Origin of the sequence: Burkholderia multivorans ATCC BAA-247 (assembly GCF_000959525.1) — a bacterium.
Lineage (GTDB): Bacteria > Pseudomonadota > Gammaproteobacteria > Burkholderiales > Burkholderiaceae > Burkholderia > Burkholderia multivorans.
Map to the genome: position 1 here is coordinate 3,129,348 of NZ_CP009832.1, position 113,237 is coordinate 3,242,584.

A 113,237-nucleotide genomic window follows, 5' to 3' on the forward strand; every position below is an offset into this window, starting at 1 on the left:
ATCGTGTTCGGGATGTCGAAGGACGACGTGAAGGCGCTCGCGGTCGAAGGCACGCGCCTCATCAAGGCATACGCGGCCGCGCGCCCGGACACGCAGTGGACCTACCAGTATTCGCCGGAAACCTTCAGCATGACTGAGCTGACGTTCGCGCGCGAAGTGTGCGACGCGGTCGCGCAAATGTGGCGTCCGACCCGCGACCACAAGATGATCGTCAACCTGCCGGCGACCGTCGAAGCCGCGATGCCGAACGTGTTCGCCGATCAGATCGAATGGATGGACCGCAATCTCGCGTATCGCGACAGCATCGTGCTGTCCGTCCATCCGCACAACGACCGCGGCACCGCGGTCGCCGCCGCCGAGCTCGCGCTGCTCGCCGGCGCGGATCGCATCGAGGGTTGCCTGTTCGGCAACGGCGAGCGCACCGGCAACGTCGATCTCGTCACGCTCGCGCTCAATCTGTATACGCAGGGCATCGATCCGGGCCTCGACTTCTCCGACATCGACGCGGTGCGCCGCGTCGTCGAACGCTGCAACCAGATTCCCGTGCATCCGCGTCACCCGTACGCGGGCGACCTCGTCTTCACCGCGTTCTCCGGCTCGCACCAGGACGCGATCCGCAAGGGCTTCGCGCAGCAACGCGCGGACGCGCTGTGGGAAGTGCCGTATCTGCCCATCGACCCGGCCGATCTCGGCCGCAGCTACGACGCGGTGATCCGCGTGAACAGCCAGTCCGGCAAGGGCGGCGCGACGTACCTGCTCGAGCGCGGGATGGGCTTTACGCCGACGCGCCGCGTGCAGATCGAATTCAGCCACGCGGTGCAGACGCTCGCCGATGCGTCGGGCGCCGAAGTCACCGGGGACGCGATCTGCGCGCTCTTTGCGCGCGAATTCCTCGAAACCGACGGCCCGGCCGCGCGGCACGGCAACGGCGCGCGCTGGCAGAATCGCGAGATCGCAGGCGCGTTCGCGGCCGACGCGGCGCCCGAAGCGGCCGTGCAGCGCGCGGCCGCGGCGTTCGCGGCGGCCGCCGGCGCGACGATCGACGTCGCATCGTGCGAGCACGTGCGCACAGTGGACGGGCGCATCGCCGTGTCGGTCGGCTGCCGCGTCGGCGATGCGCCGCTGCGGCACGGCGTCGGCGTCCATGCCGACGCGTCGTGCGCGGCGCTCGATGCGGTCGTCAGCGCGATCAATCGCTCCACCTGGCAGCACGCGGACCGGCGCGCGGCCGCCTGAGGCACACGACCGCTCGCCTTCGGCGCGAGCGGTGCGCAACCGCCCGTGCGCCGCGCGATCCGCGCTGCACGGGCAACAAAAAGCGGCCCAGAAGGCCGCTTCGGTCGATACATGAAAATGGGCGCGACGCGCGCTCATGTGTCGGTTGCGCACCGCGTCGCCTGCCAGGCCAGCAGGCGCCAGCGGCCCTGCTCCTGTGCCTGGACCGCCGTGTAGGCGATCGGGAACACGAGGCCGCCGTTGTTCGTTTCCATCTCGATCAGCGCACGGCCCGTGACGAGGCAGGTGCCGTCGCCGACGGGCAGCACGTCCTGCGACTGAATCTCGATCTGGCGATAGCGGCGGCGGCCGGCGGCAATGGCGTCGATGAACTGCTGCTTGGTTTCCCGCTTGCCGTTCGTGTGCACGTAGAAGACCTTCTCCGACAGCAGCGCATCGAGCGCCTCGCCGTCCCCGTCGACCATCGCCCGGAACCGATCGCGCTCGAGCGCGCGGATCGCATCGACCACCTTCGTCATCGCCTGACTCCTCGGCAACGCGCACGCCGTGCGCGGGCATGCGGATCAGAAGTTGTACTGCACGTAGAACTGGTGGAAATTTACCCCAGGATTCGGCTCTTTGATACCCGCGTTCGACACATGCTGGAAGCGGTATCCGACCTGATACTGCTGCCGTTCGCCGAATTGCGCGCCGACGCCGACGACGTCCGCGAACTGAAAGGCGGTCGACATCGAGAAGTTGTCGGAAATCGTCGGGTGCGTGAGCAGCCGCACGCCGGCGCCGGCCTCGGATGAACGGCCGGACCTGGCCGGCGCTCTTGATGAAGCGGAACATCGGCGTCGCGCCGAATTCGCCGATATTGCCGTGAATGTTGCCGCCCGTATGCCAGTAACCGACATGGCCTTCCAGCACGAACGCGAAGTGCCATCCGCCGATTTCCCACCAGTTCCAGCCGGGATCCCACACCACGGCCAGATCGGCCTTGTCGATACCGTGGCGATCCGAGAAGCCGCCGCCCGCCTGGATGCCCCAGCGGTCGGCGAAAGCCAGCCCCGATCCGGCGAGCAGGGAGGCCGCGACCGCGGCATGCAGGACGATCCGGCTACGCGGCCGGCGGTTCTTCTTCTTGTTCATCTGACACTCCAACTTTGTGGGTTGAATGGAGCCGGCCGCGCGGCCGTGCTCGAGCGAACTGAATGGTATGGTAAAGGACTTTTCCGATCGGCATCGCGAAGCGAAATTGTTTGCTTCCAAAACTACAAAAATCGAAACCGTCTGCCGATTCGGGTCGCCGGCCGCCACTATCGGAACTCGCGACTGCGCCTCCGGTCGAACCCTAGACTATCGACTCGACTATTTTGATAGATAACCGGGAACTCCGATGTCCGCACGGCCTCTAAGGTATTAGCACTCGGCTCCACGGAGTGCTAAGATTGGCCTCGGAATCTAACCCGAGACCAGGGTTCATCCCTGATTCCAAAGGAGTTTTTAGTGAGCAACGCCCTGACCCTCCCGAATACCCTGAGCCCGACGCCGGCCAAGGCCGAATCGGCAGGCTCGCTGGCGCTCGCAACTCATTCGATGTTGCCGGGTCAGCTTGGCAACATCGATGCGTACATCCAGGCCGTCAACCGCATTCCGCTGCTGACCGCCGAAGAGGAACGCCAGTACGCGACCGAATACCGCGAAAATAACAACCTGGAGGCCGCGCGCCGCCTGGTGTTGTCGCACCTGCGCCTGGTCGTGTCGATCGCGCGCAACTATCTCGGCTACGGGCTGCCGCACGGCGACCTGATCCAGGAAGGCAACATCGGTCTGATGAAAGCGGTGAAGCGTTTCGATCCGGCGCAAAACGTGCGCCTGGTGTCGTACGCGATTCACTGGATCAAGGCCGAAATCCACGAGTACATCCTGCGCAACTGGCGGATGGTGAAGGTCGCGACGACGAAGGCGCAGCGCAAGCTGTTCTTCAACCTGCGCAGCCACAAGAAAGGCATGCAGGCGATGACGCCCGAGGAGATCGACGGTCTCGCGCAGGAACTGAACGTGAAGCGCGAAGAGGTGACCGAGATGGAAACGCGCCTGTCGGGCGGCGACATCGCGCTCGAAGGGCAAGTCGAGGACGGCGAGGAATCGTACGCGCCGATCGCCTATCTGGCCGATTCGCATAACGAGCCGACCGCCGTGCTGGCTGCGCGCCAGCGCGACATGCTCCAGACGGACGGCATCGCCCAGGCGCTCGACGCGCTCGACGCGCGCAGCCGCCGCATCATCGAGGCGCGCTGGCTGCACGTCGACGACGACGGCTCGGGCGGCTCGACGCTGCACGATCTCGCGGCCGAATTCGGCGTCTCCGCGGAGCGTATCCGCCAGATCGAAGCGAGCGCAATGAAAAAGATGCGCACGGCACTCGCCGAATACGCATAATCCGACGATCCCGAACGCATCACCGAAAACCGCTGCCACCCGGCAGCGGTTTTTTTTCGCCCATTCACGGCTTCGGCTTTGCGCGTGCATTTGCCCGTTCTCGAGCATGCTCCGCAAAACCTTGATCTGCCTCAAGTTTTTCCACTGGCTTCGCGACGGTCTGCCGCAGCGCAGCACTCGGCATTGCAAATGCGCGCTTTTAAAATTGGCATATCCCGCGCAAAAGGATTAAAACAGCTTAACAGCCGTCACATATTCCGCATAAAGTCGCGCCAAAACCGCTTTAAATCGTTTCAGGGAAAACGGCATTGATCTCGATCAATCAGGAACCGGCCCGGCCGCGCGGCTGGCGCGCGCGCGTCGTCGCGTGGGCGCACGGCCCGACCCTCGCCCGCGACATCACGCTCGTGCTGATCTTCAAGCTGATCCTGTTGATGTCGCTCAAATACGCATTCTTCAATCATCCGCAGGCTGACCACATGTCGCTGCCGCCTGCCGCCGTCGCCGAGAAGCTGCTCTCGGTACCGGCACCCGCTTCTACCGAGGGAGACCACCATGATAAGTAGCGAAGTCGTCGATCTGTCACGTCTGCAGTTCGGCATCACGGCGCTCTACCACTTCCTGTTCGTCCCGCTGACGCTCGGCCTGTCCTGGCTGCTCGTCATCATGGAATCCGTCTACGTGATGACCGGCAAGCAGGTCTACAAGGACATGACGCAGTTCTGGGGCAAGCTGTTCGGCATCAACTTCGCGATGGGCGTGACGACCGGCATCACGCTCGAATTCCAGTTCGGCACGAACTGGTCGTACTACTCCCACTACGTCGGCGACATCTTCGGCGTGCCGCTCGCCGTCGAAGGCCTGATGGCGTTCTTCCTCGAGTCGACGTTCGTCGGGCTGTTCTTCTTCGGCTGGAACCGCCTGTCGAAAGTGCAGCATCTGATCGTCACGTTCCTCGTCGCGCTCGGCTCGAATCTGTCGGCGCTGTGGATCCTCGTCGCCAACGGCTGGATGAACAATCCGGTCGGCGCCGAGTTCAACTACCAGACGATGCGCATGGAGCTGACGAGCCTGTTCGACGTGCTGTTCAACCCGGTCGCGCAGGTGAAGTTCGTGCACACGGTGTCGGCCGGCTACGTGACGGCCGCGATGTTCGTGCTCGGCGTGTCGTCGTGGTATCTGCTGAAAAAGCGCGACGTCGACTTCGCGCTGCGCTCGTTCGCGGTCGCGGCCGGCTTCGGCCTCGCCTCCACGCTCTGCGTGATCGTGCTCGGCGACGAATCGGGCTACACGACCGGCGAAGTGCAGAAGATGAAGCTCGCCGCAATCGAATCGGAATGGGAAACGCAGCCGGCGCCGGCGTCGTTCACGCTGATCGGCATCCCGAACCAGGAAGCGCAGCGCACCGACTACGCGATCAAGATTCCGTATGCGCTCGGCCTGATCGCGACGCGCTCGATCGACGAGCCCGTGATCGGCCTGCGCGAGCTCGCGAAGCGCAGCGAGGCGCACATCCAGAGCGGCATGATCGCGTACGGTGCGCTGCAGAAGATCAAGGCCGGCGACACGAGCGCCGCGACGCGCGCGCTGTTCGACGAGCACAAGCAGTATCTCGGCTACGGGCTGATGCTCAAGCAGTTCACGCCGAACGTGACCGACGCGACGCCCGCGCAGATCGAAGCGGCGGCGAAGAAGACGATTCCGCCGGTCGCGCCCGTGTTCTTCTCGTTCCGCATCATGGTGTTCCTCGGCTTCCTGTTCCTCGCGACCTTCATCGCCGCGTTCTGGTTCTGCGCGCGCCGCCAGTTGCTGCAGGACAACCGCCGCTGGTTCCTGCGCTACGCGGTATGGGCGATCCCGCTGCCGTGGCTCGCGGCGGAATTCGGCTGGGTCGTCGCCGAGCTCGGCCGCCAGCCGTGGACGATCGCGGGCGTGCTGCCGACGCATCTGTCGGCGTCGAGCCTCACGCCGACCGACCTGTACCTGAGCCTGGCCGGGTTCATCGTGTTCTACACCGCGCTGTTCGTGATCGAAATCACGCTGATGTTCAAGTACGCGCGCCTCGGCCCGTCGTCGCTGCACACCGGCCGCTATCACCACGAGCAGGCGGCCGCACGCGAACACGCGGCCGCATGAGCACGCCCCCGCAACGACACAAGGAATCGCTATGGACTATGCAACGCTCAAGCTGATCTGGTGGCTGCTCGTCGGCGTGCTGCTGATTGGCTTCGCCGTCACCGACGGCTTCGACATGGGCGCGACCGCGCTGCTGCCGTTCCTCGGCAAGACCGACGACGAACGCCGGATCATCGTCAACACGGTCGGCGCGACGTGGGAAGGCAACCAGGTATGGCTGATCACGGCCGGCGGCGCGATGTTCGCCGCGTGGCCGCTCGTCTACGCCGCGTCGTTCTCCGGCTTCTACTTCGCGATGCTGCTCGTGCTGTTCGCGCTGTTCTTCCGGCCGGTCGGCTTCGACTATCGCAGCAAGCGCACGGACCCGCGCTGGCGCGCAGGCTGGGACTGGGGCCTGTTCATCGGCGGCTTCGTGCCGGCGCTCGTGTTCGGCGTCGCGTTCGGCAATCTGCTGCAGGGCGTGCCGTTTCGCTTCGATACCGATCTGCGCGTCAGCTATCACGGCAGCTTCTGGGCGCTGCTGAATCCGTTCGCGGTGCTCTGCGGGCTCGTCAGCCTGACGATGCTCGTCGCGCACGGCGCCGCGTTCATCAAGATGAAGACCGACGGCATGATCGCGCGCCGTGCGTCGGTCGCGCTGCGCGTGTCGTCGTTCGTCGCGGTCGTGCTGTTCGCGCTCGCGGGCGTGCTGGTCGCCGCCTATGTCGACGGCTTTCACATCACGCGTGCCGCGCCCGCCGGCACGGTCGCCAATCCGCTGCTGAAGGAGGTCGCGTCCGGCGCCGGGCTGTGGCTCGCGAACTACCGCGACTATCCCTGGATGATCGCGGCGCCCGTCGTCGGCATCGCGGGCGGGCTGCTCGCGACGCTGCTCGCCGGCTCGCGCCGCGAGAAGACCGCGTTCTTCTGCACGGGCCTGATGATCGTCGGCGTGATCCTCACGGCCGGCTTCTCGATGTTCCCGTTCATCATGCCGTCGTCGCTGGACCCGACGAGCAGCCTGACCGTCTGGGATTCGACGTCGAGCGAGAAGACGCTGCTCGTGATGCTATTCGCCGTGATCGTGTTCCTGCCGATCATCCTCGTCTATACGAGCTGGGTCTATCGCGTGATGCGCGGCAAGGTCACGCGTCAGGTGCTCGACGAGAACACGCACTCGATGTATTGAACGCGGCCGGCGCGCGCAGGCGCGCCGCGCCGCTCCCCCGTTTCGCAAGGAGTCGGATCATGTGGTATTTCAGCTGGATTCTCGGGATCGGCGTCGCGCTGTCGTTCGGGATCGTCAACGCGATGTGGCTCGAGGCGCGCCAAAAGCAGCAGGAAGCGTCGGTGCGCGTGGCGCGCAAGTGACGTCGCACAGCAGCGGCGGCGGTCAGGCGCTGCCGCGCGCCGTGCCAAAACAAAACGGCTTGCGATCGCATCGCAAGCCGTTTCCGTTTTGCCGGCCGGCCGCCGATCCGCTATGCGGATGCGGGCCGGCGTCGTCGCGTCAAGCCGGTTGTGCGGCCGCGCCGTCGCCGGCCGACGGCAGGCGTGCGCCGAGCTGCTGCGCGTAGCGCGCAGCCGCGTTGCCGCAGACGATGTGCAGCGTGTCCGACGACACCCATGCGACGTCGAGCGTGCCGAGGCGCTCGCGATCGACCGCCGACGGATCGCGCACGACGACGCGCAAACGCGTGGTCGCGATCGCGTCGAGCGACACGACGTTCGTCGCGCCGCCGAACACCGCGAGCCAGCGTGCGGGCTCCGGATCGAGCGGGCCGGCTGCCGCGCCTGTGGCGGGCTCCGCGACGGCGCCCGCAGGCGCCGTCGCGTTCACGGCCGCGCCTGCTGCGCCGCCGCCGATCGCCGCGCGCATCTCGTCCGCGATGATGTCGGCCTCGGGCCCGATGATGACCTGCACGCTGTTGCCGCCGCGCTTGAGCACGCCGCGCGCACCGATCGACTTCAGCTCCGGCTCCGACACTTTCGCCGGATCGACGACGGTCAGACGCAGACGCGTCGTGCATGCATCGACGACGCTCAGGTTGCCCGCACCGCCGAGCGCCGCGATATAGCGCTGCGCGCGCGGCGCGGCGGCCGCGGCCGTCGCAGCGCCCGCAGCGCCGGCGGCCGGCGCGACGAAGCCGCCGGATGCATACGATTCGCTCGCCGCATCGGCCGATGCCGGCTCGCGGCCCGGCGTCGCCATGTTGAAGGTGCGGATGAAGAAGCGGAACAGTGCGTAATACGCGATGCCGTACGCGATGCCGAGCGGAATCGCGATCCAGCCCTTCGTCGATAGCCCGTAGTTCAGCACGTAGTCGATCGCGCCGGCCGAGAACGTGAAGCCGAGCTTCACGCCGAGGATCTGGCAGATCGCGAGCGACAGCCCCGTCAGCACCGCGTGGATCACGTACAGCACCGGCGCGAGGAACATGAAGCTGAACTCGATCGGCTCGGTCACGCCCGTGAGGAACGACGTGAGCGCCATCGAGAACAGCAGGCCGCCGACCATCGCGCGACGCTCCTTCGGCGCTTCGTGCAGCATCGCGAGACACGCGGCCGGCAGGCCGAACATCATGATCGGGAAGAAGCCGGCCATGAAGGTGCCCGCGGTCGGATCGCCCGCAAAGAAGCGATGCAGGTCGCCGTGCACGATCTCGCCGCCGGCGGGCGGCGTGAAGTTGCCGAACACGAACCACGCGAGCGAGTTGATGATGTGGTGCAGCCCCGTGACGAGCAGCAGCCGGTTCAGGAAGCCGAACACGAACGCACCGATCGCGCCCGCCGTCGTCAGCCACTGCCCGGCCGCATCGATCGCATGCTGGATCGGCTGCCACACGTAGCCGAACACGATGCCGAGCACCACGCATACGAGCCCCGTGATGATCGGCACGAACCGCTTGCCGCCGAAGAACGCGAGGTAGTCGGGCAGCTTGATGTCCTTGTAGCGGTTGTACAGCAGGCCGGCCACGACACCCGCGATGATGCCGGACAGCACACCCATGTTCAGCTTCGGGTCGATGTCCTTCATGATCGCGGTTTCGATCAGATAGCCGATCGCGCCCGCGAGCGCCGCGACGCCGTTGTTGTCCTTCGCGAAGCCGACCGCCACGCCGATCGCGAACAAGAGCGGCAGGTTGTCGAAGATCGCGCCACCGGCATCGGCGATCATCTTGATGTTGAACACGTCCGGCTGCCCGAGCCGCAGCAGGATGCCGGCGACCGGCAACACCGCGATCGGCAGCATCAGCGCCCGTCCCAGGCTCTGTATCTTCAGAAACGGATTCCCGTCCATTCAGTCCTCCAGTCCATTGTCTCGTCGTTGACTTGATTGCTTTCGTAGTAAAACGGGCCGCGAGCCCGCCGCCGACGACTCAGTCGAGCGGCCAGATCTCGCGGCTTGCTGCCCTGACCGCGTGGGCCGAATCGAGCGCGAGCAGATCCTGCGCACGCTGACGGCACAACGCGTAATCGAGACGGCGCACGCGCGCCTTGATGCCCGGCACCGATACCGGATCCACCGACAGTTCGGTCACGCCGAGGCCGACGAGGATCGGCACCGCGAGCGGATCGCCGCCGAGCGCGCCGCATACGCCGACCCACTTGCCGTGCTTTTCCGCGCCGCGCACCGCGAGGTCGATCAGGCGCAGCACGGCCGGATGCAGCCCGTCGGCCTGCGCGGCCAGATCGGCCTGGCAGCGGTCCATCGCGAGCGTGTATTGCGTGAGATCGTTGGTGCCGATCGACAGGAAATCTGCATGCTGCGCGAGCTGATCGGCGAGCAGCGCGGCCGACGGCACCTCGATCATCACGCCGACCTCGATCGGCTCGGTGCGGCCCTGCGCGCGCGCGAATTCGTCGATGCGCTTGCGCAGCCGCACCAGTTCGCCCGCATCGGTGACCATCGGCAGCAGGATGCGCACCGCACCGAACGGCTTGACCGCGAGCAGGCCCTGCAACTGATCGTCGAGCAGATCGGGACGCAGCTGCGCGAGGCGAATGCCGCGCAGTCCGAGCGCGGGATTCGGTTCCGGCGGCAGCGTCAGGTAGTCGACCTCCTTGTCGGCCCCGACGTCGAGCGTGCGGATGATCGCGGTGCGGCCCTGCAGCGCGTCGACGATCGCCTGATAGCTCTGCTGATGTTCGAGCATCGTCGGCGCGGCCTGCCGGTGGATGAACATCAGCTCGGTGCGCAGCAGGCCGACTGCATCCGCGCCGTTGTCGACGGCGGTGTTCGCGTCGTCGAGCGTCGCGATGTTCGCGGCCACTTCGATCGCGCGGCCGTCGGCGGTCGCGGCCGCCGCGCCGGCCATCCGGCGGTTCGCTTCGCGCACGCCGGCCAGACGCTCGCGCTCGTGGCGCGCGCGTTCGACGTCGAGCGCTGTCGGCGCATGTTCGAGCCGCCCGGCGCTCGCATCGACGACGACCTGCGTGCCGTCCGGAATCGCGTACAGCGCGTCGCCGACCGCGACGAGCGCCGGAATGCCGAGCTGCCGCGCGATGATCGCCGCATGCGAGGTCGCACCGCCGCGCGCCATCACGAGCGCGGTCACGCGCGCGCGATCGAGCGACGACAGATCGGACGGCGTGAATTCCTCGGCCGCGAGCACGGCCTCGTCGGGCAGCGCGCGTACCGCGCCGCTCGTGTGGCCGAGCGCGCGCAGCACGCGCTTCTCGATGTCGCGCAGGTCGGCCGCGCGCTCGGCGAGCAGCGCGTCGTCGAGCTTCGACAGCGTGTCGATCTGCGTGCGGATCGTCGCGCGCCAGGCGAAGCCCGCGCTCTTGCCGAGGCTGATCAGGTCGCGCGCCGCGTCGATCAGCGTCGGATCCTCGAGCAGCACGCGGTGCACCGCGAAGATGCCCGCTTCGCCGACCGCGCCGCGCGCCGATGCGCTGCGCACGGTGCCGTCGAGTTCCGCATCGACGGTCTTCAGCGCCTGATCGAGACGGCGGCTTTCCGCGGCCGGCGTGCCGGCGGCCTGTTCGGGCGGCACGATGTCGGCGTCGTCGAGCCGCACCAGCGTGCCGACCGCGATGCCGGGCGCCGCGCAGACTCCGGCGAGCGTGTTCGGCGCGAGCGGCGCGCCGCTGCGGTTCGCGACCGGCTGCGGCGCCGGCGACGTCAGCCGCGCCGGCTTTTCCTCGGCCTCGCCGTGCGCTTCGCGCAGCAGCTCGGCGGCAACCGCATCGACGGCCTGCTGCGCATGCGCGCCGCGGCCGACGAGCACGACCGTCGCACGTTCGCCCGCGCCGAGACCGAGCAGGCCGACGACGCTTTCGATCGGCGCCTTGCGGCCGTCGAAATGCACTTCGACGTGCGCGTCGTGCCCGCGCGCCGCTTCGCGCGCACGTGCGGCCGGCCGTGCATGCAGGCCGCCGGGCTGCGTGAGCACGAGCTCGCGCCGCACTTCGTTCATCGCGGCTGCGCCCGCCTGCGCGGCTTGCGCGGCGGCCTCGCCCTTGCCGCGCAGCGTGAGCAGCGGCGTCTCGCCGGCCGTCGCGAAACCGCTCGCGCGCTCGATCACGTCGAACGCATCGGAATTCGCGATCGCGATCACCGATACCAGCGAATGCGCAGTGCGCGCGACCGCGTCCTGATCGAACTCGATCAGCAGGTCGCCCGCTTCGACGCGCGCGCCGGCTTCGACGCGCGCGGTGAAGCCCTGCCCGTTCAGCTCGACGGTGTCGATGCCGATGTGCAGCAGCACTTCCGCGCCGTGCGGCGTCGTGATCGTCACCGCGTGCCCCGTGCGCGCGAGATGCGACACGATGCCCGCGCACGGTGCGACCAGCTTGCCGGCAAGCGGATCGATGCCGATGCCGTCGCCGAACATCCCGCCGGAGAACACCGGATCGGGCACGTCGGCCAGTGCGACGATCGGCCCCGTCAGCGGGGCAAGCAGGACGATCTGATCGTGGGTGGAACTCTTCAACTGGGACTCCTCGGCGCGTCTCATCGGCTGTCTCGGCTATCAGTGCGTTTCGGTGACTTTGTTCAGGTGGCGCGGCGTGTCGGGATTGCGGCCGCGCGCGACGGCAAGCTCGGCCGCCATCACGTAGAACGAAAGAATGGCGGCGATCGGGTCGAGCGCCGGATGGGCGGACGATGCGAGCGGCAGCGTCGCGCCCGGCGTGCCGGCGGGCGCCGCGACGAGCACGGCCGCGCCGCGGGCACGCATGTCGTCGGCGAGCTGCAGCAGGCCGGTCTGCTCGGGGCCCGGCGGCGCGAACACGAGCAGCGGGTAGTCGCGGTCGATCAGTTCCATCGGGCCGTGACGCACCTCCGCGCTCGAGAACGCCTCGGCCTGGATGCCGGACGTTTCCTTCAGCTTCAGCGCGGCTTCCTGCGCGATCGCGAGGCCGAGGCCGCGGCCGATCACGATCATCCGCTCGACGCCGGCGAGCGCGTCGACGGCCGGCGACCAGTCGAGCGCGCCCGCCTGCGCGAGCACGTCGGGCAGCCCGCGCAGCGCCGTCATCAGTGCGGCGTCGCGCTGCCAGAACGCGACGATCTGCGCGGACAGCGACAGCATCGCGATGTAGCTCTTCGTCGCCGCGACCGACAGCTCGGGGCCGGCCAACAGCGGCAACTGATGCTCGCACGCGTCGGCGAGCGGCGACGGCAGCACGTTCACGGCCGCCACCGTGCGCGCGCCGGCTTCGCGCAGCGCGGTCATCGTATTGACGAGATCGGGACTCTTGCCCGACTGCGAGAACGCGATCGCGAGCTGGTCCTGCACCTTCAGCGGCGCCTGCTGCAGCGTCGCGACCGACATCGGCAGCGACGCGACCGGCACGCCGAGGCGGCTCATCGTCAGGCTCGCGAAATAGCTCGCGGCATGATCGGAGCTGCCGCGCGCGACCGTCAGCGCGACGGCCGGCGGATGATCCATCAGCTGGCCGGCGAGCGCTTCGACGCGCGTCGTGTCGGCAAGCTGCGCGGCGACGACCCGGGCGGACTCGCGCGCTTCGTTAAGCATATTCGACAATCGATTCTCCTTCGACGTAGGTCGCGGTGAGGTTCAGGTCGCGATCGAACACGACGAGGTCGGCCCACGCGCCGCGCTCGAGGCGGCCGCGATCGGCGAGACCGAGGTAGTCGGCCGCATAGCGCGACATCCGGTTCGACACGTCGGCGATCGGCAGACCGAGCGACACGAGGTTGCGCAATGCCTGGTCCATCGTCAGCGTGCTGCCGGCGAGCGTGCCGTCGGCGAGACGCACGCCGCCGAGGCACTTCGTCACGTGCTGGCTGCCGAGCCGGTATTCGCCGTCGGGCATGCCGGTCGCCGACGTGCTGTCGGTCACGACGTACAGTCGCGGAATCGCGCGCAGCGCCGCGCGGATCGCGCCCGGATGCACGTGCAGCAGATCGGGAATGATTTCCGCGTATTCGGCGTGCGCGAGCGCCGCGCCGACGAGGCCGGGATTGCGGTGATGGAGCGGCGACATCGCGTTGAACAGGTGCGTGAAGCCGCACGCGCCGTGCTTGAGCGCTGCGACGGCATCGTCGTACGTCGCGAGCGAGTGGCCGAGCTGCACGCGCACGCCGCGCGCGGCCATCTCGCCGATGATCTCGATATGGCCGGCGATTTCCGGCGCGAGCGTGACGACGCGGATCGGCGCGATCGACAGATACTTCAGCACTTCGTCGAGCACCGCCGACACGGCGGCGTCCGGCTGCGCACCGAGCTTGCCGGGATTGATGTACGGGCCTTCGAGATGCACGCCGAGCACGCGTGCGCCGCCGGGCGTGCGCATGCGCGCCGCGGTGCCGAGGTTCGCGACAACTTCCATCAATTCGTCGCGCGGCGCGGTCATCGTCGTCGCGAGCAGGCTCGTCGTGCCGAATTGCGCGTGCGTGCGCGCGATCGTCTCGATCGCGTCGCCGCCTTCCATCACGTCGGCGCCGCCGCCGCCGTGCACGTGCAGGTCGATGAAACCGGGCAGGATGTACGGCGCGTCGTTCTTCGCGGGATCGGCGGGCGCGCCGTCGAGGGTGGTGATGCGGCCGTTCTCGCTGTCGAGCGAGCCGTGTATCCAGCCGTCGGGAGTCAGGATGTTGCCAGTCAGCATGACGTTCTCTTGAGGATCGGGTGACGCGGGCATCCGCGTCGTGATGTGCGAATCGGTTGCATGTCGGCGCGCAGTGTCGCGCGTCAGCGTTTCAGTTCGGCGACGAAGTCGTAGTAGTCGTCGCGGCAATACGTTTCGGTCACTTCGATCGCGCGCTGGTCGGCACCGTAGCCGATACGCGTGATCACGAGCAGCGCGGCGCCCGGCTTCACGGCCATCCACTTCGCGATCTCGCGCGTCGCGTTGACCGCGCGAAAGTGCTGCAGCGCGCGCACCACGTTCATGCCGCGCGCTTCGAGGTATTCGTACAGCGACGCGCCGAGCGCGAGCGGATCGGGCACGACCGCGGCCGGCAGCGTCGAATGCTCGACGGCCATCACGATGCCGTCCGCGCGGCGCAGCCGTTCGAGCCGCGCGACCGTCGCGCCCGGCGCGAGACCGAGATGCGTGAGCTCCGCGCGCGTCGCCGCGCGCAGCCGGCGCTCGAGCCAGACCGAATCGGGCATGAAGCCGCGCTGGCGCATCTTCGCGGTGAAGCCGACGAGCCGCGACAGCGGATCGGCGACGCGCGGCGTGATGAAGCTGCCCGCGCCGCGCGAGCGCCTGATGAGGCCCTGCTCGACCAGCAGCGCGAGCGCACGTCGCGCCGTGATCCGCGAGACGCCGACCGACGCCGACAGCGCGCGCTCCGACGGCAGCGCCTCGCCGGCCCGCCAGGTGCCGCCGTGAATCGCGCCGGCCAGCTTGCGGGCGAGCTGCAGATAGAGCGGCGTATCGCTGAGCGGATCGGGCGCCAGTTCGGACCAGCCGGTTTCCATGTGCCTCCGGGTGTCGGACGACGACCGCGAGCCGTCGAAAGTGAACGCATTATATAACCACCATAATACCAGTCAACGAACTGGTATTAGCGCGTCGAAAATCGCCGGGAGCCTTGCCCGGCAAGCGGTTTAGTTGGCGCAAAGCCTTTGTTTACAACGCGATTCTGGATAGGGATTTACCCGGACCGGTCTGCCTGCGCGCGCATTCCGGGGGCTCGAACGACACGTTTAGGCCGCAAGAAACGGGACCAGAATAGAACCAGTTCGCGAAACTGGTATGCACCGGCGACGCGTGCCGGCGGGCGGCCGGCTCGGTGCCTCACTGGAACTCGCGCGTCGTCGTGCGCAGGCCGCCGAGCAGCGGAGTGAGGTCCTCGAAATGCTGCGCGACGAGGTGCCTCACGTCGCTGACGACCTGCCAGACGCCCGACGCGGCGAGCAAGCGCGAATCGAGCGTTTCGCGGCGTTGCCGCGCGAGCAGCTCGGGGCGCACGATCACGTTCACGCAGCCCGTTTCGTCCTCGAGCGTCATGAACAGCACGCCTTTCGCGGTGCCCGGCATCTGCCGCGCGATCACGATGCCGCATGCGCGCGCGAGCCGGCCGTCCGGACGATCGCGCAGCTCGGCCGCGGACGACAGCCGCCGCGCGCGCAGCGCGGGCCGCAGCAGCGCGACCGGATGACGGTTCAGCGTGAGGCCGGTCGTGTCGTAGTCGGCGAGAATCTCGTCGGCTTCCGACGGCGCGCCGAGCGCCGGCCGCTCCGCTTCGTCGATCGGCGCGGCCGCGAGCAGATCGCGATCCGGCGCCGCGGCGACGGCCTGCCACAATGCGTCGCGGCGGTGGCCGGCGAGCGTCGCAAGCGCGTTCGCGGCAGCCAGCGCTTCGAGGTCGCGACGCTCGAGCTGGGCGCGGCGCGCGAGCGCATCGACGTTCTCGAACGGGCCGGCCGCGCGCGCGGCTTCGATGCGCCGCGCGGCGGCCTCGCCGAAGCCGCGCACGAGCGACAGCCCGAGCCGCACCGCGGGATCGCCGTCCGGCGGGGCGGCGCCGGGCAGCGCTTCGAGCGAGGTCTCCCAGTTGCTTTTCGTCACGTCGACCGGAAACACGGTCACGCCATGACGCCGCGCATCCTGCACGAGTTGCGCGGGCGCATAGAAGCCCATCGGCTGGCTGTTCAGCAGCGCGGCAACGAAGATCGCCGGTTCGTGGCATTTGAGCCAGCTGCTCGCGTACGCGAGTTTCGCGAAGCTCGCCGCGTGGCTCTCGGGAAAGCCGTATTCGCCGAAGCCCTTGATCTGCTCGAAGATCTGCTCGGCGAACTCGCGCGTGTATCCGCGCTCGAGCATCCCGTTGACGATCTGGTCGTGATATTTGCCGAGATCGCCCTTGCGCTTCCAGGCTGCCATCGCGCGCCGCAGCGCATCGGCCTCGTCCGGCGTGAAGCCCGCCGCGACGATCGCGATCTGCATCACCTGTTCCTGGAAGATCGGCACGCCGAGCGTGCGTTCGAGCACCGCCTTGAGCGCGTCGCTCGGATACGTGACCTCGCCCTCTTCTTCGCCGGCCACGATCCTGCGCCGCTTCAGATACGGATGCACGGCGCCGCCCTGAATCGGCCCGGGCCGCACGATCGATACCTGGATCACGAGGTCGTAGTATTCGCGCGGCTTCAGGCGCGGCAGCATCGACATCTGCGCGCGCGACTCGATCTGGAACACGCCGACCGTGTCGGCGCGGCAGATCATGTCGTAGGTGTCGTCGTCGTGGCGCGGAATGTGGTCGAACCCGAACGGCTTCCCGTCCGGCTGCAGGCCGCGCCACGCGGTGATCATGTCGAATGCGCGATGCAGCGCCGACAGCATCCCGAGCGCGAGCACGTCGACCTTCAGCAAGCCGAGCGCTTCGAGATCGTCCTTGTCCCACTGGATCACGCGCCGCCCGTCCATCGCGGCATTCTCGACCGGCACGAGCCGCGTGAGCTTGCCGCGGCTGATCACGAAACCGCCCGAGTGCTGCGACAGATGGCGCGGAAAATTGAGCAGCCGCGCGGCGAGCTCCGCCCAGGTGCGGATCAGCGGCGTCGCGGGATCGAGCCCGACCATCTCGAACTGCTGCAGCAGATCGCGGCTGCCGTCGAACCATCGATGCCCTTTCGCGACACGATCGACGAGCATCGGATCGACACCGAGCGCCTTGCCGGTTTCGCGCAGCACGCCGCGCGGCCGATAGGTCGAGACGGCCGCCGCGATCGCCGCGCGATGCTTGCCGTATTTTTCGTAGATGTGCTGAATCACTTCCTCGCGCCGCTGATGCTCGAAGTCGACGTCGATGTCGGGCGGCTCGCCGCGATTCTCGCTGATGAAGCGTTCGAACAGCAGCGTGCTCTGCTCGGGATCCACCTCGGTGATGCCGAGGCAATAACAGACGGCCGAATTCGCCGCCGAACCGCGCCCTTGGCACAGGATGTTCCGGCTGCGCGCGTATTTGACGATGTCGTAGACAGTCAGGAAGAACGGTTCGTAGCTCAGCTTCGCGATCAGATCGAGTTCATACCGGATCTGCTGTTCCACTTTCTCCGGCACACCCTGCGGATAACGTTCAATCGCGCCGGCCTTGGTCTCCTGTTCCAGATAACTGGTCGGCGTATGTCCGGGAGGCACGATCTCGTCCGGATACTCGTAGCGCAGCGTATCGAGTTCGAAATGACACGCATCGAGAATCGCACACGTCTGCGCGATCTCGTCCGCCGAAAACAGCTTCGCGATACGCGCAAGCGAACGCAGATGCTGCTCCGCATTCGGCGCGAGCGCATAGCCGCACTCGGACACCGGCGTCCCGAGCCGGATCGCCGTCATCACGTCCTGCAGCGGCTTGCACGAGCGCCGGTGCATCGTCACGTCGCCGAGCGCGACGACGCGCACGCCGCGCCGCGCGCCGGCCGCACGAATCTCGTCGCGCTGCGGGCCGTCCAGCGCGCGTTGCAGCTGCACGAGCCCGAGCCGCGCACGCTCGCCGAACGTCGCGCGAAACCACGCGACCTGCGCGTCGAGTACATCTGCGCGCACCGGATACACGGGCACGAGAATCGCAAAACAGTCGGGCATCCCGCGCAGGTGCGCGAATTCCTCGGGCGGCCTCGACAGCATGCGCGGCGTCAGCTTGTACGTGCCTTTCGGCGCGGCCATCCGTCGCCATGAAATCAGCTCGGACAGGTTGCCGTAGCCTTCGCGATTCTGCGCGAGCAGCACGAGCCCGAATGCGCCGGGCCCCGGGTCGTGACCGGGCGGAGCCTCATCCGGCGTGACCTCGAAGTACGAACCGATGATCAGCGGCAAGCCGGCGGCCCGCGCCGCGACATGCATCCGCGGTGCGCCCGCGAGCGAGCATTCGTCGGTGATCGCGATGCCGCGATAGCGGAGCTTCACGGCGCGCGCGACCAGCTCCTCCGCATGCGATGCGCCATGCAGGAACGAAAAGTTCGAACGGCAGAACAACTCCGCATAAGCGGGCAGCAACCGGGATTCCGCAACCATCGCCGCTCACCCGAACAGGCCGTGCAGAAACCAGTGCGGGTCTGCCTGACTGCTCATTCGTTCCCTGAATATCCAGTAGCACGCGCCCTCTTCGTCTTGCGCCACGTAGTAATCGCGCGCGATCGTTTGACCGTCGAACCACCCTGCCTCGATCCGCTCGGGCGACGACATCGGCCTGAGCGGCGTATGGAACACCGGCCGGTTCTCGCGCATCAGCAGCGGCAACGGCTCGGGCAGCAGCCATACGGGACGCGGCGGCACCGCCGGCGGCGCGCCCGGCGGCTTGCCGGCCTGCGCATCGAGCGGCAGCCAGCGATTCGCGGCTTCGGGCCGATGATCGGCCACCGGCGCCGCGCACAGCACGTTCTCGGCGCCGAGCCGCGCGACCAGCAGTTCGAGCAGCCGCGCGCGCGTCTCCTTCGTGCCGCCCGGCTCGGGAAACAGATCGTCGGCCGGCGGCGCGACCGATTCGACGCGCGTGGCCTTCAGGCGCACCGCGATCACCGCGGCCGGCAATTCGACGCGCGCAAGCCGTTCGCCGAGCAGCCGCATGAAATGCGCTTCGTCGCGCACGGGCGCGGCGAACGCGAGTTCGAGCGACGTGGGCGGCACGGCCTGGCGGCCGCGCTCGTGCTCGAGATCGAACGTCATCGCAGCCAGCGACAACTGCCGCGCGGCGAGCCAGCCGCACAACTGCACGACGAGACGCCGCGCGACGAACAGCACGGCTTCCGCATAGTCGACGCGCTCCGCCAATTCGAGCCGCACGTCGAACACCGGCGGCACCGCCATCCATGCCAGCGGCTCGACCGCCTCGCCATAGGCGCGATCGAGCGCGGCCAGCAGCGCCGGCCCGCAACGGCGCTGCAGCCCCTTGCGCGGCAGCCCGCGCAGATCGGCGAGCGTGCGGCAGCCGAGGCCGTCGAACCAGCCGGCATACGGACGCGCGTCGGGCAGCAGCACGCAGGGCAGCGCGTCGAGCGCGCGAACGAGCGATGCGCGGCGCGCGACGCGGCGCCGGCTGCGCATACGGGCCGACGCGCGCGCAAGCAGCCACGCGCCGCCGGCGGTCGGCGCGGCGGACATGCGTGCCGCATAGCCGAGCGCCGCGAGCGTCGCGCGCACTTGCCGGCACAGCGACGGCAAGCCGCCGAACAGGCGCAGGCTCGGACCGACGTCGACGACGAGCGTCGCTTCGTCGGCCAGTGCGACGTTCGGCGAAAAGCGCAGCAGCGCGAGCGCGACCGCGCGCAGCGCATCGGCTTCGCGCGCGGGATCGCGTTCGACGAGCTGCGTGTCGGGTGCGAGCGTCAGCACGCCGCCGCGCTTCATGCCCGCGCGCACGCCCTGCCGCCGCGCGGCCGCATCGGCGATCAGCACGACGCCCTGCTCGAGCACCGCGCAGCCGGCGCCGCCCGCATCGCCGTCAGACGGCGGCGCGGCGCACACGTCGAGCGGCAGGCGCGGCAGATGGATGCCGAGCAAGACGCGCATAGCGGCTCTCCACGATGGGCGACGGCAGGTCGAGTTCGAGCGGCTCGCTGCGCGCGGGCCCGCGGCGCTTCACGATGTCGAGCGACACGCCGCCCGGCGCCGGATACAGCGCGACGCGCAGCACCGCAGGCGACGGCTGCCGCGCGGCCGACAGCGGGCGCAGCATCACGAACAGCGTGTCGCCGGTGCGCGCGGCCGCGAGATGCAGACGCCGCAGCGCGTCGGGCCGCGCATCCTGCCATAGCAGCAGCGCGCCGCAGCAGCCGGTCTTGAGCGCCTGCTCGGCGGCCCACAACGCATCGATGCGGCTGCCGGCGCGCAGCCACAGCAGCGACTCCGGCGGCAAGCCGAGCGCGGCGAGCGCGGCCGCATGCGGCCATTGCGGCGGCGCGACGAGCGCGAGCGGCCGCCGCGCGCTGACGGTGCGCGCGAGCGCGGGCGCGAGCAGCCGCATCTCGCCGCAGCCCGGCTGCGCGGCCAGCAGCTCGATCAGCCCGCCGACCGGCCAGCCGCCGCCCGGCAGTTCGGCGGACAGCGGCGCGAAGCCCGTGTCGATCGTGCGCGGACCGCCGCGCGCGAGCTGCGAGCCGCGCCAGAGCGACGGATGAAGGGATTCGGGGGACAGGGATGAAGCGGACATCATGCGACTCGATGCTGTATGGATATACAGTATAGAGGATCGCGTTGGGCGCTGTCAGGCCTCAACAAAAAGGGTCATGCAGATTGCCGGAGCCGCCCCCAGGCGGCTATGCGCCCGCAAACGACGCGGGCCGCCGCGGCGACGCGCACGCTGCGCGCCAGCCGCGGCGGCCCGATCGGCCGAGCGGGCGCTCAGCTCAGCAGCAGCGCGTCGTCGTCGAGCTGCTCGTGCCGCACCTTCTCGAACATCTGCAGCAGATCCGGCACGTCGAGCCCGCGACGCGCGTCGCCCGACACGTCGAGCACGACCTGCCCCTGATGCAGCATCACCGTGCGATCGCCGTAATCGAGCGCCTGCCGCATGCTGTGCGTGACCATCATCGTCGTCAGCTTGCTGTCGGCGACGATGCGCGCGGTCAACTCCAGCACGAACGCGGCCGTTTTCGGATCGAGCGCGGCCGTGTGCTCGTCGAGCAGCAGGATCCGCGACGGCCGCAGCGACGCCATCAGCAGGCTCACCGCCTGACGCTGGCCGCCCGACAGCAGCCCGATCCGGTCGGTCAGCCGGTTCTCGAGGCCGAGATTCAGCAGGCGCAGCTTGTCGCGGAACAGCTCGCGCGACGGACGATCGAGCGCCGCGCGAAACCCGCGCCGCGCGCCGCGCGCCATCGCGAGCGCCATGTTCTCCTCGATCGTCAGCGCCTCGCAGGTGCCGGCCATCGGATCCTGGAACACGCGCGCGACGAGATGCGCACGGTCCCATGCGGGCTGGCGCGTGACGTCCGTGCCGTCGATCGCGATGCGGCCCGAATCGACGCGCTGGTCGCCGCTGATCGCATTCAGGAACGTCGACTTGCCGGCGCCGTTCGAACCGATCACCGCGACGAACTGGCCGTCGGGAATCTCGAGCGACAGCCCGCGCAGCGCGCGCGTCTCGATCGGCGTGCCGGGATTGAACGTGAGTTTGAGGTCTTGTGCGGACAGCATGTCATGCCCCTCCGTTCTTGCGCGCGAACAGCTTCTTGCGCGTCGCCGGCAGCACCAGCGCGATCGTGACGAGCGCAGCCGTCACGAGGTTCAGGTCCTGCGCCTTCAGGCCGATGAATTCGCTGTTCAGCGCGAGCGCGATGAAGAAGCGATAGACGATCGCGCCGAGCACGACCGCGAGCGTCGTCAGCACGAGCCGGCGCGCGGGCAGCAGCGTCTCGCCGATGATCACCGCCGCGAGCCCGATCACGATCGTGCCGATCCCCATCGAGATGTCGGCGCCGCCCTGCGTCTGCGCGAACAGCGCGCCGGCGAGCGCGACGAGCGCGTTCGACAGCGCCATCCCGGCGAGCGTCGCACGGCCCGTCGCGATGCCTTGCGCGCGCGCCATCCGCGGATTCGCGCCGGTCGCGCGCATCGCGAGACCGAGCTGCGACGAGAAGAACCAGTCGAGGCCGAGCTTCGCGACCACGACGACGAGCGCGAGCAGCGCCGGACGCAGCACGTAGTCGGGCAGCCAGTCGGGCTGCAGCACCGTGAAGACGGTCGGCTCGGTGATCAGCGGCACGTTCGGACGGCCCATGATCCGCAGGTTCACCGAATAGAGCGCGATCATCATCAGGATGCTGGCGAGCAGATCCATGATCTTCAGGCGCACGTTGAGCCAGCCCGTCACGAACCCGGCGAGTGCGCCCGCGACGATCGCGAGACAGGTCGACGTGAACGGGTCGTAGCCGGCGGAGATCAGCGTCGCGGCGACCGCGCCGCCGAGCGGAAAGCTGCCGTCGACGGTCAGGTCGGGGAAGTTGAGGATGCGAAACGAGATCAGCACCCCGAGGGCGACGAGACTGAAGATCAGGCCGATCTCCAGCGCACCCAGAAACGAGAACAGAGACATGATGGAAAATCCTGTTGCCTCCCGGCCGCGCGTGTGCGGCCGGGCCAAGCGAACGAGCGGCCCCGGTGGGGGCCGCCCGTCCGGCGGTGTCGAGCAGGCCCCGATCGGGCCTTCGGGCGCAGCCGGCAGGCTGCGGCTTACTTGATGACCGTCTTCGCTTCCTTCACGAGATCCGGCGAGAGCGTCACGCCCTGCTTCGCCGCCGCGCCCGTGTTCACGAACAGCTCGAGGTTGCTGCTCGTCTCGGAGGCGATCGTGCCCGGCTTCTCGCCCTTCAGGATACGCGCGACGACCTTGCCCGTCTGCCGGCCGAGGTCGCCGTAGTTGATGCCGAGCGCCGCGATGCCGCCGCGTTTCACGCTGTCGGTGTCGCCGGCGACGAGCGGAATCTTCGCCTCGTTCGCGACCTTCACGAGCGCTTCGTACGCGGACACGACGTTGTTGTCGGTATTCGTGTAGATCACGTCGACCTTGCCGATCAGGCTCTTCGCGGCCGGGCCGATGTCGACGGTGCGCGGCGCGGCCGCTTCCTTCAGCGTCATGCCCTGCTTCGCGAGAATCTCCTTGAGCTCCTTCACGACGACGACCGAATTCGCCTCGCCCGGGTTGTAGACCATGCCGACCGTCTTCGCCTTCGGCACGACGCGCTTGATCAGCGCGACCTGGCGATCGAGCGGCAGCTTGTCCGACACGCCCGTCACGTTGGTGCCCGACGGACCCCAGCCCTTCACGAGCTGCGCTGCGACCGGATCGGTCACGCCCGAATAGACGACCGGCACGCTCTTGGTGGCCGCGACGACCGCCTGCGCGGCCGGCGTCGCGATCGCGACGATCACGTCGGGCTGGTCGCCGACGAACTTGCGCGCGATCTGCGCGGCCGTGCCGGTGTTGCCCTGCGCGCTCTGGTATTCCCACTTGAGCTTGTCGTCGCCGTAGCCTTCCGCCTTCAGTTCGGCACGCACGCCGTCGCGGATCGCATCGAGTGCCGGGTGATCGACGATCGACAGCACCTTGACGGTTTGCGCGTGCGCGGCGCCGGCGAGCGCGAGTGCGGCCACGCCGGCCGTGATCGAACGGATCGCGAAAGTCTTGAAACGCTTCATGGGTGAGTCTCCCCCGTATTGTCGGTTCTGGATGATGGATTTCGCGCCGCGGCGGGCACCGCCCGCGCGAAACGGCGGCGGCCGGCCCGCGTGCGTGCCCCGGGAAGGCACGCGGCGGCGAACGCACGAGCATACCATTTCCGCAGACCACCGCCTGACTCCGCGCTTTCGTGCGCCGCGCCGCCGCCGCGGCCCGACGCGGCCCGACGCGTGCAGCGCTTTACGCTATGCTGTCGGCGGCCCTTTCATGTCATCGGGACGCCCATGCCTCCGGATCTCCGCTCGATCGCGACCGTTGCCGCGATCTCGATCGCCGCCGTGCTGCCGCCGCTGCCGGCCGTCGCATCCGGCCTCGCCGACGGCGACGCGCAATACGATCAGTGCATGCTGCAGGCGCTGCGCGAGAGCCGCAATGGCGCGGCGGCGCAACTGATCCAGCGCTCGTGCGACGCGCTGTACCGCAACAGCGCGATGCTGCTGCCGCGCGAGCGGCGCTATCACGAGTGCATCGTGCAGTCGCTGCCCGGCGTGCGCGACAACTATGCGATCCAGCAGATCATGGCGATCTGCTCGCGACGCGGCGAGATGTGAGCGCCGTCATGCAGACACGGTGGGCCGCGCGGCGCTTGTCGTTCGCGAAAAGGGCGCCCGCACGAGGCAGGCCCTGTCGTTTCGGCGGCCGTTCAGGCCTTGTCGGCCGCTCGCGGTCATGCGTGCCGGACGAGCACCGCTCCGCGCGCCGCCGGACGAAAAAAAGGCCTGCACGCAGGCAGGCCTTCGTTCGATCGTCCGATCGCGTTCAGAACGACGCGACCATCGAGCCCTTGAACTGCTTCTTGATGAATTCCTTCACCTCCGGCGACTGGTACGCCTTGACCAGCTTCTTCACCCACGGCTGATCCTTGTCCTTCGTGCGCACGGCGATCACGTTCGCGTACGGGCTCGTCAGCGACTCGAGCGCGATCGCGTCCTTCGTCGGCTGCAGGTTCGCGGCGAGCGCGTAGTTCGTGTTGATCACGGCCGCGTCGACGTCCGGCAGCACGCGCGGCAGTTGCGCGGCGTCGAGCTCGGAGATCTTCAGCTTCTTCGGATTGTCGGCGATGTCGAGCACCGTCGCGTTGTTGCCGCCCGTGCCGGCGCCGGCCTTCAGCTTGATCGCGCCCTGCGCCTGCAGCAGCAGCAGCGCGCGGTTCTCGTTCGACGGATCGTTCGGCACCGCGATCTTCGCGCCTTGCGGCAGCTCCTTCAGCGACTTGAACTTCTTCGAATAAACGCCGATCGGCGAGATGTAGGTCAGACCGACCGTCACGATCTTGTAGCCGCGCTGCTTCACCTGGCTGTCGAGATAAGGCTGGTGCTGGAAGCTGTTCGCGTCGAGATCGCCCGCGTCGAGCGCCGCGTTCGGCTGCACGTAGTCGTTGAACTCGACGACCTTCACGTTCAGGCCTTCCTTCTCCTTCGCCACCTTCTGCACGACCTGCCACACCTCGGCATCCGGACCGGCGACCGTGCCGACCTTGATGACCTTGTCTTCGGCGTGCGCGCCCGCCGACATCGTCAGCGCGGCACCGGCGGCCAGCACGGAAAAGACTTTCAGGAGACTGCGACGCTTCATCTGGTTTCTCGCTTTCTTGCAAACTGGAAATGGGGCGCGATACGGGTATCCCCCGACTCGCAGCAAGGGGCAAATGGTGTCACAGGATCGGCGGGAAGTGAAATACATCCCGCTCATATGGGTATGCACCGCGACGGTGCCGGCGCGGGCCGCAGCGCCGGCCGTTTCGTCAGTGTCGCCGCCCCGGCCGCTCCGCCCCGCCCCGCCCGGCCGGGCCGTGTCGCCGTGTCCCGGTGCGCGTGGCACGCCGCGCGTCAGGCGGCGACCGTCTCGCTGCCGGCGTCGTGCCGCTCGATGGCCGGCTCGTCGGCGTGCGGACGCGCGGGACGCGACGCACGCGGCGCCGCTTCGGCCGAATCGCCGACACGGAACGCGCCGATCGCATCGCGCAGCCGCCCGGCCTGCTCCTGCAGCGACGCGGCCGCCGCGGCCGCCTGCTCGACGAGCGCCGCATTCTGCTGCGTGACCTGGTCCATCTGCGTGACCGCGCGTCCGACCTGCGTGATCCCGCTCGCCTGCTCCTCCGACGCGGCGGCGATCTCGCCCATGATGTCGGTCACGCGCGCGACCGCCTGCAGGATCTCGCCCATCGTCGTGCCGGCCTGGCCGACGAGCGTCGATCCGTTGCGCACGCGCTCGACCGAGTCGACGATCAGTTCGCGGATTTCCTTCGCGGCCGTCGCGCTGCGCTGCGCAAGCGAACGCACTTCGCCGGCGACGACCGCAAAGCCGCGCCCCTGCTCGCCCGCACGCGCCGCCTCGACGGCCGCGTTCAGCGCGAGGATGTTGGTCTGGAACGCGATCCCTTCGATCACGCCGATGATGTCGGCGATCTTGTGCGAGCTGTCGTCGATCTCGCCCATCGTGACGATCACGCGGCTCACGACGTCGTGGCCCGTGCGCGCGATCTCCGATGCGTTGTTCGCGAGCCCGCTCGCCTGCCGCGCGTTGTCCGCGTTCTGCTTCACGGTCGCCGTCAGCTGCTCCATGCTCGCGGCCGTTTCCTCGAGCGACGCGGCCTGCTCCTCGGTACGCTGCGAGAGATCGTCGTTGCCGGCCGCGATCTGGCGGCTCGCGGCCGCGATCGACTCGGCCGACTGCCGAATCCCGCGCATCGTCGCCTGCAGCCGCGCCTGCATGTCGCGCATCGCGGCCATCATGCTGGTGCGATCGCCGGCGCGCACCGGCACCGGCTGCGTCAGGTCGCCCTGCGCGATGCGCATCGCGAGCGCGGCCGCCGCATCGGGCTCGCCGCCGAGGCTGCCGCGCACGTTGCGGATGATCACGAACATCGCCGCGCTGATCAGGATGCCGATCACGAGCACGACGACGAGGTGGCCGGCGAGCGTCCGGTAGTAGACGGTATCGATGTCCTTCACGAACACGCCGCTCGAGATGTTCCAGTCCCACGGCGCGAAGCGCGTGACGTAGCTGATCTTCGGCACCGCGGTCTCGCTGTGCGGCAGCCGGCCGCGATATTCGGCGAAGCCGCTGCCGGTCGCCTTCGCGGCATTCAGGATCGTCACGAACAACGGCTTGCCGTCCGGGTCGAGATAATCGCCGACCTGCGTGCCGACGAGTTTCGGCAGCGTCGGATGCATCAGCACGACCGGCTTCGAATCCATCACGAACACGTAGCCCGCGTCGCCGTAGCGCATCGCGGCGAGGCTCGCGAGCGCGTCGCGCTTCGCATCGGCCTCCGGCAGCGTGCCGCTCTGCGCGAGCGCGTAGTACGACTTCACGATGCCGGCCGCCGCGTCGACGAGATTCGTGATCCCTCCCTTGCGCTCGGTCAGCATCGTCGCGCGCGTTTCGTACGCGCTCCACGCGCCAACGCCCAGCAGACCGATCCATACCAGCGCAAGCGCGAGCCATAGCTTGCGATTCAAACTCATTCTGCTCATCGGAGGTGCCCTGTTGTCGATGTCGATGCGCGCGCAGGCCGCCGCGCAAACGGTTGCCCCCGTATTTACGGCAGTGGCGCTTACAACTTGAATACGACGCGGCGCCCGGCACGACAGCGAACGCCCGCTGTGCTACAAAGGTCCGCTGGCCGGTGCGCGCAATGCGCCGGCGACACTCCGAGGCCATTTCGACATGTACGTCATCGACATCCACTACACCGCGTCGCTCGAGCGCATCGACGACGCGCTCGAACGCCACCGCGCGTATCTGCAGCCGCTGCTCGACAAGGGCATCTTCATCGCGGCCGGGCCGAAGGTGCCGCGCGCAGGCGGCGTGATCCTCGCGGCGCGCATCGATCGCGACGCGCTGGAAGCGATCCTGCAGACCGATCCGTTCGTCACCGAAGGGCTCGCGACCTATCGCGTGACGGAATTCCGCATCACGCGCGCGGCGACCGGCTTCAACGTGCCGGCGCTGCCGTAACGCGATACGGGCGATGCGCGCCGGCGCCGCCCTGCATGTACGGCGCGCATGCACCGACAAGGGCGATGAGCAAAAAGGCGGGAGAAAAAGAAGGAACAGAAGGAACGCGTGACGGCGCGTCGCGGCCGTCACGCGCCTGCCGGGTCGAACGCCCGGACAGGCACGGCATGCCGGCCGATCAGCCGATTAGCCGATCAGCCGATCAGCAGCTTGAGGTCGTGGACCCACGGGCCGGGGCCCTGGCCGTCGCGCACGAACAGGCGCAGCTTGCCGTCCGGATCGAACACGTAACTCGCGGCCGTGTGATCCATCGTGTAGCTGCCCGGCGTCTTGCCGGGCACTTTCGCGTAATAGACGCGGAAATCCTTCGTCACCTTCTTCAGCTGCGCGTCGTCGGCCGGACGCAGCCCGATGAACGACGGATCGAACGCGGGCACATACTGGCCGAGCAGCGCGGGCGTGTCGCGCTCGGGATCGACCGTCACGAACAGCACCTGCACGCGCTTCGCGGCATCGGGCCCGAGCTGCTTCAGCGCTTCGGACAATTCGGCCATCGTCGTCGGGCACACGTCAGGGCAGTGCGTATAGCCGAAGAACATCACGACGGCCTTGCCCTTGAAGTCGGCGAGCGTGCGCACCTTGCCGGTCGTGTCGGGCAACGCGAAATCGCTGCCGAACTGCGTGTTGCCGGTGATGTCGAGATTCTGGAATTTCGGCGCGTTGTCGCAGGCGGCGAGCAGCAGCGCCGCCGCGAATGCGCAGACGAGCGCCCAGCGCTGGCGCGTGCGGCGCCCGAACCATGAGTGGAGCATTGCGTTCAAACCGTGCGGTTACACGCCGAGCAGCGGGCGCGCGTAGTGATCGGCGAGCAGCGCGGCAAACAGCAGCGACAGATAGACGATCGAATAACGGAAGGCCTTGCGGGCGAGTTCGTCCGAATAATCGCGGTAGATCTTCCACGCATACGCGAGGAACACCGCGCCGAGCAGCACCGCGCTCGTCAGGTAGACGGCGCCGCTCATCCCCGAGATGAACGGCATCATCGTGACTGCGAACAGGATCACCGTGTAGAGCAGGATGTGCAGCCGCGTGAACTTCTCGCCGTGCGTGACGGGCAGCATCGGCAGGCCCGCGTTTTCGTAATCCTTGCGGCGATACAGCGCGAGCACCCAGAAATGCGGCGGCGTCCACACGAAGATGATCAGCACGAGGATCCACGCGTCGCCCGGCACGGCGCCCGTGACCGCCGCCCAGCCGAGCGCCGGCGGCATCGCACCCGACGCGCCGCCGATCACGATGTTCTGCGGCGTCATCGGCTTGAGCAGCAGCGTGTAGATCACCGCGTAGCCGACGAAGGTCGCGATCGTCAGCCACATCGTCAGCGCGTTCGTGAACGTGTAGAGCGTCCATGCGCCGAGGCTGCCGAGCACGGCCGAGAACAGCAGGATCTGCGGCGTCGTGATCTCGCCGCGCGCGGACGGGCGCCACGCGGTGCGGCGCATCATCGCGTCGACCTTCTGCTCGACGAGGCAGTTGATCGCGAACGCGGCGCCGGCCAGCAGCCAGATGCCGACCGTGCCGCCGATCAGCACATGCCACGGCACCATGCCCGGCGTCGCGAGGAACATGCCGATCACCGCGCAGAACACCGCAAGCTGCGTGACACGCGGCTTCGTCAGCGCCATGTACTGGGAAAAGCGGCTACCGGGCGATTGGGAGAGGGTGCTTTGCATGGGGACGGTCACGCCGCGGCGGCATCGCGCGCAGGCTGCACGACACGGCCGGGGCGGCTTGAAAGGATGCGAAAGTTTAACATGACGACGAGCAGCAGCAGGATCGCGGCGCCGCCGTTGTGCGCGACCGCGACCGGCAGCGGCCACTGCAGCACGATGTTGGTCAGGCCCGTCACGAACTGCAGCACGACGACCAGCAGCACGCCGTTCGCGGGCCGCCGCAGCGACGCGAAGCGGCGCATCTTCAGCGCGAACGCGATCAGATACGCGACGACGACGAACGCGAACGTCCGGTGCGTCCAGTGGATCGCGACGAGCGCGTCCTGCGTGATCGCCTCGCCGTCGCGCGTCATCCCGAGCGCGCGCCACAGATGGAAGCCCTGCTCGAAGTTCATCGGCGGAATCCACTGGCCGTTGCAGGTCGGGAAGTCGGTGCAGGCAAGCACTGCGTAGTTCGTGCTGACCCAGCCGCCGAGCGCGATCTGCACGACGAGCAGCACGAGCGCCGCGAGCGCGGCCGCACGATAGCGGCCGGCTTCCGGGTCGTGCGCGGGCAGCGGGGTCTGGCGCGCGGCGAGCCAGCCGAGCGTGCCGAGCAGCGTGAGGCCGAGCAGCAGGTGCGTCGTGACGATCACCGGCTGCAGCTTCATCGTGACCGTCCACGCACCGAAGATGCCCTGCACGACGATCAGCAGCAGCAGGCTCGTCGGCCACCACGGCGACACGTGCAGCGGGCGGCGGCGCAGCTTCGCGGACCACGCGATCACGACCTGCGCGATGATCAGCACGCCGATCGCCATCGCGAAATAGCGGTGGATCATCTCGATCCACGCCTTCGTCATGCTGACGGGGCCGGTCGGCATCGCCTGGTGCGCTGCCGTGATCGCCGCATGCGCGATGAACGGCGACGACGTGCCGTAGCAGCCGGGCCAGTCGGGGCAGCCGAGGCCCGAATCGGTCAGCCGCGTGAAGCCGCCGAACATCACGAGGTCGAGCGTCAGGAAGGTGGTGACCCACACGAGCTTGCGGAACTTGTCGTCGTCGGCCTTCACCCACACGTACGACAGCGGCAGCAGCGCGATGCAGATGCCGATCAGGCCGAGTTGCAGCAAATAGGACATGGTGCCTCGTCGTGTCGAGTTAACCGATGCTCGACCACTTCAGCAGCTTCGTGACGTCCGTCTTGATCTTGCTGGGGTTCGGGTCTTTCGGGAAACGCATCATCAGATTGCCGTTCGGGTCGACCAGGTACAAATGGTCGGTATCCTGCGTGCCGGTATCGGCCGGCAGCCACGCGGCGACCGCAGCCGGATCGGCGACGAGGCGCCGCGTATCTGGATACGCGTCGAGCACCTTCTGCGGGACCGCGCCCGCATCGCTGCGCAGCCACACCATCGTGATCCGGTGCCGCTCGCCCGCCTGCGTGACGCGGATCTGCCGCATGAAATAGAGCTTCTTCACGCACGCTTCGTCGCAGGCGCTGCGGTCGGTCATCACGAACAGCCACACGCCGCGCAGCGACGCGAGCGGCACCTGCTTGCCGGTCTCGTCGGTCACGACGAGGTTCGCCGGAATCGGCCGCTGCGGCTCGATCAGCGTGCCGTAGTTGGTCGAGCCGCCCTTCGGCTTGATCACGTAGTAGGTGAAGTAGGACGCGAGCATCGGCGCCGCACAGACGAGCCCGAGCAGCACGAGCATCCAGCGGCCGCGCTTGCGGGCCGCCGGCGAAACCGGCGTGGCCGCCGGATCCCGACGGGAAGATTGGATCGACAAATCAGACCTCTCGAAACGAACGCGCGGCGCAGGCGCCGCGTCCGGGCATCGCGCTCACGCGCCGGTCGATTTCTTCGCCGCACGCCGCGCCGCGTACAGGCCGAAACCGAGCGCGGCCGCCGCCATGCCCCACCACTGAAACATGTAACCGTAATTGCGCTCGACGCCGGTCGTCGCCGCCGGCCAGTCGCGCACGAGCTTGTCGCCGTCGTCGCTCGTCTGCTGGATCACGAACGGCTGCAGCGGCAGCCCGGTTTCCTTCGCATACGCGGCGACGTCCAGGTTCTGCCGAATCTTCTGATGCGGCGCGGAACCGCCTTCGCCGAGCTCGAACGCGCGCGATGCGTCGGCGCGCGCGATGCCTTCGATCTCGATGTCGCCGGCCGGCGTGGCGAACGGCTCGATCGCGGTGCGATCCGCGATGTTGCGCGGCAGCCAGCCGCGATTGACCAGCACGTAGCCGCCGCCCGTGAGTTTAAACGGCATCACGACGTAAAAGCCCGGCTGGTCGTTATACGGCCGATTGTCGAGGAACACCGCTTGCTCGGGGATGAAGCGGCCCTTCGCGCGGACGCGGTGAAACTCGATCGCCGCGAGCGGAATCGGCTGCGCGCCGACGTCGACGGGCGCCGCGTGCTCGTAGCGCACGATGTTCGCCTGCAACGCTTCCTTCTGGTGTGCGCGGTCGCGCTGCCAGAAGCCGAGCCGGATCGTGACCGCGACGACGGCGAGAATCAGCAGCGCAGGCAGCCAGCGGATCTTCATCGCACTGCCCGCGAGGCGCACGCGCAAAAGCGAAGTGCGATAATTATCCTCTTCCTTTCGAATTGCCGTCGTCCGGCTCGTGTCATGCACATACTCGTTCCCATCGCCTTCGTCCTCATCATTGCCAGCATGGGCTCGGCGCTCTATTTCATGATGCACGACCGCGGCCATACGAAGCGCATGGTCTGGTCGCTTGCCACCCGCGTCGGGCTGTCGATCTCGCTGTTCCTGTTCATCCTGTTCGCGAACTGGATGGGCTGGATCCATTCGACCGGGCTGCCGATCGGACGTTGATGCCGCCACGGCCGCTGTGGCATTTCGCCGCATCGCCGCGCCGCCAAGCAAAAGCGCCGCCTGACTGAGTCGCGGCGGCGCCGGGGCGGTGCTGGTCGTCGGCAGCCAGCCGCTGCCCCGTCCGCACCAATGAAAACGGCCCGCGCATCGCTGCGCGGGCCGTTCGTCCATTTACAGCCAGTAGACGACGACGTACAGGCCGAGCCAGACGACGTCGACGAAGTGCCAGTACCACGCGGCGCCTTCGAACGCGAAGTGGTGATCGGGCTTGAAGTGGCCGCGGATCATCCGCACCAGCACGACCGCGAGCATCGTGCCGCCGAGGAACACGTGGAAGCCGTGGAAGCCCGTCAGCAGGAAAAACGTCGAGCCGTAGATGCCCGAGCCGAGCGTCAGGTTCAGTTCGTTGTACGCGTGGAAGTACTCGAAGCCCTGCAGGAACAGGAAGCAGACGCCGAGCACGAGCGTTGCCGCGAGCCAGGCGATCGCCTTCTTGCGGTGATCGTCGCGCAGCGCGTGGTGCGACACCGTCAGCGTCGCGCCCGACGACAGCAGCAGCGCGGTGTTCAGCGTCGGGATCGGCCACGGGCCCATCGTCTTGAAGTGACCGGCGAGCGCGGCCGGGCCTTCGTTCGGCCACACGGCGGAGAAATCCGGCCAGATCAGCTTGTAGTCGAGGCTGCCGAGCTGATGCAGCGCGATTTCGCGTGCATAGAACAGCGCGCCGAAGAACGCGCCGAAGAACATGACTTCCGAGAAGATGAACCAGCTCATGCTCCAGCGGTACGACTTGTCGACGTTCTTGCCGTAGTGCCCGCCTTCGGACTCGGCGATCGAATCGCCGAACCAGTGGTACAGCGTGAAGAGCAGCCACAGCAGGCCGAGCAGCGCCGTGTACGGTGCCCAGTCATGACCGTTGATCCACAGCGCCACCGACCCGAGCATGACCAGCAGGCCGACGGCCGCGCTGATCGGATGCTGCGACGGATGCGGCACGAAATAGTACGGGGTCTGGTTTTGACCGCTCATGCTTGATTCTCCACTTCAGTCCAATTTGTGTACCGGAAACCGCTCCGGCTTTATTTCTTGCGCGGCGCGACCGCCGCCGCTCTTTCCTGCACGCGGCGCCGTGGCACCGCGCATTGCATTGTTCCGTCCGTCAGCCGACCACCGCGCGCACGATCAGGATCAGCACGCCGATGAACGCGGCCGCGGCGAGCAGCGCGACGATCAGCACGTGCAGCGGATTGAGCTGCGTCGCGTCGGCTTCGAGATCGCGCCGCTTGCGCACGCCGAAAAACGACCACAGCACCGCTATGAGCGCCTGGCCGAACCCGCCGCTGCGCGTGGGCTCCGTCATCGTCCCGCCTCCGTCGTCATGCATCCGGCTTCGCCGCCGCACGCTGCGCGGACGTTCCGGGCGCGGCCGGCGCTGCGACTGCCGGCGTATTCAGTTCGAAGAACGTGTACGACAAGGTGATCGTCTTCACGTCCTTCGGCAACTTCGGATCGATCACGAACACCACCGGCATCTTGCGCGACTCGTTCGCGGCCAGCGTCTGCTGCGTGAAGCAAAAGCACTCGATCTTCTTGAAGAACTCCGTCGCCTGCTTCGGCGCGTAGCTCGGAATCGCCTGCGCGACGACCGGCCGGCCCTGCCCGTTCGTCACGTCGTACACGATCGTCGTCAGCTCGCCCGGATGCACGTCGAGGCTGTTGTGCTCCGGCTTGAAGCCGAGCGGCCCGCGTGCATTCGCGTCGAACTCGACCGACACCGTCCGGCTCGTGTCGACCTGCGTATTCTTCGCCTCGCGCTCGCTGACGTCGCGCTGCAACAGATTGTTGATGCCCGTGATCTGGCAGATCGCGCGATACATCGGAATCAGTGCGAAGCCGAACCCGAACATCAGCGCGGCGACGACGAACAGCTTCACCAGCATCGAACGGTTGAACGCGCGATCGGCGGCGCCCGCTTCCGGCTTCGACATACGACAACTTCCTCGCTACTGCATCGGTTTCTGCGTCAGTGAGTGGACAGCCACCACTGCTTGATCACGACACCCACAAAAAAGACGGCGACGATCACGAGCAGGATCAGGCCGAGCCGCTTGTTGCCCGCGCGGATCTGCTCGGGCGTACGTCTTTGTTGTGGATTCCGGGTCATCTGATACTTCGGTTCGGGCGTCCGCCGCGCCTGCCTGCGCGGGAGGCAGCGGCGGAACGCGCGGTGAAACTTATTCGACGTGCGGCGGTTGCTCGAACGTGTGGAACGGAGCCGGGCTCGGCACCGTCCATTCGAGGCCGGTCGCGCCGTCCCACGGCTTGTCCGACGCCTTCTCCAGCTCGCCGCCGCCGCGGTAGGCCGGCAGCACGACCGCGAACAGGAAGTACACCTGCGCGAGGCCGAAGCCGAATGCGCCGATCGTCGCGACCTGGTTGAAGTCCGTGAACTGCGCCGGGTAGTCCGCATAGCGGCGCGGCATGCCCGCGAGACCAACGAAGTGCATCGGGAAGAACGTCAGGTTGAAGAAGATCATCGACGCCCAGAAGTGGATCTTGCCGCGCGTCTCGTTGTACATCCAGCCCGTCCACTTCGGCGACCAGTAGTACCAGCCCGAGAACAGCGCGAACAGAGAACCCGCGACCAGCACGTAGTGGAAGTGCGCGACCACGAAGTAGGTGCCGTGATACTGGATGTCGAGCGGCGCCATCGCGAGCATCAGGCCCGTCAGGCCGCCGAACGTGAACACGAACAGGAAGCCGATCGCGAACAGCATCGGCGTTTCGAACGTCATCGAACCGCGCCACATCGTCGCGAGCCAGTTGAACACCTTCACGCCGGTCGGCACCGCGATCAGCATCGTCGCGTACATGAAGAACAGCTGGCCGGTGACCGGCATGCCGGTCGCGAACATGTGGTGCGCCCAGACCATGAACGACAGGATCGCGATCGAGGCCGTCGCGTACACCATCGAGCTATAGCCGAACAGCGTCTTGCGCGAGAACGCCGGGATCACCTGCGACACGATCCCGAACGCCGGCAGAATCATGATGTACACCTCGGGGTGGCCGAAGAACCAGAAGATGTGCTGGTACATGACCGGGTCGCCGCCGCCTGCCGCGTTGAAGAACGACGTGCCGAAGTGACGGTCGAACAGCACCATCGTGATCGCGCCCGCCAGAACCGGCATCACGGCGATCAGCAGGTACGCGGTGATCAGCCAGGTCCATGCGAACATCGGCATCTTCATCAGCGTCATGCCCGGCGCGCGCATGTTCAGGATCGTCACGACGATGTTGATGCCGCCCATGATCGACGACGCGCCCATGATGTGCACCGCGAAGATCGCGAAGTCCATGCCCGGGCCCATCTGCGTCGACAGCGGCGCGTAGAGCGTCCAGCCCGCGGCCGTCGCGCCGCCCGGCGCGAAGAACGAGCCGACCAGCAGCACCGCCGCGACCGGCAGCAGCCAGAAGCTGAAGTTGTTCATCCGCGCGAACGCCATGTCGGATGCGCCGATCTGCAGCGGAATCATCCAGTTCGCGAAGCCGACGAACGCCGGCATGATCGCGCCGAACACCATGATCAGGCCGTGCATCGTCGTGAGTTCGTTGAAGAACTCCGGACGCATGATCTGCAGGCCGGGCTGGAACAGCTCGGCACGGATGCCGAGCGCCATCACGCCGCCCGACAGGAACATGATGAACGAGAACAGCAGGTACAGCGTACCGATGTCCTTGTGGTTGGTGGCGAACAGCCAGCGCCGCCAGCCGTGCGGCGTTTCGTGCGCGTGGTCGTCGTGCGCGTGGCCCGCGGCTACGTCGTGCCCGATGCTAGACATGAGAATCTCCTAATGCGAATACGTCGACAAACTCGGCGACACGTCAAGCCGCCGGCCCGATCTCGACCCGCCGGGCTTCCTTCGCGTCTGCCCCGCCCGTGATCGTTTCCGGCTTTTTGAGAATGATGCGGTCTTCCGCCACGCCCGCCGCCTTCAGCGCGTCGCGCACGGCCTGCGCCCGATGCTTGGCCAGTTCGGCGTTCGCGTCGGCCGAGCCCGTCTTGTCGGTGAAGCCCGACAGCGTGAGCTTCGCGTCCGGATGCGCGTTCGCATAGTCCGCCGCTGCGGCGATCGCCGCTTTCGCGTCGGCCGGCAGCGCGCTCTTGCCCGTCTCGAAGTAGATCGTCGACAGCGCAGCCGATGCCGCCGGCTGTTGCGCTGCGCCCGACGCGGCCTGCGCCGGCGCCGAAGCCGCTTCGGCCGGTGCCGATGCGGTCGCTGCGCCACCCGCGGTGTCTTCCGGCATCTTGCCGTTGCGCGCGTCGGCCACTTGCTTCGGCTGCAGCAGATCGTTCTTGTGGTTACCCCACGAATTGCGCTCGTACGTGACGACCGACGCAATGTCGAGATCCGACAGCGACGCCCACGACGGCATCGCGCCCTTGCCGTGCAGCACGCGCTCGAGGTGGCCGGCGATCGGGCCGTTCACGATCGGGCTGCCGTCCATCGCCGGGAAGGCGCCGAGGCCCTTGCCGTTCACCTGGTGGCATGCCGCGCAGTTCGCCTTGTAGACTTCCTCGCCGTGCGAGACGAGTTCGGCCATCGTATAGACCTTGTTCGGATCGACTGCCGCGCCGGCGAGCTTCGCCTTCTGCGCGCTGACCCACTTCGCGTAGTCGTCGTCCGACAGCACTTCGACGACGACCGGCATGTACGCGTGCTCCTTGCCGCACAGTTCGGTACAGAAGCCGCGGAACGTGCCGACCTTGTCGGCCTTGAACCAGGTGTCGCGCACGAAGCCCGGAATCGCATCCTGCTTCACGCCGAACGCGGGCACGTACCACGAGTGCACGACGTCGTTCGCGGTCGTGATGATGCGGATCTTCTTGTTGACCGGCACGACGAGCGGGTTGTCGACTTCCTGCAGATAGGTTTCGGTGATCGGCTTCTTGCCCATCACTTCGTCGCGCGGGGTCGTGAGCGTCGACAGGAAGCTGATGCCCTCGCCCGGGCCCTTCACGTAGTCGTAACCCCACTTCCACTGATAACCGGTGACCTTGATCGTCAGGTCGGCGTTGGTCGTGTCCTTCATCGCGACGACGGCCTTCGTGGCCGGCAGCGCCATCAGCACGACGATGATGAACGGCACGATCGTCCAGATGATTTCGACGGTCGTGCTTTCATGGAAATTGGCGGCCTTGTGGCCCTTGGATTTGCGGTGCGCGAAGATCGAATAGAACATCACGCCGAACACGCCGACGAAGATCACCGTACAGAGGATCAGCATCATCGTGTGGAGATCGTAGAGCTCCTCGGCGATCTTCGTGACGGGCGGCTGCAGGTTGATCTCGTTGACGCGGGGGCCGCCCGGGCTGTCACCGACCGCCAGAGCGGCACCGGCAAAGAGCAATCCGCTGCATGCCAGCACGCCCGTGAGGGCTCGCTTGATTGTTTTCATAGCATCCTTACCCAAAATTTCCATTCAAACCCTCCCCCGTCGCAAGCCGCCTGCGGTTGCCTCCCGGCGAGCGCTTCATCAGCCGCAGCGCCGGAGCGCTACGCGCAGTTCGTCGGCGAACTGCGCACGCTTGTACTGCGCGAGATGCTGCCCGATTACGACGGTCTGCCCGCGCGACACCAGCCGAATCGGATCGCGTGGCGTCGCGCCCGGTTCGACCCGCACCCAGCGCGGGTTGAATTCGATCTGCGTGAACCGCTCCGCATCCATCCGCTCGATCACGAGCCGGTGCGGAAACAGCCTGATGCGCTCGTAATCGACCGCATGGCGGGCATAGATCGCAAACGCGACGCCCACGACCAGCAGCTCAATTCCGGTGAAGGGCATGACGAGCCATACCCCACGCCACATCAGCAATGCCGCAATCGCCAGCGAGAAGCATGCGAGCGACGCGTAAAACAGCACGAACTGGCGCGGCGACACCGAACAGTTGCGCTTCATGAGCCAGTCCTTCAGGACCGGTTCGCCATTCGCCGTCTCCGCCAACACCCTCGCTGCTTCCATCGCCGCCTCACGCGAATGGCATGCGATGCATGCCTGCATCGGACTTGCCGCCCCGTATTGCGGGGACCCCGGGACGACAAGCTGACGCATTATAGGCGGGTTCAATGGCATCCACAAGCAAGCGCCTATCGGCCCGCGAGCCAAGCGCGACAAGCTTTCCGGCCATTTCCGGCGTCAATTCGACCCCGCTTCACGCCGCTAATTTCAGACATAACAAAACCCCTCTTTACCGCCTTACCGATTCTTCGGACGCCCCTTTCCGATGTCTTCGATACGCACGATCCCGTGCCCTTCCGGCGTCGTGCGCGGCACCGCCTTCCAGGCGTGGCCGTAGATCACTTCGAACGTCAGCGGGATCGTGCCGTCCGCGCGGCGGCGCGCTTCCAGCGCGTTCGCGAGCGCGTCGCGAAAGCGCCGCGACGCGTGCAGCGGCGCCGTGCGCGCAAACGGATACGCGCCCCAGCGGCGCACGTCGGCGAGCAGCGATTCGGCAGACTTGTACGTGACGGTCAGCACTTCCTGGTCCATCACCGGGATCTCGAAGCCGCTTTCGACGAGCATGTCGCCGAGATCGTGCATGTCGACGAAATCGATCACGCGTGCGGCCGGCGGCGCGATGCCGAGCGCCGCTTCCGCCTCCGCGCAGGCGGCACGCAGTTCGCGCAGCGTGTCGGGGCCGAGCATGCTGAACATCAGCAGGCCGTTCACGCGCAGCACGCGCTGCCATTCGGGGAACACCGTGTCGGGACGCGAATGCCAGTGGAGCGCGAGATTCGACCAGACCAGCTCGAATCCGCCGTCCGCGAACGGCAGCGCCGAGAAATCGGCCTGCGCGACGCGCGGCCCGCGCTGTCCGAGCGCCCGGCCGAGCGATGCAGGCAGCCAGCGGCGCCAGCTCGTCTGCTCGAGCTCGCGCTGCGCGGCGCGCGCGAGCATCGCGTGCGACAGGTCGACGCCGAACACCGGCGCCTCGGGGAACCGCGCGCGCAGCGCCGGCAGGTCGTCGCCCGCGCCGCAGCCCGCGTCGAGCACGGCCGTCGGATTCACCTTGATGTATTCGAGGCGTTCGCACATGCGCTGCGCGATCTCGCGCGGCAGGAACGCGACCGCGTCGAACGCGGCGGCACGGCGGTCGAAGATCCGCCGCAGGCGCCGTGCGTCATTGGCCGGACGGCCGGTTGGAGTCGAAGCTGGGGACATGTCGGGCACACTGGCGAAGAGCCCGAAGTATACTCGCTCGCCCTGCACGCTTCAGCGAAGCCGGGCCGCAAGGAGTGTTCGCGATGGTCCGCCGTTCCGTTCCGCATCCGCTGCGCGTCGTTTTGTCGCAGGCCGGTCAGCTCGCCGCGCGCATCGCCGCGGCGGCGCTGCCGAACCGCTGCGCGCTGTGCGGCAATTTGTCACATGCCGTGATATGCGTCGCCTGCGACGCCGCGTACTGGAACGAAGCGCGGCTGCGCTGCGCCGTCTGCGCGATGCCGCTCGGTGCCGGACGGCCGCGTTCGCGCGGCGCGCACGCGTATCGGTGCGACGCGTGCCGCAATGCCGCGCCGCCGTTCGATGCGACGCTCGCGCTCGCCGACTATCGGCCGCCGCTCGACCGACTCGCGCGCGATCTGAAGTTCCATGCGCGGCTCGCGCTCGGCACGGAATTCGCGGCGCGGCTCGCGCGGCTGATCGACGACACGCCCGGCGCCGGCACGATCGACGTCGTCGCGCCGGTGCCGCTGTCGCGCAGCCGGCTCGTGCGGCGCGGCTACAACCAGGCCTGGGCGATCGCGCGGCCGCTCGCGCGGCGGCTCGGCGTGCGCGCCGACGCCGCGCTGCTCGTGCGTGTGGCCGACACCGCGCCGCAGTCGCGGCTCGACCGGCGCGCGCGGCGCGACAATGTCGCCGCCGCGTTCGCGGTCTGCGGCGATGTCGCGGGCCGCCACGTCGCGCTCGTCGACGACGTGATGACATCCGGCGCGACGCTCGCGGCGAGCGCCCACGCGCTGAAGGCCGCGGGCGCCGCGCGCGTGACGAATCTGGTCGCGTTGCGCACGGCGCGAGATTGATTGGATTGCAGATACGAATGCCGCCCGCCTCACGCGCGGGCGGCCCGTGATGAACCGGCCGTACGGCGCGGGCGTGCGCGCCCAGGCCGTACGGCACAGCCGAACCCGAACATGTTCAACGTCGTCCTCGTCGCTCCCGAAATTCCGCCGAACACCGGCAACGTGATCCGTCTGTGCGCCAATACGGGCGCGCGCCTGCATCTGATCGAGCCGCTCGGCTTCCCGCTCGACGACGCGAAAATGCGCCGCGCGGGGCTCGACTATCACGAATACGCGCAGATGCGCGTACACCGCGACTGGGACGCGTTCGTCGCGGCCGAATCGCCGGCTCCCGCGCGGATCTTCGCGTTCACGACGCGCGGCTCGAGCCGCTTCCACGATCGCGCATTCCTGCCGGGCGACTGGTTCGTGTTCGGTTCGGAAACGCGCGGGCTGCCGGCCGAGCTGCTCGAGCGCTTCCCCGCCGAGCAGCGCGTGCGGCTGCCGATGCGGCCGGGCAACCGCAGCATGAACCTGTCGAATACGGTCGCCGTGGTCGTGTTCGAAGCTTGGCGCCAGGCCGGCTTCGAAGGCGGCGCATGACGCGGCACGCGCGCGGGCGCCGTTACGCGCGTGCGAGCCGTGCGCGATACAGGTCGTAAATGTCGGGAGAAAAGCACGCGAATATCACACGCGTGATGCCGGGCGCCTGCGGCAGCATCTCGACGACCGTGCCGACCGCGATGTCGACCGCGCGGTCCGCCGGATAGCGGTAGATGCCGCAGCTGATCGCCGGAAACGCGATCGACACGGCACCCGCTTCGTCGGCCAGCTCGATCGCGCGCCGGTAGCACGATGCGAGCAGACGCGGCTCGCCGCGATCGCCGCCGTGCCATACGGGCCCGACCGCGTGGATCACGTAGCGCGCCGGCAGCCGATGTCCGCGCGTGAGTTTCGCATCGCCGGTATCGCAGCCGCCGAGCGTGCGGCATTCGGCGAGCAGGCCCGGGCCGGCCGCCCGATGGATGGCGCCGTCGACGCCGCCGCCACCGAGCAGCGAGCCGTTCGCGGCATTGACGATCGCGTCGACCTCGAGCGTCGTGATGTCGACGCATTGCGCGTCGAGCGTGGTGGAACCGATCTGCAGCATGACACCCTCCCGAAAACGCCGGAGACGGTTCAAGCGTAGTGCGCATTCGCACGCCCCGTGCGAATGCGCACGGCGTGCGTTGCGCCGTAGCCTTACTCGGCGCGCGCGTCCCGCCGCAGCAGCCCGCTGACCGCGTCGCGCGGCGCGACGCCGTCGAACAGCACACCGCACACGGCTTCGGTGATCGGCATTTCGATCGACTGCGCACGCGCGAGCGCGAGCACGGCCTGCGCGCAGCGTACGCCTTCGGCAACGTGGCCGAGTGCGCCGAGGATGTCGTTCAGCGAGCGCCCGGCGGCCAGCTGCAGGCCGACCGTGCGGTTGCGCGACAGGTCGCCGGTCGCGGTCAGGATCAGGTCGCCGAGCCCCGTGAGGCCCGTGAAGGTTTCGGTGCGCCCGCCGAGCGCCGCGCCGAGCCGCGACATTTCGGCGAGGCCGCGCGTGATCAGCGCCGCGCGCGCGTTCAGCCCGAGACCGAGGCCGTCCGCGATGCCGGTCGCGATCGCAAGCACGTTCTTCACCGCGCCGCCGACCTCGACACCGATCACGTCGTCGCCTGTATAGATGCGCATCGCGCCGTGGTGGAACGCGGCCAGCGTGCGGTCGCGACACGCGGCCGACGCACTCGCGACCGTCAGCGCGACCGGCAGCCCCTGCCCGACCTCGCGCGCGAAGCTCGGCCCCGACAGCACGCCGTTGCTGAGCTGCTCGGGCAGTTCGGCCGCGATCACCTGATGCGGCAGCAGATGCGTGTCGGCCTCGAAGCCCTTGCACACCCACACGATGTGCGCCGGCACGCAGCCGGCATCGCGCATCGCGCGGCACAGCGTGCGCAGCCCCGCGACCGGCGCGGCGATCACGCATAGCGCGTCGTCCGCGGCGCCGTGCGCGAGCGCGGCGCCGAGATCGGCGTCGTAGCGCAGCGCGTCGGGCAGCGCGATGCCGTCCAGATAGCGTGAATTTTCGTGCCGGGCCTGCAGCCCGGCGATCAGCGCGGCGTCGCGCGCCCAGAGAAGCGTGTCGTGCCGCGCGGCCAGATGGCCCGCGAGCGCGGTGCCCCAGGCGCCGGCGCCGAGGACGGCTACTTTCATACCCAGCACCGGTCGGTCGTGGCGTGTCAGTTCAGCGCGGTGCCGTTCGGTGCGCCTGCGGCGCCGGCCTGCTGCTGCTGAAGCTGGGCGAGACGCTGCTCGTACAGCGCCTGGAAGTTGATCTCCGCGAGATGGATCGGCGGGAAGCCCGCACGCGTGATCGCGTCGGCGATGTTCGAACGCAGATACGGGAACAGGATCGTCGGGCAGGCGATGCCGACGAGCGGATCGAGCTGTTCGTCCGGGATGTTGCGAATGTCGAAAATGCCGGCCTGCTTCGCTTCGATCAGGAACGCGACCTTGTCCTTCACCTTCGCGGTGACGGTACCCGACACGACGACTTCGAACACGCTCTCCGCCAGGCGCTCGGCCTTCACGTCGACTTCGACTTCGACGGACGGCATGTCCTGCTCGAGGAAGATCGCCGGCGAATTCGGCTGCTCGAGCGACATATCCTTCAGGTAGACGCGCTGGATATTGAAGAACGGTTGGTTTTCGACGTCGGACATGGTGTTTCCCTAAAAGTGGTAACGGGCCGCACGGCGCATGCCGGCAGCCCCGGATGGATCCTGCGCGGGCCGCGGCGCAGCCGGCGGCCATTCTGCCCTAATCAGGCCGCTTGCAGAAGCGGCACGAGGCCGCCTTCGCGGTCGAGCTTCGACAGATCGTCGTAACCGCCGACATGCGTCTCGCCGATGTAGATCTGCGGCACCGTGCGGCGTCCCGTGCGGGCCATCATTTCCTCGCGGCGCGCCGGATCGCGGTCGATCAGCACCTTCTCGATCTGCTCGACGCCGCGCAGTTTCAGCAGGCGCTCGGCCTGCATGCAATACGGACACACTTGCGTGCTGTACATCAGAACCTTGTTCACTTCGCCACTCCTTGTTTGACGACCGGCATGCCGGCCTGCTGCCAGGCGGCGACGCCGCCGTCGAGCACATGCACTTCGGCGTAGCCCGCCGCCTGCACTTCGCGCGCGGCCTTCTGCGACTGCTGGCCGTTCTGGCAGACGAGCAGCACCGGCGTGCTCTTGTTCTTCGCCACTTGCGCAATTTTCGCGCCGAGCTCGCCGGCCGCGACCTGGCGCGCGGACGGCAGGTGGCCCGCCGCGAATTCGGCCGGCGCGCGCAGGTCGATCACGACCGCGTTGCGGCGGTTGATGAGCTGCGTCGCCTCGGCAGCCGACACCCCGCCGCGGCCGCGGCGCAGCGCGGGCCACGCGAGCAGGCCGCCCGAGACGAGCAGGATCGCGATGAGGGCCAGGTTCGTGTAATCGGTAAAGAACGTCACGGAATTCCGCCGAAAAAAGAGAAATCGGAAAAGGGCAATCCCGCCATTATAAAATAACCGTCTTGCGCGATGGCGGACCCGGCTGCGGGCCCCGCGCGACGCGCACCGCTTCCTTCACTACCGACCGCAAGATCCATGTACAAACTCGTTCTCATCCGCCACGGCGAATCGACGTGGAACAAGGAAAACCGCTTCACCGGCTGGGTCGACGTCGACCTCACCGAACAGGGTCGCAACGAGGCCTATCAGGCCGGCGAACTGCTCAAGGAAGCCGGCTACACGTTCGACATCGCGTATACGTCGGTGCTCAAGCGCGCGATCCGCACGCTGTGGCACGTGCAGGACCGGATGGATCTCATGTATCTGCCGGTCGTCCATTCGTGGCGGCTGAACGAGCGCCACTACGGTGCGCTGTCGGGCCTGAACAAGGCCGAAACGGCCGCGAAGTTCGGCGACGACCAAGTGCTCGTCTGGCGCCGCAGCTACGACACGCCGCCGCCCGCGCTCGAACCGACCGACGAGCGCGCGCCGTACAACGATCCGCGCTACGCGAAGGTGCCGCGCGAGCAGCTGCCGCTCACCGAGTGCCTCAAGGACACGGTCGCCCGCGTGCTGCCGCTCTGGAACGAGTCGATCGCGCCGGCGATCCGTGCGGGCAAGCAGGTGCTGATCGCCGCGCACGGCAACTCGCTGCGCGCGCTCATCAAATACCTCGACGGCATCTCGGACAGCGACATCGTCGGCCTGAACATCCCGAACGGCGTGCCGCTCGTCTACGAACTCGACGAGAACCTGAAGCCGATCAAGCACTATTACCTCGGCGACCAGGAAGCGATCGCGAAGGCGCAAGCCGCGGTCGCGAAGCAGGGCAAGGCGGGCTGACGCCCGGCGCGTCGCGCCGGCCTCCCCGGCGCGGCGTGTCACGGCCGCGCGAACCTTCGCGGGCCGCGCGCTGTCGAATCCGCTTTCGAAGCCGTCGCGCGCGCTGCCCGTGCGCGCGGCCGGCGCGAGCGGCCCGGCCAGCCGTCCGAGCCGCGGCCCGTTTCGCGCCGTTCCCCCTGACCTGTCGGACGAACAGTTATACTTGTCCGCTACATCCCCGCTACCGCCACGCGCTTCCCGACCGCACCAGACTCTCTATGCGAATCAAATTGAAGAACATCGGCCTGATTGCCGCGGGCCTCGCCACTGGCGTGTTCGCCACGCTGCAGATTTCCGCATCGGCCGAGCAGACCGTCACGGCGCCGCTTCCCCTCGACCAGCTCCGCCTGTTCGCGGAAGTCTTCGGCCAGATCAAGCGCGAGTACGTCGAGCCGGTCGACGACAAGAAGCTGCTGACGGCGGCGATCAAGGGCATGGTGTCGAGCCTCGACCCGCATTCGTCGTTCCTCGACAAGACCGACTATGACGAGCTGCAGGAGCAGACGAAGGGCCGCTTCGCCGGTCTCGGCATCGAGATCTCGCAGGAAGACGGGCTCGTCAAGGTGATCTCGCCGATCGAAGACACGCCTGCATTCCGCGCCGGCATCCGTCCGGGCGACCTGATCACGCGCATCAACGACAAGCCGGTACGCGGCATGACGCTCGACAAGGCCGTCAAGCAGATGCGCGGCGAGCCGGGCACGAAGGTCACGCTCACGATCTTCCGCAAGAGCGACGACCGCACGTTCCCGGTCACGGTCACGCGCGCGATCATCAAGGTTCAGAGCGTCAAGATGAAGATGCTCGATCCGGGTTACGCGTACATCCGCATCACGAGCTTCCAGGAGCGCACGACGCCCGATCTCGCCGCGAAGCTGCAGGACATCGCGCGCCAGCAGCCGAACCTGAAGGGCCTGATCCTCGACCTGCGCAACAACGGCGGCGGCCTGCTGCAGAGCGCGGTCGGCGTCGCCGGCGCGTTCCTGCCGCCCGACTCCGTCGTCGTGTCGACCAACGGCCAGATTCCGGATTCGAAGCAGGTCTATCGCGACACCTACGACAACTACCGGCTGCCGTCCTTCGACGGCGATCCGCTGAAGGGCCTGCCGCCGATCTTCAAGACGGTGCCGATGGTCGTGCTGACGAACGCGTATTCGGCATCCGCGTCGGAAATCGTCGCCGGCGCGCTGCAGGATTCGAAGCGCGCGCTGATCATGGGCAAGACGACGTTCGGCAAGGGTTCGGTGCAGACGGTCCGTCCGATGACGGCCGACACCGCGCTGCGCCTGACCACCGCGTACTACTACACGCCGAGCGGCCGTTCGATCCAGAACAAGGGCATCACGCCCGATCTGCCGGTCGACCAGTACGCGGACGGCGATCCGGACGACGTGCTCGTCACGCGCGAAGTCGACTATACGAACCACCTCGCGAACACGCAGGATCCGAACGAGAAGAAGGAACAGGAAGAGCGCGAGCAGCGCCGGATGGATCAGCTGCGCATCCTCGAGGAGCAGAACGACAAGAAGACGCCGGAGCAGCGCCAGAAGGATCGCGATCGCAAGCCGATCGAGTTCGGCAGCGCCGACGACTTCATGATGCAGCAGGCGCTCAACAAGCTCGAAGGCAAGCCGGTCCAGGAGTCGAAGTCGCTGCTCGCCGAGAGCACGAAGAACCCGGCAGGCAAGCCGGCTGCGGCAGCCAAGGCATCGGGCGCCGCCGCGAAGCCGGCCGCCGCACCGAAGCCCGCGTCCGCGCCGCAGTAAGCGTCGGCCGACATCGGACGGGCCATCGCGGGAAGACCGCGATGGCCCGTTTTTCATGCGCGCCTAGAATAGACCGGTACGCCCGCGCCCGCTCGCGCGGCGGCATCGCTGACGACACACCATGAACGACGATCAACTCCTTCGCTATTCCCGCCACATCCTCGTCGACGAAATCGGCATCGAGGCGCAGCAGCGCTTTCTCGACGCGCATGCGATCGTCGTGGGCGCCGGCGGCCTCGGCTCGCCGGCGGCGATGTATCTGGCGGCGTCGGGCGTCGGCACGATCACGCTCGTCGACGCCGACACGGTCGACCTGACGAACCTGCAGCGGCAGATCCTGCACGCCACCGCGTCGGTGGGCCGCAGCAAGGTCGAATCGGGACGCGACACGCTCGCGCAGCTGAACCCGGACGTCGTCGTGCAGGCGGTCGCCCAGCGCGTCGACGACGCATGGCTCGACGCGCGTGTGCCGAGCGCGACGGTCGTGCTCGACTGCACCGACAACTTCGCGACGCGCCATGCGATCAACCGCGCCTGCGTCGCGCACGGCGTGCCGCTCGTATCGGGCGCCGCGCTGCGCTTCGACGGGCAGATCAGCACGTTCGACTTCCGCGACGCGGCCGCGCCCTGCTACGCGTGCGTGTTTCCGGAGGATCAGCCGTTCGAGGAAGTCGCGTGCGCGACGATGGGCGTGTTCGCGCCGACGGTCGGCATCATCGGCGCGATGCAGGCCGCCGAAGCGCTGCGCGTGATCGGCGCGATCGGCACGACGCTGAACGGCCGGCTGATGATGCTCGATTCGCTGCGCATGGAATGGACGACGATGAAGATCGCGCGCCAGCCCGACTGCCCGGTGTGCGGCAAGCGGCACTGACGCGCATGTGCACAACGATCGTCATGATCGTCGAGGACTAGCCGCCGACGACTATGCGGCGGCGTCCGCGCGCGGTTCGGCGACTGCGAGGCGCTTCAACGCCGCCTGCACTTCCTCGGGCTCGAATGCGGCGAGCACGTCCGCCGTCGGCTTTTCGAGCGACTTCAGATGCGCGCGCAGGATCTCCTGCTTCACGACGAGCAACTGGCTCGGATGCATCGAGAATTCGGTGAGCCCCATGCCGAGCAACAGCCGCGTGAGCGCCGGATCGCCAGCCATTTCGCCGCATACCGACACCGGCACGCCCGCGCGCTTCGCTTCGCGCAGCGTATAGGCGATCAGGTGCAGCACGGCCGGATGCAGCGGGTCGTACAGATGCGCGACCGCGTTGTCGGCGCGGTCGATCGCGAGCGTGTACTGGATCAGGTCGTTCGTGCCGATCGACAGGAAATCGAAGCGCTTCAGAAACAGCGGCAGCGCGATCGCGGCGGCCGGAATTTCGATCATCGCGCCGACGCGCACGTTCGGATCGTACGCGAGCCCCGCGTCGTCGAGCTGGCGCTTCGCTTCGCGAATCAGGTCGAGCGTCTGGTCGATCTCCTGCGCATGCGCGAGCATCGGGATCAGGATCTTCACCTGACCGAACGCCGACGCGCGCAGGATCGCGCGCAACTGCGTGAGGAACATCTGCGGCTCGGACAGGCTCCAGCGAATCGCGCGCAGCCCGAGCGCCGGGTTCGGCGCGGTTTCGTAGCCTTCGTCGAGCGCTTCGAGCGGCTTGTCCGCGCCGACGTCGATCGTGCGGATCGTGACGGGCATGCCCTTCATCCACTCGACCGCACGCTTGTACGCGGCGAACTGCTCCTCCTCTTCCGGCATCTCCTTCTGATGCATGAACAGGAATTCGGAGCGAAACAGCCCGACGCCGACCGCGCCCGCATCGACCGCCGCCTTCGCGTCGTCGGGCAGCTCGATGTTCGCGTACAGCGCGATCGGCGTGCCGCACAAGGTCTGCGTCGGCGAGAACTTCAGGCGCTGCAGCTTGCGCTGCTCGAGCAGCTTCTCCGACTGCCGGTACGAATATTCCTCGAGCACGATCGGCGCCGGATCGACGATCACGATGCCCTGATCGCCGTCGACGATGATGAGATCGTCCTGACGGATCAGCGCGCTCGCATGCTGCACGCCGACCGCGGCCGGAATGCCGAGGCTGCGCGCGACGATCGCCGTATGCGACGTGCGGCCGCCGAGATCGGTGACGAACGCCTGGAACGACTGTGTCTTGAACTGCATCATGTCGGCCGGCGCGATGTCGTGCGCGACGACGATCATCTCGCTCGTGCCGTTCGCCGCCGCGCCGTCGAGCGCCTGGGCGGCCGACGGTGCGCCCGCGAGCGCCTTCAGCACGCGCTCGACGACCTGCTCGATGTCGGCCTTGCGCTCGCGCAGATATTCGTCTTCGATGTCGTCGAAGTGGCGCGTGAGCAGATCGAGCTGTTCGGTCAACGCCCATTCGACGTTGTAGCGGCGCGTGCGGATCAGGTCGATCGTTTCCTGGACGAGCATCGCGTCGCCGAGGATCATCGCGTGCACGTCGATGAATGCGCCGACTTCGGACGGCGTGTCGTCGGTCAGGTCGGCGCGCAGTGCTTCGAGCTCGCGATGCACGGCGTCGAGCGCCGCCGGCGCGATCAGATACGCTCGCCCGATCGCGATACCACGTGAGACGGGAATGCCATGCAGCGTGAAGGACACGCGCACCTCCTCTGTACATGAAAAGCCGCGGCACACTGCTGCGATGCGCTTATGACCCCGGATAGCGATTATAAATTCCGCGCGTGTCCGCTGACTGCATGCAGCGCAGCATTGCGCGTTTCGCATCAATGCTGCCGGCGAAAAAAAAGCCGCGGAATCCGCGGCATTCTGACTGGAATCGGCAACGATTCCGTGCGTCGGTTTACTGACCTTCGCCGAACTTGTCGGCGATCAGCTTCAGCAGCGCATCCATCGCTTCCTTCTCGTCGGGGCCGTCGGTCTCGATCGTGATCGTGCTGCCGATGCCCGCCGCGAGCATCATCACGCCCATGATGCTCTTCGCATTGATCTTGCGCCCGTTGCGCGACATCCAGACTTCCGACTGGAAATTGCCGGCCAGTTGCGTGAGCTTGGCCGATGCGCGTGCATGGAGCCCCAGTTTGTTGACGATGGTGGTTTCTTGTTGAAGCATGATGATCGGTCGGGTCGGTCGAGGCCGCCGGCGGCGCGCGCCGGCTGCACGGTCTAAAACGAAAGCGGATAACGGTCAGTGCGATTCGGTGCGCGGCTGCGGCTCCGGCGGAATCGGCGCGCACTGCCCGCAACCGACTTCCGACGGCGGCGGCGGCGTGCCGGCCGCCACCTCGTGCACGCCCTTCGCGCCGCCGGACAGCGCCTTGTCGACGAGCTTGTCGAGCGGCATCGTCCGATAGCATACGGCGCGCACCAGCATCGGCAGGTTCACGCCCGCGAGCACGCGCACGTCGGCGATCTTCGCGAGCTGGCCCGCGATGTTGGCCGGCGTCGCGCCGTACATGTCGGTCAGCACGACCGCGCCGTTCTCTTCCTTCAGGCGCGCAAGCTCCGCATGCGCGAACGCCATCACCTGGGCGGGATCGCTGTCCGCCTGCACGTCGATGCAGCCGATGCGGGCGGGCACGCCGCCGTAGATGTGCGCAATGCAGTCCCGCAGCGCGGTGGCGAGCGGGGCGTGCGCGATGATCAGAATCCCGGCCATGTCAGACCGCTCCCGGCCGCCCCTGGCGGGCCGACAGCCCGCGGCGGGGCAGCGGGCGTAGCGAATGAGGGGATCGTTTCATGTTCAGCCTTGCAACAGTGTCGGCCCGACCGCCGGGCCTTCGGCGCGCCGATCGCGGCGCCGGACGAGCGGGCATTGTAGCAGGCCGGTCATGCCGATCCGGCGGCGGCGGGCCTGCGCGGCCGCCGCCGGTGTGATGCGGCGGGCGCCTACGCGGCCGCCCGCTCCAGCGCGTCGATGAACATCGCGGCAACGTCGAAGCCCGTCTGCTCCATGATTTCGCGAAAGCATGTCGGGCTCGTCACGTTCACCTCCGTGAGCCAGTCGCCGATCGCGTCGAGGCCGACCAGCAGCAGCCCGCGCGAGGCGAGCACCGGGCCCAGCGTCTCGGCGATCTCGCGGTCGCGCGGCGTCAGCGGCTGCGCGACGCCAAGGCCGCCGGCCGCGAGATTGCCGCGCACCTCGCTGCCCTGCGGAATCCGCGCCAGCGAATACGGCACCGGCTCGCCGCCGATCAGCAGAATGCGCTTGTCGCCGGCCTTGATCTCGGGAATGAACTTCTGCGCCATCACCGAGCGCGTGCCGTCGTGGCTCAGCATCTCGATGATCGAACCGAGGTTCATGCCGTCCGGCTTCACGCGGAACACGCCCATGCCGCCCATCCCGTCGAGCGGCTTCAGGATCACGTCGCCGTGCTCCGCATGGAATGCGCGCAGCCGTTTCGCGTCGCGCGTGACGAGCGTCGGCGCGACGAACTGCGGGAACTCGCCGATCGCGAGCTTTTCCGAATGGTCGCGGATCGACTGCGCGCGGTTGAACACGCGCGCGCCCGCGCGCTCGGCCAGTTCGAGCAGCCACGTCGACGTCACGTATTCCATGTCGAACGGCGGATCCTTGCGCATCAGGACCGCGCCGAACGACTCGAGGCGCCGCGCGTCGACGGGCCCCGCCTCGTACCAGGTCTCGCGATGCAGATCGTCCAGTTCGCCGACGAACGTGATGCGCCGCACGTCGGCCTCGACCGCCGAGCCCGTCCAGGCGAGCTCGCGCGGCTCGCACGCGTAGATCGCATGGCCGCGGCGCGCGGCCTCGGCCATCATCGCGTAGGTCGAATCCTTGTAGATCTTGAAGCGCTCGAGCGGGTCGGCGATAAAGAGAATGTCCATGCGGGTCCTGTACGTAGCGAAGCCCGGTTACACCTGAATGGCTTCGGGATCGGTCTTTTCGAGTTCGATCGACGATGCGATCAGCGACAGGCGCGCGACGACGCCGTACATGTAGAAGCGATTCGGCGGCGCGGCGCCGGGCTTCGCCCCGGCATCGGGCAGCGCGGTGTGCTCGAAGCCGAGCGGCACGTAGTGCATGCCCGGTGCGTTCAGGTTCTGGTCGCGCTCGCGGCCGCCGTGCGTGCGATAGAAGCCGCCGACGACGTAGCGGTCGATCATGTAGACGACCGGCTCCGCGACTTCGTCGCCGACGCGCTCGAACGTGTACACGCCTTCCTGCACGATCACGTCGCGCACCGCGAGGCCGGCCTTCGACTCGGCCATCTGCGCGCGTTCGGCCTTCGACATCCGGCCGATCTCGGCCGCATCGTGCACGGTCATCACGCCGCGCCCGGCGGTGCCCGCATCGGCCTTCACGACGACGTACGGCTTTTCGCTGATGCCGTATTCGCGATACTTGCGCGCGATCTTCTTCAGCACGCCGTCGATCGCGTCGGCGAGCGCCTGCTCGCCTTCATGCGCCTGCCAGTCGACGCCTTCGACGTGCGCGAAATACGGGTTCACCATCCACGGATCGACGCCGACCATCTTCGCGAACTTCTTCGCGACGTCGTCGTAGCACGAGAAGTGCGTCGACTTGCGGCGCACGGCCCAGCCCGCATGCAGCGGCGGCAGCAGATACTGCTCGTGCAGGTTTTCGAGCACCGGCGGAATGCCGGCCGACAGGTCGTTGTTCAGCAGGATCGAGCACGGATCGAAGTTCTTCAGGCCGAGGCGGCGCTGCGAACGCTCGAGCGGTTCGAGCACGATCTTCTGGCCGTCGGCGAGCGTGATCGGCGTGATGTCGGTGATGCTCGGATCGAGCGAGCCGAAACGCACGTTCAGGCCGGCCTGGCGCATGATGGTCGCGAGCCGCGCGACGTTTTCCAGATAGAAGGCGTTGCGCGTCGGCAACTCGGGAATCACGAGCAGGTTTTTCGCGTCCGGGCAGATCTTCTCGATCGCGGCCATCGCCGCCTGCACGGCAAGCGGCAGCACTTCGGACGGCAGATTGTTGAACGCGCCGGGGAACAGGTTCGCGTCGACGGGCGCCAGCTTGAAGCCGGCGTTGCGCAGGTCCACCGAACAATAGAACGGCGGCGTATGTTCCTGCCATTCGAGCCTGAACCAGCGTTCGATCGCAGGCGTCGCGTCGAGGATCTTCTGCTCGAGCTCGAGCAGCGGACCGTTCAACGCGGTAACGAGGTGGGGAACCATGAATCACTCGCGAGCGGGAGAATGAAGATTGTAGAGCAATTGCCTTGCCCATTTGGGGATTGCGCCCGCTTTCACAAGGATTTGGAGAAAGTTTGTCGCTATTGACCCGATAGCGTGAAGGGTTATCGGTCCCGTTCGCGACCGTGCGGAGAAAAAAAGCCCGCCGGAAGGCGGGCCGAAGTCGCTGCGCTCATCGTGTGCGGCGGGCCGCCGTCGCGGCGCCCCGCCGGATTGGGTGCGCTTATTCGACGTGTTCGCCGTGCAGGATCACGTCGAGGCCCTCGCGCTCTTCCTCTTCGGTCACGCGCAGGCCGATCGTCAGGTCGATCAGCTTCAGCAGCACGAAGCTCAGCACGCCGCTGTAGACGAGCGTGATCAGCACGCCCTTCGCCTGCAGCAGCAGGCTGCCGTCGAAGCCGCCGATGTCCTTGACCGCGAACACGCCCGTCAGCAGTGCGCCGAGAATCCCGCCCACGCCGTGCACGCCGAACGCGTCGAGCGAATCGTCGTAGCCGAGCTTCGACTTCAGCCAGGTCGCCGACCAGAAGCAGACGACGCCCGCGGCGATGCCGATCACGAGTGCACCCGCGACGCCGACGAAGCCGGCGGCCGGCGTGATCGCGACGAGCCCCGCGACCGCGCCCGACACGATGCCGAGCACCGAAGGCTTACCCTTCGCGATCCATTCGGCAAACATCCAGCCGAGCGCCGCGCAAGCCGTTGCGACCTGCGTCGTCAGCATCGCGAAGCCGGCACGGCCGTCGGCGGCAACCGCCGAGCCCGCGTTGAAGCCGAACCAGCCGACCCACAGCATCGAGCCGCCGATCATCGTCAGCACCAGGTTGTGCGGCGCCATCGATTCGCGGCCGTAGCCGACGCGCTTGCCGAGCACGAGGCACGACATCAGGCCCGCGATACCGGCGTTGATGTGCACCACGGTGCCGCCCGCGAAGTCGAGCACGCCGTCCGCCGACAGCCAGCCGGTCGGCTCCCACACCATGTGCGCGATCGGCACATAGACGATCAGCGACCAGAGCGTCATGAACACGAGCATCGCCGAGAACTTCATGCGGTCGGCGAACGCGCCGCAGATCAGCGCCGGCGTGATGATCGCGAAGGTCATCTGGTAGACGAAGTAGACCGATTCCGGAATCGTCGTCGCGAGGTGGCTGACGGTCAGCGTCGTCGCCTTGTCGCCCTTGATGTAGTTCATGCCGTGCAGGAACACGCGCGACAGGCCGCCGATGAAGCCGTTGCCCGGCGTGAACGCGAGGCTGTAGCCGATCACGGTCCACAGCACCGTGATCAGCGCGGTGATCGCGAAGCTCTGCATCACGGTCGCCAGCACGTTTTTCTTGCGCACCATGCCCGCGTAGAACAGCGCGAGGCCGGGAATCGTCATGAACAGCACGAGTGCGGTGGAGGTCAGCATCCACGCGGTGTCGCCCGCGCTGATCTTCGACGAATCGACCGAGAACGGCGCGCTCGGCGCCGCGGGAGCGGCGGCGGCCGATGCATCGGCCGGAGCCGAAGCGGCGGCCGAAGCCGGCGCGGCTGCGGCGGCGGACGCGTCGGGCGCGGCGGAGGCCGTGGCCGCGGGTGCGGCGGCAGCCGACGCGTCGGGCGCCGAAGCGGCGGGCGCGGACGCAGCCGCAGCGGACGCCGCGTCGTCCGCGAGCGCGGGGCCGACACCGGCCGCGATCAGCGAACCGGCCATCAGCAGGGACATCAGAACTTTGCGCATCTTAGGTTTCCTCTTGTCGCTCGTCTTGTTTGTTACAGCGCGTCGGCGCCCGTCTCCCCGGTCCGAATCCGGATCACCTGCTCGATCGGCGTGACGAAAATCTTCCCGTCGCCGATCTTGCCGGTGCGCGCCGCGCGCTCGATCGCCTCGACGGCCTGGTCGACCAGATCGTCGGACACGGCCGCCTCGATCTTCATCTTCGGCAGAAAATCGACCACGTATTCGGCGCCGCGATACAGCTCGGTGTGCCCCTTCTGGCGCCCGAACCCCTTGACCTCGGTCACCGTGATGCCCGAGACGCCGAGGGCCGACAGCGCCTCGCGCGTCTCATCGAGCTTGAACGGCTTGATGATTGCGGTAATGAGTTTCATGAAGTCCTCTCGCTGGTTTCCCGTCGAATGATTTGGATGCTTGGCGCGTTCTCCTCAGCAACTCGCATGCCATGTGCACGCGAACGCCGTCGCAGGCGGTTTCAAACGAGGGTCGTATCGGACGGCGAAAGGCGCGCAAAGCCCGGCCGAACGGCCAACATCGGCCGGCTTTGCTGGCGCCGTGAAAGGATCGTTGCTAGAGTGCAGGCACGTTCCGGCTCGCCGGAGCTTTCACCCATGCGGGCGCCATGCCCGGAATCCGCGCCACCGGCGCACCAATTCCGGTCATGCGTGCATCATGGGCACGTACGCAACTGAAGATGCACATTTTTTGTGCAAGGAAGGGGAATCACATGAAGCAACCCAGCGACGTTTTCAACGATCTGCAGTCGCGCGTCAGCGACCTGCTGAAAAACTCGCCGGCCAAGGACGTCGAGCGCAACGTGAAGGCCATGCTGTCGCAAGGCTTCTCGAAGCTCGATCTCGTCACGCGCGAAGAATTCGACACGCAGGCCCAGGTGCTCGCCCGCACCCGCGTGCGTCTCGAGGAGCTCGAAAAGCGCGTCGCGGAACTCGAGCAGAAGCTCGCCGCGTCCCAGGCCTGACACCCCACCCCGACCGACAGGTCCGGGCGCGGGCCGCACGCTGCGGCTCCCCCCCGCCGCCCCGAAGCCGTCGCGTCGTTCGTCGCAGTCCGTCGTTCCGTCTTCACCGCTTTTATATCGTTGTTCCCCGCGCCACGCCGGCAAGCGCGCTCCGATCGTTCCGTTTCCCGCGGCATGCGGCCCCGTACGGCCGTCGCCCGACCGTTTACAGGAGCCTCGCCATGTCGCTCGCCGTGGTGCGCAGCCGTGCGCCGGCGGCCGGCCGTGCGCCGGACGTCACCGTCGAAGTCCATCTCGCCAACGGGTTGCCGTCGTTCTCGATCGTCGGCCTGCCCGATCTCGAAGTCCGTGAAAGCCGCGAGCGCGTGCGCGCCGCGCTGCAGAACTGCGGATTCGAATTCCCCGTCCGACGCATCACCGTCAATCTCGCGCCGGCCGACCTGCCGAAAGAGTCGGGCCGCTTCGATCTGCCGATCGCGCTCGGCATCCTCGCGGCCAACGGGCAGATTCCCGTCGATGCGCTGGCGGGCCGCGAATTCGCCGGCGAGCTGTCGCTGACCGGCGCGCTGCGGCCGATGCGCGGCGCATTCGCGATGGCGTGCGGCCTCGCGCGCGACGCGCAGTCAGGCGGCGCGGACGGCGACATCGCTCACGACACGCAGGCCGGCGGCGGCGCCGCGCCGCGCGCAGCGTACGCAGCGGCCGGTGCATCGCGCACGCCGGAGCTGTACCTGCCGCTTGCCAGTGCGGCCGAGGCGGCGCTCGTGCCCGGCGTGACCGTGTTCGGCGCGCCGGACCTGCCGGCGCTCTGCGCGCACCTTGCCGGTGCGCCGGACAGCCGGCTGTCGCCCGTCGATGCGCCGTGCCTCGATGGCCTGCCGGCACCCGCGGCGCCCGATCTCGCGGACGTCGTCGGTCAGCGCGCCGCGCGGCGCGCGCTCGAAGTCGCGGCCGCGGGCGGGCACCACATGCTGATGGTCGGCCCGCCGGGCGCCGGCAAGTCGATGCTGGCCGCGCGGCTGCCGGGGCTGCTGCCGCCGCTCACCGACGACGAGGCGCTGACCTCGGCCGCGCTGCTGTCGGCGAGCCGCATCGGCTTCTCGCCCGCGCAATGGCGCCGCCGGCCGTTTCGGTCGCCGCACCATTCGTCGAGCGCCGCCGCGCTGGTCGGCGGACGCAATCCGCCGCAGCCGGGCGAAATCACGCTCGCGCACCTCGGTGTGCTGTTTCTCGACGAACTGCCCGAATTCGATCGCCACGTGCTCGAAATGCTGCGCGAGCCGCTCGAAGCGGGCCGCATCACGATTTCGCGCGCCGCGCAGCAGGCGGACTTCCCGGCCGCATGCCAGCTGATCGCCGCGATGAATCCGTGCCCGTGCGGCTGGCTCGGCGATCCGTCCGGCCGCTGCCGCTGCTCGCCGGACGTCGCCGCACGCTATCTGCGCAAGCTGTCCGGGCCGCTGCTCGACCGGATCGACATCCAGATCGACCTGCCGGCGCTCTCGCCGGCCGAACTCGCCGCACGCGCGTCGACGCCGGGCGAGCCGAGCGCCGCGGTGGCCGCGCGCGTCGCGCAGGCGCGCGCGCTGCAACTCGCGCGGCAGGGCAAGACGAACCACATGCTGAGCGGGCGCGAAACCGACGACCTGTGCCGGCCGACGGACGAAGGCGAGCGGCTGTTGCGCGAGGCCGGCGAGCGCTTCGGATGGTCGGCGCGCGCCTACTACCGCGTGCTGAAGGTCGCACGCACGATCGCCGATCTGGCCGGCGAGCCGCTGCCGACCGCCTCCCACATCGCGGAAGCGATCCGCTATCGGCGCGCGCTCGCCGCCCTCTGAGGACAAAATCCGCGTGTCAAGACTTGACTTATGCACAATTCCACGCATCCAGCCCCGATCGAGGCTGCGTGCGCAGGCGCGCGACGTCGGATTCGTATGCCATTGTTTTTATTGAATTTTCCGAAAGCGCCGGCGTGCACCAAAATCGGCCGGAAGGCCGTCCGGCGCGGCTGAGCGGGCAATCGGGCGAACTTTTCAACAAAGTTATCCACATCCGCTGTGGATAGCCGAAAAAGCCCCGCAAAATCCGGCGATTAGCGTAGAAAGCTGCGAATGAACTTTCAGTTGGCGAGGGCAGTCTGAAGCGCCCTCGCCGGCTGCGTCAGTCGAGCTTGAACGACCCGAAAAACTGGTCGAGCTGCTCCTGCTGCAGCGGGCGGTCGGCGATCACGACGGCCTGATATGCATGGCGCCCGCGCGCGACGAGCCGCGCGACGATCGTCTTGCGCGCCGTGTCGTCGCCGCCGGCCGCCGTGCCCGCGACGCGCAGCTCGAGGCCGTTCACCGCGCCGCCGGCCGCAAGCGGCACCGGCACCGCGGCAGTCTGCGGCGCGCCGGCCAGATTGCGCGACAGGCCGGCGCGCAGGAACTCGAGCGCCGCGCGGCGCGTAGCGTCGCGGTCGTCCGGCAACGTCAGCGTGCCGACCGCGAAGACCGCACCGTCGACGTGCGCGGCCTGCATCCGCATCGGCATCGGCGTGCCGCCCACGGCCACCGCGTGCTCGTCGACGGTCGGCTTCGCAGGCAGATCGATCGTGTAGCCCGCATCGTTGTGCAGCGTGCGCCAGTCGTACGACGGCGAACAGGCGGCCAGCGCGGCGCTGGCGCACAGCAGCGCGGCGAAGTGACGCAGCGGGCGAAAAAGGTGACGAAACGAGTCGGCAAGAGGCTTCGGCATCGCGGACGTTGGCACGGGAAAACCGCCATTATCCGTCCAACGGCAATGTCGGGATGCGCGGCGGCCGGCGATGCATGCCCCGCATTCGCGCTAAAATGAGCGCCGAATTTCGACGTCCCGCACCGCCGGGTGCGACCGACCGACTCCGAGAGCCCGCAGATGAATACCACGCCTTCCGCGCCGCGCCGCCGCGCCGGCCCCGCCCGCTACATCGTCGCCGCCGTCGTCGTCGCGGCGATCGCCGTCGCGGGCTTTTTCGCGTTCAACGGCAAGTCGAGCGTGCCGGATGCGACGTTCACGCTGCTGTCCGGCCAGAAGATTTCGACGGCCGGCGACCTGAAGGGCAAGGTCTATCTGGTCAACTTCTGGGCGACGAGCTGCGCGACCTGCATGCAGGAAATGCCGCAGATGGTCGAGACCTATAACCGCTTCAAGGGACAGGGGCTCGAATTCGTCGCGGTCGCGATGAACTACGATCCGCCGATGTACGTCGCGAACTACGCGCAGACGCGCCAGCTGCCGTTCAAGGTCGCGCTCGACGACGGCAGCGTCGCCAAGCAGTTCGGCAACGTGCAGCTCACGCCGACCACGTTCGTCGTCGACAAGGACGGCAAGATTCTGAAGCGCTACGTCGGCGCGCCGCAATTCGCGGAGCTCGACGCGCTGCTGAAGAAGGCGCTCGACGGCAACGCGGCGTAAGCGCCGCCGTCCGACGCGGCACGCTCGCCGCGCGCCGCGCCGCACACGGATCGCATCGCCGGCACAGCCGGTTCCGCGGTCCGTTTTCATTTCAGCGCTCCGATTCGCCTTTCGCGGACAGCCCGTAGCGCTTCATCTTCTCGTACAGCGTCGCCTTGCCGACGTGCAGCCGGTCGGCAGTCGCCGCGACGGCGCCGCCCGTCTGGTTCAGCGCCTCGGCGATCACCGCACGCTCGAATTGCTCGACGCGCTCCTTCAGCGTCTGCTCGCTCGCCGCATCGCCGGCCACGTCGGCCTCGGCCGGCATCTCCGCGACGCCCAGCACGAAGCGGTCGGCCGCGTTGCGCAGCTCGCGCACGTTGCCGGGCCAGTCGCGCTGCATCAGGCTCGCGCGCTGCCGGTCGCTCAGCACCGGCGCGGGCCGGCCGTAGCGCACGGCCGCATCGAGCATGAAGTGCTCGAACAGCGGCACGATGTCCTCGCGGCGCTCGGCGAGCGGCGGCAGCGCGATCGTCACGACGTTCAGCCGATACAGCAGGTCGCGGCGGAACGTGCCGGCCGCGACAAGCTCGCTCATGTCGCCCTTCGCCGCCGCGACGACGCGGCAGTTCACGCGGATCGGCTGGTTCGAGCCGAGCCGCTCGAGCACGCCGTCCTGCAGCACGCGCAGCAGCTTCACCTGCAGCGCGAGCGGCATGCTTTCGATTTCGTCGAGAAACAGCGTGCCGCCGGATGCATATTCGAGCTTGCCGATGCGGCGCTTCGCGGCGCCGGTGAACGCGCCGGGCTCGTAGCCGAACATCTCGGACTCGAACATCGGCTCGGGCAGCGCGCCGCAGTTCACCGCGATGAACGGCTTGTCGCGGCGCGGCGACAGCTCGTGCAGGCTGCGTGCGATCAGCTCCTTGCCGGCGCCCGTGTCGCCGTTGATCAGCACCGACGCGTCGGTCGGCGCGATGTTGGCGATCAGCTTGCGCACCTGCTCGATCGCCGGACTGCGGCCGATGATGCGCGGCGCGACGACGTTCTGGCCGGCCAGCTCGCGCCGCAGCGCGTGATTCTCGAGCACGAGCTCGCGCCGCTCGAGCGCGCGCCGCACGGTCTCGATCAGCCGCTCGGCCGCGAACGGCTTCTCGATGAAGTCGTATGCGCCGTCGCGCATCGCCTGCACGGCCATCGAGATGTCGCCGTGACCGGTAACGAGAATCACCGGCACGTCCGGCACGCGCGCGCGGCATTGCGCAAGCAGGTCGAGCCCGCTCGCGCCGGGCAGCCGGATGTCGCTGACGATCACGCCGGCGTTGTCGGCGACGATCGCCTTGTCGGCCGCCTCGGCCGATTCGAAGCCGGCGACGTCGAAGCCCGCGAGTTGCAGGCTCTGCACGCTCGCCCGGCGAACGAGCGCGTCGTCTTCGATGTAGATCACTTGCAGCCGGTTGGCCATCGTACTCACTCACTCCTCGCGCAGCGCGCGCCGTCGCGCGCGCGGCGTCGTTGATGCCGCCGGGCGCCGGCCGTGCGCGTCGCGCGTGCGCTCACTGCAGGCCGGCCGGCTCGGACACGGAGTCCGGATGATGCGTGTGCGCGCGCCGCAGCGTCAAGACGAACAGCGCGCCGCCCGAGGGCGCATTGCGCGCGGTCAGCGAGCCGCCCGCGTCGCTCGCGATCGACGACGAGATCGCGAGGCCGAGGCCGAGGCCGCTGCCCATCTCCTTCGTCGTGAAAAACGGCTCGAACAGGCGCGGCAGCAGCTCGGGCGGGATGCCGGGGCCGTTGTCGCGCACCTCGATCGCGACGGTCGCACTCGACACCGCGACCGTTACTTCGATCGCCGGCGCCGCGACCGCGGCGACCGCATCGAGCGCGTTGCCGAGCAGGTTGATCAGCACCTGCTCGAGGCGCAGGTCCTCGCAGCGCGCGACGAGTTCCGGATGGTCGTGCGCGATGTCGAGCGGCGCGTCGCGCGCGGGCGAGACCGTCGCGTCCTGCAGCGTGAGCGTCAGCGCGACGCCGCGCAGCCGTTCGCCAAGCAGGGCGAGCACGCCGCGCAGTGCGCGCACGACGAGCGCGCGCTCGTTGCGCGGACGCGCGCGCCCGACGAACAGCTTCAGCTGGTTCGTGATCTTGCCCATGCGCTCGGTCAGCGCGGCGATCGCCTCGAGGTTCTCGCGCGCCGCCGCCTGTTCGCCGCGGTCGAGCAGCACACGTGTGTTGTCGGAGAAGCTGCGCAGCGCGGCGAGCGGCTGGTTCAGCTCGTGCGTGATGCCGGCCGCCATCTGACCGAGCGCCGCGAGCTTGCTCGCCTGGATCAGTTCGTCGTGCGCGGCGCGCAGCTCCTGCTCCGCGCGGATCCGGTCGCCGACTTCCTTCTGCAGCTGCTCGTTCGCCTCCGACAGGTCGGCCGTGCGTTCCTCGACGCGCCGGTTCAGTTCCGCGTACGCCTGCTGCAGCAGCGCGCGGCTGCGGATCATCTCGCGCACGCGCGCGCGGCGCATGCGCCAGTAGAACGCGAGCAGCGCGACCGACACGAAGCCGAAGCCCGTCACGATCGTCGCGTTGCGCGCGTCGGCGTCGACGGGCGCGATCGGCGCGAGCGTGACGAGCTGCCAGTCGGGCTCGCCGATCCGGCGCCGCGTCGCGAGAAAGCGCGGCGCACGGCGGCCCGAACCGACGCGCACGATCTCCGCATCGCCGCCGAGCACCTGCTCGACGCGCATCGGCAACGGCGTGACGGGCTGCTGCGCGTACTGGCGCGTCTCGAAGATCGACGCGGCGACGGGCTCCGTCAGCGGCTTCAGCGTGTGGTATTTCCAGGCAGGCACCGACGACAGGAACACGACGCCGTGCTCGTCCGCGACGACGAGCGGCTCGGACGCGTCGGCGCCCTGAAACCATTCGAGATTGAGCTTCACGACGACGACGCCCGCGATCCCGCCGTCGCGCCAGACAGGCTGCGAGATGTAGTAGCCGGGGTCGCGCGAGATCGTGCCGATGCCGAAGAAGCGGCCGACCCGGCCGTGCATCGCGTCGATGAAATACGGACGGAAGCGGTATTCGATTCCGACGAAGCTGTCGGGCGCGCGCCAGTTGCTCGCGGCGACGCAGAGGCCGTCCGTGCCGATCACGTAGGTGACGGTCGCATGCGCGTGTTCGTTGAGGTCTTCGAGGTAGCGGTTCGTGCGCGCGACGTAATCGGCGCGCTTCGGTGCGGCGAGCAGCTCCTGCACGTACGGATGGCTGCCGAGCAGATACGGCAGCGATTCGTAGCGATCGAGCGTGCTCTTCAGTGCGTTGGTCGTGCGGTCGACGCGCACGGCCGCGTTGCGCTGCAGCTCGGCGATGCCGCGCCGCCACGTGACGGTCCACGTCAGCGCGCAGGCTGCCGCGAGCATCGCGGCGAGCACGGCGAGGACGAGCAGGCGGCGCTTCACGGTCGAGACTTCCTGGCGATGCGGATCGCCTATTGTGTCATACGCGTCCCGATCGCGATCGCCGCCGCGCGGCGCGGCGCGCGCGGACGGCGCGGCCGCCTGCCCGTTCATCGCATCAGACGCCGGCCGTCTCGGTCGCCGCGACTTCGCCGCCGCCCTTCAGCGCCTGGCGCAGCTTCGCACGATCGAGTTCCTTTTCCCATGCCGACACGACGACGGTCGCGACGCCGTTGCCGACGATGTTCGTCAGCGCGCGGCATTCGCTCATGAAGCGGTCGATGCCGAGGATCAGCACCATGCCCGACAGCGGGATCGTCGGCACGACGGCAAGCGTCGCGGCGAGCGTGATGAAGCCCGCGCCGGTGACGCCGCTCGCACCCTTCGAGGTCAGCATCGCGACCGCAAGCAGCGTGAGCTGCTGCATCCAGGTCAGCTCGATGTTGGTGGCCTGCGCGATGAACAGCACGGCCATCGTCATGTAGATGTTGGTGCCGTCGAGGTTGAACGAATAGCCGGTCGGCACGACGAGGCCGACGACCGAGCGCGAGCAGCCGGCCTTCTCGAGCTTCTCCATCAGCTGCGGCAGCGCGGCTTCCGACGAGCTCGTGCCGAGCACGATCAGCAGCTCTTCCTTGATGTAGGACACGAAGCGGATGATCGAGAAGCCGGTGAAGCGCGCGATCGCGCCGAGCACGACGAGCACGAACACGACCGAGGTCAGGTAGAACGTGCCGATCAGCTTCAGCAGCGGCACCAGCGAGCCGACGCCGTACTTGCCGATCGTAAACGCCATCGCGCCGAACGCGCCGATCGGCGCGAGCTTCGTGACGATGTGCACGATGCCGAACAGCACGCGCGTGAGGCCGTCGATGAAGTCCGTGACGACCTTGCCGCGCTCGCCGAGGTGCGCGAGCACGCTGCCGAACAGCAGCGCGATCAGCAGGATCTGCAGGATCTCGCCCTGCGCGAACGCGTCGACCATCGTGTTCGGGATGATGTGCATCAGGAAGTCGACCGTCGACTGGCCGTGCGCCTTCGCCGCGTACGACGCGACGGCCTTGCCGTCGAGCGTCGCCGGATCGATGTTGAAGCCGACGCCCGGACGCAGGATGTGCGTCGCCGCGAGACCGAGCACCAGCGCGAACGTCGACACGATCTCGAAGTACAGCAGCGCCTTGCCGCCGACGCGGCCGACCTTCTTCATGTCCTCCATGCCGGCGATGCCGGTGACGACCGTACAGAAGATGATCGGACCGATCACCATCTTGATCAGCTTGATGAACCCGTCGCCGAGCGGTTTCATCTCGGTGGCGAGCGACGGATAGTAGTGACCGAGGATCACGCCGACGACGATGGCGAAGATCACCTGCACATAAAGCACTTTGTAGAAGGGTTTCTTCTTCACGATGGTTCCTGCTGAAGTAGATGAGCCGGGGGACACGGCGTCACGCGCGCGGCAAGGGACGAGGACGGAGGGCAATGCCCGCCGCGGCACGCGCCCGCGCGGCTGCCATGCCGCAACAAGCGATGCCTCAGGACATCCGGAGGGGGAGGAAGGCGTCGGTCATCGATTGTCTCCTTGGTTTAATCGTCGGGCCCGGGGAAGGCCGTGCGCTTTTTATTGCAAGGTCGATGCCAGGCTTTCGCAAGCCTGTAAGCCGTTGTTTTCGTTGAGTTTCCCGCTCCGCGCGCGGCGCGCGGAATCCGGGATTCCGGAAATCCGGAAAGCATCCGTCCGGCGATCCGGACGGATGCGGCGATTCATCGGACGAATCAATGGCGCATGGCCGGGCCCGCCAGCACGCCCGTCTGCGCGTAGAACTCCTGCTGCGTGAACGCCTCGCGCTCGCGCCGCGCACGCTCGCTGCGATCCGCGAGCGAGCCGACGACGATCGCCACGAACGCGAGCGGCACCGACACGAGCGCCGGGTTGTCGAGGAACACCGGCGCGTGCGCATGGTGCAGCACGTCGACCCACACCGACTTCGACAGCACGGTCAGCACGACGGCCGACACGAGGCCGAGGCCGCCGCCGAGCACCGCGCCGCGCGTCGTCATTCCGCGCCAGAAGATCGACATCGCGAGCACCGGGAAATTCGCGCTCGCCGCGACCGCCGCGACGAGCCCGACCATGAACGCGACGTTGACATGCTCGAACAGAATCGACAGCCCGATCGCGAGCGCCGACAGCACGATCGTCGCCGCGCGCGAGATGCGCATCTCGAGCCGCTCGTCGGGCTTGCCGCGCGCCCACATCTGCGCGTACAGGTCGTGCGAGATCGTCGTCGCGCCGGCGAGCGTGAGCCCCGCGACGACGGCGAGGATCGTCGCGAACGTGACGGCCGCGATGAAGCCGTAGAAGACGTTGCCGCCCACCGCCTGCGCAAGCTTCACCGCCACCATGTTGGAGCCGCCGAGCAGGTCGTGCGTGAGGTTGAACGTGCCGTTCGCGGCGACGCGGAAGAACTCGGGATGCTGCGCGAGCAGCACGATCGCCGAGAAACCGATCACAAAGGTCAGCAGGTAGAAATAGCCGATGAAGCCGGTCGCGTACAGCACCGACTTGCGCGCCTCTTTCGCGTTCGGCACCGTGAAGAAGCGCATCAGGATATGCGGGAAGCCGGCCGTGCCGAACATCAGCGCGATGCCGAGCGAGAGCGCGTTGGCCGGATCGCGGATCAGCTTGCCGGGCCCCATGATCGAGAGCGCGCCCGGATGCACGGCCACGGCGCGGCGGAACATCTCGTCGACGCTGAAGCCGAATTCGGCAAGCGCGAGCCACGCGAGCAGCGACGCGCCGGCCAGCAGCAGCACGGCCTTGATGACCTGCACCCAGGTCGTCGCGGTCATTCCGCCGAAGAACACGTAGACGACCATCAGCACGCCGACGATCAGCTCCGCGCTGCCGTACGACAGCCCGAACAGCAGCTGGATCAGCTTGCCCGCACCGACCATCTGCACGACCAGATACAGCACGACGATCGTCAGCGCGTTCGCCGACGTCAGCAGCCGGATCGGGCGCTGCGCGAAGCGGTACGCGACGACGTCGACGAACGTGAACTTGCCGAGATTGCGCAGCGGCTCGGCGATCAGGAACATCACGAACGGCCAGCCGACGAGAAAGCCGATCGAGTAGATGAGCCCGTCGAAGCCGAACATGAACACCATGCCGGACAGCCCGAGGAACGAGGCGGCCGACATGTAGTCGCCCGCGATCGCGAGGCCGTTCTGCAGCCCCGTGATGCCGCCGCCGGCCGTGTAGAAGTCGCGTGTCGAGCGTGTGCGGCGCGCGGCCCACCGCGTCAGCGCGAGCGTCGCGAACACGAACGCGAAGAACATCGCGATCGCGACCGGGTTCAGCTCGACCTTGTCCGGCATCGGGCCGGCGACCGATACCGCATGCGCGGCAGACGAAACGAAGACGGACAGCGCGCCGAGCGCGATCGATGAGCGTCGCATCGCAGCCTCCCTCACGAACGGCCGAGCAGCGCGTCGACGCGGCGGTCGAACGCGCGGTTCGCACGCAGCACGTAGCACGCGGTCAGCGCGACGGCGATCGCGATGATCGCGACGCCGGCGGCAATGCCGACCGTCGTCGTCGCGCCGCGGTACAGCGGCGCGGCGAGCACTTGCGGCGCGAGCGCGACGAGCAGGATGAAACCGTAGTAGGTGGCGATCATCAGCGCCGTCAGCGCGAAGCTGAAGCGGCGCCGCGCGCGCACGAGCTGCTGATAGTCACGGCGCGCCGTGACCGATTCGATGACGGAAAGCTCCATGGTGTCTCCTGTGCGTCGTCTCGCGACGCTGTCTTGTCGATGATCGGCGCGTGAACCGAGCCGCCCGCGCCGCGGCGGCATGATCGGTTACACGACGCGGTCCGCGCGCAACCGCGCGACGTCGTCGGCGGACAGCCCGAGCCAGCTGCCGAGCACCGCATCGGTATCGGCGCCGAGCACCGGCGGCGCACCGCGCACCGGCAATCGCGCGCCGTCGAAGCGGTACGGCGGCGCGAGCACGTGCACGCCGCCCGCGACCGGATGCGGCTGCCGCGTGACGAGCCCCGCGCGCGTCGCGCGCTCGGACGTCAGCGCCTCGTGCAGCCCGAGCACCTCTCCGCAGGGGATCCCGGCGTCGGCGAGCGCGGTGAGCAGCGCCGCGCGCGGCCGGCGTGCCAGCTCGCGGCGCAGTTCCGGCAGCAGGTCCGCGCGATTCTCCGAGCGGCCGAGATTGGTGCGATAGCGCGGATCGGCCGCGAGATCGGCCCGTTCGAGCACGTCGCAAAAGCGCGCGAACTGCGTGTTGTTGCCGACCGTGATCACGAGCGGGCCGTCGGCCGCATCGAACACGCCGTACGGCACGATCGACGGATGCGCGTTGCCGTAACGCGGCGGGTCCTTCTCCATCAGCAGCGCGTCGAGCCCGTAGTACGCGGTGATCATCAGCCCGCAGTCGAACAGCGCCATCTCGATGCGCCGGCCGCGCCCGGTCGCGTGACGCTCGTACAGCGCGGCAAGAATCGCCTGCGCCGAATACATGCCGGTGAACAGGTCGACCGCCGCGACGCCGAACTTCAGCGGCGGCTGGCCCGCTTCGCCGTTCAGCGCCATCAGCCCCGCCTCGCCCTGCACGACCAGGTCGTAGCCGGGGCGAGCGGCTTCCGGCCCCGAGCGGTCGTAGCCCGAAATCGCGCAATGCACGAGGCGCGGATTGCGTTCGGCGAGCGTGTCATAGCCGAGCCCGAGCTTTTCCGCGCCGCCGAGCTTGAAGTTGTGAATCAGCACGTCGGCCTGCGCGGCGAGGTCCTGCGCGATCCGCTGCCCCGCTTCTGTCTGCAGGTCGATGCAGAGCGAGCGCTTGCTGCGGTTCACGCTGTTGAAATACGTGGTTTCGGTGTCGCCGATCCGGATGCCCCAGTCGCGCGTATCGTCGCCGCGCGCGGGGTGCTCGACCTTCACGACTTCCGCGCCGAAATCGGCGAGCACCATCGCGCACCACGGGCCCGCGAGCACGCGCGACACGTCGAGCACCTTGACGCCGGCAAGCGGCAGCGCACGCGGTTCGTTCGTCATGTTCGTCTCCTCCATTTGCGATCGCGCGTTATCGTTTCGACAGCGAGATATAGCGCGCGAGATGATGATCCTCGTCGCCGAGCTGGTGATCGATCATCACGAGCCGCTTCGCGTAGTGCGACAGCGGCAGCTCCCACGTCATCCCGATTCCGCCGTGCAGCTGGATGCTCTCCTCCGCGACGAGCGTGCCGATCCGGCCGATCGTGTATTTCGCGGCGGCGAGCGCGCGCTCCCGCAGGTCGCGCGGCGCGTCGAGCTGCGCGGCCGCGTTGATCACGGCCGAGCGCGCCTGCTCGACTTCGAGCAGCAGGTCCGCCATCCGGTGCTGCAGCGCCTGGAAGCTGCCGATCGGCATGCCGAACTGCTTGCGCGTGCGCAGATACTCGAGCGTGTGCGCCTTCGCGACGTCCATCGCGCCGAGCGCTTCCGCGGACAGCGCGAGCAGCCCGTACCCGAGCACGCGCTCGAGCAGCGCCGCGCCCTGCTCGCCGTCGTGCTCGCCAAGTGCCGCATCGGCCGGCAATACGACGCGCTCGAAGCGCACCTCGGCCGCGCGGCCGCCGTCGATCTTGCGATAGTCGCGCAGCGACACGCCCGCCGCGTTTGCCGGCACGACGAACAGGCCGATGCCGGCCGCGTCGTCGTCGCGGCCCGCGACGCGCGCGCTGACGACGAAGAACGCCGCCTGCGCGGCCTGGTCGACGACGCCCTTTGCACCCTTCAATACCCAGCCGTCGCCCGTGCGCTCGGCGCGCGTGCGCACCGTCGTCAGTTCGTAGTGCGAGCCCGGCTCGTCGTGCGCGAACGCGGCGCTCGCGCTGCCGTCGATCAGCGCGGCCAGCATCGTGCGATGCGCGTCGCCGCCCGCGAGCGACAGTGCGCGCCCCGCGAGCAGCGTGCCGAGGAACGGCTCGACGACAAGCCCGCGTCCGAGGCATTCGAATACCACCGCGATGTCGAAGCCCGCGCCGCCGAACCCGCCGTCGGCTTCGGGAAACAGCGCGCCGACCGCGCCAAGTTCGGCAAAGCGCCGCCACATCGTGCGGTCGAAACCGTCGGCCGACTGCGCGATGCGGTCGCGCACCGCGAACGGATACTGCTCGGCGATGAAGCGGTTCAACGTGTCCGCCAGCATCCGGCGGTCTTCTGTGTGCTGGAAATCCATCGTCGCGTTCCCTCGTTACAGCCCGAGCATCATCTTCGCGATGATGTTCTTCTGGATCTCGTTCGAGCCGCCGAAGATCGACAGCTTGCGGTTGTTGAAGTACTGCTGCGCGGCGCGCGCGGCACCGTCCGGGCCGATCGGCTCGGCGCCGTCGCCGGCGTCCGCGTCGAGCGCGTCATCGACGAACGGCTGCGCGTACGGCCCCATCGCGCGGCGCATCAGCGACGTGATTTCCTGGCGGATCTGCGTGCCGCGGATCTTCAGCATCGAGCTTTCCGCGCCCGGCGCGCCGCCGCCGGCGACCGCGGCCAGCACGCGCAGGTTCGTCGTGCGCATGTTCTCGAGCTCGATCTCGACGCGCGCGATGCGCGCCGCGAAGAACGGATCGTCGGCGAGCGGCCGGCCGTTCTTCTCGACTTTCGCGGCAACCGCGCGCAGCCGATCGAGCGCGGCCGTCGAAAAGCCGACGCCCGCGATGTTGGTGCGCTCGTAGGTGAGCAGGTATTTCGCGTAGGTCCAGCCGCGGTTCTCTTCGCCGACGAGGTTCTCCACCGGCACGCGTACGTCGGTGAAGAACACCTCGTTCACTTCGTGCTCGCCGTCGAGCGTGATGATCGGCCGCACCTCGACGCCCGGCGTGTTCATGTCGATCAGCAGGAAGCTGATGCCTTCCTGCTTGCGCACGTCGGTCGCGGTACGCACGAGGCAGAAGATCATGTTCGCGTAGTGGCCGAGCGTGGTCCACGTCTTCTGCCCGTTCACCACGTAGTGATCGCCGACGCGCACGGCGCTCGTCTTCACCGACGCGAGATCGGATCCCGCGCCGGGCTCCGAATAGCCCTGGCACCACCAGTCGGTGCCGTCGAGAATGCGCGGCAGCCAGTGGCGCTTCTGCGCTTCGCTGCCGTACTTGATCAGCACGGGCCCCAGCATGTTGACGCCGAACGGCACGATGCGCGGCGCGCCGGCCAGCGCGCATTCGTTGTCGAACAGGAACTTCTGCGCGACGCTCCAGCCGGGGCCGCCGTATTCGCGCGGCCAGTGGCTCGCGAGCCAGCCGCGCGCGTTCAGGATCGCGTGCCATTCCTGCATGTCGTCGCGCGTCAGCGGCAGGCCGTGCTTCACCTTGTGCGCGGTGCGCTCGGGCAGCTCGGTTCGCAGGAAGCGCTGCACGTCCGCGCGGAACGCTTCCTCTTCAGGCGTGAAATTGAGGTCCATCGTGAATCCGTGTCCAATCCGAGGGGTGTGGGCGTCCGGGTACGGACGCGTGCGAAAGCATTCAGTCGATGCGGTTCAGGCTCGCGAAATTGGCGCCGCGCTCGACGAGCTCGACGAGCAGCGGCGACGGCTTCCAGAACAGCGGATCTTCTTCGGCGAACGCGCGGATGTCGGCGAGCACGTTCGCGAGACCCACCGTGTCCGCGTAGTGCATCGGGCCGCCGCGATAGCGCGGAAAGCCGTAGCCGTGCAGGAATACCGCGTCGACGTCGAGCGGCCGCAGCGCGATCTTCTCGTGCACGACGTTCGCGCCTTCGTTGATCATCGCGGCGAGATAGCGGCGCAGAATCTCGTCGTCGGTGAATGCGCGCGGCACGATGCCCTTCTTCGCGCGTTCCTGCTCGACGATCGCTTCGACTTCCGGATCCGGCGTGCCGACGCGTGCGCCGTCCGGATACAGGTAGTAGCCGCGGCCGGTCTTCTGGCCGAACCAGCCGCGCTCGCAGAGCCGGTCTGAAATCTCGACGTAGCGTGCACGCGGGTCGCGCGTCGCCGCGCGGCGCTTGCGCGTCGCCCAGCCGATGTCGCCGCCGGCGAGGTCGACGACCTGGAACGGCCCCATCGGAAAGCCGAATTCGCGCACCGCGCGATCGATCTGGTACGGCGACGCGCCGTCTTCCATCAGGTAGTCGGCCGCCGTGCGATACACGGCGAGAATCCGGTTGCCGATGAAACCGTCGCAGACGCCCGCGCGCACCGGCATCTTCTTCAGCTGGCGCGCGAGCGCGAACGCGGTCGCGACGACGTCCGCGCTCGCGCGGGCCGGCACGACGATTTCGAGCAGCTTCATCACGTTGGCCGGCGAGAAGAAATGCAGGCCGATCACGTCGGCCGGACGATCGATGCTGGCTGCGAGCGCGTCGATGTCGAGATACGACGTGTTGGTCGCGAGCACCGCGCCCGGCTTGCACACGCGTGCGAGCTCCGCGAACACGGCCTGCTTCACGGCCATGTCCTCGAACACGGCTTCGATCACGACGTCGACCTGCGCGAGCGCGTCGTACGACGTGCTGCCCTTGAGCCGCGCGATGCGTGCGGCCTGCGCGGCGGGCGTCATCCGCCCCTTCGCGACGAGCGCGTCGTAGACCTTCTCGACGTGCGCGCGGCCGCGTGCGAGCGCGGCTTCGTCGCGCTCGATCATCGTGACCGGCAGCCCGGCGTCGAGCGCCGCGATCGCGATCCCCGCCCCCATCGTACCGCCGCCGACCACGCCGATCCGCTCGATCGGCCGCGCGGTGCCGCGGCGCGCCTCCGGCACCTTCGCGGCTTCGCGTTCGGCGAAGAACGCGTGTACGAGGCCCGCGCGCTGCGGGCTGTCGATGCATTGCAGGAACAGGCTGCGCTCGAGTTTCATTCCCGCGTCGAACGGCTGCGCCAGCGCGGCTTCGACCGCGTCGACGATCTTCGCCGGCGAGAACAGCCCGCGCGACTTCTTCGGCAGCTCGGCACGAGCGGCGTCGATCGCGGCCTGCGCGGCCGCGCGATCCGCCAGCGCCTGCGCGTCGCGCGTACGCCGGGCCGGCGCGCCGAGCGACACCAGCTCCTGCGCGTAGGCAAGCCCTTCGGCAAGCGTGTCGTCGCTGTGCGCGAGGCGATCGACGAGGCCGAGCGCGAGCGCTTCCTCAGCGCTCGCGTGGCGGCCTGTCAGCATCAGGTCGAGCGCCGCCTTCGCGCCGATCAGCCGCGGCGTGCGCTGCGTGCCGCCGGCGCCCGGCAGCAGCCCGAGCGTGACTTCGGGCAGCCCGAGCTTCGCGCCGGGCACCGCGAGCCGGTAATGCGCGGCGAGCGCGACTTCGAGGCCGCCGCCGAGCGTCGCGCCGTGCAGCGCGACGACGACGGGCTTCGCGCTCGACTCGATGCGTGCGCACACGTCGGGCAGCGACGGCGGCACCGGCGGCTTGCCGAATTCGCGGATGTCCGCGCCGGCGATGAAGTTGCGGCCGGCGCCGACGATCAGCACGGCGCGGATCGCGTCGTCGGCCTGCGCGGCGTCGAGCGCGTCCGCGAGGCCGCGGCGCACGTCGGCCGACAGCGCGTTGACGGGCGGATGATCGATCGTGACGACGAGCACCTTGTCGCGCCGTTCGCGCGTGACGGTGCCGTTGGACGGGGCGGAAAAAGCGGGCGAGTTCATCGTGTCTCCTTGAGGCGGCGGCCGGCGTCGCGGCGGCCGGCGCGCGGCCGGGCCGGGACGCCCGCTCCGATCCCGCGCATCACGCGATGGCGGGACAGATCCGGCGGCATGCCGGGGGCATGACTCGATTCTCGATTGATCGAGATTCATTGACAATTCCAGCGAGCTTTTACAAGCTGTCAAGTCCGACTTGACATTGAACGTTTGCCGGCCCGTGTGCGAGCCGGTACGGAGACGCCCGGATGGACCTGAACGCGCTGACGCTGCTCGTCGAGATCCTCGACGCCGGCAATCTGAGCAAGGCCGCGCAGCGGCTGAAGATGAGCCGCGCGAACGTCAGCTATCGGCTGAACCAGCTCGAGCGCTCGATCGGTCAGCAGCTCGTACGGCGCACGACGCGACGCATCGAGCCGACCGAGATCGGGCTGAAGCTGTACGAGCACGGCCGGCGCATCCGCAACGAACTGCTCGCCGCGCAGGAATCGGTGACGACGCTCGGGCAGGACCTGCAGGGCCGCGTGCGGTTGTCGGTACCGAGCGGCTACGGGCAGATGGTGATGGCCGACTGGCTGCTCGCGTTCAAGCGGCTGCATCCGGGCATCGTGCTCGACGTCGTGTTCGAGAACCGCGTCGAGGATCTGATGCGCGACGAGATCGACATCGCGGTGCGCGTGATGCCCGAGCCGCCGCCGAATCTCGTCGCGCGCGACATGGGCGCGGTGCGCTACGTCGCCTGCGCGTCGGCCGCGTTCGCGGCCGAGCACGGGATGCCGGCGAGCCTCGACGCGCTGTCGGCCGGCCCGGTCGTCACCGCGACGGTGATGGGCCGGCAGTTGCGCATTGCCGCGTATCTCGGCGACGAACGTCACGAGGTGCTGCTCGAGCCGACGCTGGTATCGGAGAACTTCCTGTTCCTGCGGCAGGCGATCCTCGCCGGCATCGGCGTCGGCATCGTGCCCGACTACGTCGTGCAGGACGACATGCGGCGCGGCGCCATCGTCACGTCGCTCGACGCGTATCGGCTCAGCATCTTCGGCACGCACATGTACATGCTCTACATGCCGAACCGTCATCACACGCGCGCGACCTCGACCTTCATAGAGTTCATCCTCGAACAGGCCGGAAAGACCGGCCGGCGCGGGCCCGACGCGCTGCGTCAGGGTTCCTGACGGATGACAATCGGCGCGCCGCGCGGCGACAATAGCGGGCCCGCCGCCTCCTTCGACTTCATTGCTGCAGAGGGTTCCATGTTCGACCGGCTTCGTCCGTCTTCGCGTCCGTGGACGCTGATCGCCGCCATCGCGCTCGTCGCGTTCAATGCCGCCTGCACGTCGCCCGCCGCGCCGCCCGCCGCGGTCGTGCCCGTTGAGGCCTCCGGCGCCGCCGCGCCGCTGCCCGGCATGCATGCGCCCGAACTCGCGACCGGCTGGACCGACAAGCCGGGCTGGACCGCGCAGCGCTACATGATCGCGGCCGCGAATCCGCTCGCGACGCAGGCCGGCTACGAGATGCTGAAGGCCGGCGGCACTGCGGTCGATGCGGCGATCGCGACGCAGATGGTGCTCGCGCTCGTCGAGCCGCAGTCGTCCGGCATCGGCGGCGGCGCGTTCATGCTGTACTTCGACGGCAAGACGACGCAGGCGTACGACGGCCGCGAAACGGCGCCGGCCGCCGCGACCGACCGCCTGTTCTACGGCCCGACCGGCCAGCCGATGAGTTTCTACGAAGGCGTCGTCGGCGGGCGCTCGGTCGGCACGCCCGGTGTGCTGCGCATGCTCGAGGCCGCGCATCGCGCGAACGGCAAGCTGCCGTGGCGGCGGCTGTTCCAGCCGGCGATCCGGCTCGCCGAGCATGGCTTCACGATCAGCCCGCGGCTCGCGACGCTGATCGCGAACGATCGCTATCTCGCGAACGATCCGGCCGCGCGCGCGTACTTCTACAACAAGGACGGCACGCCGAAGGCGGCCGGCACCGTGCTGAAGAACCCGGCGCTCGCGGTCGTGCTGCGGCAGGTCGCCGATCGCGGCGCGAACGCGTTCTATACCGGCGCGATCGCGCGCGACATCGTCGCGAAGGTGCGCAAGCACCCGACCAATCCCGGGCTGCTGTCGATGCAGGATCTCGCGCGCTACAAGGCGAAGGTGCGCGCGCCGCTGTGCGCCGACTACCGGCGCTCGATCGTCTGCGGGATGCCGCCGCCGTCGTCGGGCGGCCTCGCGATCGCGCAGATGCTCGGCATCCTCGAGGCGATGCCCGACTGGCAGCAGATCGGCGCGCAGAAGCCGGTGCGCAACGAGGTCGGCTACGAGCCGACGCCGTTCGCCGCGCACGTGTTCAGCGAAGCCGGGCGGCTCGCGTATGCGGATCGCGCGCGCTATGTCGCCGATCCCGACTTCGTGCCGCTGCCGGGCGGCAACTGGGCGAGTCTGATCGACAAGTCCTATCTCGCCCAGCGCGCGCAGTTGATCGGCGACAACAGCATGGGCGTCGCGCAGGCCGGCACGCCGCAGGGCGCGACGCTCGCGATGGCCGACGACCGCAGCCCGGAACTGCCGTCGACGTCCGACATCGCGATCGTCGACCGCTACGGTCACGCGCTATCGATGACGACGAGCATCGAAGATGCATTCGGCTCGCGGCTGATGGTGCGCGGCTTCCTGCTCAACAACCAGCTCACCGACTTCTCGTTCGTGTCGACCGAGAACGGCCGGCCGGTTGCGAATCGCGTGCAGCCCGGCAAGCGGCCGCGCTCGGCGATGTCGCCCGAACTCGTGTTCGACAAGAAGACGAAGCAGGTGACGCTGATCGTCGGCTCGGCCGGCGGCCCCGCGATCATCAATCACGTCGCGAAGGCGCTGGTCGGCGTGCTCGACTGGGGGATGACGATGCAGCAGGCGATCGCACTGCCGAATTTCGGCTCGATGAACGGGCCGACGCAGCTCGAACGCGGCCGCGTGTCGGACGCGCTCGTCGAAGGGCTCAAAGGCCGCGGGCACGACGTGCAGATCGTCCAGATGAACTCGGGGCTGCAGGGCATTCAGCGGCTCAACGTGCAGGGGCAAACGGTGTGGTTCGGCGGCGCCGATCCGCGGCGGGAAGGCGTTGCGATGGGCGAGTGAGCGGCCGCGCAGCGGCGACGCTTACGCCCGCCCCTTCCACGGCACCACGCGCCGCTCGATCCAGCGCATCGCGAGATCGAACAGCCACGCGATCGCGCCGATGATCAGGATGCCCATCACGACGATGTCGGTGCGCAGAAAGCTCGACGCGTTCAACACCATCTGCCCGAGCCCGGCCGTCGCCGCGACCATCTCGGCCGCGACGAGCGTCGTCCAGCCGAAGCCGATCGCGATCCGCAGCCCCGTGAGAATCTCCGGCAGCGCGGCCGGCAGCACGACGTGGCGCACGATCTGCGCGAAACTACCGCCGAGCGAATACGCCGCATTGATCTGCTCGACGGTCGCCGCGCGCACGCCGGCGCGCGCCGCCATCGCGATCGGCGCGAAGCAGGCGAGGAAGATCACGACGAGCTTCGCGGTCTCGTCGATGCCGAACCAGATCACGACGAGCGGCAGATACGCGAGCGGCGGCAGCGGCCGGTAGAACTCGAGCAGCGGATCGAGCACGCCGCGCGCGATGCGGCTTACGCCCATCAGGATGCCGGCCGGCACGCCGATCGCGGTCGCGAGCAAGAACGCCCCGAATACGCGCGCGGCGCTCCATAGCAGATGCTCCGACAGCGGCAGCCCGCCCTGGATGCGACCGTGCCATGCGTCGACGAACGCAGTCCAGACCGCTTCGGGCGCAGGCAGGAACAACGGCGGCAGCCACTGCCGATGCGTCGCGACCCACCAGAGCACGGCGAGCGCCGCGATCGTCGCCGCGCTGAGCACGGCCGTGTTGCCGTGCCCCGGCAGCCGATAGCGGTGCGATGTGCGCGCCGGACGACGTGATGCCTCGTGGCGTTGCGCCACGCCGTCATCCTGCTTGAAGTGCGCGGCCGTTCGATCGGCCGCCCACGAATCCTGTGTGCTCATGCTGCCCTGCCTGTGCAAAGTGCTGATCCGGCGACGCCCGACCGACACGCCGTGCCGTGCGAGCTCGCCCATCACGCGACCTCGCCGAGCGTTTCGTCGCGATGCAGATAGGCGATCAGGCGCTCACGCCATGCGATGAATTCCGGCGACGACTTCACCGCGCGCGCATCGCGCGATTCGACATAGCGGCGCGCGAACGGCAGCTCGAAGGTTTCCGCGATCCGGCCGGGACCGGGCGTCATCACGACGAGGCGCGTCGCGAGGAACAGCGCCTCCTCGACGTCGTGCGTGATGAAGAACACCGTCTTGCCGGTGCGCGCCCACACGTCGAGCAGGAGCGCCTGCATCGTGCCGCGCGTCAGTGCATCGAGCGCGCCCATCGGCTCGTCCATCAGCAGCACGCGCGGATCGCTCGCGAGCGCACGCGCGATGCCGACGCGCTGCTGCATCCCGCCCGACAGTTCGTAGACACGCGCATGCGCGTGGTGCTCGAGCCCGACGAGCGCGAGCATGTCGCGCGCACGTGCCTCGCGCTCGGTCTTCGACACGCGCGCGAAGCGCAGCCCGAGCGCAACGTTGCCGAGCACGTCGAGCCACGGCAGCAGCGCGTATTTCTGGAACACGACGCCGCGATCGGCGCCGGGCCCCTCGATCGGCACGCCGTCGACGCACACCTCGCCCGTCGTCGGCGCGACGAAACCGGCAATGCAGTTCAGCAGCGTCGTCTTTCCGCAACCGGACGCCCCGAGCGCGACGACGAATTCGCCGGATTCGATGCGCAGGTCGACGTGCGCGAGCGCCTGCGTCGATGCGCGCCCGCGCTCGCCCGGATAGGCGACCGACAGCTGACGGACTTCGAGTGTGCTCATGATGTCGACGGCTCCGCGATCGGCGCCGCGCTCAGCGCGCGGCCTTCTGCACGAACTGCGGATCGACGCCGACCGAATAGTCGGACAGCACCGTCTGGATCGTGCCTTGCGATTTCAGGAATGCGGCCGTGGCCGCGAGCGATTTCGCGGCGCCCGATTGCGCGCCGCCGCCGAGCCAGGTCGACGATGCCTGCTCGGCCGGCGTCGGGAACGCGTACAGCGCGAGGCTCGCCGGCACGTCCTGCGCATTCGCGCCCGACACCTTCGCGACGGCCTCGACCTGCGGCGAGCCGACCTTCCATGCGGCCGTATGCGCGCGGTAGTCGGCGTCGGCCGCGGCGAGCACCTTGACGAAGCGCGTGACGAACTCCGGATTCTCGCGCGCGAACTTGCGGTTCACGACGAAGCCGTCGAAGGTCGCCTTGCCGCTTTCCTTCGCGACCTGGCCCGACGTCGTCAGCACCGTGCCCGACTGCTTGACCTTCGCGAGCACCGGATCCCAGATGTAGGTCGCATCGATGTCGCCGCGCGTCCATGCGGCCGCGACTTCGGGCGGACGCAGATTGACGATCTTCACGTCGTTCGGATTGACGCCCGCGGCCTGCAGCGCGACGAGCGTATGGAAGTGCGAGGTCGACACGAACGGCACGCCGATCTTCTTGCCCTTGAGCGCCGCGATGCTGGTCACGCCGGAGCCGTTGCGCGCGACGAGCGCCTCCGCGTCGTTGATGTTGTCGAGCACCCAGAACAGCGAGATGTCGAGCCCCTGCGACAAGCCGGCCGCGATCGGGCTCGAACCTGCCTCGCCGAGTTGCACCGAGCCCGACGCGAGCGCGCGGATCACGTCGGCGCCGCTGTCGAGCTTGCGGAACGTGACTTTGTAGCCGGTCGCCTTTTCGACTTCACCGCTCGCCTGCGCATAGCGCCACGGCACGACCATGTCCTGATACGCGATCACGACTTCGCGCGATTCGGCGTGTGCCGCGCCGAGCGCGGCGAAGGCGGTCAGCGCGACGACGGCGCGGCGGACGAAGCTGAAACGGGACATGCGGCTCTCCTTCGGAATGCGGGTGTTGCGGCGGAGAGCCGACTATAGGAGGTTTGCGCGCGGCGGGAGCGAACTTATCCTGCGAAGCTATCGACGGCGTTTCAGCTTTGCTTTTCACGCTGAATTGGATCGCGCGTCCGGTCGAGTGGCGATTGTCGTGCGAATACGCGCTTGGCGGCCGCACCAATGAAAAAGCCCGCATCGCTGCGGGCTTTTCGGTTGCACGACTTCATGCAGAACAGGCAGCGCGGACGCTCAAACCACCCCCGCCCCATGCGCCTGCAGATCGGCGTGATAGCTCGAGCGCACCATCGCGCCGACGGCCGCGTGCGTGAAGCCCATCTTGTACGCCTCTTCCTCGTACATCTTGAACGTGTCCGGATGCACGTATGCGCGCACCGGCAGATGATGCTCGGACGGCTGCAGATACTGACCGATCGTCAGCATGTCGACGTCGTGCGCGCGCAGGTCGCGCATCACCTGCAGAATTTCCTCTTCGGTCTCGCCGAGGCCAACCATCAGGCCCGACTTCGTCGCGACGTCCGGATGCAGCGCCTTGAAGTCCTTCAGCAGCTTCAGCGAATGCGCATAGTCCGAACCGGGGCGCGCTTCCTTGTACAGGCGCGGCACCGTTTCGAGGTTGTGGTTCATCACGTCGGGCGGCGCCGCGTTCAGGATCGACAGCGCACGGTCGAGGCGGCCGCGGAAGTCCGGCGTCAGGATTTCGATGCGCGTTTCCGGCGACTGCTCGCGCACTTCGCGAATGCATTCGACGAAGTGGGCCGCGCCGCCGTCGCGCAGGTCGTCGCGGTCGACGCTCGTGATCACCACGTACTTCAGCTTCAGCGCGGCGATCGTGCGCGCAAGGTTCTTCGGTTCGTCGGCGTCGAGCGGATCGGGACGGCCGTGGCCGACGTCGCAGAACGGGCAGCGGCGCGTGCACTTGTCGCCCATGATCATGAACGTCGCCGTGCCCTTGCCGAAGCATTCGCCGATGTTCGGGCAGCTCGCTTCCTCGCACACGGTGTGCAGGTTGTGCTCGCGCAGGATCGTCTTGATCTCGTTGAAGCGCGAGCTGCCGGTGGCCGCCTTCACGCGGATCCACTCGGGCTTCTTCAGCTTCTCGATCGGCACGACCTTGATCGGAATGCGCGCCGTCTTCGCCTGCGCCTTCTGCTTGGCGGTCGGGTCGTACGCAGGGGTCGCGGCCGAATCGGCCGGTGCGGGAGAAGCGGTAACGTCAGTCATTCGAATGTTCCAGTGCGTGCGGCGTGTCGGCGGCCGCGGATTCGCCGTCGAGGTTGGCGATCAGACGCCGCACCAGCGTGCGGGCCACGTCGTTCCAGTCGGCGGCAACCTCGAGGCTCGCCATGTCGACGGTTTCCAGTCCGGCATAGCCGCACGGATTGATCGCGAGAAACGGGCGCAGATCCATCTTCACGTTCAGGCTCAGCCCGTGATAGCTGCAGCCGTTGCGGATCTTCAGGCCGAGGGCGGCAACCTTCGCGCCCTCGTGCACGCCGGATGCCACGTAGATCCCCGGCGCGCCCGCCTTGCGGACCGAAGCGAGATTATACGCCGCGAGGGTTTCGATCACGGCCTCCTCGATCTTCGTCACCAAGCTGCGCACCATCAGCTTGCGCCGGCGCAAGTCGAGCAGCAGGTAGGCGACGATCTGGCCGGGGCCGTGATAGGTGATCTGCCCGCCGCGGTCGACCTTCACGAGCGGAATGCCGCTATCGGCCACCAGCAGATGGGCCGGATCGCCGGCCTGGCCGAGCGTGTAGACGGGCGGATGTTCGACGATCCAGATCTCGTCGACGGTGTCGGCCGTGCGCGCGTCGGTGAATGCGCGCATCGCGTCGAAGCTCGTCTCGTACGGCTCGACGCCGCGCCAGCGCACGACGACCGGCGGGACCGCGATGGCGGCGGACGATTCGGGAGCGGCGACGGGCGTGGACACAATGGCAACCGGCGAAACGGACATGGGCGGTAGTTTACCGAAAACCCATGGGTCTCGCCGGCCGCGGAAAGGGACGGATCGCGGCGATCCGTCCGAGGAAAGCGCGCGTCAGACGGTTCGCCAGCCGTCGTGAAACAGCGCGCTCACGCGTTCGCGCAGCCGTGCGAGTCCGCCGAGCGCGACGTCCTTCGCGGGCCGCGACACCGAAAACGCGACGCACGCGCTCTGCCCGCCTTCCGCGCTGAGCCACAGCCGCTCGCCGCGACGCAGCCGCAGCGTCTCGCCGTCGACGAGGAAGTAGTCGTCGACATCGTTGCTGCGCGTCGCCCACACCGGCCCGCACTGGACCGTCAGCCGCGTGCTGCGCTGCACCTTCATCGGCACCGTTTCGCCGGGGGGAATCTCGAACGTGACGCTTGTGGAAATTTCTTGCATGATCGACTCCGCCAAAAAACGCTTCGATGGCTACAATCGTAGTCATTGCGACACGTCCGACCAAACGACCAATTTTCACGTCGATGTGAGGAAAATTAGCAAATGGACCTGCGCCAGCTGCCCGCGCTGAACGCGATTCGCGCGTTCGAAGCCGCTGCCCGGCACGAGAATTTCTCGCGCGCCGCCGACGAACTGTTCGTCACGCACGGCGCGGTCAGCCATCAGGTGCGCGCGCTCGAAGACGAGCTCGGCGTGAAGCTGTTCACGCGCAACGGCAAGCGTCTGTGCCTGACCGACGCCGGGATGCGCTACGCGCAGCAGGTCCGCACCGCGCTGATGATGCTCGCCGACGCGACGCGCCAGGTGCGCGCGAGCGACCGCGATCGCCGGCTCGTCGTGTCGATGCTGTCGTCGTTCGCCGCGCGCTTCGTCACGCCGCGGATCGGCACGTTCATCGAACGCCATCCGGAAATCGACGTCGAGTTGCAGTCCACGAATGCGCTGACCGACTTCGCACGCGACGACGTCGATCTCGCGATCCGCTTCGGCTTCGGCAGTTATCCGGGGCTGTATGTCGAGCCGCTGCTCGACGAGGCGTTCTTTCCGGCGTGCGCGCCGACGCTGAACGGCGGCAAGCTGCCACAGACGCCCGCCGATCTCGTCCATTACAACCTGCTGCGCTCCGACGACGAGCTGTGGCGCCCGTGGTTCGACGCGGCGGGCCTCGATACGCTGACCGAACCGAAGCGCGGCATTCTCTATCAGGACTCGTCGAATCTGCTGCAGGCCGCGATCGAGGGTCAGGGCATCGCGCTCGTGCGCCGCTCGCTCGCGCTGCACGATCTGCTCGACGGCCGGCTCGTGCGGCTGTTCGACATCGACGGGCCGAGCCCGTGGCACTACTTCTTCGTGTGCCCGCCGCCGCTGCTCGGTACGCCGCGCGTGCAGGCATTCAGGACGTGGATTCTTCAGGAAGTCGCGCAGTTCAAGCTGCTCTGCGACGAACTCGATGCGCGGCGTGCGGCCGGCAAGTGTCCGCAGGAGTGTGCGCGAGAAGGCGGGTGGAAGGGGATTGCCGCCCGTTCCGCCGGCACCGGCGGAACGGAGGACGAAACGCACGCGGCATCGGCCGTTACAGCACGACCTTGACCATCGGATGGCCGGTCAGCGCGCGGTAGATATTGTCGAGCTGTTCCTGGCTCGTCGCGCGCACCGTGACGGTCAGCCCCGTATAGTTGCCGCCGCTCGACGCGCGCTCCTCGATCTTCTCGAGGTCGATCTCGTTGTCGTGAACGCTCACGACCTTGAAGATCGTGTCCTTGAACTCGGGGTGCGCCTTGCCCATGATCTTGATCGGGAAGTCGCACGGGAACTCCAGCAGCGACTCCTTCGGCGTTTCGATCGCGCCGGTCACCTCGACGGTTTTGGTCGGTTCGCTCATCACTTCCTCCGGGAAAGGTCAAACTGTTCAAACTCGCGCGCTTTCGCGCGCTGGTACGCGTCGTACAACGCCGCGAATACCGGGCCCGGCTTGCCGCCCTGTACGGGCAGATCGTCGAGCGACGTCACCGGCAGCACTTCCTTCGTCGCCGATGTAATCAGGATTTCGTCCGCGGCGCGCAGCTCGCTTTCGCTGATCTCGCGCGCGATGAAGCGGATGCCGCATTCGTCGGCGAGCTCCTCGAGCAGCGCATAGCGGATCCCCTCGAGGATCTTGTTGCTGCGCGGCGGCGCATACAGCTCGCCGTTCTTCACGACCCAGACGTTCGACGACGATCCTTCGGTCAGGTTGCCGTCGCGCAGCTGCACCGTTTCGAACGCGTCGCGCTCGGCCGCATGCTGTGCCATCAGCACGTTGCCGAGCAGCGACGTCGACTTGATGTCGCAATGCAGCCAGCGCCGATCTTCGGCCGTCACGCAGCGCACACCCTTCGCGCGCTCCTCCGCGGACGGCAGCCGCAGCGGGCTCGTCATCGCGAATACGGTCGGCACCGCGTTCGCCGGGAACGCATGGCCGCGCTTCGCGACGCCGCGCGTCACTTGCAGGTACACGAGCGCGTGGCTATCGCCGAGCGCCTGCGCATTCGCGTCGACGAGGCGCTCGATCAGCGCGCGCCAGCCCGCCGCGTCGTGCGGGTTGTCGATGCCGATCTTCTTCAGGCTGCGCTCGAGCCGCTCCAGATGCTGTGCGATCCGGAACGGCACGTGCGCGCCGTCGTGCGCATAGACGGGGACGACTTCATACACGCCGTCGCCGAAGATGAATCCGCGATCGAGCACCGGCACGCGTGCTTGCGACAGCGGCACCATTTCTTCTTGAGACGCTACGCTCAGATAGACGATCGGTTCGAATTCGGTTGGGCTCATGGCTATACCAGATGGGGATGAAGTCGTCGAAAGAAAGACCCGCCGCGCGTTACTTCTTCTTGCTGAACATCAGCAGGATCGAGTCCCAGATACGGCCGAAGATACCCGCTTCCGGCACGGCCTGCAGCGCGACGACCGGGAATTCGGACAGCGTCTTGCCGTCGGCGACGACCTTCACGGTGCCGACCTGCTGCCCTTGCGCGAGCGGCGCGATCAGCGGCGCATTGACGTCGACTTCCGGCTTGACCTTGTCGCCGAGGCCGCGCGGCACGGTCACCCACTGGTCGCTCGCGACGCCGACCTGCACGGTGTTCTCCTTGCCCTTGTAGAGGCGCGGCGTCGAGATCGCCTGGCCGCCCTTGAACAGGCGCACCGCGTCGAACGCGCTATAGCCGTAGTTCAGCATCTTCATGCTGTCCTGCGTGCGGTCGCTCTCCTTCGGCTCGCCCATCATCACGGCGACCAGACGGCGCTGTGCGTCCGAAGCGCCCGGAATCGGGCGCTTCGCCGACGAGATCAGGCAGAAGCCGGCTGCCTGCGTGTGGCCGGTCTTCAGGCCGTCGACGGTCGGATCGAGCCACAGCAGACGGTTGCGGTTGCCCTGGCGGATGTTGTTGTACTTGAATTCCTTCTCCGAGAAGATGCCGTAGTACTGCGGAAAATCGCGGATCAGGTGCGCGGACAGCTTCGCGAGGTCGCCGGCCGTCGTGTAGTGGTTCGGGTCGGGCATGCCGTTCACGTCGGCGAAGTGCGTGCCCTTCATGCCGAGGCGCTGCGCCTCGTCGTTCATCATCGTGACGAACTGCGCTTCGCTGCCGCCGACCAGTTCGGCCAGCGCGATCGCCGCGTCGTTGCCCGACTGGATGATCATCCCGTACACGAGGTCGTGCACCGACACCGGCTTGTTCGCCTCGATGAACATCCGCGACTCGTCGCGGCCGACACGGCGCACGGCCTCGCTCGGCGTGACGATCTGCTCCATCGAGATCTTCTTCTTGTCGAGCGCTTCGAACACGAGGTACGCGGTCATCAGCTTCGTCAACGACGCCGGCTCCACACGCTCGTCCGCATTGCCCGAGGCGAGCACCGTGTTGCTCGTCGCATCGACGAGCACCCACGAGCGCGCGTTCACGCCCGGCGGCGGCACTGCGCCCGGCATGAAAGTCGCCGGTGCGCCGGTCGACTGCTCGGCGGCGGCCGGCGCCGCATGCGCGGCCTTGGCCTTGGCGGCCGGCTTCGCCTCGGCGACGACGATCGTCGACGCGAGCGCGACAGGCAGCATCACGCCGAGCGCGACGTTGCGCGCGGCGGTGCCGAAGGCGATGGAGGAAGCGAGGGACTTGAGGCCTTGGGAAGACAGACGCATGATCGATTCAGGCTGATGGCAGAAAGTGCGGCGCGAAACGCGCACGGTTGAACGGCAAGGCGGCAGGCGTTTCGGGCACTCGCCCGATACCTCGGACGACGCGAAACGCGCCGGTTGGACTCGTGCGGACGCGTTCGGTTCGCGGCCGTCGCGAGCGGACGGACAGGCAGCGAAACGAGCGCCGCATGGGCCCAGCCGGGCCGCGGGCGACGCAAAATGCGGCCATTATACGTGGCCGCGAAACGCGTTTTCGCGAAGCGGAGGATGAAAGGCCGTGCATGCGGCCGGCAGGCATCGTGCGGCCGCATCGCGCGACAACTCGGTGGAGATGCCATTTGCAATGCGACTCGACCGACCCGCGAGTAAGCCGCCATGAATGCGCGTACAGGTTTTTATAGGCGCACACGCGCGGCCAGAAGCTTGTCCCGTCAGGACGGCGGCAGCGGAAGATGGAGCGTGACGGACGGCACGACAAAGATGGAACAGCGATCGGAAAAGGAATGAAATCGCCGCCTCGAGCACGTCGCTTCGCTCGGCTGCCGTGCCTTCGAGCGCGACACGATGTCGCTCGAAGCACGGCGCGGTTTCGAATGCAGGCCGCGTACCGTCTACCGCCACGCATCGATGACGATGCGCTTCAGCACATGCAGCTTGCGATGGAAGAAATGCTCGGCGCCCGGAATCACGACGACCGGCAGTTCCTGCGGGCGCGCCCAGTCGTACACGGACGCGATCGGCACCGTGTCGTCGAGTTCGCCGTGAATGACGAGCGTGTTCTCCGGCACGTCGGCCACTTGCCAGCGGCTCGCGGCCGTGCCGACGAACACCATCCGCTCGATCGCCTCGCCCGCGTCGCGCAGCCGCTTCGCCACATGCGACAGCACGAAGGTGCCGAACGAAAAGCCCGCGAGCACGAGCGGCAGGTCCGCATACGCGGGCTGCGCGCGCATGTGCGCGACCACCGCGAGCAGATCGTCGGCCTCGCCGATGCCGTTGTCGTGCACGCCTTCGGTCGCGCCGACGCCGCGGAAGTTCGACCGGTAGACCACATAGTCGAGCTGCACGAGCGTGCGCGCGAGCGTCTGCGCGACCTTGTTGTCCATCGTGCCGCCGAACAGCGGATGCGGGTGCGCGACGAGCGCGATCCCGCGCGGCGCGGCGCTGCCTTCGCGCACCGCGTCGGGCATGTCGACCGCGATTTCGATCTGCCCGACCGGGCCGGCAATCAGCGATTTCTGCGTATGTACGTTCATGACGCCGGCCCGCTCAGATCTTCAGGCGCTCGACGATCTTTCCGTCGCGCAGATGCGACTCGACGATCTCGTCGATGTCGGCCTTGTCGACGTACGTGTACCACGTGCCTTCCGGATACACGACCATCACCGGCCCTTCCTCGCAGCGGTCGAGGCAGCCGGCCTTGTTGATGCGGACCTTGCCGGCGCCGGCGAGGCCCAGTTCCTTCACGCGCTTTTTCGCGTATTCCTGCATCGTCTGCGCGTCGCATTGCGCGCAGCTCGGGCGGTCGGCGCCGGGCTCGCGCTGATTCAGGCAGAAGAAGACGTGGTGCTGGTAGTAGGAATCCATGGTGATGACGACGAGCGGCCCGGCGATGCCGGACGGATGGTGGGCGGAACGCCGTTGCGCGGCGCTCGGACGGTGCGGACGATTATAACGAGCGGCGCGCGCCGCTGCCTGCCGGCTGCCCGCCGCGCCGCCCGTCCCCGGCGAAAGCTGCCCGCCCCGCCGCCCGTCACCGGCGCGCGAAGGCCGGCAGCCACGCGCGCTCGACGCGCTGGCCGAGCCAGATCAGCGCCGCGTACGGCCAGATCCACGCGAGCCAGCGCGCGAGGCTGTTGAAGTGCACATAGCGCCCCTGCCGCCAGCCGGACAGCGTGAAATCGAAGAACGGATTGACGGGCAGCAGATTGACGAGCGCGATGCCCGCGAGCAGCGCGACGGCTGCGAGCGCCGCGCGCCACGTCGCCGGCACGCGCAGCGCGACGAGCGCCGCCGCGAAGCCGAGCTCGATGCCGAGCCGCGCGCCGGGCGTCGCCCAGACGACGACGAGCCCCGTCGCCGACTGCATGAACGTCGCGGCCGCCTTCAGCACGAGCGCCGCGCCGAGGAAGGCGGCCAGCAGCCGGATCCGCGGCGCCTGCGCCCGCATCGCGAGCGATGCGACGGCGAGTGCGGCGAACAGCATCAGCGCGCCGATCACGGCCTCCCACGCGGAGTCGGACAGCCAGCCGTCGACGCGCTCCGGCCATTCGCCGACGTGCCACGCGGCGGGCAGCCACGCGAGCAGCGCGTCCTGCATCGACGCATCCGCACGCGCCCACAGCGCGGCCGGCCAGTCGCCGATACCGAACAGGAACGGCGACGGAAACAGGATCGCGAACGGCCACACCGCGGCGAGCAGCAGCGGCGTCGCGCCGTCGGCCTCGAACCATGCGGTGCGCAGCCGCCGCAGCGCGCCGCGGTCGAGCAGCGCGCCCGTAGCCGGCGCGACGAGCGCCGCGCCCAGCAGCGCGCCGAGCGCATTGGCGCCGAGATCGAGATTCGACGCGACACGCGTCGGCAGATAGGTTTGCAGCGCTTCCATCGCGCCCGACAGCAGCACGCCGAGCACGCCCGCGATCAGCGTCGCGGCGATGCCGCGATGCCGTGGATGCAGCGCGAGCACCGCGAGTGCGCCGAACGGCATGTAGCCGAGCACGTTGGTGACCACGTCGAAGGCGGTCACGTAGCGCTGCATCGGCGCGAACAGATAGTCGAACGGACCGATGCCGAACGACACCCAGCCTTCGAACGGGTACAGCGACGCGTAGACGACGAGCGCCGCATACGCGGCAAACGCCTGCCGCGCGAGCGACGACGCGCGATGCGTGCCGGGCGCGTTCATCGCCGCCGCGCGTCGCACGTCACGGCGTGCCCGCGTAGGCCTGCACGCCGACCCATGCGGCGATCTGCGACACGAGCTCGTCGCTCGCGGCGGCGAGCGCTCGCGCGCCGCCCGCGGCATCGGGCGTGCTCGACGGCGCGCGCGCGACGAAGGTGCGCTGGCCGAGCACCTTGCCGTCCTGCATCAGCGTCGCGCGCGCGGTGACGGCGCCGTGGCTCTGCGACTGTCCGTCGAACACCTGCTCGAATTCGCTCAGGTCGACCTTCAGCGTCGGCGCGCGCACGCCGTCCGAGCCTTCGAGCACCGCGCCGCGCGCGGACAGCGCGCCGCGCAGCCGCTGCGTGAGCAGTTGCGCGGGCGGCGCGATCCAGCGGCTGTCGCGATAGACGGCCATGCGCTGCGCATCCGCGTACGCAAGGCGATAGACGAACTTGTCCGAGTCGAACGCTTCGGGCGCCGACACGTCGAGCACCTTCAGCGCGGGACCGCTGCCGACCGTGCCGACCGGCGTGGCCGGCCCGAGGTCGTAGCGGATGTTCGACAGTGCCGCGCGGTCGGCCGCGCAGCCGGCGGCGAGCACGAGCGTCAGCACCGCGAGCGCGGTCGCGGCCGGGCGCAGCGCGCGATCAAGGAGTCGGGACATGGCGTATTCCTGCATCAATCGAATGGTCGGTTGCAAAGCGCGGCACGGCCGCGCGTCAATGGCCGGCGGCCGCGCCGGGCCACACGAAGCCCGATTCGCCGGGGCCCGGTGCGGGGCCGGGCGAACCGAACAGCAGACTGCTCGGATTGCGGCCGAGTTCACCGGCGACGTCCTTCAATTGCCGCGACGCATCGCCGACGCTGCCCGCGAGCGCATTGAAGCGCGGCAGCGTGTCGTACTGCACGCGCGCGTTCAGGTCGTTCAGCGCGGTGCCGACCTGCTCGGCCGCCGTGCCGGCCTTGTTCAGGTTCGCGACGAGCGGCCCGTTCGGCTGCAGCAGCCGGTTCGCCGACGCCATCGTCCGGTTCACCTCGGTCATCGTGCCTGGCAGCGCGGTCACGGCCGGGCCGAGCTGCTTCGACAGCGTCGTCACGCCGTCGGCCGCGTGCTGCAGGCTCTCGGCGGTGGCGCGCAGCTGCTCGCGCATCTCCGGCGACATCAGCTCGTTCACGCTTTTGGCGGCGAGCTCGAGTTGCCGCAGCAGCACGTCGCCGCGCGACTGGAGCTGGTCGAACAGGCTCGGGCGCATCGGGATCTGCGCGATCGCTTTCGGCGACGACGGCAGCGGCGACAGATCGCGGCCCGTGTCCTCCAGCTGCACGAACGCGATGCCCGTCACGCCCTGAAAACCAAGGCTGCCGTACGTCGACTGCGTGATCGGCGCGTCGTGATCGACGAGAATCCGGATCCGGATCTGCCCCGGATGCGAGCGGTCGAAGCCGATCGACTGCACCTTGCCGACGTCGAGGCCGCGAAAGCGCACGGCGGCGTCCGGGAACAGCCCCGTGACGTTGGTGCGCGCGATCAGGTCGTACGGCACGCGTACCGTACGGTCGACGTTGAACCAGAACACGGCCCCCACGATCGCGAGCGTCAGCAGGATCGTGAACAGGCCGGCCCAGAACGCATGTGATTTGTTTTCCATTCGCGGGTTCCTTTACAGCTCGACGCTCGACAGCGCCGGTTCGAGGGCCGCCTTCGGCAGCTTCGCGCGCCGCTCGGGCGGCAAGGCCTGCAGCGCGCGGCGTCCGCGCAGCCCCAGGAAATACTCGTGGATGAACGGATGATCGACGTTGGCGGCCTCCTCGACCGGCGCGGCGACCAGCACCTTGCGATCGGCCAGCACCGCGACGCGCGTCGACAGCGCGACCATCGTGTCGAGATCGTGCGTGACCATCACGACGGTCAGCCCGAGCGTGCGGTGCAGCGTCGCGATCAGCTCGACGAATTCGTCGGATGCCTGCGGATCGAGGCCCGCGGTCGGCTCGTCGAGAAACAGCAGCTCGGGCTCGAGCGCGATCGCGCGCGCGATGCCGACGCGCTTGACCATCCCGCCCGACAGCGCCGCCGGCATCTTCGATGCGTGCTTGCACGGCAGCCCGACCATCTCGAGCTTGAGCATCACGATGTCGTGCAGCAGGTCCGGCGGCACGCGGCCGAGCTCGCGCAGCGGCTGCGCGACGTTGTCGAACACCGTCATCGACGAGAACAGCGCGCCGTGCTGGAACAGCATGCCGGAACGCGTGCGCATCAGCCGCGCGCTCGCCGCGTCGATCGTCGACGTGTCCTGGCCGAACACCTTGATCGTGCCCGACGTCGGCCGCTCGAGGCCCAGGATCTGCCGCACGAGCGTCGTCTTGCCGGAGCCCGAGCCGCCGACGATCGACACGATCTCGCCGCGCCGCACGTCGAAATCGAGCTTCTGGTGAACGATGTTGCGCCCGTAGCGCTTGGTCAGGTTGCGCACCTCGATCACGCGATCGTCGTGCGCGTCGGCCACGGCGGAAGGCGAAGCCGGTTCGTTCGATACGCTCATCCGAGCCCCACGTTCTGGAACAGGATCGCGAACACCGCGTCCGCGAGGATCACGACCGTGATCGACGTGACCACCGACGTCGTCGTGCCTTCGCCCAGGCTCTGCGAGTTCGCCTTGATCCGGAAGCCGAAATGGCACGCGACGAGCGCGATCAGCATCCCGAACACGACGCCCTTGCCGAGACCGATATACAGGTTCGCGATCGGCACGACGCCCGGCAGCGAACGCACGAAGTAGTTCACGTCGATGCCGAGCACCATCTTCGCGGCGAGCGCGCCGCCCGTCAGCGCGACGATGTTGGTCCACATCACGAGCAGCGGCATCGCGACACCGAGCGCGAGCACGCGCGGCAGGATCAGGCGCAGCCCGTGCGGAATGCCCATCACGCGCATCGCGTCGAGCTCCTCGGTCACGCGCATCACGCCGATCTGCGCGGTAATCGCCGAGCCCGAGCGGCCCGCGACGAGAATCGCCGACAGCACCGGGCCGAGCTCGCGAATCACCGCGAGGCCGAGGATGTTCACGATGTAGCGGTTCGCGCCGAACATCTGCAGTTGCTGCGCGGACAGATAGCTGAGCACGATGCCGATCAGGAACGCGACGAGCGCCGTGATCGGCAGCGCCTGCGCGCCCGCGCTGTAGATGTTCGCGGACGTTTCCTTCCACGGCATCGTCTGCGGGCGGCGCAGCACCGACAGTGCGTCGAGGATCACGCGGCCGAACATCGCGATGCCGCCGTGCAGATGCTCGGCGAACGCGAACAGCATCAGCCCGAGCCGCGTGATAGGCCCGACACGCACGACGCGCTCGGGCGCCTCGCGCTGGCTGTCGAGCCGCTCGATGCGCTCGAAGATCGTGCGTTGCGTGGCCGTGAGTGCGATGCCCGGCGGCAGCTTGCGGCCCCATACGCGCCACAGCGCCTGGCCGCCGACGTGGTCGAGCCGCCCGATGCCGGACAAGTCCCATTCGCTCACGCTGCCTGTGGCGACGCTCTCGGCGCGGCGCACCACCGCACCGCGATTGCGGGCGAGGGCGAGCGCGGTCCACTGGCCGGTCAGGCGCACGGTCTGGCCCTGGCCGCCGGCGTCGACCGACAGGCCGGGAGGGGTCTCGAAGTCCAAGGGCGGTTTGTTTGCAAATGAATGACAGCGGCCATTGTAGCGAACCGTCCGGCGCCGCGACGTGAGGATTTCCGCGCGCCGACGCGCGCCCGGACTGCCGGCGGCGGCGCGGGCGGGATGCCGGGCCGAGGCCGCCGCATCGCGGCGCAATGCGCTCCGGCACGGCGCCGGCGGCGGCGGCACCGATTCGAGCGCCGATTCGACGGCGCCTTTCATTCTGCCGTCACGTTCGCTTTCGATACTCTCACGCGCCGCACCTCAGGCCGTCGGCACCCGCGCCGCCATCTCGTTGCGCACCTCGTCACGATAAAACACCCAACAGGACATTCGATGCGATTCCCCGCGCTTCCCCGCCGTCGCGTGCCGGCCGCCGCCGCGCTCGCGAGCGTCGCGTTCACCCTCGCCGCATGCGGCGGCGACGACGTCACGTCGCCGCCCGCGTCGCAGCAGCCGGCCCAGACGCCGGCCGGCACGACGGCGACGCTGGCCGTGCTCGAGACGACCGATCTGCACACCAACGTGCTGTCGTACGACTACTTCAAGCTCGCCGCCGACAACTCGCTCGGCTTCGAACGCGTGTCGACGCTGATCGCGCAGGCGCGCGCGCAGTATCCGAACACGCTGCTGCTCGACAACGGCGACACGATCCAGGGGACCGCGCTGTCCGACTATCAGGCGCTCGTGAAGCCGATCGGCTGCGATCAGACGCTGGCGATCTACAAGGTGATGAACGCGGCCAAATTCGACGGCGGCGGGATCGGCAATCACGAATTCAACTACGGACTGCCGTATCTGTCGCAGGTGACCGGCAATACGTTCGACGTCGACGGGCTCCCCGCCCCCGCGCAGCAGAAGAAATGCGCGGGGCCGAACTTCCCGCAGGTGCTCGCGAACGTGATCAGCGCGAAGACCGGCGAGCCGCTGTTCGCGCCGTACACGATCCTCACGCGCACGCTGACGGCGACCACGCCCGACGGCAAGACCGTCAGCGCGCCGGTCAAGGTCGGCATCATCGGCTTCACGCCGCCGGCGATCATGAACTGGGACAAGCGCTGGCTCGACGGCAAGGTCTACACCACGGGGCTGAAGGAAGCCGCTCAGAAGTACATCCCCGAGATGCGCGCGAAGGGCGCCGAGCTGATCGTCGCGATCTCGCACGGCGGCCTCGACAATTCCGCCTATTCGCCGACGATGGAAAACGGCAGCTGGTGGCTGTCGACCGTGCCCGGCATCGACGCGATGCTGATCGGCCATTCGCACCAGGTGTTCCCGGATGCAACGAGCACGGTCCCGCAGTTCAATCTGCCCGGCGTCGACAAGGTCAAGGGCACCGTCAACGGCGTGCCGACTGTGATGGCGAACTACTGGGGCAAGCACCTCGGCGTGATCAAGCTCGGCCTGAAGTTCGACGGCAAGACGTGGACCGTCGACAAGTCGCAGACGACCGTCGAGGCACGCCCGATCCAGAACGCGGACAAGAGCTACGTCGCCGCCGATCCGTCGGTATCGGCCGCGATCGCCGCCGAACATCAGGCGACCATCGACTACGTGAAGACGCCGATCGGCTCGACCGACTACCGGATGAACACGTATTTCGCGGACGTGGGCGATCCGGGCGCGATCCAGATCGTCAACGACGCGCAGGCCGACTACGTCGCGCGCTACGTGCAGGCGAACCTGCCGCAATACGCGTCGCTGCCGGTGCTGTCGGTCAGCGCGCCGTTCAAGAGCGGCTTCGGCGGCGGCAGCGACTACACCGACGTCGCGCCGGGCGCGCTCGCGATCAACAACGCGGCCGACCTCTACCTGTATCCGAACACCGTGTATGCGGTGAAGGTGAACGGCGCCGACGTGAAGAACTGGCTCGAGACGGCCGCGAAGCGCTTCAACACGATCGATCCGACCAAGGCGACCGTGCAGCCGCTCGTCGGCAGCTTCCCCGGCTACAACTTCGACATGTTCACGTCGACGGACCTCAAGTACGAGATCGACGTCACGCAGCCGGTCGGCAGCCGGATCCGGAACCTGACGTACAAGGGCGCGCCGATCGATCCGAACGCCGAGTTCATCGTCGCGACGAACAACTACCGCGCGAGCGGCGGCGGCAACTTTCCGGGCCTCGATGGCAGCAAGACGATCTTCGCGTCGCCGGACGCGAACCGCGACGTGCTGATCGCCTACATCAAGCAGCGCGGCACGATCGCGCGCGCGACCGACGGCTCGCATCGCAGCTGGCGCTTCACGAAGCTCGCGAGCTCGGTCGCGCACGTGCGGTTCGCATCGGCGCCGAACCGCGTCGCGGACGCCACCGCGGCCGGCCTGACCGGCATCACGCAGGTCGCGGCCGACGACGGCTCCGGCAAGAACCTCGCGACCTACGAGATCGACCTGACGCAATGAGGCATGCAATGCAACCGATCCGGACGATGCGGCCGGCCGAAACCGGCTTCGCCGCCGCGGCGCGGCGCCTGCTGCGCGTGAAGCTGCCGCCCGCCGCGCTGCTCGCGGCGGCCGCGGCAACCGTCGCCATCGCCGTCGCGGCCGCCGGCTGGCGCGGCACGACCGCCCTCACGCCGAGCGCCGCGCAACTCGACGAATGGCAGGCGATGGTCGCGCAGGCCGCCGAGCCGCATGCGCTCGCGCGTTTGCGCGATCTCGCGCGCGCGGGCTCGGGCGCCGCGCAGGCGGCGCTCGGCATCGCGCTCGTCGCCGCGCGCGAACCGGGGCTGCGCGACGAAGGGCGCGGCTGGCTGGAAACGGCCGCGCAGGCGCAAGGCGCCGATAACGCACCGGCCGCGCGGCGCGCGCAGCTGGCGCTCGGCAAGGCGCTGCTGCTCGGCAGCGGCGACATGCCGAAGGACTATGCACGCGCCCGCGCGCTGCTCGGCGCCGCGGCCGAGCACGGCGACGCGGCCGCCGCGTACTACCTCGGCCTGATCTATCGCAGCGGCTACGGCACGGCGGCCGATCCCGTGCAGGCCGCGCGCTGGTTCGAAATCGCGTCGCAAGCGGAAATTCCGGCCGCGGATTTCATGCTCGCGAACGCCTACCGCGACGGCAGCGGCGTGCCGCGCGACGAAGCGCGCGCGCTCGCGCTCTATCGGCGTGCGGCCGAGCACGAGCTGCCGGAGGCCGTGCAGACGCTCGCGATGGCGTATCGCAACGGCGAACTGGGGCTGCGGCCCGATGCGGACGCGTTCCATGCGCAGTGGATCGAGACCGCGCATGCGTTGAAGCATCCGGTAGTGGGGCCGTGATAGCTCAGCGAGCTGCCCCGTCCGGCGCGGGCCGCCGCACGGCGATAGCCCGCCGCACCTGACTTGACGCCCTGCGCATCGATTGCCCTCGAGCGCGATCGATGCACGGGGTGCGGGGCACATACCGGTCGATGCGCGAACGCGCCGGCCGGCGAGCCCCGCAGTACATAGGACACGCTACCCGAACGTCGCCTATATCAGCCTGATCGACAGCATCGTCAGCCAGTGCGCGGCCACGAGCGCGCTCAACAAGACTGCCCATTGAGTCGCGTTACGTCGCCTGCTTCCGAACGATACGGCTGCGACATAAAACAGGACCGATGGACCGAAAATGGAGGAGAGAAACCCGAGCCCCTCCCAGAAACCGACCGGGCACGCGCCAATTTCCTTGCAGCCACGCGTCATACAGTGCTGCGGGAAGCGCTGACAGATCTCGATATCGACACCGGCCCACCCCCACCAACTGACCAGTCCGAGTATCCCGAAGATAATCGCAACGCCCTGACGCCTCATCGTACTTCCCAGAACAGGATTCGATTCGCATTTCCCAAGTCGGACCAGCCCATTGCACTTCCCGGCCGAAACGATCGCCGGCCGAGCAGACGCCCCATCACGGCTAATGCGTTGAGCGGACCGCTTATGGTCAGCCGCGCGCCGTTCCAAAGATCGATATGCCCGCCACTGGCGTTTTCCGCGCGCTCACCGGCTCGGGCCCAATAACCGTCGAACATCACAATACCGGTTCGACCTTCAATTTTCGTCTCCCAGTCTCGCCCGGTGATGTCCTCGCTCCTCCCCAACCCCGCGAACGGCTGCAATTCCAACCACGCGCCGAGCTCGTTGGCGCGCGTGGCGGTCGCTTTCCCATCGAGCAGGATCCTTCCGATGCTTGACTGCCCCCCAAGCGGTTTGATCAGCCTTGACGAGAAAGACTTCATTTCGATGCCGACGCGATGAAAGGCAACGCTCATGCGAATGGCACATTGGTTGGTATACGCGGGATTCTCATAGGGATTTCCCGACGGATAGGCGTCCCACAGTTCCTTGAATGTTATCGCCCTCAGTTGCACGCCCTTGATGGAATCAGGTGTCGTGTTCGTTCTTATCGTTGTCGGCCTGTTTGGCATCACGTCCACCCCTTGTGCAGCAGGGCGTCTTCGCCCCAATAAATTGTGTAACTGTCGGCTCTTTCCGAATGAATTCGCGGCAACAGGCCATTGCTGTTCACGCGCCCCGCGACGGTACGCCCGTTACTCATTTCGATCAGGTATGGGTAGCTCCGCGGTATCGTGGTACCGATGCCAACACGCACCTGTTCGTCGAAACTGGCGCATATATCGACCTGTGCCCCCGGCGCCTCTTCGACCATCGCAACACTTGCAGCCGAGACCCTTTTGGCTGCCTCCAGCATCGCTCTCTCGTGCGATTCGAAGACCATCATCATGTTACGTTCGGCATAGAAAACCGGCGGCGGATTGCACCCACAGACATTGATATCGCCGCTCAGCGCCCATGGCTGGCCGTTCGACGCGGTGCCTGGCCAGCGTACCCCTGTCGGTGAAATAAACCCTTCCTGATTGCAGGCGGAGCAGTAAGTCTTCATATAAAGCGTGGCGATATTCACGCTCGGCGGCGGGTTCGAATAGGTCATAGTCTCGAGCCCTTCGATAATCACCGCGCTACCGCCTCGATCACCCTTAGCGAGAAAATAGCGAATCATTCTGTGCCACCTCGGCGAATCACGGCCGCACGTTTCACGACCGTGAAGGTTTCGGCAGATATAGGACCGTTACGGTCCGGACTGTCCATAGAGGTGTCGCCGTTATCCTGTGCGCTAGCAACGCGTTCGGTAAACGCGCCGTTGGTGGCAAAAAGATGGGGTGGCACCGCCCACTTGTTATTCATCGGAATCTCCTTTCTCGACGACTCGGCGAAAGTTGCCGCACCCAAATTTGCGCAATCAAGAAAGGAAGCTCAATGAGACGAATTCGAAATACTTATCAATAAGGCCCGCTGCAGTACGGTTACGCAATAACGGACACACTGTTCGAGACGCAGCTGGCCAACTCAGTTGCGACTGGCACTTGTGTTCGACTACACCGGACACCACGCCGCCCGCTCGGAGCGGCTGCGCTTTTCGCTGTTCAGTAAGATTCGCGACGACGACGTTCTCCTCAAACGTCCGAGCACCGCCCCTGTCGCTACAATAAGCGCCATGAACACCCCCACCTCCCCCGACACGCCCGACACCGACGGCGCACACATCGCGCGCAGCCGGCTCGACGCGCACCTGGACGCCGCGCCGCGCGCGTGGCCGCTCGACATCGTCGCCGCGACCGGCTCGACCAACGCGGACCTCGCCGCCCGCCTGAAGACGCTGCCGCGCACCGCGCACGCACTGCCCGCGCCGCTCGTGCGCGTCGCGTTCGAGCAGACGGCCGGCCGCGGCCGGCAAGGCCGGCCGTGGTTCGCGCAACCGGGCAACGCGCTGCTGTGTTCGGTCGGCTGCATCGTGCCGCGCCCCGTCGAGGCGCTCGGCGGCCTGAGCATCGCGATCGGCGTCGCGCTCGCGGAAGGCCTCGCGACGCTGCCGCTCGACGCACGCTCGCGCGTCGCGCTCAAATGGCCGAACGACCTGCTGCTGACGGCCGCCGACGACGGCGGCACGTCGCGCATCGTCGGCAAGCTCGCCGGGATCCTGATCGAAACCGTGTGGACCACCGCCGACGCCACCGCCGTCGTGATCGGCTTCGGCATCAACGTGCGCGGCGCGGAAGCCGTCGCCGCGCAGGTCGACGCACTGCGCGCGCGCGAAGCCGCATTGGCGAGCGGACTGCCGCCGGCAGCCCTGTCGATGGCGTGCGCAAGCGCAAACCTCACCGATACGCTCGCCGCGTCGCTGAACGCGCTCACGCCCGCACTCGCGCAGTTCGCGACCGACGGGCTCGCGCCGTTCCTGCCGCGCTGGCATGCGCTGCACGCATACGCGGGCCGCGAAGTCGTGCTGCTCGAACAGGGCGTCGAACGCGCGCGCGGCATCGCGACCGGCATCGATGCGGCCGGCCAGCTGCTGCTCGACACGCCGAACGGCATTCAGGCCATCGCGGCGGGCGACGTGTCGCTGCGCGAAGCGCAATGAGCGAACCGCATCTGCTGATCGATGCCGGCAACAGCCGCATCAAATGGGCGCTCGCCGATGCGCAGCGCACGCTGGTGCGCACCGGCGCGTTCGGCCATACGCGCGACGGCGGCGCCGATCCCGACTGGGCCGACCTGCCGCGTCCGCGCGGCGCATGGATCTCGAACGTGGCGGGCGCCGATGTCGGCGCGCGGCTCGATGCGCTGCTCGATGCCCACTGGCCGGGGCTGCCGCGCACGACGATCCGGTCGCGGCCCGCGCAATGCGGCGTGACGAACGGGTACACGACGCCGGAACAGCTCGGCAGCGATCGCTGGGCCGGGTTGATCGGCGCACGCGCGGCGTTTCCGGACGAACATCTGCTGATCGCGACGTTCGGCACCGCGACGACGCTCGAGGCGCTGCGCGCGGACGGCCGTTTCACCGGCGGGCTGATCGCGCCGGGCTGGGCGCTGATGATGCGCGCGCTCGGCACGCATACCGCGCAGTTGCCGACGCTGACGACCGACATCGCGAGCGGCCTGCTCGCCGATGCACAGGCGCAGCCGTTCCAGGTCGACACGCCGCGCTCGTTGTCGGCCGGCTGCCTCTACGCGCAGGCGGGGCTGATCGAGCGCGCGTGGCGCGATCTCGCGGCGGCCTGGCAGGCACCGGTGCGGCTCGTGCTGGCCGGCGGCGCGGCCGACGAGATCGCGCGCGCGCTGACGCTGCCGCATACGCGGCACGACGCGCTGATCCTGTCCGGCCTCGCGCTGATTGCCGCCGAAGCGAGCGCGCAGGACTGACGGGCCGCGTACGCGTGCCGCAGCCGCGACGCGGACGAAAACCGGCCGCACGGGGCCGCTTCAACTGAATGACGACAGGGAGTTTCGACGATGCTGCGCTGGCTGATCGCTGTTCTCTTTCTCGCCAACCTGATCGCGTTCGCGCTCGCGACCGAGATGGTCGGGCCGCGGCCGGCCGCCGGCGCGCGCGAACCGGGCGTAGTCGCGCGCCAGGTACGCGCCGATGCGCTGCGCGCGACACCGCTTGCGCAAGCGACCGATCAACCGGTCGTCGGCGGGCCGATCGCGCCGCCGGCCGTGGCGACGGAGCCGCTGGCCGCGTCGTCGCCGCGCTAGCGCGCGGGCGTCACTGTTGCGCGCGCACCTTCTTCAACAGCGCGGTCGTCGAGCGATCGTGCTCGAACGGAATCGCGAGCGCGCGGCCGCCCCAGCCGCGCACGAGCGCCGATTCGGGCAGCGCGTCCATGTCGTAGTCGCCGCCCTTCACGAGGACGTCCGGATGAACCGCTTCGATCAGCGACACCGGCGTCTTTTCCTCGAACTTCACGACCCAGTCGACGCTTTCCAGCGCCGCGAGCAGCGCCATCCGGTCGTCTTCGCGGTTGATCGGGCGGTCGTCGCCCTTGCCGAGCATGCGCACCGACGCGTCGCTGTTCACGCCGACGATCAGGCACGCGCCGAGCGCCTTCGCATCGGCGAGATAGGTGACGTGGCCGCGATGCAGGATGTCGAACACGCCGTTCGTGAAGACGACGGGCGCCGGCAGCGATGCGCGCAGCGCGACGAGTGCGTCGCGGGTGATCAGCTTGCGTTCGAAGGAAGCGGGCATGATGAAAGTCGGGCGGATGGGATGAAACGGATCGAGCGGGACGTCCTGCGCGCCGCAGGCGCAATCGGCCCGCGCGATGCCTGAGAAAAAGCCCGTCGGGCAGGCCGGACGGGCTTCGGATCGCGGGCGCCGCGCGGGCCGAGCGGATGCGCCCGCCGCCGCGCCGCGACGGCCGTCAGGCCGGTTGCGCGGACGACGAACCGCTTTCCGACTGCAGACGGTTCGTGACTTCCTTGCGGTAACGGTTCAGTTCCTGCGCGGTCGCGAACGTGCGCTCGAACAGGATCGACAGGTTGTGCAGGATGCGGTCGACGACCTTCTTCTCCCACTCGCCGTCGAAGCGGATCTGCTCGTCGAGCCAGCGCTCGAGCCATTCCGGATCGGGCAGGCGGGACTGCACGGTGTCGCGCGGGAACAGCGCCTGGTTTACGTGCAGGTTCGTCGGGTGCAGCGGCTTCTCGGTGCGGCGCGCCGACGCCATCAGCACGCCGATCTTCGCGAACGCCGCGCGCGCGACGTCGCCGCAATTGTTCAACGCCTTCTTCATGTAGCGCAGATACGCGCCGCCGTGACGCGCTTCGTCGCGCGAGATCGTCTCGTAGATGTGCTTGATCACCGGCTCGGTGTGCCAGTCGGCCGCGCAGCGATACCAGTGGTTCAGACGGATTTCGCCGCAGAAGTGCAGCATCAGCGTCTCGAGCGGCGGCGCCGGGTCGAACTCGAAGCGCACCGCGTGCAGTTCTTCCTCGGTCGGCACGAGCTCCGGCTTGAAGCGGCGCAGGTATTCCATCAGCACGAGCGAATGCTTCTGCTCCTCGAAGAACCACACGCTCATGAACGCGGAAAAATCGCTGTCGTGCTGGTTGTCGCGCAGGAACATTTCCGTCGCCGGCAGCGCCGACCACTCGGTGATCGCATTCATCTTGATCGTCTTCGCCTGCTCGTCGGTGAGCAGCGAAGCGTCAAACTTGTCCCACGGAATGTCTTTCTCCATGTCCCAGCGGACAGCTTCGAGCGATCGGTAAAGTTCCGGATAAAGCATGGTGTTCATGATGGTCCCACCCCTGTTCTGCGCAATGCGACTTCTTTCAACGTGACTGATGCCGCGCGGGCGCATGCGCGCCTTGTGCAGCCAAGACTCAAATTTTACGCGGGAAACCGGCCTCCCGGACGCTGCTTGCGCGTCCGGCAGCCGGGCGGCCGCGTGCCGCCGTGGTACACGCCGCCGCCACGCTCCGCTCGAACGGAACCGGCCGCGCGTGCCTGAATTGGGGGGCCGGCGCTGGCCGGCTCGCTGGCGAACCCGCGCCCGTTCCGGTCGCCCGAACGGGCTCCCCGTACGGCTGCCGGCGCGGCGGGCTGCTCGATATGGTGTATTCGGCGGCGGCCATGATAGCACGCACGCATGACCGTTCCGCGACGCGCACGGCACCGCGCCGAGCGGCGTGCAGGTGCGGCGATCGGTCGCGGTAGCGCGTCGCGAATCCGCAACCGTGACGTGTCAGACCCGCATTTCGCCGGCCGCACGATCGTCGCCGACGCGGGCATCGGGCGCCGTTGCGCTGGCGTCGCGCGTTTCGGCGGCGGGCACGTCGGAGGGCGCATCGCCGCGAGCCGCCGAGCTGCCGACCGCCGAGCTGCCGACCGTCGAGCTGCCGACCGTCGAGCCGCCGACCGCGGAGCCGCCGACCATCGAGCCGCCGCCCGCCATCGCACCGCCCGCCATGCCGCCGTTCCCCATTCCGCCGCCATCCGCCGCGGCGATCCACGCCGCAAGCGTGTCGCGCTGCGCGCGCCCGTCGCGGTAGCCGAGCTCGATCAGTTCGCGCGTGAACGGCTCCTCGAACAGCAGATAGCTCGCGAACGACGCACCGGCCGGCTGGCTGCCGCCGATCGCGCCGAGCAGCCCGCGCATCGTCGCCGGCATCTGCTTCAGGTGCTTCGCGGCGATCAGCTCGATGCGCTCGGACGGCGCGATCGCGAGCACGTCGACGTGCCGCCAGCCGCTGTCGACTTCGACCTGATGCGGCAGGTGCTCGATCATCCGGTTGATGTGCTCGATCCGTTCGATGTCCGAGCCGATCGAGTCGAGGAACACGCTCGCGAGCACCTGCTGGCCGATCTGCGCGAGCGTCGGATAGCCGCGCGCGCGGCCCGCCCCGTTCGCGGCGGGGATTTCCGGGCGCGGATCGGCAGCGCCGACGACGACGATGCGCTGCGCGCCGAAGTGGATCGCCGGAGACAGCGGCGCGATCTGCCGGATCGAGCCGTCGCCGAAGTACTCAATCTGTCCGTCGAGCACGAGCGGCACGGCGGGGAACACGAACGGAATCGCCGACGAGGCGAGCAGGTGCGACGCCGACAGATCGACGAGCCGCGCGGTGCGCTGCGCGCGCCGCCATGCCTGGATCGGCTCGGCCGCCTGGTAGAAGGTCAGGTGGCGGCCGCTCGAATAGCTGAGCGCCGTCACCGCGAGCGCATGCAGCAGGCGCGCTTCGAGCATCTGCTCGATCCGGTGGAAGCTGAGCTCGCGCTGCAGCAGATGCGCGAGCGGCGTGTTGTCGAGCAGCCCGCGCGGCGAGCGGCGCGCGGCCCAGCCGAACGTCATCGTCGCGAGCCAGCGTGCGCCGGCCGCCGCGATGCCGAGCCAGTCGGTGCGATACACGTAGTCGGCGCGCAGATGCTCCCAGAACTCGAGCAACCGCCGCACGCCGTGCGAAAAGTCGTCCGCGTGGCTCGCGATCGACGTCGCGTTGATCGCGCCGGCCGACGATCCGCAGACGACCGCGAACGGCAGCGTATGCCGATGCGGATCGGCCTCGCGCGCGATCTCGGCCAGTGCCTTCAGCACGCCGACCTGATACGCGGCGCGCGCGCCGCCTCCCATCAGAACGAGCGCGAGTCGCATGATCGGCCTGCTAGTCGCGCATCACGTCGCGCGTTTCGGCGGACGCGTTTCGGGCGACGAAGCGGCTGCCGCGCGCGCCGCCGCCGAGCCGGCCGGCTTCGCGCGCTTCGCCGCCGGCTTGCGCGGCGCGGCCGCGGCCGCGGGTGCGGGCTCGGGTGTGGACTCCGGTGCGTCGCCCGGCTCCTCGGCGCCTTCCGCGGCGGCCGCGCCATCGGGCGACGCCGCGCCGGGCGCCATTCCGGGCTGCGCCATCGCGAGGCTCGCGAGCTGATTGAACTGCGCCTGCAGCAGGTTCCACCAGCCGGCCGGATCGAACGACTGATTCGGCTGCTGCGCGGCGTCGCGCTCCGGCGGCGCATCGGCGCCGGCCGACGCGTCGCCCGCCTGCGGCTTCGGCTGCGCGGTCTCGCCGAGCGGCGCGGTCGCGGCCTTGGCCGCCGCGACGGCCGCATCCTCGGCCGCCGACATCGAACTCTGCGCGAACGCGCCGAACGCCCGCAGCGTCGCGAGCGTCGCGCGCTGCACTTCGAGCGCCTGGATCGCGGACTGCAGCATGCCGAGGTTCAGCTTCAGCCATTGCTCGACCGCGCGCAGATCGGTGATCCGCTTGTCGAGTTCCTCGACGTTCGTGAGCGGCGCCATCATGTCGGACATGCTCGACAGCGACGGCGGCAGCCCGGACGCGGCGCCCGGAAACGGCGCCATCGCGCCGAACGGCGACATCCGCATCATGTCCCACATGCGCTCGAGCATGTCGGCGGGCTTGAAGCCGGCAAAGCCGGCGAAGGGGTTGGAGCCGGGGGCATCGGTCGTCATACGGGCATCCTGATTGGACTGGGGAGCACGCGGCCGGCATCCGAGCACGATCGCGTGTTTCGATCATAGCGCGCGTCAGAACGGCGCGTCGCCGGGAAACGCGGGCGGGCGCCGCTCGCGCAGCGAACGGAGGCCCTCCTGCACGTCGGGCCCCGAAAAGCCCATGAATTCCAGCGCGAGCGACGTATCGAAGGTCGGCCCGGCCGTGCGCAGCCAGTTGTTGAGCGCGTACTTCGTCCAGCGGATCGCCGACTGCGACCCGTTCGCGAGCCGCTCGGCCACCTCGTAGGCCTTCGGCACCAGATCGGCCGGCTCGACCGCGAGCGACACGAGGCCGATGCGCTCCGCCTCTTCGCCGCTCACCGGCTCGCACAGCATCAGGTAGTACTTCGCCTTCGCCATCCCGCACAGCAGCGGCCACACGATCGCCGCGTGATCGCCGGCCGCGACGCCGAGCCGCGTATGGCCGTCGATGATCCGCGCATCCTTCGCGGCGATCGAGATGTCGGCGAGCAGCCCCGCGACGAGCCCCGCGCCGACCGCCGGGCCGTGCATCGCGGACACGATCGGCTTGCTGCAGTTGATCACGTTGTAGACGAGGTCGCGCGCTTCGCGCCATACGCGGGCGCGCACGTCGTAGTCGTTGGCCATCGCTTCGACGAGCGCGAGATCGCCGCCCGCCGAGAAGCCCTTGCCTTCGCCGCGAATCACGGCGACGCGCGTGTCGGGATCGCGATCGACGTCGCGCCAGATGTCCGCGAGCTCGCGATGCATCTGCGCGTTCGCGGTCGCGAGGCCGCTGCGGTTCGCGCCCTCGCCGCTCATCACGATGTCGAGCACGCCGTGTTCGCGGCGCGTCACCTTCAATGCTTGATAACCGCCGTACGCGGCGAGATCGGCCATGCGCTGCTCCTGGGTCGAGGCTGTCGAATCGAGTGTAGTCAAGCCCGCGCGCGCAAACATCGGGCGAAACCCGGCGCGGGCCGGCCCGGCGACCGTGCGTCGCCGCACACCGCACGCGTCACGCGACGCCGTCGGGCGGCGCGACCGACTGCTCGATCGCACCGAAGATCGACTTGCCGGCCGGATCGAACATCTCGATGCGCACGGTGTCGCCGTAGCGCATGAATTCCGTCTGCGGCGCGCCGTGCTCGATCGTCTCGAGGCAGCGCTTCTCGGCGATGCAGCAGTAGCCGCGCTTCGCGTCCTTGTTCGATACGGTACCGGAGCCGACGATCGAGCCCGCGCGCAGATTGCGCGTCTTCGCCGCGTGCGCGATCAGCTGGCCGAAATGAAACACCATGTCGGTGCCCGCGTCGGGCTGGCCGACCTTCTTGCCGTTCCAGTGGACGATCATCGGGCGGTGCACGCGGCCTTCGCTCCACGCGTCGCCGAGTTCGTCCGGCGTCACCGCGACCGGCGCGAACGCGGTCGCGGGCTTGCTCTGGAAGAAGCCGAATCCCTTCGCGAGCTCGGCCGGGATCAGGTTGCGCAGCGACACGTCGTTCACGAGCGTGATGAGCCGCACGGCCTTCAACGCCTCGTCCGGCGAGGCGCTCATCGGCACGTCGCCCGTGATCACCGCGACTTCCGCTTCGAAATCGATGCCCCACGCTTCGGACGGACACACGATGTCGTCGCGCGCGCCGAGGAAATCGTCGCTGCCGCCCTGGTACATCAGCGGATCGGTCCAGAACTCGGGCGGCATCTCGGCGCCGCGCGCGCGACGCACGAGCTCGACGTGGTTCACGTACGCGGAGCCGTCCGCCCACTGGAACGCGCGCGGCAGCGGCGCCATGCAGTGAGCGGGATCGAACGGAAACGCGCGGCGCGCGCGGCCGTGATTCAGCGCGTCGTACAGCTCGCGCAGCTGCGGCGCGTAGAACGCCCAGTCGTCGAGGACGCGCTGCAGCGTCGGTGCGATCGTGTCGGCGATCGCCGCGGTGTGCAGGTCGCGCGACACGACGATCAGCTGGCCGTCGCGCGTGCCGTCCTTCAGCGAAGCAAGTTTCATAAGGGAATCTGCCGTTGTGGTGACGATGGAGGGAATCTATTTTACGATGGTGAATCCGCGCGGCGCGGGAGTCTCTCGCGCGCCGCTTCCGTCCCGATCCTTGCCGCGTTCCGCGCCCTGCTTCCATGTCCGCCAGCCCGCTTCCCGACGACGAACTCGCCGATTCCGACACCGACGACGCCGCAGCCGGCGAGCACGGCGAGAAGGTGCGCTCGGGCATCCAGTCGATCGAGGTCGGCTTCCGGCTGCTCGACGTGCTGACGAGCGAGCCGCGCGCGATGATGCTGCGCGATCTCGCGCAGCGCGCGGGCATGAGCCCTGCGAAGGCGCACCGCTATCTCGTGAGCTTCCTGCGGCTCGGCGTCGTGTCGCAGGACCCTGTGTCGGGGCGCTACGAGCTCGGCGGCTTCGCGCTGCAGATGGGGCTCGCGCGGCTCGCGCGCGTCGACGGCGTGAAGCTCGCGCGTATCGCGCTGACCGAATTCCGCGATCGGCTCGACCAGACGGTCGGCATCGCCGTATGGGGCAATCAGGGGCCGACGATCGTGCACTGGATGGAATCGAGCCATCCGGCGAAGGCGTCGCTGAAGCTCGGCGACGTGATGCCGCTGCTCGGCTCCGCGACGGGCCTGCTGTTCGCTGCCTATCTGCCGCGCAGCAAGACCGCCGCGATGCTCGAACGCGAACTCGCCGACACGCGGCGCTCGCCGCATCACGGCGGCCCGCGCACGCTCGACGAGGTCGAAGCGATGCTCGCGGACGTGCGCACGCACGAGGCGGCGCGCGTCGAAGGCATGCTGCTGCCGACCATTCACGCGTTCTGCATGCCGGTGTTCGATGCGGTCGGCGAACTCGCGCTCGGGATCGTCGCACTCGGCCACGAAGGCACGTTCGACATCGCGTGGGGCGGCGAAATCGACACCGCGCTGCGCGCATGCGCGCGCAAGCTGTCGTACGAACTCGGCTATAGTCCGGTCGCGCGCGACGCCTGATGCGCGCGACGCGCCGCGAACGCGCGGCGCATCCGACGGTCCGACGTGCGATGACGCGCGCGTCGCGCGTCCCACCCCCGTTCCGACTGCCGATGCCGCACGCCGACACCCGTCCTCGTCCCGCTTCGCTCCGCCGCTGGCGGCGCGTGGGCGTTGCGCTCGTCGTCGCGCTCGTGCTGCACGCGCTCGCCGCGCTGTGGCTCGTGCGCAACCGCGAGTCGTTCACGCCGACGCCGCCGGCCGACGTGCCGGTCCAGGTCGAATTGCTGAAAACGCAGCCGATCGAGCGCGCGCCCGCGCCGCAGCCGCCTGCGCATGCAGCGCCGGCCGCGCCTGGGCCGGCCGCGCCCAAGCCGGCGCGCGCGGCGGCGCAGGAGCAGGTCTTGACGTCGACGCAGACCGACGCGCACGGCGCCCCGCCGGCCGCCGCGTCGGCCGCGAGCGGCGTGCCCGGCGCATCGTCGGCGCAGCCCGCATCGGCGCCCGCCGGCGCAAGCGGCGCGGCCACGCCCGGCCCCGCGACGCACGGCGTGAAGTTCGCGGTGCCGCCGTCCGGCGACCTGCAATACGACACGTTCTACAACGGGATGCAAAACATGATCGGTACGATCCACTGGCGCACCGACGGACGCACGTACGATCTGTCGGTGTCGATGCCCGTGCCGTTCATCGGGCCGTTCGACTACCGCAGCGAGGGCCGCATCGACGCCTTCGGCCTCGCGCCCGACCGCTACGTCGAAAAGCGCGGCCGGCGGCCCGAGGACATCGCGGTCTTCAATCGCGAGCAGCATCAGGTCGTATTCACGCGCACGCCGAACAACGCGCCGCTGCCCGACGGCGTGCAGGACCGCTTCAGCATGCTGATCCAACTGTCGAGCCTCGTGCGCGGCAATCCGTCCGCGTACAAGCCGGGCGTCACGCAACAGTTCTTCGTGATCGACAACAACAGCGGCGAGAACTGGCCGATCGCGGTGATCGGCGACGAATCGGTGCAGACGCAGGGCGGCATCGTGCAGGCGCGCCATTTCATGCGGCTGCCGCGCCGCGACGGCGACACGCGACGCATCGACATGTGGCTCGCGCCGTCGGTCGGCTGGCTGCCGGTGCGGCTCGTGCAGACCGAGCCGAATGGCGCGCAGATCGAACTGCTGTGGCACGGCCCGCTCGCACCGCCCGACAAGCCCGCCGACGCGGCACCGGCCGCCGCGACATCGGCCGCCGCGGCATCGGCCGCCGCGGCATCGGCCGCCGCAATGAACGCGCCTGCGGCCGCGACGCCGCCCGAGCCGGCGACGGCCGACGCATCGACGCCTGTCGCGTCCGCATCGGTGCCCGCGCAACCGCCGCCCGCGCCCGCCGAGCCGGTCGCATCGGCACCCGGCACGCCGTAAAACGACGCGAAATCGGCAATTTCGACCGATTAAAGATCGTCGTGAAATGGCCGATGACATTCTTTAACAACTATTTCAGTGCACCGGCCGACAATAGGAAACGTTTGATAAGTATCGGTTTCTAACCGAGACACCCCGCAACACGGGAACGGGGTGTGCAGCACAAGCCCCTTGAAACCGGCGAAGGCTGCCCCACGTAGGGGACAACAAGGCCAGATGCCACTGCGAAGAGGAGTGCCGCCATGCAAATGATCTACAACAGCCCCAACTACTGCGTCGTCGAATTTGCGCCGCAGGCCGGCCACCATCTGATGAATGCCGGTGGATACGAAATCGTCGACAAGAACGCGCAGCGCGAGATTTTCATCGACGGCGAACTGGCCGAGCGGTTCCGCGAGCACGTGAAGCAGCTGATCGAGGAAGAGCCGACGCTCGATGAAGTCGACGAATTCCTCGGACAGTTCGACAGCCTGATGATGATGCCCGTCGTCCTCCACTGACGGCTCACGGCCCGGCGCGATGCGCGACCGGGCCATTTGCCGCGCATCGCGCGGCGTGCGAGCACTCCGATCATGCCCCTGCCCGGTTCGCCGGGCCGGGGCTTTTCGTTTGATGGCCGCGCCGCGCATCGGTTGCGCGGGCAACGCATCGCGCGTCGCACGCCGCCGTCGAACGCGCGACCGTGCAGCTGCGGCACGCCCCGCCTCCTGAGCCGCGCCGGTCGCGCGTCACGCCACGCGCCACGCGCCATACGCCCGGCGCCACGCATCGCGGGCCGCGCCGCGCCGCGCGAGGCCAGGCGGCCGCGCGGCGCACCGGCTACAATGTCGGTTTCCCGTCTTCGCCGCTCTTTCGCCATGTCCGCGACTCCTACCGCCGCTTCCGCCGCCCCGCTCGACGCGTCCTACACGCGCGGCGCCGAACTGCCCGCGCTGCTGAAATCGCGGATCCTGATCCTCGACGGCGCGATGGGCACGATGATCCAGCGCTACAAGCTCGACGAAGCCGCGTATCGCGGCGAGCGCTTCAAGGATTTCCCGCGCGACGTGAAGGGCAATAACGAGCTGCTGTCGATCACGCAGCCGCAGGTGATCCGCGAGATCCACGACCAGTACTTCGCGGCGGGCGCCGACATCGTCGAAACCAATACGTTCGGCGCGACGACGGTCGCGCAGGCCGACTACGGGATGGAAGACCTCGTCGTCGAGATGAACGTCGAATCGGCGAAGCTCGCGCGCGCGTCGGCCGCGCAGTACGCGACGCCCGACAAGCCGCGCTTCGTCGCCGGCGCGATCGGGCCGACGCCAAAGACGGCGAGCATCTCGCCCGACGTCAACGATCCGGGCGCGCGCAACGTGACGTTCGACGAGCTGCGCGACGCGTACTACATGCAGGCGAAGGCGCTGCTCGACGGCGGCGTCGATCTGTTCCTCGTCGAGACGATCTTCGACACGCTGAACGCGAAGGCCGCGCTGTTCGCGCTCGACCAGCTGTTCGAGGACACCGGCGAGCGTCTGCCGATCATGATCTCGGGCACCGTGACCGACGCGTCGGGCCGCATCCTGTCGGGCCAGACCGTCGAGGCGTTCTGGAATTCGCTGCGCCACGCGAAGCCGCTCACGTTCGGCCTGAACTGCGCACTCGGCGCGGCGCTGATGCGCCCGTACATCGCCGAGCTCGCGAAGCTCTGCGACACGTTCGTCTCGTGCTATCCGAACGCGGGCCTGCCGAACCCGATGGCCGAAACCGGCTTCGACGAGACGCCCGACGTCACGTCGGGGCTGCTGCGCGAGTTCGCGCAAGCCGGCCTCGTGAACCTCGCCGGCGGCTGCTGCGGCACGACGCCCGAGCACATCGCCGAGATCGCGAAGGCGCTCGCCGACGTGAAGCCGCGCCGCTGGCCGAGCCAGTACAGCGAAGCCGCCTGATCCGACTGCCCGAAGCACGCCCCTCATTACACGAATTCGCACCGCCATGACCGATCACACGATGCGCCTTGCCGGCCTCGAGCCGTTCAACGTCACGTCCGGAACGCTCTTCATCAACGTCGGCGAACGCACCAACGTCACCGGCTCGAAGGCGTTCGCCCGGATGATCCTCAACGGCCAGTTCGACGAGGCGCTCGCGGTCGCGCGCCAGCAGGTCGAAAACGGCGCGCAGGTGATCGACGTCAACATGGACGAGGCGATGCTCGATTCGAAGGCGGCGATGGTGCGCTTCCTGAATCTGATCGCGTCGGAGCCGGACATCGCGCGCGTGCCGATCATGATCGACTCGTCGAAGTGGGACGTGATCGAGGCCGGTCTCAAGTGCGTGCAGGGCAAGGCGATCGTGAACTCGATCTCGCTGAAGGAAGGCGAGGACGCGTTCGTCCATCACGCGAAGCTGATCCGCCGCTACGGCGCGGCGGCCGTCGTGATGGCATTCGACGAGCAGGGCCAGGCCGACACGTTCGCGCGCAAGACCGAAATCTGCCGGCGTTCCTACGACGTGCTCGTGAACCGCTGCGGCTTTCCGCCCGAGGACATCATCTTCGATCCGAACATCTTCGCGGTCGCGACCGGCATCGAGGAGCACAACAACTACGCGGTCGACTTCATCGAAGCGACGCGCTGGATCAAGCAGAACCTGCCGTACGCAAAGGTGAGCGGCGGCGTCTCGAACGTGTCGTTCTCGTTCCGCGGCAACGATCCGGTGCGCGAGGCGATCCACACGGTGTTCCTCTACCACGCGATCCAGGCCGGGATGGACATGGGGATCGTCAACGCGGGCCAGCTCGGCGTGTATGCGGATCTCGATCCGGAGCTGCGCGAGCGCGTCGAGGACGTGATCCTGAACCGCCGCCCCGACTCCACCGACCGGCTGCTCGAGATCGCCGACAAGTTCAAGACCGGCGCCGCGAAGAAGGAAGAGAACCTCGAGTGGCGCAACCAGCCGGTCGAGAAGCGGCTCGCGCACGCGCTCGTGCACGGCATCACGAACTTCATCGTCGAGGATACCGAGGAAGCGCGCGTGAAGATCGCCGCGGCCGGCGGCCGCCCGATCAACGTGATCGAGGGGCCGCTGATGGACGGCATGAACATCGTCGGCGACCTGTTCGGCCAGGGCAAGATGTTCCTGCCGCAGGTCGTGAAGTCCGCGCGCGTGATGAAGCAGGCGGTCGCCCATCTGATCCCGTTCATCGAGGAAGAAAAGCGGCTGCTCGCGGAAGCGGGCGGCGACGTGCGCGCGAAGGGCAAGATCGTGATCGCGACCGTCAAGGGCGACGTGCACGACATCGGCAAGAACATCGTGTCGGTCGTGCTCCAGTGCAACAACTTCGAAGTCGTCAACATGGGCGTGATGGTGCCGTGCAACGAGATCCTCGCGAAGGCGAAGGTCGAAGGCGCGGACATCATCGGGCTGTCCGGCCTGATCACGCCGAGCCTCGAGGAAATGGCCTACGTTGCCTCCGAAATGCAGCGCGACGACTATTTCCGCGTGAAGAAGATTCCGCTGCTGATCGGCGGCGCGACCACGTCGCGCGTGCACACGGCCGTGAAGATCGCGCCGAACTACGAGGGCCCGGTCGTCTACGTGCCCGATGCGTCGCGCTCGGTGTCGGTCGCATCGAGCCTGCTGTCCGACGAAGGCGCGGCCAAGTACCTCGACGAGCTGAAGGCCGACTACGAGCGGATCCGCGATCAGCACGCGAACCGCAAGGCGCAGCCGATGGTGACGCTCGCCGAGGCGCGCGCGAACAAGACGAAGATCGACTGGGCGAACTACACGCCGGTGAAGCCGAAGTTCATCGGCCGCCGCGTATTCAGGAACTACGACCTGAACGAACTCGCGAACTTCATCGACTGGGGTCCGTTCTTCCAGACCTGGGATCTCGCGGGCCCGTACCCGGCGATCCTGAACGACGAGATCGTCGGCGAATCGGCGCGCCGCGTGTTCTCCGACGCGAAGTCGATGCTCGCGCGGCTGATCCAGGGTCGCTGGCTGACCGCGAACGGCGTGATCGCGCTGCTGCCGGCGAATAGCGTCAACGACGACGACATCGAGATCTACACCGACGAATCGCGCACCGACGTGCTGCTCACGTGGCGCAACCTGCGCCAGCAGAGCGTGCGTCCCGTCGTCGACGGCGTGATGCGGCCGAACCGCTCGCTCGCCGACTTCATCGCGCCGAAGGAATCGGGCGTCGCCGACTACATCGGGATGTTCGCGGTGACGGCCGGCCTCGGTGTCGATGCGAAGGAAAAGCAGTTCGAAGCCGATCACGACGACTACAGCGCGATCATGCTGAAGGCGCTCGCGGACCGCTTCGCGGAAGCGTTCGCCGAAGCGATGCACGCGCGCGTGCGCCGCGAGCTGTGGGGCTATGCGAGCGACGAGACGCTCGACAACGACGCACTGATCGCCGAAAAGTACACGGGCATCCGCCCCGCGCCCGGCTATCCGGCATGCCCGGACCACCTCGTCAAACGCGACATGTTTGCCGCGCTGCACGCGGACGAGATCGGCATGAGCGTCACCGATTCGCTGGCGATGCTGCCGGCCGCGAGCGTGTCGGGCTTCTATCTCGCGCATCCGGACAGCCGCTACTTCTCGGTCGGGAAAATCGGTCAGGATCAGCTCGAGGACTACGCGCGCCGGATGGCGCTGTCGCTCGACGACGCGCGCCGCGCGCTCGCGCCGCAGCTCTGAATGCGGCCGCGCGCCGCGGCCGTTTCGTCAGACAAAAAAAGCCCGCGCGAACGCGGGCTTTTTGCTTCGTTGCGGCTCGTGCGGACGGCGGCGGTCGCAGTGGCGCTCAGAAGCCCCAGTGCACGTCGGCCTGAGCGGCCTTCGCTTCGCGCAGCATCGCGAGGAACGGCGCGACGCGCTGCGCGAGGCTCGGCGGCACTTCGTGGTGCGCGTGGTCGGCGTCGTCTTCATGGAAATGGCCGGCGTGCTCGGCGCGCTCCTGCTTCGCCTGCGCGACCGCGTCTTCCAGCTTCGCGATCGCGTGATCGAGTTCGTCGTGCGTAATCACGCCGCGTTCGCCGAGTTGCTTGCCGACGAGGCCCAGCACATACACGGCGAAATCCTTCAGCACGTCGAGATCCTGTGCCGCCTTGCTCTTGAACGTAATCATGACAATTCCCTTTTCATCTTGTTGTGCCTGCGGGGCCCGCGTTGCGGAACGCCGGCAGACCGGCGTCCGGCCTCGCGGACGCGGGGCGCCTGAGCGGCATATTAGCACCTGTTAAAATTCTGCGATCCCTGAAACGCGCGCCGCTGCGGCGCGCCGGCGGGCCGGCCCGGCCGTCCGCCACCAACGAAGCCTCCTATCAGCATGCTGCCAGCACAAAAACAGACCCTCGAAGCCCTGCTCGCGGATAGCGTTCAGCAGGTCGCACACGCGCTGAAAGGCGCCGACGCGGCAAACGCCGGCGTCGCGTTCGTCGCCCCCGCGATCACGCTCGAGCGACCGAAGGTTGCCGCGCACGGCGACGTCGCATGCAACGTCGCGATGCAGCTCGCGAAGCCGCTCGGCACGAATCCGCGCCAGCTCGCCGAGAAAATCGTCGCGGCGCTCACCGCGCAGCCGGGCGCGCAAGGCCTCGTCGAGAGCGCCGAGATCGCCGGTCCCGGCTTCATCAACCTGCGGCTCAGCGCCGCGGCCAAGCAGGCCGTGATCGGCGCGGTGCTCGAGCAGGGCCGCGCGTTCGGCACGTCGGATCGCGAAAAGGGCAAGCGCGTGCTGCTCGAATTCGTGTCGGCGAACCCGACCGGCCCGCTGCACGTCGGCCACGGCCGTCAGGCAGCGCTCGGCGATGCGCTCGCGAACGTGATCGCGAGCCAGGGCTATGCGGTGCACCGCGAGTTCTACTACAACGACGCGGGCGCGCAGATCGGCAACCTCGCGATCTCGACGCAGGCGCGTGCGCGCGGGCTGAAGCCCGGCGACGCCGGCTGGCCGGAAGCCGCCTACAACGGCGAATACATCGCCGACATCGCGCGCGACTACATGAACGGCGAGACGGTCGCCGCGAAGGACGGCGAGCCCGTGAAGGGCGCCGGCGACGTCGACGATCTCGACGCGATCCGCAAGTTTGCGGTCGCGTATCTGCGCCGCGAGCAGGACATGGATCTGCAGGCGTTCGGCGTGAAGTTCGACCAGTACTATCTCGAATCGTCGCTGTACAGCGAGGGCCGCGTCGAGAAGACGGTCGACGCGCTGATCAAGGCCGGCATGACCTACGAGCAGGACGGCGCGCTGTGGCTGCGCACGACCGACGAAGGCGACGACAAGGACCGCGTGATGCGCAAGTCCGACGGCACGTATACGTACTTCGTGCCGGACGTCGCGTATCACGTGACGAAGTGGGAGCGCGGCTTCACGAAGGTCATCAACATCCAGGGCTCCGACCACCACGGCACGATCGCGCGCGTGCGCGCCGGCCTGCAGGGGCTGCACATCGGCATCCCGAAGGGCTACCCCGACTACGTGCTGCACAAGATGGTCACCGTGATGCGCGACGGCCAGGAAGTGAAGATCTCGAAGCGCGCGGGCAGCTACGTGACGGTGCGCGACCTGATCGAATGGTCGGGCGGCGCGGCGCCGGGCCAGGAGGCGGCGCCCGATCTGATCGACGAAGCGACCATCACGCGCGGCCGCGACGCGGTGCGCTTCTTCCTGATCTCGCGCAAGGCCGATACCGAGTTCGTGTTCGACATCGATCTCGCGCTGAAACAGAACGACGAAAACCCGGTCTACTACGTGCAGTACGCGCATGCGCGGATCTGCTCGGTGCTCAACGAGTGGAAGTCGCGCTACAACGGCGAGCTCGCGCAACTGCCGCAGGCGGACCTGTCGCAGCTCACGAGCCCGCAGGCCGCGTCGCTGATGCAGAAGCTCGCCGAGTATCCGGACATGCTCACGCAC

At 68.1% G+C, this 113,237-nt stretch carries 106 protein-coding genes and 1 pseudogene (2 of these 107 cut by a window edge); 31 read left to right on the forward strand and 76 right to left on the reverse strand.

Going from position 1 to position 113,237, the window contains the following annotated elements; genetic code table 11:
• Positions 1-1,236 carry the 3' portion of a 2-isopropylmalate synthase gene (leuA, locus tag NP80_RS27005; RefSeq protein WP_006406638.1) on the forward strand. 411 nt of this gene lie to the left of the window's left edge, so only the last 1,236 of its 1,647 coding nucleotides appear in the window; its start codon lies beyond the left edge, outside the window; the stop codon is at positions 1,234-1,236.
• A gap of 134 nt (positions 1,237-1,370) precedes the next feature.
• Here the strand turns inward: leuA and NP80_RS27010 are convergent, their stop codons facing one another.
• Positions 1,371-1,754 (reverse strand): nuclear transport factor 2 family protein, encoded by a 384-nt coding sequence (locus NP80_RS27010; RefSeq protein ID WP_006398232.1) that lies wholly within the window; start codon positions 1,752-1,754, stop codon positions 1,371-1,373.
• 45 nt (positions 1,755-1,799) lie between these two features.
• Positions 1,800-2,370: pseudogene (locus tag NP80_RS27015) on the reverse strand (acyloxyacyl hydrolase).
• 357 nt (positions 2,371-2,727) lie between these two features.
• On the opposite strand from NP80_RS27015, the gene rpoH reads away from it, so the two are divergent.
• From rpoH to cydX, 5 genes are all read left to right on the forward strand, one after another.
• Positions 2,728-3,663: an RNA polymerase sigma factor RpoH gene (rpoH, locus tag NP80_RS27020; RefSeq protein ID WP_006406641.1), complete on the forward strand. Its 936-nt coding sequence runs from the start codon at positions 2,728-2,730 to the stop codon at positions 3,661-3,663.
• Between the two features lie 308 nt (positions 3,664-3,971).
• Positions 3,972-4,229, forward strand: coding sequence for a cytochrome oxidase putative small subunit CydP (gene cydP, locus NP80_RS27025; protein ID WP_006406643.1), 258 nt, complete (start codon positions 3,972-3,974; stop codon positions 4,227-4,229).
• Positions 4,219-5,799, forward strand: a complete 1,581-nt coding sequence (locus tag NP80_RS27030) for a cytochrome ubiquinol oxidase subunit I (protein ID WP_006406644.1) — start codon at positions 4,219-4,221, stop codon at positions 5,797-5,799. The genes cydP and NP80_RS27030 overlap by 11 nt, the downstream gene beginning before the upstream one ends.
• 31 nt (positions 5,800-5,830) lie before the next feature.
• The gene (cydB, locus tag NP80_RS27035) at positions 5,831-6,967 is read left to right on the forward strand and encodes a cytochrome d ubiquinol oxidase subunit II (RefSeq protein WP_006406645.1); all 1,137 of its coding nucleotides are present in this window, start codon (positions 5,831-5,833) and stop codon (positions 6,965-6,967) included.
• A gap of 59 nt (positions 6,968-7,026) precedes the next feature.
• Positions 7,027-7,149 carry a cytochrome bd-I oxidase subunit CydX gene (gene cydX / locus NP80_RS30460; protein ID WP_006406646.1) on the forward strand — a complete coding sequence of 41 codons (123 nt, stop codon included), beginning with the start codon at positions 7,027-7,029 and terminating at the stop codon, positions 7,147-7,149.
• Positions 7,150-7,288: 139 nt separating this feature from the next.
• Here cydX and nagE read toward each other — a convergent pair whose 3' ends face one another.
• The 11 genes from nagE to NP80_RS27095 all read right to left on the reverse strand — a co-directional run bounded on the left by nagE (position 7,289) and on the right by NP80_RS27095 (position 23,334).
• Positions 7,289-9,079 (reverse strand): N-acetylglucosamine-specific PTS transporter subunit IIBC, encoded by a 1,791-nt coding sequence (gene nagE / locus NP80_RS27045; protein WP_006406647.1) that lies wholly within the window; start codon positions 9,077-9,079, stop codon positions 7,289-7,291.
• Positions 9,080-9,158: 79 nt separating this feature from the next.
• Positions 9,159-11,741 (reverse strand): phosphoenolpyruvate--protein phosphotransferase, encoded by a 2,583-nt coding sequence (gene ptsP, locus NP80_RS27050; RefSeq protein ID WP_035488854.1) that lies wholly within the window; start codon positions 11,739-11,741, stop codon positions 9,159-9,161.
• Between the two features lie 15 nt (positions 11,742-11,756).
• Complete coding sequence (locus NP80_RS27055) at positions 11,757-12,764, reverse strand: SIS domain-containing protein (protein ID WP_035488852.1); 1,008 nt, start codon at positions 12,762-12,764, stop codon at positions 11,757-11,759.
• Entirely contained in the window at positions 12,757-13,860 is a 1,104-nt protein-coding gene (gene nagA / locus NP80_RS27060) for an N-acetylglucosamine-6-phosphate deacetylase (RefSeq protein ID WP_006408764.1), read from the reverse strand. The genes NP80_RS27055 and nagA overlap by 8 nt, the downstream gene beginning before the upstream one ends.
• Positions 13,861-13,943: 83 nt before the next feature.
• Entirely contained in the window at positions 13,944-14,678 is a 735-nt protein-coding gene (locus tag NP80_RS27065) for a GntR family transcriptional regulator (protein ID WP_006398219.1), read from the reverse strand.
• A 319-nt stretch (positions 14,679-14,997) separates the two neighbouring features.
• A complete protein-coding gene (locus NP80_RS27070) occupies positions 14,998-18,213 on the reverse strand; it encodes an error-prone DNA polymerase (RefSeq protein WP_035488850.1) in 3,216 nt (1,071 codons plus the stop codon).
• A 6-nt stretch (positions 18,214-18,219) separates the two neighbouring features.
• The gene (locus tag NP80_RS27075; protein WP_035488848.1) at positions 18,220-19,707 is read right to left on the reverse strand and encodes a Y-family DNA polymerase; all 1,488 of its coding nucleotides are present in this window, start codon (positions 19,705-19,707) and stop codon (positions 18,220-18,222) included.
• On the reverse strand, positions 19,640-20,347 hold the full coding sequence (gene imuA / locus NP80_RS27080; protein WP_045594365.1) for a translesion DNA synthesis-associated protein ImuA: 708 nt from the start codon (positions 20,345-20,347) through the stop codon (positions 19,640-19,642). Before imuA ends, NP80_RS27075 begins: the two co-directional genes overlap by 68 nt.
• Positions 20,348-20,538: 191 nt before the next feature.
• Positions 20,539-21,333 (reverse strand): ABC transporter ATP-binding protein, encoded by a 795-nt coding sequence (locus NP80_RS27085; RefSeq protein ID WP_006411770.1) that lies wholly within the window; start codon positions 21,331-21,333, stop codon positions 20,539-20,541.
• Between the two features lies 1 nt (position 21,334).
• Positions 21,335-22,231: an ABC transporter permease gene (locus NP80_RS27090; protein WP_006398214.1), complete on the reverse strand. Its 897-nt coding sequence runs from the start codon at positions 22,229-22,231 to the stop codon at positions 21,335-21,337.
• A gap of 137 nt (positions 22,232-22,368) precedes the next feature.
• The gene (locus NP80_RS27095) at positions 22,369-23,334 is read right to left on the reverse strand and encodes an ABC transporter substrate-binding protein (protein WP_006411769.1); all 966 of its coding nucleotides are present in this window, start codon (positions 23,332-23,334) and stop codon (positions 22,369-22,371) included.
• Positions 23,335-23,598: 264 nt separating this feature from the next.
• Between NP80_RS27095 and NP80_RS27100 the strand changes: the two genes are divergently transcribed.
• Entirely contained in the window at positions 23,599-23,925 is a 327-nt protein-coding gene (locus NP80_RS27100) for a VF_A0006 family four-cysteine protein (protein ID WP_006411768.1), read from the forward strand.
• Positions 23,926-24,133: 208 nt separating this feature from the next.
• Here NP80_RS27100 and NP80_RS27105 read toward each other — a convergent pair whose 3' ends face one another.
• Both NP80_RS27105 and NP80_RS27110 read right to left on the reverse strand, forming a co-directional pair.
• Entirely contained in the window at positions 24,134-24,949 is an 816-nt protein-coding gene (locus NP80_RS27105) for a MetQ/NlpA family ABC transporter substrate-binding protein (protein ID WP_006407024.1), read from the reverse strand.
• 254 nt (positions 24,950-25,203) lie between these two features.
• Positions 25,204-26,853, reverse strand: coding sequence for a methyl-accepting chemotaxis protein (locus tag NP80_RS27110; protein ID WP_045594266.1), 1,650 nt, complete (start codon positions 26,851-26,853; stop codon positions 25,204-25,206).
• Between the two features lie 193 nt (positions 26,854-27,046).
• Here NP80_RS27110 and NP80_RS27115 point away from each other — a divergent pair, with 193 nt between their 5' ends.
• Positions 27,047-27,337 carry a YciI family protein gene (locus NP80_RS27115; RefSeq protein ID WP_006398209.1) on the forward strand — a complete coding sequence of 97 codons (291 nt, stop codon included), beginning with the start codon at positions 27,047-27,049 and terminating at the stop codon, positions 27,335-27,337.
• Positions 27,338-27,531: 194 nt separating this feature from the next.
• On the opposite strand, the gene NP80_RS27120 is transcribed toward NP80_RS27115, so the two are convergent.
• From NP80_RS27120 to NP80_RS27140, 5 genes are read right to left on the reverse strand one after another with little or no spacing between them, the layout of a single operon-like run.
• Positions 27,532-28,149 (reverse strand): SCO family protein, encoded by a 618-nt coding sequence (locus tag NP80_RS27120; RefSeq protein WP_006412121.1) that lies wholly within the window; start codon positions 28,147-28,149, stop codon positions 27,532-27,534.
• 18 nt (positions 28,150-28,167) lie between these two features.
• Positions 28,168-29,070, reverse strand: coding sequence for a heme o synthase (gene cyoE / locus NP80_RS27125; protein WP_012212666.1), 903 nt, complete (start codon positions 29,068-29,070; stop codon positions 28,168-28,170).
• 8 nt (positions 29,071-29,078) lie between these two features.
• Positions 29,079-30,191 carry a COX15/CtaA family protein gene (locus NP80_RS27130; protein WP_006412119.1) on the reverse strand — a complete coding sequence of 371 codons (1,113 nt, stop codon included), beginning with the start codon at positions 30,189-30,191 and terminating at the stop codon, positions 29,079-29,081.
• A gap of 19 nt (positions 30,192-30,210) precedes the next feature.
• Positions 30,211-30,837 carry an SCO family protein gene (locus NP80_RS27135; protein ID WP_170933546.1) on the reverse strand — a complete coding sequence of 209 codons (627 nt, stop codon included), beginning with the start codon at positions 30,835-30,837 and terminating at the stop codon, positions 30,211-30,213.
• Positions 30,838-30,897: 60 nt separating this feature from the next.
• Positions 30,898-31,608, reverse strand: a complete 711-nt coding sequence (locus NP80_RS27140) for an SURF1 family protein (protein ID WP_035488948.1) — start codon at positions 31,606-31,608, stop codon at positions 30,898-30,900.
• Between the two features lie 84 nt (positions 31,609-31,692).
• Here NP80_RS27140 and NP80_RS27145 point away from each other — a divergent pair, with 84 nt between their 5' ends.
• Complete coding sequence (locus NP80_RS27145) at positions 31,693-31,902, forward strand: twin transmembrane helix small protein (RefSeq protein WP_006763330.1); 210 nt, start codon at positions 31,693-31,695, stop codon at positions 31,900-31,902.
• Between the two features lie 171 nt (positions 31,903-32,073).
• On the opposite strand, the gene NP80_RS27150 is transcribed toward NP80_RS27145, so the two are convergent.
• The 8 genes from NP80_RS27150 to NP80_RS27185 all read right to left on the reverse strand — a co-directional run bounded on the left by NP80_RS27150 (position 32,074) and on the right by NP80_RS27185 (position 39,126).
• Complete coding sequence (locus NP80_RS27150) at positions 32,074-32,931, reverse strand: cytochrome c oxidase subunit 3 (protein ID WP_006398202.1); 858 nt, start codon at positions 32,929-32,931, stop codon at positions 32,074-32,076.
• Between the two features lie 130 nt (positions 32,932-33,061).
• Complete coding sequence (locus tag NP80_RS27155) at positions 33,062-33,262, reverse strand: DUF2970 domain-containing protein (protein ID WP_006412118.1); 201 nt, start codon at positions 33,260-33,262, stop codon at positions 33,062-33,064.
• A gap of 16 nt (positions 33,263-33,278) precedes the next feature.
• On the reverse strand, positions 33,279-33,890 hold the full coding sequence (locus NP80_RS27160; protein WP_006412117.1) for a cytochrome c oxidase assembly protein: 612 nt from the start codon (positions 33,888-33,890) through the stop codon (positions 33,279-33,281).
• 35 nt (positions 33,891-33,925) lie between these two features.
• The gene (locus NP80_RS31495; RefSeq protein WP_006398199.1) at positions 33,926-34,066 is read right to left on the reverse strand and encodes a cytochrome oxidase small assembly protein; all 141 of its coding nucleotides are present in this window, start codon (positions 34,064-34,066) and stop codon (positions 33,926-33,928) included.
• Positions 34,067-34,136: 70 nt separating this feature from the next.
• Positions 34,137-35,744, reverse strand: coding sequence for a cytochrome c oxidase subunit I (gene ctaD, locus NP80_RS27170; RefSeq protein ID WP_006398198.1), 1,608 nt, complete (start codon positions 35,742-35,744; stop codon positions 34,137-34,139).
• A 43-nt stretch (positions 35,745-35,787) separates the two neighbouring features.
• Entirely contained in the window at positions 35,788-37,386 is a 1,599-nt protein-coding gene (coxB, locus tag NP80_RS27175; RefSeq protein WP_039220161.1) for a cytochrome c oxidase subunit II, read from the reverse strand.
• A 54-nt stretch (positions 37,387-37,440) separates the two neighbouring features.
• Positions 37,441-37,965, reverse strand: coding sequence for a DUF2244 domain-containing protein (locus tag NP80_RS27180; protein ID WP_012467715.1), 525 nt, complete (start codon positions 37,963-37,965; stop codon positions 37,441-37,443).
• 195 nt (positions 37,966-38,160) lie between these two features.
• On the reverse strand, positions 38,161-39,126 hold the full coding sequence (locus NP80_RS27185; RefSeq protein WP_035947494.1) for a methyltransferase domain-containing protein: 966 nt from the start codon (positions 39,124-39,126) through the stop codon (positions 38,161-38,163).
• Positions 39,127-39,209: 83 nt separating this feature from the next.
• Between NP80_RS27185 and NP80_RS27190 the strand changes: the two genes are divergently transcribed.
• Both NP80_RS27190 and trmL read left to right on the forward strand, forming a co-directional pair.
• Positions 39,210-39,983, forward strand: a complete 774-nt coding sequence (locus NP80_RS27190) for a ComF family protein (protein ID WP_045594271.1) — start codon at positions 39,210-39,212, stop codon at positions 39,981-39,983.
• A 111-nt stretch (positions 39,984-40,094) separates the two neighbouring features.
• Complete coding sequence (gene trmL, locus NP80_RS27195; RefSeq protein ID WP_006410722.1) at positions 40,095-40,565, forward strand: tRNA (uridine(34)/cytosine(34)/5-carboxymethylaminomethyluridine(34)-2'-O)-methyltransferase TrmL; 471 nt, start codon at positions 40,095-40,097, stop codon at positions 40,563-40,565.
• 22 nt (positions 40,566-40,587) lie between these two features.
• On the opposite strand, the gene NP80_RS27200 is transcribed toward trmL, so the two are convergent.
• From NP80_RS27200 to NP80_RS27220, 5 genes are all read right to left on the reverse strand, one after another.
• Entirely contained in the window at positions 40,588-41,112 is a 525-nt protein-coding gene (locus NP80_RS27200; RefSeq protein WP_006407038.1) for an O-acetyl-ADP-ribose deacetylase, read from the reverse strand.
• Positions 41,113-41,204: 92 nt separating this feature from the next.
• Positions 41,205-42,203, reverse strand: coding sequence for an NAD(P)H-dependent glycerol-3-phosphate dehydrogenase (locus tag NP80_RS27205; RefSeq protein ID WP_006407039.1), 999 nt, complete (start codon positions 42,201-42,203; stop codon positions 41,205-41,207).
• Positions 42,204-42,229: 26 nt separating this feature from the next.
• Entirely contained in the window at positions 42,230-42,712 is a 483-nt protein-coding gene (secB, locus tag NP80_RS27210; RefSeq protein ID WP_006398189.1) for a protein-export chaperone SecB, read from the reverse strand.
• A 101-nt stretch (positions 42,713-42,813) separates the two neighbouring features.
• Positions 42,814-43,074, reverse strand: a complete 261-nt coding sequence (gene grxC, locus NP80_RS27215; protein WP_006398188.1) for a glutaredoxin 3 — start codon at positions 43,072-43,074, stop codon at positions 42,814-42,816.
• Entirely contained in the window at positions 43,071-43,493 is a 423-nt protein-coding gene (locus NP80_RS27220) for a rhodanese-like domain-containing protein (protein WP_006398187.1), read from the reverse strand. The genes grxC and NP80_RS27220 overlap by 4 nt, the downstream gene beginning before the upstream one ends.
• Before the next feature lie 135 nt (positions 43,494-43,628).
• Between NP80_RS27220 and gpmA the strand changes: the two genes are divergently transcribed.
• The 3 genes from gpmA (at position 43,629) to NP80_RS27235 (ending at position 47,054) form a co-directional block, all read left to right on the forward strand.
• Positions 43,629-44,375 carry a 2,3-diphosphoglycerate-dependent phosphoglycerate mutase gene (gene gpmA, locus NP80_RS27225; protein WP_006398185.1) on the forward strand — a complete coding sequence of 249 codons (747 nt, stop codon included), beginning with the start codon at positions 43,629-43,631 and terminating at the stop codon, positions 44,373-44,375.
• 257 nt (positions 44,376-44,632) lie between these two features.
• Positions 44,633-46,180, forward strand: a complete 1,548-nt coding sequence (locus NP80_RS27230) for a S41 family peptidase (RefSeq protein ID WP_006411337.1) — start codon at positions 44,633-44,635, stop codon at positions 46,178-46,180.
• A 121-nt stretch (positions 46,181-46,301) separates the two neighbouring features.
• Entirely contained in the window at positions 46,302-47,054 is a 753-nt protein-coding gene (locus NP80_RS27235) for a HesA/MoeB/ThiF family protein (protein ID WP_006411336.1), read from the forward strand.
• 51 nt (positions 47,055-47,105) lie between these two features.
• Here NP80_RS27235 and ptsP (NP80_RS27240) read toward each other — a convergent pair whose 3' ends face one another.
• The 7 genes from ptsP (NP80_RS27240) to NP80_RS27270 form a co-directional block, all read right to left on the reverse strand.
• Positions 47,106-48,809 (reverse strand): phosphoenolpyruvate--protein phosphotransferase, encoded by a 1,704-nt coding sequence (gene ptsP / locus NP80_RS27240; RefSeq protein ID WP_006411339.1) that lies wholly within the window; start codon positions 48,807-48,809, stop codon positions 47,106-47,108.
• A gap of 202 nt (positions 48,810-49,011) precedes the next feature.
• Complete coding sequence (locus tag NP80_RS27245; protein WP_006398181.1) at positions 49,012-49,281, reverse strand: HPr family phosphocarrier protein; 270 nt, start codon at positions 49,279-49,281, stop codon at positions 49,012-49,014.
• Positions 49,282-49,356: 75 nt separating this feature from the next.
• The gene (locus tag NP80_RS27250; RefSeq protein WP_006398180.1) at positions 49,357-49,827 is read right to left on the reverse strand and encodes a PTS sugar transporter subunit IIA; all 471 of its coding nucleotides are present in this window, start codon (positions 49,825-49,827) and stop codon (positions 49,357-49,359) included.
• Positions 49,828-50,057: 230 nt separating this feature from the next.
• Positions 50,058-51,014: a glutathione synthase gene (gene gshB / locus NP80_RS27255; protein WP_006407043.1), complete on the reverse strand. Its 957-nt coding sequence runs from the start codon at positions 51,012-51,014 to the stop codon at positions 50,058-50,060.
• A gap of 27 nt (positions 51,015-51,041) precedes the next feature.
• On the reverse strand, positions 51,042-52,331 hold the full coding sequence (gene gshA / locus NP80_RS27260) for a glutamate--cysteine ligase (protein ID WP_006411335.1): 1,290 nt from the start codon (positions 52,329-52,331) through the stop codon (positions 51,042-51,044).
• 241 nt (positions 52,332-52,572) lie between these two features.
• On the reverse strand, positions 52,573-54,075 hold the full coding sequence (locus NP80_RS27265; protein WP_006408625.1) for an ammonium transporter: 1,503 nt from the start codon (positions 54,073-54,075) through the stop codon (positions 52,573-52,575).
• A 32-nt stretch (positions 54,076-54,107) separates the two neighbouring features.
• Positions 54,108-54,446, reverse strand: coding sequence for a P-II family nitrogen regulator (locus NP80_RS27270; RefSeq protein WP_006398175.1), 339 nt, complete (start codon positions 54,444-54,446; stop codon positions 54,108-54,110).
• 353 nt (positions 54,447-54,799) lie between these two features.
• Between NP80_RS27270 and NP80_RS27275 the strand changes: the two genes are divergently transcribed.
• Positions 54,800-55,051: an accessory factor UbiK family protein gene (locus NP80_RS27275; protein ID WP_006398174.1), complete on the forward strand. Its 252-nt coding sequence runs from the start codon at positions 54,800-54,802 to the stop codon at positions 55,049-55,051.
• A gap of 221 nt (positions 55,052-55,272) precedes the next feature.
• Complete coding sequence (locus NP80_RS27280) at positions 55,273-56,889, forward strand: YifB family Mg chelatase-like AAA ATPase (RefSeq protein ID WP_006407046.1); 1,617 nt, start codon at positions 55,273-55,275, stop codon at positions 56,887-56,889.
• A 322-nt stretch (positions 56,890-57,211) separates the two neighbouring features.
• On the opposite strand, the gene NP80_RS27285 is transcribed toward NP80_RS27280, so the two are convergent.
• Complete coding sequence (locus tag NP80_RS27285) at positions 57,212-57,787, reverse strand: hypothetical protein (protein ID WP_045594276.1); 576 nt, start codon at positions 57,785-57,787, stop codon at positions 57,212-57,214.
• 159 nt (positions 57,788-57,946) lie between these two features.
• Here NP80_RS27285 and NP80_RS27290 point away from each other — a divergent pair, with 159 nt between their 5' ends.
• The gene (locus tag NP80_RS27290) at positions 57,947-58,486 is read left to right on the forward strand and encodes a TlpA disulfide reductase family protein (protein ID WP_006407049.1); all 540 of its coding nucleotides are present in this window, start codon (positions 57,947-57,949) and stop codon (positions 58,484-58,486) included.
• Between the two features lie 91 nt (positions 58,487-58,577).
• Here the strand turns inward: NP80_RS27290 and NP80_RS27295 are convergent, their stop codons facing one another.
• From NP80_RS27295 to NP80_RS27335, 9 genes are all read right to left on the reverse strand, one after another.
• Positions 58,578-59,930, reverse strand: coding sequence for a sigma-54-dependent transcriptional regulator (locus NP80_RS27295; protein ID WP_006407050.1), 1,353 nt, complete (start codon positions 59,928-59,930; stop codon positions 58,578-58,580).
• Between the two features lie 91 nt (positions 59,931-60,021).
• Positions 60,022-62,028 (reverse strand): sensor histidine kinase, encoded by a 2,007-nt coding sequence (locus tag NP80_RS27300; RefSeq protein WP_006411078.1) that lies wholly within the window; start codon positions 62,026-62,028, stop codon positions 60,022-60,024.
• A 4-nt stretch (positions 62,029-62,032) separates the two neighbouring features.
• Positions 62,033-63,322: a dicarboxylate/amino acid:cation symporter gene (locus tag NP80_RS27305; protein ID WP_006398167.1), complete on the reverse strand. Its 1,290-nt coding sequence runs from the start codon at positions 63,320-63,322 to the stop codon at positions 62,033-62,035.
• 368 nt (positions 63,323-63,690) lie between these two features.
• Positions 63,691-65,376 carry a cation/acetate symporter ActP gene (gene actP / locus NP80_RS27310; protein ID WP_006411075.1) on the reverse strand — a complete coding sequence of 562 codons (1,686 nt, stop codon included), beginning with the start codon at positions 65,374-65,376 and terminating at the stop codon, positions 63,691-63,693.
• 11 nt (positions 65,377-65,387) lie between these two features.
• Positions 65,388-65,693, reverse strand: coding sequence for a DUF485 domain-containing protein (locus NP80_RS27315; RefSeq protein ID WP_006398164.1), 306 nt, complete (start codon positions 65,691-65,693; stop codon positions 65,388-65,390).
• Between the two features lie 87 nt (positions 65,694-65,780).
• Positions 65,781-66,986: a CaiB/BaiF CoA transferase family protein gene (locus tag NP80_RS27320; protein ID WP_045594367.1), complete on the reverse strand. Its 1,206-nt coding sequence runs from the start codon at positions 66,984-66,986 to the stop codon at positions 65,781-65,783.
• A gap of 28 nt (positions 66,987-67,014) precedes the next feature.
• Entirely contained in the window at positions 67,015-68,151 is a 1,137-nt protein-coding gene (locus NP80_RS27325) for an acyl-CoA dehydrogenase family protein (protein WP_006411001.1), read from the reverse strand.
• 15 nt (positions 68,152-68,166) lie between these two features.
• The gene (locus NP80_RS27330) at positions 68,167-69,369 is read right to left on the reverse strand and encodes an acyl-CoA dehydrogenase family protein (RefSeq protein WP_006407056.1); all 1,203 of its coding nucleotides are present in this window, start codon (positions 69,367-69,369) and stop codon (positions 68,167-68,169) included.
• A 61-nt stretch (positions 69,370-69,430) separates the two neighbouring features.
• Positions 69,431-71,563, reverse strand: coding sequence for a 3-hydroxyacyl-CoA dehydrogenase NAD-binding domain-containing protein (locus NP80_RS27335; protein WP_006411006.1), 2,133 nt, complete (start codon positions 71,561-71,563; stop codon positions 69,431-69,433).
• A gap of 242 nt (positions 71,564-71,805) precedes the next feature.
• Between NP80_RS27335 and NP80_RS27340 the strand changes: the two genes are divergently transcribed.
• Both NP80_RS27340 and ggt read left to right on the forward strand, forming a co-directional pair.
• A complete protein-coding gene (locus NP80_RS27340) occupies positions 71,806-72,732 on the forward strand; it encodes a LysR family transcriptional regulator (RefSeq protein ID WP_006407059.1) in 927 nt (308 codons plus the stop codon).
• Between the two features lie 78 nt (positions 72,733-72,810).
• Complete coding sequence (gene ggt / locus NP80_RS27345) at positions 72,811-74,682, forward strand: gamma-glutamyltransferase (protein WP_006411005.1); 1,872 nt, start codon at positions 72,811-72,813, stop codon at positions 74,680-74,682.
• Positions 74,683-74,703: 21 nt separating this feature from the next.
• Here ggt and NP80_RS27350 read toward each other — a convergent pair whose 3' ends face one another.
• The 6 genes from NP80_RS27350 to NP80_RS27375 form a co-directional block, all read right to left on the reverse strand.
• Entirely contained in the window at positions 74,704-75,672 is a 969-nt protein-coding gene (locus tag NP80_RS27350; protein WP_035947550.1) for an ABC transporter permease subunit, read from the reverse strand.
• Positions 75,672-76,469, reverse strand: coding sequence for a taurine ABC transporter ATP-binding protein (locus NP80_RS27355; protein ID WP_006411003.1), 798 nt, complete (start codon positions 76,467-76,469; stop codon positions 75,672-75,674). Before NP80_RS27355 ends, NP80_RS27350 begins: the two co-directional genes overlap by 1 nt.
• Before the next feature lie 31 nt (positions 76,470-76,500).
• Positions 76,501-77,517 carry a taurine ABC transporter substrate-binding protein gene (tauA, locus tag NP80_RS27360; protein ID WP_006407063.1) on the reverse strand — a complete coding sequence of 339 codons (1,017 nt, stop codon included), beginning with the start codon at positions 77,515-77,517 and terminating at the stop codon, positions 76,501-76,503.
• A 255-nt stretch (positions 77,518-77,772) separates the two neighbouring features.
• The gene (gene lipA, locus NP80_RS27365) at positions 77,773-78,765 is read right to left on the reverse strand and encodes a lipoyl synthase (RefSeq protein ID WP_006407064.1); all 993 of its coding nucleotides are present in this window, start codon (positions 78,763-78,765) and stop codon (positions 77,773-77,775) included.
• The gene (gene lipB, locus NP80_RS27370) at positions 78,758-79,504 is read right to left on the reverse strand and encodes a lipoyl(octanoyl) transferase LipB (protein ID WP_006411008.1); all 747 of its coding nucleotides are present in this window, start codon (positions 79,502-79,504) and stop codon (positions 78,758-78,760) included. The genes lipA and lipB overlap by 8 nt, the downstream gene beginning before the upstream one ends.
• 84 nt (positions 79,505-79,588) lie before the next feature.
• Positions 79,589-79,915, reverse strand: coding sequence for a DUF2917 domain-containing protein (locus NP80_RS27375; RefSeq protein WP_012212640.1), 327 nt, complete (start codon positions 79,913-79,915; stop codon positions 79,589-79,591).
• 102 nt (positions 79,916-80,017) lie between these two features.
• Between NP80_RS27375 and NP80_RS27380 the strand changes: the two genes are divergently transcribed.
• Positions 80,018-81,064: a transcriptional regulator GcvA gene (locus NP80_RS27380; protein ID WP_006407067.1), complete on the forward strand. Its 1,047-nt coding sequence runs from the start codon at positions 80,018-80,020 to the stop codon at positions 81,062-81,064.
• Here NP80_RS27380 and NP80_RS27385 read toward each other — a convergent pair.
• The 10 genes from NP80_RS27385 to NP80_RS27430 form a co-directional block, all read right to left on the reverse strand.
• Complete coding sequence (locus NP80_RS27385) at positions 81,048-81,356, reverse strand: HP0495 family protein (protein WP_006398148.1); 309 nt, start codon at positions 81,354-81,356, stop codon at positions 81,048-81,050. The genes NP80_RS27380 and NP80_RS27385 overlap by 17 nt on opposite strands.
• A complete protein-coding gene (locus NP80_RS27390) occupies positions 81,356-82,282 on the reverse strand; it encodes a D-amino acid aminotransferase (protein ID WP_006407068.1) in 927 nt (308 codons plus the stop codon). Before NP80_RS27390 ends, NP80_RS27385 begins: the two co-directional genes overlap by 1 nt.
• Before the next feature lie 49 nt (positions 82,283-82,331).
• The gene (locus NP80_RS27395) at positions 82,332-83,648 is read right to left on the reverse strand and encodes a D-alanyl-D-alanine carboxypeptidase family protein (RefSeq protein WP_006407069.1); all 1,317 of its coding nucleotides are present in this window, start codon (positions 83,646-83,648) and stop codon (positions 82,332-82,334) included.
• Between the two features lie 608 nt (positions 83,649-84,256).
• Positions 84,257-84,901, reverse strand: a complete 645-nt coding sequence (locus NP80_RS27400) for an alpha/beta hydrolase (protein WP_006411007.1) — start codon at positions 84,899-84,901, stop codon at positions 84,257-84,259.
• Between the two features lie 13 nt (positions 84,902-84,914).
• Positions 84,915-85,232 (reverse strand): (2Fe-2S) ferredoxin domain-containing protein, encoded by a 318-nt coding sequence (locus tag NP80_RS27405; RefSeq protein ID WP_006407072.1) that lies wholly within the window; start codon positions 85,230-85,232, stop codon positions 84,915-84,917.
• A 166-nt stretch (positions 85,233-85,398) separates the two neighbouring features.
• Complete coding sequence (locus NP80_RS27410) at positions 85,399-86,550, reverse strand: VanZ family protein (protein ID WP_045594368.1); 1,152 nt, start codon at positions 86,548-86,550, stop codon at positions 85,399-85,401.
• Between the two features lie 19 nt (positions 86,551-86,569).
• Positions 86,570-87,208, reverse strand: a complete 639-nt coding sequence (locus NP80_RS27415; RefSeq protein WP_404995635.1) for an ABC-type transport auxiliary lipoprotein family protein — start codon at positions 87,206-87,208, stop codon at positions 86,570-86,572.
• A 40-nt stretch (positions 87,209-87,248) separates the two neighbouring features.
• Positions 87,249-88,178: an MlaD family protein gene (locus NP80_RS27420; RefSeq protein WP_006408952.1), complete on the reverse strand. Its 930-nt coding sequence runs from the start codon at positions 88,176-88,178 to the stop codon at positions 87,249-87,251.
• A gap of 12 nt (positions 88,179-88,190) precedes the next feature.
• The gene (locus NP80_RS27425) at positions 88,191-89,069 is read right to left on the reverse strand and encodes an ABC transporter ATP-binding protein (RefSeq protein WP_006408950.1); all 879 of its coding nucleotides are present in this window, start codon (positions 89,067-89,069) and stop codon (positions 88,191-88,193) included.
• Positions 89,066-90,190: an MlaE family ABC transporter permease gene (locus NP80_RS27430; RefSeq protein ID WP_035488944.1), complete on the reverse strand. Its 1,125-nt coding sequence runs from the start codon at positions 90,188-90,190 to the stop codon at positions 89,066-89,068. The genes NP80_RS27425 and NP80_RS27430 overlap by 4 nt, the downstream gene beginning before the upstream one ends.
• Before the next feature lie 330 nt (positions 90,191-90,520).
• On the opposite strand from NP80_RS27430, the gene NP80_RS27435 reads away from it, so the two are divergent.
• Together NP80_RS27435 and NP80_RS27440 are read left to right on the forward strand one after the other, a co-directional pair.
• Complete coding sequence (locus NP80_RS27435) at positions 90,521-92,590, forward strand: bifunctional 2',3'-cyclic-nucleotide 2'-phosphodiesterase/3'-nucleotidase (protein ID WP_045594280.1); 2,070 nt, start codon at positions 90,521-90,523, stop codon at positions 92,588-92,590.
• 8 nt (positions 92,591-92,598) lie between these two features.
• Positions 92,599-93,447, forward strand: coding sequence for a tetratricopeptide repeat protein (locus NP80_RS27440; RefSeq protein WP_045594281.1), 849 nt, complete (start codon positions 92,599-92,601; stop codon positions 93,445-93,447).
• A 509-nt stretch (positions 93,448-93,956) separates the two neighbouring features.
• Here the strand turns inward: NP80_RS27440 and NP80_RS27450 are convergent.
• Genes NP80_RS27450 through NP80_RS30470 form a run of 3 tightly spaced genes read right to left on the reverse strand, consistent with a single transcriptional unit; the run spans position 93,957 to position 95,352 of the window.
• Complete coding sequence (locus NP80_RS27450; RefSeq protein ID WP_035488941.1) at positions 93,957-94,574, reverse strand: type VI secretion system amidase effector protein Tae4; 618 nt, start codon at positions 94,572-94,574, stop codon at positions 93,957-93,959.
• Complete coding sequence (locus tag NP80_RS31825) at positions 94,574-95,167, reverse strand: PAAR domain-containing protein (RefSeq protein ID WP_223852575.1); 594 nt, start codon at positions 95,165-95,167, stop codon at positions 94,574-94,576. The genes NP80_RS27450 and NP80_RS31825 overlap by 1 nt, the downstream gene beginning before the upstream one ends.
• The gene (locus tag NP80_RS30470) at positions 95,164-95,352 is read right to left on the reverse strand and encodes a hypothetical protein (protein WP_006407080.1); all 189 of its coding nucleotides are present in this window, start codon (positions 95,350-95,352) and stop codon (positions 95,164-95,166) included. The genes NP80_RS31825 and NP80_RS30470 overlap by 4 nt, the downstream gene beginning before the upstream one ends.
• 310 nt (positions 95,353-95,662) lie before the next feature.
• Here NP80_RS30470 and NP80_RS27460 point away from each other — a divergent pair, with 310 nt between their 5' ends.
• From NP80_RS27460 to NP80_RS27470, 3 genes are all read left to right on the forward strand, one after another.
• Positions 95,663-96,586, forward strand: a complete 924-nt coding sequence (locus tag NP80_RS27460; protein WP_006409904.1) for a biotin--[acetyl-CoA-carboxylase] ligase — start codon at positions 95,663-95,665, stop codon at positions 96,584-96,586.
• Entirely contained in the window at positions 96,583-97,371 is a 789-nt protein-coding gene (locus NP80_RS27465; protein ID WP_006409902.1) for a type III pantothenate kinase, read from the forward strand. The genes NP80_RS27460 and NP80_RS27465 overlap by 4 nt, the downstream gene beginning before the upstream one ends.
• Positions 97,372-97,461: 90 nt before the next feature.
• Positions 97,462-97,707, forward strand: a complete 246-nt coding sequence (locus NP80_RS27470; protein ID WP_006409905.1) for a hypothetical protein — start codon at positions 97,462-97,464, stop codon at positions 97,705-97,707.
• Between the two features lie 10 nt (positions 97,708-97,717).
• On the opposite strand, the gene rfaE2 is transcribed toward NP80_RS27470, so the two are convergent.
• From rfaE2 to NP80_RS27500, 6 genes are all read right to left on the reverse strand, one after another.
• Positions 97,718-98,200, reverse strand: coding sequence for a D-glycero-beta-D-manno-heptose 1-phosphate adenylyltransferase (gene rfaE2, locus NP80_RS27475; protein WP_006409907.1), 483 nt, complete (start codon positions 98,198-98,200; stop codon positions 97,718-97,720).
• A 175-nt stretch (positions 98,201-98,375) separates the two neighbouring features.
• Positions 98,376-99,251: a ferritin-like domain-containing protein gene (locus tag NP80_RS27480; RefSeq protein ID WP_012212630.1), complete on the reverse strand. Its 876-nt coding sequence runs from the start codon at positions 99,249-99,251 to the stop codon at positions 98,376-98,378.
• A gap of 450 nt (positions 99,252-99,701) precedes the next feature.
• Entirely contained in the window at positions 99,702-101,108 is a 1,407-nt protein-coding gene (locus tag NP80_RS27485) for a patatin-like phospholipase family protein (protein WP_045594284.1), read from the reverse strand.
• 21 nt (positions 101,109-101,129) lie between these two features.
• Positions 101,130-101,924, reverse strand: a complete 795-nt coding sequence (locus NP80_RS27490) for a PhaM family polyhydroxyalkanoate granule multifunctional regulatory protein (RefSeq protein WP_045594286.1) — start codon at positions 101,922-101,924, stop codon at positions 101,130-101,132.
• A gap of 75 nt (positions 101,925-101,999) precedes the next feature.
• Entirely contained in the window at positions 102,000-102,827 is an 828-nt protein-coding gene (locus NP80_RS27495; RefSeq protein ID WP_006411623.1) for an enoyl-CoA hydratase/isomerase family protein, read from the reverse strand.
• Positions 102,828-102,945: 118 nt separating this feature from the next.
• Complete coding sequence (locus NP80_RS27500) at positions 102,946-103,938, reverse strand: fumarylacetoacetate hydrolase family protein (RefSeq protein WP_006411624.1); 993 nt, start codon at positions 103,936-103,938, stop codon at positions 102,946-102,948.
• A gap of 125 nt (positions 103,939-104,063) precedes the next feature.
• On the opposite strand from NP80_RS27500, the gene NP80_RS27505 reads away from it, so the two are divergent.
• The 5 genes from NP80_RS27505 to metH all read left to right on the forward strand — a co-directional run bounded on the left by NP80_RS27505 (position 104,064) and on the right by metH (position 111,013).
• A complete protein-coding gene (locus tag NP80_RS27505; protein WP_006411622.1) occupies positions 104,064-104,930 on the forward strand; it encodes an IclR family transcriptional regulator in 867 nt (288 codons plus the stop codon).
• 92 nt (positions 104,931-105,022) lie between these two features.
• Positions 105,023-106,321 carry a DUF3108 domain-containing protein gene (locus NP80_RS27510; protein WP_045594369.1) on the forward strand — a complete coding sequence of 433 codons (1,299 nt, stop codon included), beginning with the start codon at positions 105,023-105,025 and terminating at the stop codon, positions 106,319-106,321.
• 242 nt (positions 106,322-106,563) lie between these two features.
• The gene (locus tag NP80_RS27515) at positions 106,564-106,821 is read left to right on the forward strand and encodes a BTH_I0359 family protein (RefSeq protein WP_006398119.1); all 258 of its coding nucleotides are present in this window, start codon (positions 106,564-106,566) and stop codon (positions 106,819-106,821) included.
• 357 nt (positions 106,822-107,178) lie between these two features.
• A complete protein-coding gene (locus NP80_RS27520) occupies positions 107,179-108,249 on the forward strand; it encodes a homocysteine S-methyltransferase family protein (RefSeq protein WP_006398117.1) in 1,071 nt (356 codons plus the stop codon).
• A 46-nt stretch (positions 108,250-108,295) separates the two neighbouring features.
• Positions 108,296-111,013, forward strand: a complete 2,718-nt coding sequence (gene metH, locus NP80_RS27525; RefSeq protein WP_006410865.1) for a methionine synthase — start codon at positions 108,296-108,298, stop codon at positions 111,011-111,013.
• A 106-nt stretch (positions 111,014-111,119) separates the two neighbouring features.
• Here the strand turns inward: metH and NP80_RS27530 are convergent, their stop codons facing one another.
• Positions 111,120-111,443, reverse strand: a complete 324-nt coding sequence (locus NP80_RS27530) for a DUF1840 domain-containing protein (protein ID WP_006407093.1) — start codon at positions 111,441-111,443, stop codon at positions 111,120-111,122.
• A gap of 201 nt (positions 111,444-111,644) precedes the next feature.
• On the opposite strand from NP80_RS27530, the gene argS reads away from it, so the two are divergent.
• Positions 111,645-113,237: the 5' portion of an arginine--tRNA ligase gene (gene argS / locus NP80_RS27535; RefSeq protein ID WP_006407094.1), read on the forward strand. The gene runs 204 nt beyond the window's last position; only the first 1,593 of its 1,797 coding nucleotides appear in the window; it begins with the start codon at positions 111,645-111,647; its stop codon lies off the right edge, out of view.

What these genes read in the sequence shown, in the direction of transcription:
- ggt (WP_006411005.1), top strand. Translation starts at nt 72,811, where the DNA reads ATGTTCGACCGGCTTCGTCCGTCTTCGCGTCCGTGGACGCTGATCGCC.
- NP80_RS27200 (WP_006407038.1), bottom strand. Translation starts at nt 41,112, where the DNA reads ATGCTGCAGATCGGTTCCACCACGCTCGACGCGCAATGCGTCGACATC.
- NP80_RS27105 (WP_006407024.1), bottom strand. Translation starts at nt 24,949, where the DNA reads ATGAAGCGTCGCAGTCTCCTGAAAGTCTTTTCCGTGCTGGCCGCCGGT.
- NP80_RS27315 (WP_006398164.1), bottom strand. Translation starts at nt 65,693, where the DNA reads ATGGAGCTTTCCGTCATCGAATCGGTCACGGCGCGCCGTGACTATCAG.
- rfaE2 (WP_006409907.1), bottom strand. Translation starts at nt 98,200, where the DNA reads ATGCCCGCTTCCTTCGAACGCAAGCTGATCACCCGCGACGCACTCGTC.
- metH (WP_006410865.1), top strand. Translation starts at nt 108,296, where the DNA reads ATGACCGATCACACGATGCGCCTTGCCGGCCTCGAGCCGTTCAACGTC.
- NP80_RS27355 (WP_006411003.1), bottom strand. Translation starts at nt 76,469, where the DNA reads ATGAGCACACTCGAAGTCCGTCAGCTGTCGGTCGCCTATCCGGGCGAG.
- NP80_RS27495 (WP_006411623.1), bottom strand. Translation starts at nt 102,827, where the DNA reads ATGGCCGATCTCGCCGCGTACGGCGGTTATCAAGCATTGAAGGTGACG.
- NP80_RS27110 (WP_045594266.1), bottom strand. Translation starts at nt 26,853, where the DNA reads ATGAGCAGAATGAGTTTGAATCGCAAGCTATGGCTCGCGCTTGCGCTG.
- nagA (WP_006408764.1), bottom strand. Translation starts at nt 13,860, where the DNA reads ATGCTGACTGGCAACATCCTGACTCCCGACGGCTGGATACACGGCTCG.
- nagE (WP_006406647.1), bottom strand. Translation starts at nt 9,079, where the DNA reads ATGGACGGGAATCCGTTTCTGAAGATACAGAGCCTGGGACGGGCGCTG.
- NP80_RS27510 (WP_045594369.1), top strand. Translation starts at nt 105,023, where the DNA reads ATGCCGCACGCCGACACCCGTCCTCGTCCCGCTTCGCTCCGCCGCTGG.
- NP80_RS27300 (WP_006411078.1), bottom strand. Translation starts at nt 62,028, where the DNA reads ATGAACGGGCAGGCGGCCGCGCCGTCCGCGCGCGCCGCGCCGCGCGGC.
- gshB (WP_006407043.1), bottom strand. Translation starts at nt 51,014, where the DNA reads ATGGACATTCTCTTTATCGCCGACCCGCTCGAGCGCTTCAAGATCTAC.
- NP80_RS27285 (WP_045594276.1), bottom strand. Translation starts at nt 57,787, where the DNA reads ATGCCGAAGCCTCTTGCCGACTCGTTTCGTCACCTTTTTCGCCCGCTG.
- NP80_RS27415 (WP_404995635.1), bottom strand. Translation starts at nt 87,208, where the DNA reads ATGCAGGAATACGCCATGTCCCGACTCCTTGATCGCGCGCTGCGCCCG.
- NP80_RS27405 (WP_006407072.1), bottom strand. Translation starts at nt 85,232, where the DNA reads ATGGATTCCTACTACCAGCACCACGTCTTCTTCTGCCTGAATCAGCGC.
- NP80_RS27130 (WP_006412119.1), bottom strand. Translation starts at nt 30,191, where the DNA reads ATGTCCTATTTGCTGCAACTCGGCCTGATCGGCATCTGCATCGCGCTG.
- NP80_RS27515 (WP_006398119.1), top strand. Translation starts at nt 106,564, where the DNA reads ATGCAAATGATCTACAACAGCCCCAACTACTGCGTCGTCGAATTTGCG.
- NP80_RS27075 (WP_035488848.1), bottom strand. Translation starts at nt 19,707, where the DNA reads ATGCGCGTCTTGCTCGGCATCCATCTGCCGCGCCTGCCGCTCGACGTG.
- NP80_RS27250 (WP_006398180.1), bottom strand. Translation starts at nt 49,827, where the DNA reads ATGGCCGGGATTCTGATCATCGCGCACGCCCCGCTCGCCACCGCGCTG.
- lipA (WP_006407064.1), bottom strand. Translation starts at nt 78,765, where the DNA reads ATGACTGACGTTACCGCTTCTCCCGCACCGGCCGATTCGGCCGCGACC.
- NP80_RS27410 (WP_045594368.1), bottom strand. Translation starts at nt 86,550, where the DNA reads ATGAACGCGCCCGGCACGCATCGCGCGTCGTCGCTCGCGCGGCAGGCG.
- NP80_RS27485 (WP_045594284.1), bottom strand. Translation starts at nt 101,108, where the DNA reads ATGCGACTCGCGCTCGTTCTGATGGGAGGCGGCGCGCGCGCCGCGTAT.
- NP80_RS27385 (WP_006398148.1), bottom strand. Translation starts at nt 81,356, where the DNA reads ATGAGCGAACCGACCAAAACCGTCGAGGTGACCGGCGCGATCGAAACG.
- NP80_RS27290 (WP_006407049.1), top strand. Translation starts at nt 57,947, where the DNA reads ATGAATACCACGCCTTCCGCGCCGCGCCGCCGCGCCGGCCCCGCCCGC.
- NP80_RS27460 (WP_006409904.1), top strand. Translation starts at nt 95,663, where the DNA reads ATGAACACCCCCACCTCCCCCGACACGCCCGACACCGACGGCGCACAC.
- NP80_RS27245 (WP_006398181.1), bottom strand. Translation starts at nt 49,281, where the DNA reads ATGCTTCAACAAGAAACCACCATCGTCAACAAACTGGGGCTCCATGCA.
- NP80_RS27520 (WP_006398117.1), top strand. Translation starts at nt 107,179, where the DNA reads ATGTCCGCGACTCCTACCGCCGCTTCCGCCGCCCCGCTCGACGCGTCC.
- gshA (WP_006411335.1), bottom strand. Translation starts at nt 52,331, where the DNA reads ATGGTTCCCCACCTCGTTACCGCGTTGAACGGTCCGCTGCTCGAGCTC.
- NP80_RS27330 (WP_006407056.1), bottom strand. Translation starts at nt 69,369, where the DNA reads ATGGACCTCAATTTCACGCCTGAAGAGGAAGCGTTCCGCGCGGACGTG.
- cyoE (WP_012212666.1), bottom strand. Translation starts at nt 29,070, where the DNA reads ATGCAAAGCACCCTCTCCCAATCGCCCGGTAGCCGCTTTTCCCAGTAC.
- NP80_RS27295 (WP_006407050.1), bottom strand. Translation starts at nt 59,930, where the DNA reads ATGGCCAACCGGCTGCAAGTGATCTACATCGAAGACGACGCGCTCGTT.
- NP80_RS27395 (WP_006407069.1), bottom strand. Translation starts at nt 83,648, where the DNA reads ATGCGTCTGTCTTCCCAAGGCCTCAAGTCCCTCGCTTCCTCCATCGCC.
- NP80_RS27090 (WP_006398214.1), bottom strand. Translation starts at nt 22,231, where the DNA reads ATGTCTCTGTTCTCGTTTCTGGGTGCGCTGGAGATCGGCCTGATCTTC.
- NP80_RS27185 (WP_035947494.1), bottom strand. Translation starts at nt 39,126, where the DNA reads ATGTCCCCAGCTTCGACTCCAACCGGCCGTCCGGCCAATGACGCACGG.
- lipB (WP_006411008.1), bottom strand. Translation starts at nt 79,504, where the DNA reads ATGTCCGTTTCGCCGGTTGCCATTGTGTCCACGCCCGTCGCCGCTCCC.
- NP80_RS27390 (WP_006407068.1), bottom strand. Translation starts at nt 82,282, where the DNA reads ATGAGCCCAACCGAATTCGAACCGATCGTCTATCTGAGCGTAGCGTCT.
- NP80_RS27180 (WP_012467715.1), bottom strand. Translation starts at nt 37,965, where the DNA reads ATGCAGGCATGCATCGCATGCCATTCGCGTGAGGCGGCGATGGAAGCA.
- NP80_RS27435 (WP_045594280.1), top strand. Translation starts at nt 90,521, where the DNA reads ATGCGATTCCCCGCGCTTCCCCGCCGTCGCGTGCCGGCCGCCGCCGCG.
- NP80_RS27335 (WP_006411006.1), bottom strand. Translation starts at nt 71,563, where the DNA reads ATGAACTCGCCCGCTTTTTCCGCCCCGTCCAACGGCACCGTCACGCGC.
- NP80_RS27140 (WP_035488948.1), bottom strand. Translation starts at nt 31,608, where the DNA reads ATGAAGATCCGCTGGCTGCCTGCGCTGCTGATTCTCGCCGTCGTCGCG.
- NP80_RS31495 (WP_006398199.1), bottom strand. Translation starts at nt 34,066, where the DNA reads ATGACCCGGAATCCACAACAAAGACGTACGCCCGAGCAGATCCGCGCG.
- NP80_RS27320 (WP_045594367.1), bottom strand. Translation starts at nt 66,986, where the DNA reads ATGACGAACGAACCGCGTGCGCTGCCGCTTGCCGGCGTCAAGGTGCTC.
- gpmA (WP_006398185.1), top strand. Translation starts at nt 43,629, where the DNA reads ATGTACAAACTCGTTCTCATCCGCCACGGCGAATCGACGTGGAACAAG.
- actP (WP_006411075.1), bottom strand. Translation starts at nt 65,376, where the DNA reads ATGCGACGCTCATCGATCGCGCTCGGCGCGCTGTCCGTCTTCGTTTCG.
- NP80_RS27375 (WP_012212640.1), bottom strand. Translation starts at nt 79,915, where the DNA reads ATGCAAGAAATTTCCACAAGCGTCACGTTCGAGATTCCCCCCGGCGAA.
- cydX (WP_006406646.1), top strand. Translation starts at nt 7,027, where the DNA reads ATGTGGTATTTCAGCTGGATTCTCGGGATCGGCGTCGCGCTGTCGTTC.
- NP80_RS27205 (WP_006407039.1), bottom strand. Translation starts at nt 42,203, where the DNA reads ATGAAAGTAGCCGTCCTCGGCGCCGGCGCCTGGGGCACCGCGCTCGCG.
- NP80_RS27340 (WP_006407059.1), top strand. Translation starts at nt 71,806, where the DNA reads ATGGACCTGAACGCGCTGACGCTGCTCGTCGAGATCCTCGACGCCGGC.
- trmL (WP_006410722.1), top strand. Translation starts at nt 40,095, where the DNA reads ATGTTCAACGTCGTCCTCGTCGCTCCCGAAATTCCGCCGAACACCGGC.
- NP80_RS27235 (WP_006411336.1), top strand. Translation starts at nt 46,302, where the DNA reads ATGAACGACGATCAACTCCTTCGCTATTCCCGCCACATCCTCGTCGAC.
- NP80_RS27500 (WP_006411624.1), bottom strand. Translation starts at nt 103,938, where the DNA reads ATGAAACTTGCTTCGCTGAAGGACGGCACGCGCGACGGCCAGCTGATC.
- NP80_RS27275 (WP_006398174.1), top strand. Translation starts at nt 54,800, where the DNA reads ATGAAGCAACCCAGCGACGTTTTCAACGATCTGCAGTCGCGCGTCAGC.
- NP80_RS27055 (WP_035488852.1), bottom strand. Translation starts at nt 12,764, where the DNA reads ATGCTTAACGAAGCGCGCGAGTCCGCCCGGGTCGTCGCCGCGCAGCTT.
- NP80_RS27380 (WP_006407067.1), top strand. Translation starts at nt 80,018, where the DNA reads ATGGACCTGCGCCAGCTGCCCGCGCTGAACGCGATTCGCGCGTTCGAA.
- NP80_RS31825 (WP_223852575.1), bottom strand. Translation starts at nt 95,167, where the DNA reads ATGATTCGCTATTTTCTCGCTAAGGGTGATCGAGGCGGTAGCGCGGTG.
- imuA (WP_045594365.1), bottom strand. Translation starts at nt 20,347, where the DNA reads ATGTCCGCTTCATCCCTGTCCCCCGAATCCCTTCATCCGTCGCTCTGG.
- ctaD (WP_006398198.1), bottom strand. Translation starts at nt 35,744, where the DNA reads ATGTCTAGCATCGGGCACGACGTAGCCGCGGGCCACGCGCACGACGAC.
- NP80_RS27420 (WP_006408952.1), bottom strand. Translation starts at nt 88,178, where the DNA reads ATGGAAAACAAATCACATGCGTTCTGGGCCGGCCTGTTCACGATCCTG.
- NP80_RS27115 (WP_006398209.1), top strand. Translation starts at nt 27,047, where the DNA reads ATGTACGTCATCGACATCCACTACACCGCGTCGCTCGAGCGCATCGAC.
- NP80_RS27145 (WP_006763330.1), top strand. Translation starts at nt 31,693, where the DNA reads ATGCACATACTCGTTCCCATCGCCTTCGTCCTCATCATTGCCAGCATG.
- NP80_RS27470 (WP_006409905.1), top strand. Translation starts at nt 97,462, where the DNA reads ATGCTGCGCTGGCTGATCGCTGTTCTCTTTCTCGCCAACCTGATCGCG.
- NP80_RS27010 (WP_006398232.1), bottom strand. Translation starts at nt 1,754, where the DNA reads ATGACGAAGGTGGTCGATGCGATCCGCGCGCTCGAGCGCGATCGGTTC.
- tauA (WP_006407063.1), bottom strand. Translation starts at nt 77,517, where the DNA reads ATGTCCCGTTTCAGCTTCGTCCGCCGCGCCGTCGTCGCGCTGACCGCC.
- NP80_RS27440 (WP_045594281.1), top strand. Translation starts at nt 92,599, where the DNA reads ATGCAACCGATCCGGACGATGCGGCCGGCCGAAACCGGCTTCGCCGCC.
- NP80_RS27155 (WP_006412118.1), bottom strand. Translation starts at nt 33,262, where the DNA reads ATGACGGAGCCCACGCGCAGCGGCGGGTTCGGCCAGGCGCTCATAGCG.
- secB (WP_006398189.1), bottom strand. Translation starts at nt 42,712, where the DNA reads ATGTCCGACGTCGAAAACCAACCGTTCTTCAATATCCAGCGCGTCTAC.
- NP80_RS27425 (WP_006408950.1), bottom strand. Translation starts at nt 89,069, where the DNA reads ATGAGCGTATCGAACGAACCGGCTTCGCCTTCCGCCGTGGCCGACGCG.
- cydB (WP_006406645.1), top strand. Translation starts at nt 5,831, where the DNA reads ATGGACTATGCAACGCTCAAGCTGATCTGGTGGCTGCTCGTCGGCGTG.
- NP80_RS27070 (WP_035488850.1), bottom strand. Translation starts at nt 18,213, where the DNA reads ATGGTTGCGGAATCCCGGTTGCTGCCCGCTTATGCGGAGTTGTTCTGC.
- NP80_RS27120 (WP_006412121.1), bottom strand. Translation starts at nt 28,149, where the DNA reads ATGCTCCACTCATGGTTCGGGCGCCGCACGCGCCAGCGCTGGGCGCTC.
- NP80_RS27065 (WP_006398219.1), bottom strand. Translation starts at nt 14,678, where the DNA reads ATGGAAACCGGCTGGTCCGAACTGGCGCCCGATCCGCTCAGCGATACG.
- NP80_RS27230 (WP_006411337.1), top strand. Translation starts at nt 44,633, where the DNA reads ATGCGAATCAAATTGAAGAACATCGGCCTGATTGCCGCGGGCCTCGCC.
- NP80_RS27265 (WP_006408625.1), bottom strand. Translation starts at nt 54,075, where the DNA reads ATGCGCAAAGTTCTGATGTCCCTGCTGATGGCCGGTTCGCTGATCGCG.
- NP80_RS27280 (WP_006407046.1), top strand. Translation starts at nt 55,273, where the DNA reads ATGTCGCTCGCCGTGGTGCGCAGCCGTGCGCCGGCGGCCGGCCGTGCG.
- NP80_RS27190 (WP_045594271.1), top strand. Translation starts at nt 39,210, where the DNA reads ATGGTCCGCCGTTCCGTTCCGCATCCGCTGCGCGTCGTTTTGTCGCAG.
- NP80_RS27095 (WP_006411769.1), bottom strand. Translation starts at nt 23,334, where the DNA reads ATGAAGCGTTTCAAGACTTTCGCGATCCGTTCGATCACGGCCGGCGTG.
- NP80_RS27325 (WP_006411001.1), bottom strand. Translation starts at nt 68,151, where the DNA reads ATGGATTTCCAGCACACAGAAGACCGCCGGATGCTGGCGGACACGTTG.
- coxB (WP_039220161.1), bottom strand. Translation starts at nt 37,386, where the DNA reads ATGGAAATTTTGGGTAAGGATGCTATGAAAACAATCAAGCGAGCCCTC.
- NP80_RS30470 (WP_006407080.1), bottom strand. Translation starts at nt 95,352, where the DNA reads ATGAATAACAAGTGGGCGGTGCCACCCCATCTTTTTGCCACCAACGGC.
- NP80_RS27490 (WP_045594286.1), bottom strand. Translation starts at nt 101,924, where the DNA reads ATGACGACCGATGCCCCCGGCTCCAACCCCTTCGCCGGCTTTGCCGGC.
- NP80_RS27150 (WP_006398202.1), bottom strand. Translation starts at nt 32,931, where the DNA reads ATGAGCGGTCAAAACCAGACCCCGTACTATTTCGTGCCGCATCCGTCG.
- NP80_RS27400 (WP_006411007.1), bottom strand. Translation starts at nt 84,901, where the DNA reads ATGAACGTACATACGCAGAAATCGCTGATTGCCGGCCCGGTCGGGCAG.
- NP80_RS27465 (WP_006409902.1), top strand. Translation starts at nt 96,583, where the DNA reads ATGAGCGAACCGCATCTGCTGATCGATGCCGGCAACAGCCGCATCAAA.
- NP80_RS27270 (WP_006398175.1), bottom strand. Translation starts at nt 54,446, where the DNA reads ATGAAACTCATTACCGCAATCATCAAGCCGTTCAAGCTCGATGAGACG.
- NP80_RS27085 (WP_006411770.1), bottom strand. Translation starts at nt 21,333, where the DNA reads ATGCTGTCCGCACAAGACCTCAAACTCACGTTCAATCCCGGCACGCCG.
- NP80_RS27030 (WP_006406644.1), top strand. Translation starts at nt 4,219, where the DNA reads ATGATAAGTAGCGAAGTCGTCGATCTGTCACGTCTGCAGTTCGGCATC.
- ptsP (WP_035488854.1), bottom strand. Translation starts at nt 11,741, where the DNA reads ATGAGACGCGCCGAGGAGTCCCAGTTGAAGAGTTCCACCCACGATCAG.
- NP80_RS27505 (WP_006411622.1), top strand. Translation starts at nt 104,064, where the DNA reads ATGTCCGCCAGCCCGCTTCCCGACGACGAACTCGCCGATTCCGACACC.
- NP80_RS27100 (WP_006411768.1), top strand. Translation starts at nt 23,599, where the DNA reads ATGCCTCCGGATCTCCGCTCGATCGCGACCGTTGCCGCGATCTCGATC.
- NP80_RS27160 (WP_006412117.1), bottom strand. Translation starts at nt 33,890, where the DNA reads ATGTCGAAGCCGGAAGCGGGCGCCGCCGATCGCGCGTTCAACCGTTCG.
- NP80_RS27530 (WP_006407093.1), bottom strand. Translation starts at nt 111,443, where the DNA reads ATGATTACGTTCAAGAGCAAGGCGGCACAGGATCTCGACGTGCTGAAG.
- NP80_RS27350 (WP_035947550.1), bottom strand. Translation starts at nt 75,672, where the DNA reads ATGGGCGAGCTCGCACGGCACGGCGTGTCGGTCGGGCGTCGCCGGATC.
- NP80_RS27450 (WP_035488941.1), bottom strand. Translation starts at nt 94,574, where the DNA reads ATGCCAAACAGGCCGACAACGATAAGAACGAACACGACACCTGATTCC.
- NP80_RS27480 (WP_012212630.1), bottom strand. Translation starts at nt 99,251, where the DNA reads ATGAACACCATGCTTTATCCGGAACTTTACCGATCGCTCGAAGCTGTC.